This window comes from Mesorhizobium sp. CAU 1741 (assembly GCF_039839275.1).
In the GTDB taxonomy this organism is placed as follows: domain Bacteria; phylum Pseudomonadota; class Alphaproteobacteria; order Rhizobiales; family Rhizobiaceae; genus Aerobium.
In genome coordinates, this window is the sequence record NZ_JBDOQP010000002.1 from 1 (window position 1) to 108324 (window position 108324).

General features: G+C 64.0%; 122 protein-coding genes and 1 tRNA gene (1 of these 123 only partly in view). 40 read left to right on the forward strand and 83 right to left on the reverse strand.

Going from position 1 to position 108324, the window contains the following annotated elements; translation table 11 throughout:
- From AAFN84_RS06900 to AAFN84_RS07020, 25 genes are all read right to left on the reverse strand, one after another.
- Window positions 1-3948, reverse strand: a 3948-nt coding sequence (locus tag AAFN84_RS06900; RefSeq protein ID WP_347513821.1) for a phage tail length tape measure family protein, incomplete at its 3' end; no start/stop codon positions are given.
- Between the two features lie 6 nt (window positions 3949-3954).
- Window positions 3955-4659 carry a hypothetical protein gene (locus AAFN84_RS06905; RefSeq protein ID WP_347513822.1) on the reverse strand — a complete coding sequence of 235 codons (705 nt, stop codon included), beginning with the start codon at window positions 4657-4659 and terminating at the stop codon, window positions 3955-3957.
- A 1-nt stretch (window position 4660) separates the two neighbouring features.
- On the reverse strand, window positions 4661-4825 hold the full coding sequence (locus AAFN84_RS06910) for a hypothetical protein (protein WP_347513823.1): 165 nt from the start codon (window positions 4823-4825) through the stop codon (window positions 4661-4663).
- 188 nt (window positions 4826-5013) lie between these two features.
- A complete protein-coding gene (locus tag AAFN84_RS06915; RefSeq protein WP_347513824.1) occupies window positions 5014-5493 on the reverse strand; it encodes a hypothetical protein in 480 nt (159 codons plus the stop codon).
- A 121-nt stretch (window positions 5494-5614) separates the two neighbouring features.
- The gene (locus AAFN84_RS06920; RefSeq protein ID WP_347513825.1) at window positions 5615-6865 is read right to left on the reverse strand and encodes a phage tail tube protein; all 1251 of its coding nucleotides are present in this window, start codon (window positions 6863-6865) and stop codon (window positions 5615-5617) included.
- 55 nt (window positions 6866-6920) lie between these two features.
- Window positions 6921-7382 (reverse strand): hypothetical protein, encoded by a 462-nt coding sequence (locus AAFN84_RS06925; RefSeq protein ID WP_347513826.1) that lies wholly within the window; start codon window positions 7380-7382, stop codon window positions 6921-6923.
- Window positions 7379-7699 carry a hypothetical protein gene (locus AAFN84_RS06930; protein ID WP_347513827.1) on the reverse strand — a complete coding sequence of 107 codons (321 nt, stop codon included), beginning with the start codon at window positions 7697-7699 and terminating at the stop codon, window positions 7379-7381. Before AAFN84_RS06930 ends, AAFN84_RS06925 begins: the two co-directional genes overlap by 4 nt.
- 1 nt (window position 7700) lies before the next feature.
- The gene (locus tag AAFN84_RS06935; RefSeq protein WP_347513828.1) at window positions 7701-8054 is read right to left on the reverse strand and encodes a hypothetical protein; all 354 of its coding nucleotides are present in this window, start codon (window positions 8052-8054) and stop codon (window positions 7701-7703) included.
- Window positions 8051-8488, reverse strand: coding sequence for a hypothetical protein (locus tag AAFN84_RS06940; RefSeq protein WP_347513829.1), 438 nt, complete (start codon window positions 8486-8488; stop codon window positions 8051-8053). The genes AAFN84_RS06935 and AAFN84_RS06940 overlap by 4 nt, the downstream gene beginning before the upstream one ends.
- Before the next feature lies 1 nt (window position 8489).
- Window positions 8490-9140 (reverse strand): hypothetical protein, encoded by a 651-nt coding sequence (locus tag AAFN84_RS06945; protein WP_347513830.1) that lies wholly within the window; start codon window positions 9138-9140, stop codon window positions 8490-8492.
- Window positions 9125-9826, reverse strand: a complete 702-nt coding sequence (locus AAFN84_RS06950) for a hypothetical protein (protein ID WP_347513831.1) — start codon at window positions 9824-9826, stop codon at window positions 9125-9127. The genes AAFN84_RS06945 and AAFN84_RS06950 overlap by 16 nt, the downstream gene beginning before the upstream one ends.
- On the reverse strand, window positions 9820-10446 hold the full coding sequence (locus tag AAFN84_RS06955; RefSeq protein ID WP_347513832.1) for a class I SAM-dependent methyltransferase: 627 nt from the start codon (window positions 10444-10446) through the stop codon (window positions 9820-9822). The genes AAFN84_RS06950 and AAFN84_RS06955 overlap by 7 nt, the downstream gene beginning before the upstream one ends.
- Window positions 10443-10841: a hypothetical protein gene (locus tag AAFN84_RS06960; RefSeq protein ID WP_347513833.1), complete on the reverse strand. Its 399-nt coding sequence runs from the start codon at window positions 10839-10841 to the stop codon at window positions 10443-10445. Before AAFN84_RS06960 ends, AAFN84_RS06955 begins: the two co-directional genes overlap by 4 nt.
- A gap of 63 nt (window positions 10842-10904) precedes the next feature.
- Entirely contained in the window at window positions 10905-11402 is a 498-nt protein-coding gene (locus AAFN84_RS06965) for a hypothetical protein (RefSeq protein WP_347513834.1), read from the reverse strand.
- Between the two features lie 99 nt (window positions 11403-11501).
- A complete protein-coding gene (locus AAFN84_RS06970; protein ID WP_347513835.1) occupies window positions 11502-12920 on the reverse strand; it encodes a phage major capsid protein in 1419 nt (472 codons plus the stop codon).
- A 146-nt stretch (window positions 12921-13066) separates the two neighbouring features.
- Window positions 13067-13750 carry a head maturation protease, ClpP-related gene (locus tag AAFN84_RS06975; protein WP_347513836.1) on the reverse strand — a complete coding sequence of 228 codons (684 nt, stop codon included), beginning with the start codon at window positions 13748-13750 and terminating at the stop codon, window positions 13067-13069.
- Between the two features lie 11 nt (window positions 13751-13761).
- Entirely contained in the window at window positions 13762-14994 is a 1233-nt protein-coding gene (locus AAFN84_RS06980) for a hypothetical protein (RefSeq protein WP_347513837.1), read from the reverse strand.
- The gene (locus AAFN84_RS06985) at window positions 14975-16324 is read right to left on the reverse strand and encodes a phage portal protein (RefSeq protein WP_347513838.1); all 1350 of its coding nucleotides are present in this window, start codon (window positions 16322-16324) and stop codon (window positions 14975-14977) included. The genes AAFN84_RS06980 and AAFN84_RS06985 overlap by 20 nt, the downstream gene beginning before the upstream one ends.
- On the reverse strand, window positions 16324-16527 hold the full coding sequence (locus AAFN84_RS06990) for a hypothetical protein (protein ID WP_347513839.1): 204 nt from the start codon (window positions 16525-16527) through the stop codon (window positions 16324-16326). The genes AAFN84_RS06985 and AAFN84_RS06990 overlap by 1 nt, the downstream gene beginning before the upstream one ends.
- Window positions 16527-18446, reverse strand: coding sequence for a terminase large subunit (locus AAFN84_RS06995; protein ID WP_347513840.1), 1920 nt, complete (start codon window positions 18444-18446; stop codon window positions 16527-16529). Before AAFN84_RS06995 ends, AAFN84_RS06990 begins: the two co-directional genes overlap by 1 nt.
- A gap of 3 nt (window positions 18447-18449) precedes the next feature.
- Complete coding sequence (locus AAFN84_RS07000; RefSeq protein ID WP_347513841.1) at window positions 18450-18962, reverse strand: hypothetical protein; 513 nt, start codon at window positions 18960-18962, stop codon at window positions 18450-18452.
- A gap of 76 nt (window positions 18963-19038) precedes the next feature.
- Window positions 19039-19383: an HNH endonuclease signature motif containing protein gene (locus AAFN84_RS07005; RefSeq protein WP_347513842.1), complete on the reverse strand. Its 345-nt coding sequence runs from the start codon at window positions 19381-19383 to the stop codon at window positions 19039-19041.
- A gap of 204 nt (window positions 19384-19587) precedes the next feature.
- Complete coding sequence (locus AAFN84_RS07010) at window positions 19588-20241, reverse strand: transcription termination/antitermination NusG family protein (protein ID WP_347513843.1); 654 nt, start codon at window positions 20239-20241, stop codon at window positions 19588-19590.
- Window positions 20210-21394 (reverse strand): helix-turn-helix domain-containing protein, encoded by a 1185-nt coding sequence (locus tag AAFN84_RS07015; protein ID WP_347513844.1) that lies wholly within the window; start codon window positions 21392-21394, stop codon window positions 20210-20212. The genes AAFN84_RS07010 and AAFN84_RS07015 overlap by 32 nt, the downstream gene beginning before the upstream one ends.
- On the reverse strand, window positions 21391-21531 hold the full coding sequence (locus AAFN84_RS07020; protein WP_347513845.1) for a hypothetical protein: 141 nt from the start codon (window positions 21529-21531) through the stop codon (window positions 21391-21393). The genes AAFN84_RS07015 and AAFN84_RS07020 overlap by 4 nt, the downstream gene beginning before the upstream one ends.
- A gap of 77 nt (window positions 21532-21608) precedes the next feature.
- On the opposite strand from AAFN84_RS07020, the gene AAFN84_RS07025 reads away from it, so the two are divergent.
- Window positions 21609-21920, forward strand: a complete 312-nt coding sequence (locus AAFN84_RS07025) for a DUF982 domain-containing protein (protein ID WP_347513846.1) — start codon at window positions 21609-21611, stop codon at window positions 21918-21920.
- A gap of 2 nt (window positions 21921-21922) precedes the next feature.
- On the opposite strand, the gene AAFN84_RS07030 is transcribed toward AAFN84_RS07025, so the two are convergent.
- The 15 genes from AAFN84_RS07030 to AAFN84_RS07100 all read right to left on the reverse strand — a co-directional run bounded on the left by AAFN84_RS07030 (window position 21923) and on the right by AAFN84_RS07100 (window position 30164).
- Window positions 21923-22876: a phosphoadenosine phosphosulfate reductase family protein gene (locus tag AAFN84_RS07030; protein ID WP_347513847.1), complete on the reverse strand. Its 954-nt coding sequence runs from the start codon at window positions 22874-22876 to the stop codon at window positions 21923-21925.
- Complete coding sequence (locus AAFN84_RS07035) at window positions 22858-23376, reverse strand: hypothetical protein (RefSeq protein WP_347513848.1); 519 nt, start codon at window positions 23374-23376, stop codon at window positions 22858-22860. Before AAFN84_RS07035 ends, AAFN84_RS07030 begins: the two co-directional genes overlap by 19 nt.
- Window positions 23369-23938: a hypothetical protein gene (locus AAFN84_RS07040; protein WP_347513849.1), complete on the reverse strand. Its 570-nt coding sequence runs from the start codon at window positions 23936-23938 to the stop codon at window positions 23369-23371. The genes AAFN84_RS07035 and AAFN84_RS07040 overlap by 8 nt, the downstream gene beginning before the upstream one ends.
- Before the next feature lie 2 nt (window positions 23939-23940).
- On the reverse strand, window positions 23941-24471 hold the full coding sequence (locus tag AAFN84_RS07045; protein WP_347513850.1) for a hypothetical protein: 531 nt from the start codon (window positions 24469-24471) through the stop codon (window positions 23941-23943).
- Window positions 24468-24803 (reverse strand): hypothetical protein, encoded by a 336-nt coding sequence (locus tag AAFN84_RS07050; RefSeq protein WP_347513851.1) that lies wholly within the window; start codon window positions 24801-24803, stop codon window positions 24468-24470. Before AAFN84_RS07050 ends, AAFN84_RS07045 begins: the two co-directional genes overlap by 4 nt.
- Window positions 24796-25668, reverse strand: coding sequence for a DNA adenine methylase (locus AAFN84_RS07055; RefSeq protein ID WP_347513852.1), 873 nt, complete (start codon window positions 25666-25668; stop codon window positions 24796-24798). Before AAFN84_RS07055 ends, AAFN84_RS07050 begins: the two co-directional genes overlap by 8 nt.
- On the reverse strand, window positions 25661-25948 hold the full coding sequence (locus tag AAFN84_RS07060; RefSeq protein ID WP_347513853.1) for a hypothetical protein: 288 nt from the start codon (window positions 25946-25948) through the stop codon (window positions 25661-25663). The genes AAFN84_RS07055 and AAFN84_RS07060 overlap by 8 nt, the downstream gene beginning before the upstream one ends.
- Window positions 25945-26073, reverse strand: a complete 129-nt coding sequence (locus AAFN84_RS07065) for a hypothetical protein (RefSeq protein WP_347513854.1) — start codon at window positions 26071-26073, stop codon at window positions 25945-25947. The genes AAFN84_RS07060 and AAFN84_RS07065 overlap by 4 nt, the downstream gene beginning before the upstream one ends.
- Window positions 26070-27209: an MT-A70 family methyltransferase gene (locus AAFN84_RS07070; RefSeq protein WP_347513855.1), complete on the reverse strand. Its 1140-nt coding sequence runs from the start codon at window positions 27207-27209 to the stop codon at window positions 26070-26072. Before AAFN84_RS07070 ends, AAFN84_RS07065 begins: the two co-directional genes overlap by 4 nt.
- The gene (locus AAFN84_RS07075) at window positions 27206-27556 is read right to left on the reverse strand and encodes an HNH endonuclease signature motif containing protein (protein WP_347513856.1); all 351 of its coding nucleotides are present in this window, start codon (window positions 27554-27556) and stop codon (window positions 27206-27208) included. The genes AAFN84_RS07070 and AAFN84_RS07075 overlap by 4 nt, the downstream gene beginning before the upstream one ends.
- Window positions 27557-27558: 2 nt before the next feature.
- Entirely contained in the window at window positions 27559-27828 is a 270-nt protein-coding gene (locus AAFN84_RS07080) for a DUF2312 domain-containing protein (protein WP_347515073.1), read from the reverse strand.
- 62 nt (window positions 27829-27890) lie between these two features.
- Window positions 27891-28763 (reverse strand): ParB N-terminal domain-containing protein, encoded by an 873-nt coding sequence (locus AAFN84_RS07085; RefSeq protein WP_347513857.1) that lies wholly within the window; start codon window positions 28761-28763, stop codon window positions 27891-27893.
- Window positions 28763-29278 (reverse strand): hypothetical protein, encoded by a 516-nt coding sequence (locus tag AAFN84_RS07090; RefSeq protein ID WP_347513858.1) that lies wholly within the window; start codon window positions 29276-29278, stop codon window positions 28763-28765. The genes AAFN84_RS07085 and AAFN84_RS07090 overlap by 1 nt, the downstream gene beginning before the upstream one ends.
- A 119-nt stretch (window positions 29279-29397) precedes the next feature.
- Complete coding sequence (locus AAFN84_RS07095; protein WP_347513859.1) at window positions 29398-29847, reverse strand: hypothetical protein; 450 nt, start codon at window positions 29845-29847, stop codon at window positions 29398-29400.
- The gene (locus AAFN84_RS07100; protein WP_347513860.1) at window positions 29844-30164 is read right to left on the reverse strand and encodes a hypothetical protein; all 321 of its coding nucleotides are present in this window, start codon (window positions 30162-30164) and stop codon (window positions 29844-29846) included. Before AAFN84_RS07100 ends, AAFN84_RS07095 begins: the two co-directional genes overlap by 4 nt.
- Before the next feature lie 39 nt (window positions 30165-30203).
- Between AAFN84_RS07100 and AAFN84_RS07105 the strand changes: the two genes are divergently transcribed.
- From AAFN84_RS07105 to AAFN84_RS07115, 3 genes are read left to right on the forward strand one after another with little or no spacing between them, the layout of a single operon-like run.
- Window positions 30204-30911, forward strand: coding sequence for a hypothetical protein (locus AAFN84_RS07105; RefSeq protein ID WP_347513861.1), 708 nt, complete (start codon window positions 30204-30206; stop codon window positions 30909-30911).
- A 12-nt stretch (window positions 30912-30923) separates the two neighbouring features.
- Window positions 30924-31217: a TM2 domain-containing protein gene (locus AAFN84_RS07110; protein ID WP_347513862.1), complete on the forward strand. Its 294-nt coding sequence runs from the start codon at window positions 30924-30926 to the stop codon at window positions 31215-31217.
- A 28-nt stretch (window positions 31218-31245) separates the two neighbouring features.
- A complete protein-coding gene (locus AAFN84_RS07115) occupies window positions 31246-31605 on the forward strand; it encodes a hypothetical protein (protein ID WP_347513863.1) in 360 nt (119 codons plus the stop codon).
- On the opposite strand, the gene AAFN84_RS07120 is transcribed toward AAFN84_RS07115, so the two are convergent.
- Window positions 31584-32003, reverse strand: a complete 420-nt coding sequence (locus tag AAFN84_RS07120) for a hypothetical protein (protein ID WP_347513864.1) — start codon at window positions 32001-32003, stop codon at window positions 31584-31586. The genes AAFN84_RS07115 and AAFN84_RS07120 overlap by 22 nt on opposite strands.
- A 52-nt stretch (window positions 32004-32055) precedes the next feature.
- Entirely contained in the window at window positions 32056-32319 is a 264-nt protein-coding gene (locus AAFN84_RS07125) for a hypothetical protein (protein ID WP_347513865.1), read from the reverse strand.
- Window positions 32320-32477: 158 nt separating this feature from the next.
- Between AAFN84_RS07125 and AAFN84_RS07130 the strand changes: the two genes are divergently transcribed.
- From AAFN84_RS07130 to AAFN84_RS07205, 16 genes are all read left to right on the forward strand, one after another.
- Window positions 32478-32747 (forward strand): hypothetical protein, encoded by a 270-nt coding sequence (locus AAFN84_RS07130; RefSeq protein WP_347513866.1) that lies wholly within the window; start codon window positions 32478-32480, stop codon window positions 32745-32747.
- Entirely contained in the window at window positions 32747-32983 is a 237-nt protein-coding gene (locus AAFN84_RS07135) for a hypothetical protein (RefSeq protein WP_347513867.1), read from the forward strand. Before AAFN84_RS07130 ends, AAFN84_RS07135 begins: the two co-directional genes overlap by 1 nt.
- Window positions 32984-32987: 4 nt before the next feature.
- Window positions 32988-33416 (forward strand): hypothetical protein, encoded by a 429-nt coding sequence (locus tag AAFN84_RS07140; RefSeq protein WP_347513868.1) that lies wholly within the window; start codon window positions 32988-32990, stop codon window positions 33414-33416.
- A 2-nt stretch (window positions 33417-33418) separates the two neighbouring features.
- Window positions 33419-33736 carry a hypothetical protein gene (locus tag AAFN84_RS07145; RefSeq protein WP_347513869.1) on the forward strand — a complete coding sequence of 106 codons (318 nt, stop codon included), beginning with the start codon at window positions 33419-33421 and terminating at the stop codon, window positions 33734-33736.
- Window positions 33736-33936: a hypothetical protein gene (locus tag AAFN84_RS07150; RefSeq protein WP_347513870.1), complete on the forward strand. Its 201-nt coding sequence runs from the start codon at window positions 33736-33738 to the stop codon at window positions 33934-33936. Before AAFN84_RS07145 ends, AAFN84_RS07150 begins: the two co-directional genes overlap by 1 nt.
- Entirely contained in the window at window positions 33936-34973 is a 1038-nt protein-coding gene (locus AAFN84_RS07155) for a phage Gp37/Gp68 family protein (RefSeq protein ID WP_347513871.1), read from the forward strand. The genes AAFN84_RS07150 and AAFN84_RS07155 overlap by 1 nt, the downstream gene beginning before the upstream one ends.
- Window positions 34970-35248 carry a hypothetical protein gene (locus AAFN84_RS07160; protein WP_347513872.1) on the forward strand — a complete coding sequence of 93 codons (279 nt, stop codon included), beginning with the start codon at window positions 34970-34972 and terminating at the stop codon, window positions 35246-35248. The genes AAFN84_RS07155 and AAFN84_RS07160 overlap by 4 nt, the downstream gene beginning before the upstream one ends.
- On the forward strand, window positions 35248-35454 hold the full coding sequence (locus tag AAFN84_RS07165) for a hypothetical protein (RefSeq protein ID WP_347513873.1): 207 nt from the start codon (window positions 35248-35250) through the stop codon (window positions 35452-35454). Before AAFN84_RS07160 ends, AAFN84_RS07165 begins: the two co-directional genes overlap by 1 nt.
- Complete coding sequence (locus AAFN84_RS07170) at window positions 35454-35732, forward strand: hypothetical protein (RefSeq protein WP_347513874.1); 279 nt, start codon at window positions 35454-35456, stop codon at window positions 35730-35732. Before AAFN84_RS07165 ends, AAFN84_RS07170 begins: the two co-directional genes overlap by 1 nt.
- A complete protein-coding gene (locus tag AAFN84_RS07175; RefSeq protein WP_347513875.1) occupies window positions 35732-36172 on the forward strand; it encodes a hypothetical protein in 441 nt (146 codons plus the stop codon). Before AAFN84_RS07170 ends, AAFN84_RS07175 begins: the two co-directional genes overlap by 1 nt.
- Window positions 36165-37319: a hypothetical protein gene (locus tag AAFN84_RS07180; protein ID WP_347513876.1), complete on the forward strand. Its 1155-nt coding sequence runs from the start codon at window positions 36165-36167 to the stop codon at window positions 37317-37319. Before AAFN84_RS07175 ends, AAFN84_RS07180 begins: the two co-directional genes overlap by 8 nt.
- Window positions 37320-37497: 178 nt before the next feature.
- Complete coding sequence (locus AAFN84_RS07185; RefSeq protein ID WP_347513877.1) at window positions 37498-38607, forward strand: tyrosine-type recombinase/integrase; 1110 nt, start codon at window positions 37498-37500, stop codon at window positions 38605-38607.
- Between the two features lie 285 nt (window positions 38608-38892).
- Window positions 38893-39564, forward strand: a complete 672-nt coding sequence (locus AAFN84_RS07190) for a hypothetical protein (RefSeq protein WP_347513878.1) — start codon at window positions 38893-38895, stop codon at window positions 39562-39564.
- Window positions 39565-39725: 161 nt separating this feature from the next.
- A complete protein-coding gene (locus AAFN84_RS07195) occupies window positions 39726-41018 on the forward strand; it encodes a DUF4214 domain-containing protein (protein ID WP_347513879.1) in 1293 nt (430 codons plus the stop codon).
- A gap of 119 nt (window positions 41019-41137) precedes the next feature.
- Window positions 41138-41581, forward strand: coding sequence for a TadE/TadG family type IV pilus assembly protein (locus AAFN84_RS07200; protein ID WP_347513880.1), 444 nt, complete (start codon window positions 41138-41140; stop codon window positions 41579-41581).
- On the forward strand, window positions 41581-43341 hold the full coding sequence (locus AAFN84_RS07205) for a pilus assembly protein TadG-related protein (RefSeq protein WP_347513881.1): 1761 nt from the start codon (window positions 41581-41583) through the stop codon (window positions 43339-43341). The genes AAFN84_RS07200 and AAFN84_RS07205 overlap by 1 nt, the downstream gene beginning before the upstream one ends.
- Window positions 43342-43343: 2 nt before the next feature.
- On the opposite strand, the gene AAFN84_RS07210 is transcribed toward AAFN84_RS07205, so the two are convergent.
- Genes AAFN84_RS07210 through AAFN84_RS07240 form a run of 7 tightly spaced genes read right to left on the reverse strand, consistent with a single transcriptional unit; the run spans window position 43344 to window position 55815 of the window.
- Entirely contained in the window at window positions 43344-44909 is a 1566-nt protein-coding gene (locus tag AAFN84_RS07210) for an alpha-glucosidase (protein WP_347513882.1), read from the reverse strand.
- Window positions 44899-46737 (reverse strand): glycogen debranching protein GlgX, encoded by a 1839-nt coding sequence (gene glgX / locus AAFN84_RS07215; RefSeq protein ID WP_347513883.1) that lies wholly within the window; start codon window positions 46735-46737, stop codon window positions 44899-44901. Before glgX ends, AAFN84_RS07210 begins: the two co-directional genes overlap by 11 nt.
- Before the next feature lie 10 nt (window positions 46738-46747).
- Entirely contained in the window at window positions 46748-48379 is a 1632-nt protein-coding gene (locus tag AAFN84_RS07220) for an alpha-D-glucose phosphate-specific phosphoglucomutase (RefSeq protein WP_347513884.1), read from the reverse strand.
- Between the two features lie 15 nt (window positions 48380-48394).
- Window positions 48395-49831 carry a glycogen synthase GlgA gene (gene glgA, locus AAFN84_RS07225; RefSeq protein ID WP_347513885.1) on the reverse strand — a complete coding sequence of 479 codons (1437 nt, stop codon included), beginning with the start codon at window positions 49829-49831 and terminating at the stop codon, window positions 48395-48397.
- A 3-nt stretch (window positions 49832-49834) separates the two neighbouring features.
- Window positions 49835-51097 (reverse strand): glucose-1-phosphate adenylyltransferase, encoded by a 1263-nt coding sequence (gene glgC / locus AAFN84_RS07230; protein WP_347513886.1) that lies wholly within the window; start codon window positions 51095-51097, stop codon window positions 49835-49837.
- 22 nt (window positions 51098-51119) lie between these two features.
- The gene (glgB, locus tag AAFN84_RS07235) at window positions 51120-53315 is read right to left on the reverse strand and encodes a 1,4-alpha-glucan branching protein GlgB (protein ID WP_347513887.1); all 2196 of its coding nucleotides are present in this window, start codon (window positions 53313-53315) and stop codon (window positions 51120-51122) included.
- 25 nt (window positions 53316-53340) lie between these two features.
- Window positions 53341-55815: a glycogen/starch/alpha-glucan phosphorylase gene (locus AAFN84_RS07240; protein WP_347513888.1), complete on the reverse strand. Its 2475-nt coding sequence runs from the start codon at window positions 55813-55815 to the stop codon at window positions 53341-53343.
- Window positions 55816-56036: 221 nt separating this feature from the next.
- Here AAFN84_RS07240 and AAFN84_RS07245 point away from each other — a divergent pair, with 221 nt between their 5' ends.
- Window positions 56037-56960: a carbohydrate kinase gene (locus AAFN84_RS07245; RefSeq protein WP_347513889.1), complete on the forward strand. Its 924-nt coding sequence runs from the start codon at window positions 56037-56039 to the stop codon at window positions 56958-56960.
- A 2-nt stretch (window positions 56961-56962) separates the two neighbouring features.
- Here AAFN84_RS07245 and cysQ read toward each other — a convergent pair whose 3' ends face one another.
- Window positions 56963-57778, reverse strand: coding sequence for a 3'(2'),5'-bisphosphate nucleotidase CysQ (cysQ, locus tag AAFN84_RS07250; protein ID WP_347513890.1), 816 nt, complete (start codon window positions 57776-57778; stop codon window positions 56963-56965).
- A 132-nt stretch (window positions 57779-57910) separates the two neighbouring features.
- On the opposite strand from cysQ, the gene AAFN84_RS07255 reads away from it, so the two are divergent.
- Window positions 57911-57985, forward strand: a tRNA-Gln gene (locus tag AAFN84_RS07255).
- Between the two features lie 16 nt (window positions 57986-58001).
- On the opposite strand, the gene galE is transcribed toward AAFN84_RS07255, so the two are convergent.
- Window positions 58002-58994 (reverse strand): UDP-glucose 4-epimerase GalE, encoded by a 993-nt coding sequence (gene galE / locus AAFN84_RS07260; RefSeq protein WP_347513891.1) that lies wholly within the window; start codon window positions 58992-58994, stop codon window positions 58002-58004.
- A gap of 251 nt (window positions 58995-59245) precedes the next feature.
- Here galE and AAFN84_RS07265 point away from each other — a divergent pair, with 251 nt between their 5' ends.
- On the forward strand, window positions 59246-60364 hold the full coding sequence (locus AAFN84_RS07265) for a DegT/DnrJ/EryC1/StrS aminotransferase family protein (RefSeq protein ID WP_347513892.1): 1119 nt from the start codon (window positions 59246-59248) through the stop codon (window positions 60362-60364).
- 65 nt (window positions 60365-60429) lie between these two features.
- Here AAFN84_RS07265 and AAFN84_RS07270 read toward each other — a convergent pair whose 3' ends face one another.
- Window positions 60430-61020, reverse strand: a complete 591-nt coding sequence (locus tag AAFN84_RS07270) for a biotin transporter BioY (protein ID WP_347513893.1) — start codon at window positions 61018-61020, stop codon at window positions 60430-60432.
- Between the two features lie 122 nt (window positions 61021-61142).
- Between AAFN84_RS07270 and AAFN84_RS07275 the strand changes: the two genes are divergently transcribed.
- The gene (locus AAFN84_RS07275; protein ID WP_347513894.1) at window positions 61143-62048 is read left to right on the forward strand and encodes an MBL fold metallo-hydrolase; all 906 of its coding nucleotides are present in this window, start codon (window positions 61143-61145) and stop codon (window positions 62046-62048) included.
- Here AAFN84_RS07275 and AAFN84_RS07280 read toward each other — a convergent pair.
- Both AAFN84_RS07280 and AAFN84_RS07285 read right to left on the reverse strand, forming a co-directional pair.
- Window positions 62019-62855 carry a DUF1499 domain-containing protein gene (locus AAFN84_RS07280; protein WP_347513895.1) on the reverse strand — a complete coding sequence of 279 codons (837 nt, stop codon included), beginning with the start codon at window positions 62853-62855 and terminating at the stop codon, window positions 62019-62021. The genes AAFN84_RS07275 and AAFN84_RS07280 overlap by 30 nt on opposite strands.
- The gene (locus AAFN84_RS07285; RefSeq protein WP_347513896.1) at window positions 62852-64480 is read right to left on the reverse strand and encodes a fatty-acid--CoA ligase; all 1629 of its coding nucleotides are present in this window, start codon (window positions 64478-64480) and stop codon (window positions 62852-62854) included. The genes AAFN84_RS07280 and AAFN84_RS07285 overlap by 4 nt, the downstream gene beginning before the upstream one ends.
- Window positions 64481-64647: 167 nt before the next feature.
- Here AAFN84_RS07285 and AAFN84_RS07290 point away from each other — a divergent pair, with 167 nt between their 5' ends.
- The 3 genes from AAFN84_RS07290 (at window position 64648) to AAFN84_RS07300 (ending at window position 66915) form a co-directional block, all read left to right on the forward strand.
- A complete protein-coding gene (locus tag AAFN84_RS07290) occupies window positions 64648-64959 on the forward strand; it encodes a hypothetical protein (protein WP_347513897.1) in 312 nt (103 codons plus the stop codon).
- A gap of 112 nt (window positions 64960-65071) precedes the next feature.
- On the forward strand, window positions 65072-66466 hold the full coding sequence (locus AAFN84_RS07295; RefSeq protein ID WP_347513898.1) for an aminotransferase: 1395 nt from the start codon (window positions 65072-65074) through the stop codon (window positions 66464-66466).
- 74 nt (window positions 66467-66540) lie between these two features.
- Entirely contained in the window at window positions 66541-66915 is a 375-nt protein-coding gene (locus tag AAFN84_RS07300) for a DUF427 domain-containing protein (RefSeq protein ID WP_347513899.1), read from the forward strand.
- 8 nt (window positions 66916-66923) lie between these two features.
- On the opposite strand, the gene ppdK is transcribed toward AAFN84_RS07300, so the two are convergent.
- Window positions 66924-69587: a pyruvate, phosphate dikinase gene (gene ppdK / locus AAFN84_RS07305; protein ID WP_347513900.1), complete on the reverse strand. Its 2664-nt coding sequence runs from the start codon at window positions 69585-69587 to the stop codon at window positions 66924-66926.
- A 201-nt stretch (window positions 69588-69788) separates the two neighbouring features.
- On the opposite strand from ppdK, the gene AAFN84_RS07310 reads away from it, so the two are divergent.
- A complete protein-coding gene (locus AAFN84_RS07310) occupies window positions 69789-70130 on the forward strand; it encodes a VOC family protein (protein WP_347513901.1) in 342 nt (113 codons plus the stop codon).
- Between the two features lie 6 nt (window positions 70131-70136).
- On the opposite strand, the gene AAFN84_RS07315 is transcribed toward AAFN84_RS07310, so the two are convergent.
- From AAFN84_RS07315 to AAFN84_RS07330, 4 genes are all read right to left on the reverse strand, one after another.
- Window positions 70137-70574, reverse strand: a complete 438-nt coding sequence (locus AAFN84_RS07315; RefSeq protein ID WP_347513902.1) for a hypothetical protein — start codon at window positions 70572-70574, stop codon at window positions 70137-70139.
- Entirely contained in the window at window positions 70571-74029 is a 3459-nt protein-coding gene (gene smc / locus AAFN84_RS07320) for a chromosome segregation protein SMC (protein WP_347513903.1), read from the reverse strand. Before smc ends, AAFN84_RS07315 begins: the two co-directional genes overlap by 4 nt.
- 51 nt (window positions 74030-74080) lie before the next feature.
- Window positions 74081-74779, reverse strand: a complete 699-nt coding sequence (locus AAFN84_RS07325; protein ID WP_347513904.1) for a DsbA family protein — start codon at window positions 74777-74779, stop codon at window positions 74081-74083.
- Between the two features lie 145 nt (window positions 74780-74924).
- Window positions 74925-75419 (reverse strand): DUF721 domain-containing protein, encoded by a 495-nt coding sequence (locus tag AAFN84_RS07330; RefSeq protein WP_347513905.1) that lies wholly within the window; start codon window positions 75417-75419, stop codon window positions 74925-74927.
- 64 nt (window positions 75420-75483) lie between these two features.
- Between AAFN84_RS07330 and mutY the strand changes: the two genes are divergently transcribed.
- Together mutY and AAFN84_RS07340 are read left to right on the forward strand one after the other, a co-directional pair.
- Window positions 75484-76608: an A/G-specific adenine glycosylase gene (mutY, locus tag AAFN84_RS07335; RefSeq protein WP_347513906.1), complete on the forward strand. Its 1125-nt coding sequence runs from the start codon at window positions 75484-75486 to the stop codon at window positions 76606-76608.
- Window positions 76601-77209: an HAD family phosphatase gene (locus tag AAFN84_RS07340; RefSeq protein WP_347513907.1), complete on the forward strand. Its 609-nt coding sequence runs from the start codon at window positions 76601-76603 to the stop codon at window positions 77207-77209. Before mutY ends, AAFN84_RS07340 begins: the two co-directional genes overlap by 8 nt.
- A gap of 2 nt (window positions 77210-77211) precedes the next feature.
- Here the strand turns inward: AAFN84_RS07340 and AAFN84_RS07345 are convergent, their stop codons facing one another.
- The gene (locus AAFN84_RS07345) at window positions 77212-78345 is read right to left on the reverse strand and encodes a site-specific DNA-methyltransferase (RefSeq protein ID WP_347513908.1); all 1134 of its coding nucleotides are present in this window, start codon (window positions 78343-78345) and stop codon (window positions 77212-77214) included.
- Window positions 78346-78495: 150 nt separating this feature from the next.
- Between AAFN84_RS07345 and AAFN84_RS07350 the strand changes: the two genes are divergently transcribed.
- Window positions 78496-79185: an HAD family hydrolase gene (locus tag AAFN84_RS07350; protein ID WP_347513910.1), complete on the forward strand. Its 690-nt coding sequence runs from the start codon at window positions 78496-78498 to the stop codon at window positions 79183-79185.
- 5 nt (window positions 79186-79190) lie between these two features.
- Here AAFN84_RS07350 and AAFN84_RS07355 read toward each other — a convergent pair whose 3' ends face one another.
- Window positions 79191-79766 carry a hypothetical protein gene (locus tag AAFN84_RS07355; protein ID WP_347513911.1) on the reverse strand — a complete coding sequence of 192 codons (576 nt, stop codon included), beginning with the start codon at window positions 79764-79766 and terminating at the stop codon, window positions 79191-79193.
- Window positions 79767-79881: 115 nt separating this feature from the next.
- Between AAFN84_RS07355 and thrC the strand changes: the two genes are divergently transcribed.
- From thrC to AAFN84_RS07375, 4 genes are read left to right on the forward strand one after another with little or no spacing between them, the layout of a single operon-like run.
- Window positions 79882-81279: a threonine synthase gene (thrC, locus tag AAFN84_RS07360; protein WP_347513912.1), complete on the forward strand. Its 1398-nt coding sequence runs from the start codon at window positions 79882-79884 to the stop codon at window positions 81277-81279.
- A gap of 21 nt (window positions 81280-81300) precedes the next feature.
- On the forward strand, window positions 81301-82593 hold the full coding sequence (locus AAFN84_RS07365; RefSeq protein WP_347513913.1) for a pitrilysin family protein: 1293 nt from the start codon (window positions 81301-81303) through the stop codon (window positions 82591-82593).
- Window positions 82594-82603: 10 nt separating this feature from the next.
- A complete protein-coding gene (locus AAFN84_RS07370; protein ID WP_347513914.1) occupies window positions 82604-83260 on the forward strand; it encodes a GNAT family protein in 657 nt (218 codons plus the stop codon).
- 4 nt (window positions 83261-83264) lie between these two features.
- Entirely contained in the window at window positions 83265-86153 is a 2889-nt protein-coding gene (locus AAFN84_RS07375; protein ID WP_347513915.1) for an EAL domain-containing protein, read from the forward strand.
- Here AAFN84_RS07375 and AAFN84_RS07380 read toward each other — a convergent pair.
- Complete coding sequence (locus tag AAFN84_RS07380; protein ID WP_347513916.1) at window positions 86144-86749, reverse strand: YqgE/AlgH family protein; 606 nt, start codon at window positions 86747-86749, stop codon at window positions 86144-86146. The two genes, AAFN84_RS07375 and AAFN84_RS07380, sit on opposite strands and share 10 nt — an antisense overlap.
- Before the next feature lie 143 nt (window positions 86750-86892).
- Between AAFN84_RS07380 and AAFN84_RS07385 the strand changes: the two genes are divergently transcribed.
- Window positions 86893-87699 (forward strand): protein-disulfide reductase DsbD domain-containing protein, encoded by an 807-nt coding sequence (locus tag AAFN84_RS07385; RefSeq protein WP_347513917.1) that lies wholly within the window; start codon window positions 86893-86895, stop codon window positions 87697-87699.
- A gap of 139 nt (window positions 87700-87838) precedes the next feature.
- Window positions 87839-88324 (forward strand): peroxiredoxin, encoded by a 486-nt coding sequence (locus AAFN84_RS07390; RefSeq protein ID WP_347513918.1) that lies wholly within the window; start codon window positions 87839-87841, stop codon window positions 88322-88324.
- 13 nt (window positions 88325-88337) lie between these two features.
- Here AAFN84_RS07390 and rnhA read toward each other — a convergent pair whose 3' ends face one another.
- From rnhA to coxB, 11 genes are all read right to left on the reverse strand, one after another.
- Window positions 88338-88799 (reverse strand): ribonuclease HI, encoded by a 462-nt coding sequence (gene rnhA, locus AAFN84_RS07395; protein WP_347513919.1) that lies wholly within the window; start codon window positions 88797-88799, stop codon window positions 88338-88340.
- The gene (locus AAFN84_RS07400; RefSeq protein ID WP_347513920.1) at window positions 88796-89764 is read right to left on the reverse strand and encodes a homoserine kinase; all 969 of its coding nucleotides are present in this window, start codon (window positions 89762-89764) and stop codon (window positions 88796-88798) included. The genes rnhA and AAFN84_RS07400 overlap by 4 nt, the downstream gene beginning before the upstream one ends.
- Window positions 89764-90762 (reverse strand): 4-hydroxy-3-methylbut-2-enyl diphosphate reductase, encoded by a 999-nt coding sequence (gene ispH, locus AAFN84_RS07405; protein WP_347513921.1) that lies wholly within the window; start codon window positions 90760-90762, stop codon window positions 89764-89766. The genes AAFN84_RS07400 and ispH overlap by 1 nt, the downstream gene beginning before the upstream one ends.
- 52 nt (window positions 90763-90814) lie before the next feature.
- Complete coding sequence (locus tag AAFN84_RS07410) at window positions 90815-91558, reverse strand: SURF1 family protein (RefSeq protein ID WP_347513922.1); 744 nt, start codon at window positions 91556-91558, stop codon at window positions 90815-90817.
- Window positions 91559-91560: 2 nt separating this feature from the next.
- On the reverse strand, window positions 91561-91953 hold the full coding sequence (locus AAFN84_RS07415; protein ID WP_347513923.1) for a DUF983 domain-containing protein: 393 nt from the start codon (window positions 91951-91953) through the stop codon (window positions 91561-91563).
- A gap of 85 nt (window positions 91954-92038) precedes the next feature.
- Window positions 92039-92917 (reverse strand): cytochrome c oxidase subunit 3, encoded by an 879-nt coding sequence (locus AAFN84_RS07420; protein ID WP_347513924.1) that lies wholly within the window; start codon window positions 92915-92917, stop codon window positions 92039-92041.
- A gap of 1 nt (window position 92918) precedes the next feature.
- The gene (locus tag AAFN84_RS07425; RefSeq protein WP_347513925.1) at window positions 92919-93554 is read right to left on the reverse strand and encodes a cytochrome c oxidase assembly protein; all 636 of its coding nucleotides are present in this window, start codon (window positions 93552-93554) and stop codon (window positions 92919-92921) included.
- Window positions 93555-93562: 8 nt separating this feature from the next.
- Window positions 93563-93718, reverse strand: a complete 156-nt coding sequence (locus tag AAFN84_RS07430) for a hypothetical protein (protein WP_347513926.1) — start codon at window positions 93716-93718, stop codon at window positions 93563-93565.
- Between the two features lie 5 nt (window positions 93719-93723).
- Window positions 93724-94665: a heme o synthase gene (locus tag AAFN84_RS07435; RefSeq protein WP_347513927.1), complete on the reverse strand. Its 942-nt coding sequence runs from the start codon at window positions 94663-94665 to the stop codon at window positions 93724-93726.
- A 78-nt stretch (window positions 94666-94743) separates the two neighbouring features.
- Complete coding sequence (ctaD, locus tag AAFN84_RS07440) at window positions 94744-96396, reverse strand: cytochrome c oxidase subunit I (protein ID WP_347513928.1); 1653 nt, start codon at window positions 96394-96396, stop codon at window positions 94744-94746.
- Between the two features lie 34 nt (window positions 96397-96430).
- Window positions 96431-97306, reverse strand: coding sequence for a cytochrome c oxidase subunit II (gene coxB / locus AAFN84_RS07445; protein ID WP_347513930.1), 876 nt, complete (start codon window positions 97304-97306; stop codon window positions 96431-96433).
- A 449-nt stretch (window positions 97307-97755) separates the two neighbouring features.
- On the opposite strand from coxB, the gene AAFN84_RS07450 reads away from it, so the two are divergent.
- Together AAFN84_RS07450 and tldD are read left to right on the forward strand one after the other, a co-directional pair.
- Window positions 97756-98226 carry an invasion associated locus B family protein gene (locus AAFN84_RS07450; protein WP_347515074.1) on the forward strand — a complete coding sequence of 157 codons (471 nt, stop codon included), beginning with the start codon at window positions 97756-97758 and terminating at the stop codon, window positions 98224-98226.
- A 72-nt stretch (window positions 98227-98298) separates the two neighbouring features.
- Window positions 98299-99714, forward strand: a complete 1416-nt coding sequence (gene tldD / locus AAFN84_RS07455) for a metalloprotease TldD (protein WP_347513931.1) — start codon at window positions 98299-98301, stop codon at window positions 99712-99714.
- Between the two features lie 19 nt (window positions 99715-99733).
- Here the strand turns inward: tldD and AAFN84_RS07460 are convergent, their stop codons facing one another.
- From AAFN84_RS07460 to AAFN84_RS07470, 3 genes are all read right to left on the reverse strand, one after another.
- Window positions 99734-100546 carry a hypothetical protein gene (locus AAFN84_RS07460; protein ID WP_347513932.1) on the reverse strand — a complete coding sequence of 271 codons (813 nt, stop codon included), beginning with the start codon at window positions 100544-100546 and terminating at the stop codon, window positions 99734-99736.
- Between the two features lie 118 nt (window positions 100547-100664).
- Entirely contained in the window at window positions 100665-101174 is a 510-nt protein-coding gene (locus AAFN84_RS07465) for an RES domain-containing protein (protein WP_347513933.1), read from the reverse strand.
- Complete coding sequence (locus AAFN84_RS07470) at window positions 101167-101538, reverse strand: antitoxin Xre/MbcA/ParS toxin-binding domain-containing protein (RefSeq protein WP_347513934.1); 372 nt, start codon at window positions 101536-101538, stop codon at window positions 101167-101169. Before AAFN84_RS07470 ends, AAFN84_RS07465 begins: the two co-directional genes overlap by 8 nt.
- Before the next feature lie 74 nt (window positions 101539-101612).
- Between AAFN84_RS07470 and AAFN84_RS07475 the strand changes: the two genes are divergently transcribed.
- A complete protein-coding gene (locus AAFN84_RS07475; RefSeq protein ID WP_347513935.1) occupies window positions 101613-102314 on the forward strand; it encodes an NAD-dependent deacylase in 702 nt (233 codons plus the stop codon).
- Here the strand turns inward: AAFN84_RS07475 and AAFN84_RS07480 are convergent, their stop codons facing one another.
- From AAFN84_RS07480 to ribB, 7 genes are all read right to left on the reverse strand, one after another.
- Window positions 102315-103565 carry a class I SAM-dependent RNA methyltransferase gene (locus AAFN84_RS07480; RefSeq protein WP_347513936.1) on the reverse strand — a complete coding sequence of 417 codons (1251 nt, stop codon included), beginning with the start codon at window positions 103563-103565 and terminating at the stop codon, window positions 102315-102317.
- Entirely contained in the window at window positions 103562-104326 is a 765-nt protein-coding gene (locus AAFN84_RS07485) for a TlyA family RNA methyltransferase (RefSeq protein ID WP_347513937.1), read from the reverse strand. The genes AAFN84_RS07480 and AAFN84_RS07485 overlap by 4 nt, the downstream gene beginning before the upstream one ends.
- A 38-nt stretch (window positions 104327-104364) precedes the next feature.
- Entirely contained in the window at window positions 104365-104646 is a 282-nt protein-coding gene (locus AAFN84_RS07490; RefSeq protein ID WP_347513938.1) for a hypothetical protein, read from the reverse strand.
- A gap of 88 nt (window positions 104647-104734) precedes the next feature.
- Complete coding sequence (gene dxs / locus AAFN84_RS07495) at window positions 104735-106648, reverse strand: 1-deoxy-D-xylulose-5-phosphate synthase (RefSeq protein WP_347513939.1); 1914 nt, start codon at window positions 106646-106648, stop codon at window positions 104735-104737.
- Between the two features lie 116 nt (window positions 106649-106764).
- A complete protein-coding gene (locus AAFN84_RS07500; protein ID WP_347513940.1) occupies window positions 106765-107025 on the reverse strand; it encodes an exodeoxyribonuclease VII small subunit in 261 nt (86 codons plus the stop codon).
- Between the two features lie 4 nt (window positions 107026-107029).
- Complete coding sequence (locus AAFN84_RS07505; RefSeq protein ID WP_347513941.1) at window positions 107030-107956, reverse strand: histone deacetylase family protein; 927 nt, start codon at window positions 107954-107956, stop codon at window positions 107030-107032.
- A gap of 78 nt (window positions 107957-108034) precedes the next feature.
- Window positions 108035-108324 carry the 3' portion of a 3,4-dihydroxy-2-butanone-4-phosphate synthase gene (gene ribB / locus AAFN84_RS07510; protein WP_347513942.1) on the reverse strand. Its footprint extends 808 nt past the window's final position, so 290 of the gene's 1098 nt are visible here — the last part of the coding sequence; the start codon falls outside the window, past its right edge; the stop codon is at window positions 108035-108037.

Below are 108324 nucleotides of genomic sequence, written 5' to 3' on the forward strand. Positions count from 1 at the left end.
CGCAAGGGCAGCTGTCTCGCGGAACTGCTTGAGCGCTTCTTCCATCTGGTCGCGCTGCCCGAGCGGCGAGGAAGCGGAAAGCCGCATCTCGTCGCGGAATTCCTTGATCCGGTCGGTGAAGTTCTCCAGCCGGCTGATCGTCGCCTCGATCTCGCGGCGCTGTTCCTCATAGGCAGAGCGCAGGGCCGCTTCCGCATCCTGCACGAGCTGCATCGCATCCTTGCCCGCAACCGTCTCGATCAGGCCAGCCATTGCCGGCCAGGCAGCGGCCAGCATATCGATCTGCTCTTGCGTCAGGTCGGATGTCTCGACGATGTCGGCCAGGGCGAGGTTCAGTTCGCGCAGCGCAAGCCCGCCATCGAGGCCGAGCACCGCCGAATCCTTCAGCCGCTCGTCATAGCGGTCCATCGCACTGACGATTTCGTTGATGAATCCGAAGCCCGACAGATCATTGATCGAGGAATTGAGTTCGTCACGGTAGGCATCGCGCAGCTTGGCCATGGCGATGTTGAAGTGGTCGGAAATGGCCTGCGACGCCTCTTCCGTCGTCATGCCGAGGTCGGTGAGCAGCGTGAGCATATTTGCCCGGGTGCCGCGCAGTTTCTGTTCGGCTTCCTCCATCGCGGTGAATTCTTCGGCGCCAGACAGCATCGCCAATGCAGTGGCCTGTGCCGCCTTCTGTGCCTTCTCGATGTTATCCGCCAGATTGGCATTCGGGTCGACGGCGGCTTCCGTCACCACGCCCATCTCGTCGATCGCGAGGCCGGCCGCTTCCGCCGCCGTGCGCAGCGCATCGAGGCTGTCATAGAGCATGCCGCCGGTCTTGGTGTAGGCCTGCACCCCAAGGTCGGCGATCTGGTCGCCTAGCGCCTTGTAGCCTTCCAGAATATCGTTCTGGATCACCAGCGCGCCGGCATCGTTCGAGCCGGGATTGTACTCGGCAGCGAAGCGGTAAATCTCTTCCTCGTCGCCGGCGTTGAACCGATCCTTGCGGTTCTTGATCACCGAGGCGAGGTCACCCTCCGCATCCGCAAACAGCCGCGCATCGTTGATGAAGCCGACGAGGCTCTCGCGCATCTTCTCGACAGCATCCATGCCGGACATGAACTCGCTGTCTAGGCCAAGGCCGGCCTCCATCGACGCGATCATGCCTTCGAAACCGCGCTCCCAGCGATCGGTCATCCGGTCGAAGAACTCGTCCTGGGCGGCCGTCAGCTCGTCGACCAGCTCCTGGTTCTTCGCCTTGTTTGCCATGGCGATGGCCTTGGAGAACTCGTCGGCCGTCGACATGACGGTCTTCTCGAACGTCCCCATGAAGTTGCCGGTCGCAGTCGCGATCAGTTCCGTGATCGCTCCCATCTGCTGCTCGAGTTCCTGCTGCGCCTTCTTCAACTCCTCCTTCTTCTGCCGGGCCCTGCCGATGAGGCCGCCGATCAGGCCAAGCACAGCGCCGCCGATGATGCCGACAGCGCCAAAACCCGCACCGAGCATTCCGAGGCCGCCAGAGATGGCCCCGCCGATCGGGTCGCCCGACTGCATGCCGCCAGCAAACGCCCCGACGCCTGCCATGAGGCCCTTCATGTTGCCGCCAAGCAAGTCTTGCCAGCCACCGCCGCCGGCGTTGGATGCTGTCGCTACGTTGGCGGCCGGCTGCTGCTGACTGAAATCGACCAGGCCACCCTTCACCGCGCCGCGCATCTCCTGAGGCCCGAGAATACGATCCGCATTCGCGCGGTGGCCGTCCATCTGGTAGTTCCACTTGTCGTTCGCGCTACCCCACGTCCCGCCGTTGGCGGCATCCGATCGGTTGCCGGTGCCAGGCGAGCCGGTGTTGATGGTGGCGTAAAGTTCTGCGCCGGTCATGCCGGGCTTGAAGCCGCGGTCCTGAAGGTAGCGGACCACGGCATCCATCTGCGCGGTGAGGGTCTGGCCGATGGCGGCACCGTATTTGCGCTGCTCCTCCGGCCCGAACTGGATCAGACCAATATGGCGATTGCCAGCACCGCCGCGGATGTCTGGATCGAACGTGCCGCCTGTTTCAAACGAAATCACCGTGGCCAGATCGTGAGCTGACGTGCCGAGCAAATTGGCGGCACGGCCGATATTGCCAGCCAGGTCGTCACTGGCGACCGACATTGTTGTTGCCATACGATCAATAGATGCTTCAACGCGAGATGCCGAAGCCTGCTCCATTGCGAACCCACGCCCGCCCCCAGCCATGTCCGGCCAGGCCGAAGCGCTACCCCTGCCGGATGTGCCTTTACCCTGCCCGACGCCGGTCATGGCCTCCCAGAGGCGATCAAGACCCATCTGGGCAAACTGCTTGCCCATCTGCGCAGCAAGTGAAATCAGCTTGTCGAATGCGTCTCCGCTCGAAGAAAGCACGTCGAGCAGACCGTCGAAGAAGTTCTTCACCGGGTCCATCGCCTTGGTCAGGCTTTTGCCGGCCCTATTCGTCTCCTCCGTCAGTTCGCGAACGCCGAGTGCCGACGCCATGAACATCTCTTCGATGCGCGCCTCGACCGCAATGCGCTGGATATCCGTCAGCTCGTCGCCAAACCGGCTCATCAGGTCGAGCAGCTCGGCCGCCTCCGCCGCCGCCGCGTTGCCTGGGAACATTTCTTCCGCCAGGCGATCGGCAAGCGAGAGGAAGCCTTCCATCTCGCGTTTCAGTTCGGCAAGCGCCTCTTCATTCTCCTCGATCCGCTTCGTGGCGTTCGCGATCGCCTGTTGCTGGATCGCGCCGAAGATCCGCCCCATGAAGTCCGTCTCGCCAATCTCGGCAAGGGTCTCCTGCAGTTCGGTCCAGCGTGTGTTGAGGTCGCGCACGGCCTGTTCGCCGCCGAGATCCAGCTTGCCAAGAGTTGGCGCCTCGATCTCGCCGATCGTCATGTCGAAGCCGAGCTGCTCGCCGATGGCGTCGCCTCCCATGAATTCGATCATGTCGTTCATCGCTGCAATGACGATGTTGATGCCGGCGACGGCCTTCTCGACCATCCAGTTGATGGCGGTGATGAAGCCGTTTGCCGCGGCCTCGCCTGCAGCGGTGAAGGCCGGAGCCAGAGAATCAACCGCTGCGCGGATCACGTGGAACGTGCCCGTCAGGTCCCGGATGATGAAGTTGCCGAGATCGCGCGTTGCCTGAATTATGGCGTCCCATGCCGCCATGAACCATGGCGCGATCGCCTGGATTGCCGGCTGCAGAAGATCGTAGATCGCCGAACCGATCAGTTGCGGAATCGCCCAGGCGACATCACCGAACGACACCATGACGTCGGATGTGGCGTTGATTTCGGTCTGGATACCCTTCACCGCCAGTGCGGCGACGCCGGCGGCAACGGCAATTGGTCCGAAACGCGTCGCCACGCCGCCGAGAAGTTGCGCTGTGTCCTTCAGGGCCGCGTTGACGCCCCCCTGCCCCGCATAGAGTTGGGCGATCTGCGGGCCCTGCTGCATGGCAATCATCGCCGGATTCATGCCCAAGGCGGCGGTCTGACCGATATCGAACGCCTGATACATCAGGTTTCGGCGACGGAAACGGCTCTCATTGTCGTTTGCCGCTGCGAGGCGGTTTACGGCGATGGTCTGCTGGTCGATCGCAGCCGTTTCCCGGTTGATGGCCGCCGTCGCGAGCCCGTGTCGCTCAGCCGCCATGGAGAGCAGCTCGAGACGACGCTGCTGGCTGACGATGCCCTGCGCCTGCGCTGTCATCAGATCCCGTTCGATGCGCACCATCTGCTGCTGCGAGCGCCAAGCGGCATCGTAGCGCCGTTGGATTGAATTCAACCGCGATTCCGCACTCTGGGTCGCGCGCTCTTGGCGCTGCGCGGCCACCGCGACGCCGTCCATGCTGCCAGCGAGCGCGCGCGCATCCTGCGCGGCTTCCTTGACCCCGCGCGTTGTGGCCTCGATCGTCAGCCGGCGCTTCACGTCCTGCATGGTTGCCATTGCGCGTCAGCCCAGATTCACGGTGATGGTTGGAAAACGCACCTTGGAAACGTTGTGCGCACGGCTGCCGCCGGAAGGTAAAAAGCGCCCGGCGCGGTTCCGGCGCTTCAACACGGGCGCCGCCAGACCCGGGTTCACCTGCATGCCGTCAACGATGCCGCGAAAGGTGAACCCGATCTTCGCCACGTTGCCGAACCGCGCCCGAGCGTCCTTCGCAGTGCGCTGGTAGATCCGGTTCGGGACGGAGACCAGAAAGTCACGGCCGGACTGTGTCTTGCCGATCTCCAGCCGGCGGCTGTAAGGCACCATATTGGTGAAGGAGTATTCTTCCGCCACCGGCATCTCGCCGCCCAAGGCGATTTCACGCCCGTCAGCGAACAGCCGGTGCCCAGCGATATAATCGCCCGAACGCTTCGGGGAACGCTCGATCAGCGCAGCAAGAATCCACCGCAGCACATCGCCGACCAGCTCGAATTCAAAAACGATCAGGCCGCGATCCGGATTGACGCTGTCGAGCGGCGCGCCGGGCCGGCCATCGACAAACTGGTCGTAGGGCGTCTCTGTGCCAAGCGCCTTCCGGTTGCTTTCCCGCGCATCCGCCAGGGCAGCGCGCGCGAAGTCGGCGACGGCTTTTGATCGCGCCTCCGGCGACAGCATCTCGGATACCGTCACCGAGACCCACTGGTCCAGCGGCTCGATCTTGACCTTCATGTCACCGACCTCGCTTTGCGGGTTTTGGCGCGGGTTTCGCCTTCGCCTCTTCCGACGCGATGCGCGCCTGCAGGTTCGACAGCCGCACGATCAGCCGCGCTTCCCATGGCTCGATTGCCTCGCTGGTCATGTCACGCCAGGCCTGCAAGTCGCGCCAACCGATCATCGGCGGACCAAATCCGCCACCCGGCGCCCCGGAATGGATCTCGACGAACCACGCCCACACATGCGCCAGAAGCACGGGAAACGGCGGACCGGACGCTTCAGCCTCGACCCGCTTGCGCTTCTTGCCCGGCAGGCCGGCGCGGATGCGCTCGGCTGCCTCGTTGTGTTCGGCGACGCTCGCCCCGTCGCTCAGCTTGCGGGCGTTTCGGAACTCGTGCTCTGCGTAGGCGATGAGCTCTTCGACCCACGCGTCATGAAGTTTCCCGCGTTCGATGCCTCGGCGAACACCTGCACGAACAGCCAGCTCATGCCGGGTTCACTGTAGAGCTCGAGCGCGTTTGCCGGCGTGCATTCGACGTCGAGCACTTCACACGTTGTGGGATCGACGAGGTGCCAACCCTTCGTCAGCTTGGCCAGCTTCTGCTGGTTTTCCTCGCGCTGGTCGATGTCGTCCGGCATCCCGGTACGGCTCTTTCGGGCGGCCCTGAAGGCGCGCTTGCGGGCGTCAGTGTCGAAGGCGCGCGCGGCGTCGCTGTCCATTGACAGGACATCGATATAGGCTGGATTGCCATGCTTGTCGGAAAGGATGGCGTCGCTGATCGGGTCGATGATCTCGACGCGATACGTATCGGAAACTTTGGCGGCCAGGCCGCCGAATTTGCTGGTCATGTTGGTTTTCCTCTGTCGGAAGGGTGGCGGACGGCACCGACATGCCGCCCGCCTGTTCGCGAACATCCAGCCCGAGAGCCCCCCGGACCGGATCTCTGCCCGCCTGTCGGGACGGATGGGCTTAGGTGACCTGGGTGTCGAAGATCTGGATCGTGGTGTTCTCGATCCCGGGCGTCGACGCTTCCATCTTCAGCGCCTGGAACGGCAGCGTGATCGATTGCCCCGCCTCGCCCTGGGTCGGAAGGTCGGCGCCACCCAGCTTGATGCGCGGCAGGTAGATCGTCATCGCCTGCGCGGCCGCCGCATTCGACGCGGTCAGGAAGAACAGCACCTCGATTTCGTCTTCGTCGATGAAGGCGTCGATGAGATCCGGGTTCTCGAAAAACGCCGTCATCTGCCCGGTCACATTGGCACGTCCAAGGAAGATTTCCGGCACCAGGTCGGAACCCACGACCGCCTCGCCCGACGGCGACAATTCCATCTGGATGTTGGTGCCCGTCACCACGGCGACTGTGTTCCCCCCGATGCGCAACAGCCCGTTCACCGCGGCGAGGATGCCCGTCGTGGTCACGGCCGTCGGAGAGGTGAAGAACGGCGCGGCGCTGTCTTCCAGCACCTGCATGTTGCGACCCATCATCGTGAAGTCGACGGTCGACATGCCGGTGGCGGGAAGCTGCACGTTGAAGCCGCCGACGCGGCATTCGGTAAACAGCCGCGCCACGTCGACATCTTCGTTGTAGATCTCGATGGCGACCTTGCGGCTGACATGCCCGCTCGACGGCACGATGAGCTGCCGTCCGACGGTCGTGATCTCGAATTCACTGTCGGCGGTATGCGTCGTCGGCGCTGGGTAGACGGTGAGCTCGCGGTTGCTGGTGCCGCCGAAACCGAGGATGACGAAGTTGCGGCCGTTGTTCGCCGCTTCCGAAAGCCCCGTGAAACGGATCACCATGCCGACGCGAAAGCCCTCGCTGACGGGGTCACCGCCGGTGAAAGTGAATTTCGACGTCGCATTGTCGGCCGCGCAGGTCGTGTAATCGGTTTCGTCGCCGGCAACCACGGCCGATGACCACGTCCCGCGGCAGACCGCCTCGAAGAAATCCGCATAGGTCAGCGGCGACAGCTCGCCATTGATGCCGCCCTGCACGCGCTTTGTGCCATGCCGGAAGTCGGCGATCTGCCGGTCGGTCCGGATCTCGCCCGACTGGTAGGTATCCTTCGACAGAGACAGCGAGGAGGAGACACGGCGCAGCACCTGCGCATCGGACGCGCCAGGGTCGGTAGCCGCCACAGGCTCGACGCCAGGCGTGATGGTCGGATCGGTGTAGAACTTGTAGGTGATGCGTGCAGAGACGCCCTCGGCAAGAGGCATGGTCTTTCTCCATCAGGTTTGGAAAATGCGCTTGCCCAAGGCGCACAGGGGCGATTCAACCGGTCTGGTCGAAATGCAGGCTCACTTCACAGGCGGCCCAGAAATATTGACCGACTTCCGAGGTTAGACCCGGCGGCGTCAGCATCGCGCCGTCGCCGCCGGGTATCACCGTCGCCTCGAAACACGAGATGTGTTCGTCCCGATGAGAGCGCAGGAGCGCTGCAATCTGTTCGGCGATCGCCTCAGCATCGTCGAGCCCCCAGCTCTTCGGCACGAAGACGTAGCTTTCGACGATCGCGCTGTTGCGGTGCAGATTGGCACCGCGCCCGCCGCCATAGCCGGCGATCATGCCGCCCTCGACGAGAAACGCCGTATAGACGAAGGGTGCCGGCGTTTCCGGCAGCGGCCCGCCATCCTCGTTTTGCCAGCGCAGCGGCACGGGCGAACCCTGGAAGGCGACATTGCCGCCCTCGATCCGAGCCCGCACGGCCTGCCGCGCCTGCGTCGTCGTCGTCATGTGCGCTTCGGTGCCGCGCGCTTGGCCCGCCCGCGGGCGATCTTCACCGGCCCAGACTTCGGCAGTGGATCGAGTGCCGGCAGCGCGGCGCGCTCCGCCTCGCTCAGATCCAGCGGCGCGCCGATGACCGCTTCATCTTCATCGCGCGCGACAGGCTCGCCATCCTCCGTCACCAGCGAAAGCGGCTCGAGCTTCCCTTCCGCCTCGAAACGTGCCGCGTCCGCAGCAGGGAAGGGGTATGACCTGCCGGCCTTCAGCCGGTTCACATGGATGCCGTCGGCGGCATAGTCGAAAGCCTCGATCACCTTGCGTTTCATGTCAGCCTCTCACTTGCAGTTCATAGGCGATCAGCACGCCGGCCACCCGCCGCGTGTTGTCGTCCGGTGCCTCGATGTTGAGTTCCCTGCCCCGCACCACCACCTTGTCGCCCTTGCGCAGATCCAGCGGCACCTGCGCGGCGATCAGGTCCTCGGCCAGCACGATCAGCTTGCGGTCGCCCTGCACGATCGGCCCGACGAGCTCGTCCGGCTCATAATCGACCACGCGCGCCCGCACATCAGCATCGAAGCGCGGACGGTTCGGCCCATTGCCGGTATAGCGCCGGATCGTCACGATCTCGCCGACCGCGTCCATTGACCGCCGATAGTCGGCCTTGATCTGCTCGGGTGTCATCGCACTGCGGCCCGGATGCTGATCGTGGTGTTGCCGCCATAGGTGCCGACCGACGTCACCTTGCACCGCAGACGATCACCGAGAACACCGTCGAGCTTGCCTTCGGCGCCCAGCGCCGCAACTGCCGCCGGCGCTGCCGCCGCGCTCGCGGACACATTCGCCACTTTCTTGGCATTTGCCGTCGTGAAGTCGAATCGGCAGACATCGATCCACGATGCACCCTGGTCGAGGGACGTCTGCATCACGGCCGCAACAGACGTACCGCCCGAGCCATACACGAAGCTCGCCTGCAATGAGACGCCCTGCATGCCGTCGAGCCGGTCGATCATCGCCTGCGCCGCGCCCGCGGCGGAAGAGCCGGTCGTGATCACGAGATCCGTTGCGGCGACAGTGATCGCCGCGTCGCCGAGGTTGAAAACGCCATTGTTGCTCATGTCAGCCCACCACTCCATTGCGGAAGCGCTTCAGTTTCCCATCGATCGCGTCCGGTACGGCGCCTTCATTCGACTGCCCGGGGACCGAGCCCACCCAGTAATCGGTGCGCCGCCTGTGGAGCCCGGGAATCTCCGTCTCCGTTCCCTTCACCAGCGGGTCACGCTGACTGGCCAGCAGCGAGGCCCGGAAGAATTCGGTCGCGGCATGCCGCAGGTCGCTCGGCACGGCATCAAAACCAGCCACATAGACGATCGTCACCTTCTCGGCGCACCATGGCACCGGCCTGTCGCACTCCAGCCGCTCCACGATGCCGCTTTCACTATCGACGAGAAAATCGACACCCTCGGTCAGGGTGACGCCATCCTCGACCAGTGAAGAAACGTCGATGTCATGCCGCCGCCGCAGCGCGAACTGGTCGCGCCTCACGCCGCGCAGCACTTCGGTCACGGTTTCACGCCGGAGCGTCGGAACGGATCCGCCGCCGATGGCGATGTTGCACTCCACGGCAATGTCGGCGGCGATCTGCAATCCCATGGCCGTCAGCGTCGCATCCTGCGATGCATCGGCCACGCCCGCAGCTGCCCGCATCTCCTCGATCGTCAGCAACTGCGGGTCGTTGGCCGGCGTGGTGATCGTCAAGGTGCGGTGCATGCCAGTTCCTCGTCCAGGTCGGCAAAGGGAAACGCGTCGATCGCCGAGCCTGGCGTGCAGTTGAGGATTTCGACGCCGGAGTTGCAGGCCGCCTCGTGCCAGCCCCTGAAGGCATGGCGGAATTCGTTGTCATAGAGCCCGAGGTCGCGCTTGCCCTGGTAGATGGCCTCGTCGACGTGGAAATGCTCTTTCCCTCCGACGATCCGGCAGTCATATCCGACCAGCACCACCCGTGCCGCGCCCATGGCGATCGCAAGTCCTACGGCGGTGTTGCCACTGTTACGGCCCTGCTGGATCTCCGGCGAGCCAGGCGCCGGAAAGCGTGCAACGCCGCCATGGCGCGGCGGAAAGCTTGGGTCGCCGATCGCCTTCACGCGCCTCACGACGTCGGGCAGTTCGCGCTTGGCAGTCGGCGACATGCTCACGACGAGCCCCGGCCACGTTTTCACCGTCTCGCGATTGGCGAGGTACCAGCCGGAATCGGTGAAGTAGAGCACATCGGCGAACGGCGCGAGGCGCCATGAGGAGTTCACCGCGATCGAGCGGCATCGTCCAGCTGAAGCCGCGGTACGGATCCGCGCGCAGGTTTCCGCGTCAAGGCTCGGACCTGATGCAACACAAACGACCGTTTCGCCCGCAAACAGCGGCTCCGGCACCCAGTACTCATGGGCCCGATCCTTTACCAATCGATCGCCTCCATGCGGCCATCGAAACCTTGCTGCACCGGGCATGGAAAGTACGCGGCCAACCGCTCGATGTCGCCGCTATCGAACCGCAGTGGCGGCAAGTCGGCCGAGCGCTTCCGGACGATTACGCTGATATTGTAGGGCGGATAGCCCGGACCGCTCGAATACAGCGGCGACACACGCGCGTCGCGGCAATCGAAACCGGCGATGATCAGGTTGTAGAGCAGGATGCCGGCGTTCCAGACGGTGAGGTGTCCGCCGACGACATTGTCCTTCATCGGCGGCACCGTCACGGCGAGCACACCATCCGGGCGCAGGTCGCGAAAGCACTGGCGAAGGAAGAGGTTGACGTTCGGCTGGTGCTCCAGCACGTGACTTGCCCATATCGCGTCGAATCCGCCGCCGATCTCGCGGTTGCCGACATAGTCGCAAACATGATCGGCCGGCGGCTCGTACGACACGGTCACCACATGAAGACCGCGACGCCGCATGATTGCGGCGTGCTCGCCCGCGCCGGATCCGACATCGAGCACGCGGTGCACGTCCCGATACTCCAGCAGCCGCGCCAGGGCCCCGGAGCCGCGAACCGAAGCCATGGGCGGCGCGGCCATCATGTTCATGCGGTGGCGGCTTCCGTTTCCGCCGCCGCGGCTTTGGCCTGGATGCCGGCGACGATCTTGTCGACCAGCACGGGCTTGGTGTCGTTGCTCTCGACGGCAATCTTTTCCAGCTTGGCACGATCGTGAAGCTGCGCGTTCGTCAGCGCCTTGAGCTCGCCGCGCAGCGCCGCTTCAAGCGCGGCAGCATCATCGACGGGGGCGGCCTCAATATCATCGACAGCCGCGACGACGTGAGCGGAAGCGCTTTCTTCGAAGGCGAGCCCCTGCGCGACATATTTGCGCGCATAAGTGAGCCCGACAGGGTCGGTGAAGTCATAGGTCTTGCCGGCCTTGTAGGACGGGCGATCGGGCGATTGGCCGTCAGGCCTGTGGTCTACTTTGAAGGTGATCTGCATTTTCATCTCCACGGGAAAACGGTCCCGGCGCATCGACCGGGACCAGCTAGAGGATCAACGCGATCAGTCCGCGATCGCGGAGACGCCGCCCGGCTTCACGTAGCGCGGCTCGTGCAGCAGATAGAGCGCGCAGCCGAGCTGGGCGTTGGTGCCCGCGTCGGAGATCGAGACGCGAACGCAGTCGTAGCCGTTCGCGACGTCGAGATCCTCGCCCTTGATGTCGATGACGATCAGCGCCTGCTGGCCGCCGAGGTCGGCATTCGTGTACTCCTCGTTGGCATCCTGGGTGACCGTGGTCCAGGTGCCCACATCCGTCAGCGTGCCTTGCTTCAGGTCGACACGGGTGAAGTCGAGTGCCTTGGCGTTCGACGCCGCGACCGAGGTGCACTGGTTGACGGTGACGGTGATGTCGTCACCGTTCGTGCCGGCGTCCTTGAAGATGACGACGGCACAGCGACCGTGGTTCTTCATGGAGATCACATCGCCCGTGCGGGCCGTGGTAAGCGCGATCGGCACGACCGCCGGCACGATGTCGATCTTTTCGAGAATATGCTGGTTCATGTTCGTTCTCCGGGCGCTCTCAGCGCCGATGGGTGAGCCGGGCGCTCGCGCGCCGATGAATAGGGATGAAGGCGGGGCGGCCTGCGCCCCGCAATCACATCAGCGCGCGTCGAGCGTGACGCACCACGACAGGGTGTTGCTGCCGTTCTCGCGGTCCACTGCCGTCGACCACATCGGCTGGCCGTTGATCCGGAAGATGAACCGGAAGGCCGTCAGCGCCTGGTCGAAGTAGAGGTGCATCGACGTATCGGTGCGCAGACCGGCCGCCTTGCGAAGCACCCAGTACTGGTTGAAGTCCACCAGGCTGATATCGCCCTGGTCACCGACAGCGCTCGCCGCCTCGACCGGGACGACCGGGCGACCCTTGAGCGTTGCATACGGCGACGCGGAAAGGCCATTGGCTGGCATATAGGCTGGAACCGCCGACGTGCCGGGCAGGTCGGATGCCGCGCCGGTCGCCTGGAACGCCATGCCGCCCAGCGACGGTTCGATGTCCTGGTTGATCAGCCAGATCGCGTTGCGGCGCCAGGGCGCATACATGCGCGACCACATCTTTTCGATGTTCTTCATCCATACGGTGTCGGCCGGCTGTGATGTTTCTTTCGGCACCGAGATCAGCGACGGTGCCCTGAGGAATCCGAGCGGCTGCCCGACGCCCGTGCCGCGGACGATCGCCGTGTTGATGCGTGCCGACATGCGGCCCGGGACAATCGCCTGGAGATAGGACTCGTAACCGGTCGCATCCTCAAGCAGCTCTTCCGATGCCGGCACCAGCGCGAACAGCTTGTGCAAGCGCATGGTCGAAAGCTCGAGCGCGGCCTTGCTCGCGGTTGCCTGGGCGCCTTCAGCCTCCCAGTAGACGCGAACGCCGCCCGTTCCCCAGGGCGATGTCTCGTCCTTCGGGATCGACATGCTGTTGCCGCTCGGCGTCAGCACGGTGCAGCGATTCATCAGGTTTTCTTCGGCCTCGACCTTCTGCCACAGCTGGCGCGAGAACTCGGGCGGCACCATGAAACCACCATCGGCGCCTGTGCCTTCATTGCCGTAGGTCGTCGCCGCATTGAGCAGCTTCTTGACCGATTCATGCTCGCCATTTCCACCCGCCTGCAGGCGCACACCCTGGGCGAACTCACCGAGATTGCTGAAGTTATGGCGGTTGTTGTCGCGAACCGCTGCAGGAACACGACGCTGCGTGCCGCCTTCGCCGCCACCTGCCCCATTGCTCGGCTCCGGCTTGGACTTGCGGCCGGCACCTTGCGGAAGAAGCGCCTTCATTGTCTCGATGCGGGCGTCGATTTTCTCGACCTCGCCGCGCTTCTCGTCGATCTCATCATATTGTTCATCCGTGAGATCGTCGTCTTCGGGCGCCGATGCAAGCAACGCCTCGATCGAGTCCATCAGTTCGGTGCGCTGGCTTTCCAGCGCAGTGATGCGATCCGCGGGATTCGCCATCATGAAGACGGGGAAAGCCACGCCTCCGAGCAGGCCACTGACGGCCCGCACAGTGTGCTTGCTCATGCTTCTATCCTTTTTTGAGGGAAGGGCCCGCCATTGCGACGAGCCGGGTAAAGGGCGATCCATCTAAGGGACTGGCGAGCCTTCCGGCCGACCTCACGCGCTCGCCCGACAGCGCGTTTCTCTATGGCGCGGCCGAAGCCGCGCAATCATTTGCGGCGAAGCGCGTCCAGCATCGCATGAGCGGCGGAGCGCTTCGGCTTCAGCACCGCAGGCGTGTTTCTGAACTGGTGCCGCGTTACCGATGCGGCAACGCGCATGTTCTCGACCAGCATGTCGGCGAAACCGTTGGCGACGGCTTCCTTGCCGGTGAACCAGGTCTCGGCAGCCATCCAATCCTTGCACTGTTTCTTGGTCTTTTTCGTCCGCGCCACGTAGACATCGCAGATCGTGTCGCTGACGGTCTCCAGCAGGTCGGCCGTGCGGCGCATGTCGTCGGCATTGCCGATCGCGAAGCTCCATGCATTGTGGATCATCACGAAGCCGCCCTCGGCGATCCTGATCTCGTTGCCGGCCATTGCAATGTAGGAGGCGGCGGACGCGGCGAGGCCGTCGATATGCACGACGATGTTCGCCTTGTGGCCGGCCAGCAGCGTGTAGATCGCCTTGCCGTCGAAGACGTCACCGCCTTCGGAGTTGATCCGCACGTCGATGGTCTTGGCGTTCGCAAGCTTCTTGATCTCGTCGGCGAACCGCTTGGCCGTGATGCCGTCGCCATCCCAGTCGACAAAGCCGATCGGGCCATAGATCAGTATTTCGCCGCGGTCGGCCGCGCGCATGGAAACGCGCAGCCCCTTGGGCTCTCCGCCCTTGGGAAATTTCACCACAGTCATGTCAGGCACCTTCAGCTCAGGGTGAGAACGCGGATCGAGGAACCGTCACTCAGAACGAGATCCGCGATCTGAAGTCGCGGCAGGTCGACCGGCGAAAGGTCCGCCGGAGCAAGGTTGATCAGGCCGAGCGTCGCGCCGGCATCGCCCTTGATGGTCTCGCCTGGCTTGCCGCGCTTGCCCGGCTTGCCATCCTCGCCCTTCATCCGGCCAAGGTTGATGGTTTCGCCATCGGTTAGCTCGGCGACCAGGTCGTCGCCTTCGCGCCGCAGCGCAGCGATTCCGCGACCAGGATCACCCTTCTCCGGCACTGCGTCGGCGCCCTTCGCTAACCCGACGTCGATCGCCTCGTCGTCGGACATCGTCAGCAGCAGATGCCCGGCATCGTCGATCCGTGCGGAGGCGACCGATCGGCCGGGCGGCCCGGGCACCGCAACAGGCACCACCTTGCCCGCATCGATGCGACGAGCGTCCGAGAGGATCAGGTTCAGATGCCCCTTGCCGTCGACGATGGCCTCGATTACCGAAACGCCATCGTTGGGAGCCGGCAGTGCGTCGACCGCGCGGCTGACATGATCTTCGATGACAGCCTGCACCGCCTCGCCCGCCAGCGTTCGCAAAACATCCATCTGTATTGCCGGCGCTGCCGCACCGCGCGGCAACGCGATCTCGAAACTGTGTTCGATCTCGCCGACGGTAAAGCGCAGTAGCGCAGTCTCGTCGTCGACGCGGTCGACATCGATGCCGTCAATGCCCTTGGCAGCGGGCAGCGCGGCAACGGCCTTCGCCACTTCCGTGCGCACCATGGCAGCGGTTTCGTTCGGGTCCGCGTCCTTTCCGGGAGATGGTGCCGGCAGCGCGGCAACGGCCTCGGCCACCATGGCGTCGAGCATCGGCGCGATGTCTTCAGGCGTCAGCGGCCGTGCAGGCTCTGCTGGCGGCAGCGCCGCGACGGCGCGAGCAACTTCGTCCTGCACTTGCGCGGCGATATCTTCGCGGGTGACGCTCCTGCTGACCACCAGGCCGACATTGCGCGTCGACCCGTCCGACATCGTCAGAACAAGATTGCCCTCGCGGTCAATCAACGCATCCGATATCCCGACCGCCGGCGCGGGCGGTGGAGACGCTTCCAAAGCCGAGATCCGGCGCAAAAGGTCGGTCATCGCGGACCAGACCTGCGCCAGCGGGCTGGCGGGCTTGCGCTCCTGTTGAGGGGGGCGGACGGCCTTAGCGAGGATCTTCGACATGTTCCGATACCTTCCCGCCGGCTTCGATGAAGACGCGCATCGCCATCTGGGCTTCCTCGTCAGCGTCCTCATCGCTTGGTGCTGGCTTGTGCGCCGGAGCTGGCGAAGGGGCGATCGTCTTCTCGCGAATCGTCTTCAGCGTCGTCATCTGCTCCTGCATGACGTGGATGTCGCCATCCTCCCCGATGGTGTTTTCATCCTCGAGCTCCAGCACCCGGTTCGGCGAATAAGCGCCGATCTGCGTCATGCCCTTGTAGTATTCCATCCGGGTCTTGGTATCGCCGCGCATCAGCGCGTTCAGGTTGATCTTGGTGTAGAGCCCACGGCGGTTTTGCCCGAACAGCTTGAAATCGGCCTCGTCTTCGAAGCGCTTCGTCCACGGCGTGATGCTGTCGACGACAACCTCGATCGCCTGATGCTCGATGTTCGAAAAGGTCGCCCGCATCAGGTGCATCACCTTGTGCGGCGGGACACCGAACCAGCGGCATATTTCCTCGACGAGGTGCTGATGCACTTCGATCAGCTGCGTCTCGGCGACGTTCTGGCCGATCACCTCGATGTCGGCGTCATTGTCGAGAAATGCCGTCTTCTGCGAGCGCCACGGCCCCTTGTAGAGCGCCTCGAATTCGCTCTTCTGGCGGGCCAGTCCGGCTTCCGTGAGGCCCTTCTTGTTCTTGACCACCGTGGCCGGCGTCGCGCCATTGCCGAAATACGCTGCACCAAAGATCTGCGCGGCGCGCGCCCAGCCGAGAGACTGCGCGGCATAGTCGATGACGTTGACGCCCACCGGTCCTTCGCCGAAGCCTCGGATATGGAACATCCGCCGCGCCGACAGGATCGTCTTTCCATTCGCCTCGTCACTCACCTCGTAATAGAGCTCGCCGGCCGCGATCATGTCGCCATAGGCGTCTTCACGCGCGTCGACAGCACGGCAGCACTCGACCCGATCGGGATGGATAGGCCACATCGCATAGGCGCGCCCCATCATGTCGGGCTCGATCTCGGCATAGCCGTTGCCCCAGCGCAAAGCCCAATGCGTCAGCGTCTCGCGAAACTGGAATGAGGACCACTCGGAAGACGGCCGCATATGCAGCAGCGCGTCGACCGGATTGCTGCGCTGCACCTGTGCACCCTGCCGACCAGCCAGCAGCACGCGCCAGGGCGGTGTCGCAACCGTCTGCGAGAGATAGCGCAGACACGCCCAGACGGTCGATATCGTGACCGCCGAATCGGGCGTGATATGCACGCCGGCGATCGTGCGCTGGTTGCTGCCAACCCGCGACCGCTCCGGCCACCGCTCTTCGGTCGATAGGCGCGCCAGAATACCCATCAGTCACGCCCGACTTTCACGCCGAAGATGGCGACATAGATCAAAACGCAACCCGGACCGATGAAGGCGGCGGGCGGGTAGACTTCGAACAGCCCGTAGCCCGCGAGGACAAGTCCCGTGGCCAGCACCAGGTCGCGCGCATCGACGGCGGCAGCCACGCTTGTCGCCGCTCGGCGCAAGTAGGATCGAAGACGTCCGATCATCAGTAAAAATCCTCATCCGAGGTGACGAGTTCGCGCTCGAAACGCTCCCGCATCTCCTGCCACTGCGGATGCGACGGATCGGCAAGGATTCGCGCATCGATGGCGGGCATTTGCGGCTCTTCGGCAGGCGTCGCCGAGGCCAACCGGTCATAGACCGACAGCCCGCCCGCCTCCGGATTGGTCGACATGATGGTCGCCGCATCGAACAGCGCCATCACGGGGTCGATTTTGGCGTCGCCGGCCGTCTGCTTGGTGGCGCGGATCGCCGTGGCGGTGGGCTCGATCTTCAGGTTCGACACGCACCACGACATCATCGCGCCGCCATGGTGCAGCAGCATGTTCGTCGACACGCGGCGCTCGCAGGTCTTGATGGCATTCATCATGCCGTAGCCCTGCGCGACGCCCTTGAGCAGGCCGTTTTCCTGCGTGATGTCGACGTCCGGCACCGCCAGCGCGTCAACGATTTCACCCAGTCCCGCCGGATCGACCGCGACCGCGGCGAGCAGCCCGGCATCCTTGATCCGCCGGATGATCTCGACGATCGATGCGATGTCTTCCAGGGCCTGCTCGACGATCGTCAGGTCGCCGGCAGCGGCGAAATCCCGTAGCCGCGGCGCGATCTTCTTGCGTTTCGTCAGCACCACCTGGTGGCACCAGGCGTGATGCCAGGCCAGCCACCGTTTCATCCGCCGCTTCGACGGAACGCTGTTGACGATGACGTCGATCTCGATCTCCGCCGGCTCGCGCCCAAGCACGGAAAGCCCGAAAAGATCGTCGAGGCCGCCGCCGTCGATGCCGACCACGACCGCCTCGCTTCGATCCAGCAGCGCGTCGAGCGCATCGAACGGCGTCAGGCCTGCCATGTCCGGATGCACCGCGGCATCCCAATATTCGGCGCCGTTCCACCGATTCTTGCGCAGCCGCATGCCGATCTCGACATTGAGGTGCTTGGCAAGAAAGCTCTGGAAGGTGTCGCCTTCCTCGTCGTCCCCGCTGCGCACCCGCGTAAGCTTGCGCTCCAGCCACTCCCCGTTGACCGAACGGCCCATGTTTGGGTTCGTCACGTGCCAGTTTTGCGGGTCGAGATAAGCCTCGCTCTCCAGCAGGCTGTCGGGAAACTCGTACAGGATCGGCAACGAGTGCGAATCGTCGATCTTGCCGTCGCGCACGTCGCGGAAGTAGTCGAGCTTTTCCTTGAACACGCCGGCCGGCGGTTCGTCCGACTGCGTCGTGATGTAGATCACGAAGCCTTCCGGACGCGAGATCAGCCCCCCGGTCGCCTCCTGCAGCATCGACGCGGCATTCGACCGCTTGCCGAACAGCCACAATTCCTCGATCAGCACGAAGGCCGCCTTCTTGCCGGCGGCGGTGTTCGAATCGGCGCTAACCACCTTCAGCACCGCCTTCGTCAGCGTGTGCGTGATTTCCTTCGTGTTCTTGTTGACGTGCAGAAGCACTTCGAGTTCGGGATCGGCCGCGACCATCGCCGCGGCCGGATTGAACGAGTTGCCGGCGATCTCCTGTGTCGGCGCCAGGATCATCAGTTCCTGATGGTGACGCCAGTTGCGGATCAACGCTGTCAGCATGATGCCGGCGGCCAGCGTCGACTTGATGTTTTTCTTGCTGATCAGCAGGAAGACTTCCTCGATCAGCCGCTGGTTGCTGTCCGCGTCATAGGCGCCAAAGATCGCGGCGACCAGGTCGAAGACATAGGGCTCGCAGCTCTCGCCAAAGGTCGGATGCCGGTAGCGCTCGAGCTTGCGGTCATAGACCTGTGGCAGGTCGGTGATCTGCAGCGACTTGAATACCGCGAGCGCGGCTTCCGCCTCGTCGGGAAACAAGGGATCGAACGGGATCAGGCTGCGCCCCTCGACGATGCGTTCTTCCCAGTCGAGACACGCCGTCGAGAATTTTGGCATGCGTCAGTGCTCGTCGTCGACGGGCAGCGCGCGGCCGTTGTTGGCGACCAGGCGTGGCGCTGACGGCACGGCGAACTTGCCGCCGATCGCCTTCGCGCCCTCAATCCGCTGTTCCTTCTTCGACACGTAGCCGCCCTTTGCTGGCTCCGACTGGTTCGCCGCGCGGTTCTTCAGGTCCGCGTTGACGGCTTCCGCGCTCACCGTGTCGAGCATGCGCAGCGCACCGGCCAATGCCGCGGCACTTCCCGCCAGGCCCTGCTGGATCTGCGCCGTGCGAAGCCGCGTCCGCAGCCGGTTCAGAAGCACCTGCCGCTTCTTCGTCAGGTGCAAATAATGCTTGCGCAAAGTCGGCACCGAGATCCCGACCGTCGCCGCGACTTCCTTGTTCGTCATACCGGACGCCAGCAACACCATGATATTTATGGTGCTTTCTTCAGTCGGCTTATGCTCCGGACGGCCACGCTCACGCGCCGCCGTCTCATACGGATTGCCGAAGAGGTCAAAATCGTCAGCCATGGAAAATAAATCTGTCCGTTTGCCCCATGCGGTTGGGGACCCCGGGGCGGCCAGGGATCGACCCTCCCCCCCTGTCTCAGCGCTGCGCGAAGGTCGCGCCCATGCGTCGGGCTCGTTGGGCAGCCGTCTTGCGCGTGTGATGCGAGCCACAGAGGCACTGCCCGTTGGCCGGATCGAGCGGATCACCGCCGTCCCTGCGCTCGACGATGTGGTCGGCGAACATCCTGGCCGGTGCCCGCACCGTGCATCGCTGTCCAGCATCGACCGCCTCGCACCGCCATCCGGCGCGCGTGCACACCTCACGACGCCAGCGCTTGTGCTCCTCGGTGAGGAGCTCCTGGTCGGCACGCTTGGGTGGAAGCTTCACCCTGCGCGTGTCCGCCACAGCGACACGATTGCCGACAACCTTGATCTTGGTCATACCCATACGCGAAAGGCGACCGCTGCCGGCCGCCCTCACTGTCCTGATGATTGGTCTGGAATCGCTTCCGCACTGGCCCTGACTCGGTCGCGCCCTTGGCGCTCGGTCAGGACTGGGCCGGGAGGAGCTCTGTCGCTGTCGCGATGGCTACGCTGTTCGGAGGCAGATGCCTCGCAGTCCCCGGTCGTCCATGGGGTGAATTCGCTACTCCAGTTTTTCCAGATGCGCAAGCATCACGTCGACGAGCAGCTCCTGCCCGAACAGCATCGTGCGCACGCGCGCCGGCCGTCCAGGCGCATATCCTTCCAGCACGCCATGGAAGTCGGCAAACGGCCCGACCGGGATTCGCACCCGCGATCCCACCTTCAAACCAGCAGGCGTATTGCGCTCGTCGAACGCGCCCTTCTGCGCCAAGTCCATGAAACTGTTCATCTCGCGGTTGCCGATTGGATGTGGCCCCTCGCCCGTGCCGATGAACGCCTGCGCCGTGCGCACGCGCAGCAGACCCTGGAACGCCTCGCTGCTCGGAACGATGTTCACGAACACCAGACCTGCCAGCACGGGCTTGTGGACAACCCTGCTCGCACGTGATCCCAGACGCCTACCACCCTGCACCTCGCGCACCGGCACCACTGCATCGACGTCCGAATCATCCAGCGTCCGGCACAGATCCAGTTCGCTGCGATGCACCGCACGCAGGGCGAACCACACCCTGTCTCCCGTTACGCTCTTCGATGCCGCCGCCAGCAGCCGTTCATCCATGTGCAGCTTGGCCAGCACCCTGTCGCTCTTCGCCTCGCAGCGCGTCACGTCGATCGGGTCCGCTTCACTCAGCTGCTTGCTTGTCACCGCCATCATCGCCCTGCGCCTCGTTTGTTATCGCCGCCTCGAATGCGTCCAGTCCGCCCGGTCCACCCTTGGGGAAGTAGACCACCGGCTGCCCTCCAGGGTCGGGTATCCATGGCCACCCGCGCCGCTGGTATTCCGCCCGCCACGCCTCGAATGTCGGCGTGCCGACCGGCACGGATTCCATCAGCGTGGAGAGCCACATGTCGCCGCGGCGGATAGCGCTCGCCTTGCGGTTGGCGGCCGCCTCGTGCCAGGCGTTGACCATCGGCCAACCATAGTGGGCCTGCCGCCGCATCCGCTCCGCCCTGCCCGCCTCGTCGTCGCGTGAAAGCAGATCGCGCATGAACGCCGAAGCCGGCGCTGGCGCGTCCTGCGGCGGCACCGTCACCAGCGCCCGATGGCACAGCGCCGCCCAGTGCGGTCCCCATGGCGGCGCCGGCAGAACGTCCGCCTGGTCTTCCGCCGGCGCGTCCGGCACGTCATCGAACAGCCGTTCCCGCAGATAGGTCGAAGGCGCCGGCACATGGCTCTTGCCCTGCGCCTTCAGCAGCGCCAGCCAGTCGGCAAAGCGCGCCTTGGCATTGGCCCGGCTGTCGGCGTCGAGCTTCAGCCACTCGCGAAAGGCGGGCTCCTTCGGCATGCCGGCAAAGCCCGGCCAGTCCTTCAGCAGCGCCCAGCCATCCGCCTCTATCTTTCTCCGATCCTCGATTTCCCCCTCTCTCTCGCGCTCCTGCGCGCCGAGAGGTTCTCTTACTGGTTCCCTTACAGGGTTAGTGTCCGGATTCTGGACACGGCTTTCGCCATTTTCCGGACACGGCTCGGCGCCATTTCCGGACACGGCTTCGCCGGAGCCGTGTCCGGTTTCCGGACATGGGTTTGCGGCGAAATCCGCTTCGAATGCGAGGCGGTAGCGCGTGTTCTCCTGTCGCCGCGTGCGCCGGTCGCGCCGCTGCTCGCGGCGGATCAGCCCGGCCGATTCCAGCGTCGCCAGATGCTCGTTCAACGACGAGCGCGACATCTCGCACCGGTCAGCCAGATAGTCCTGCGAGGGAAAGCAGCCATAGGACGGGTTGTGGCAGTCGGCCAGGTGCCACAGCACGATCTTGGCGGCAGGCTTCAGCCCGCGCTGCGTGATCGCCCAGTTGGTCGCGGCGTGGCTCATGCGCGCCCCCGGAAGATCGAATCCAGCACCATCGCCAGCGTCACCAGCAGCAGTGTCGGCCCATGCATGTCATAGCCGAGCGCCAGATAGACGCCGACGAGGCTGAAGAAGCACACGAAGTTGAGAAGCCGCCTCATATCCCCCGCCTCCCGGCAACCGAATCGCCGCCACCGCATTGAGTCGCGTTCGAGTCCGAGTTTTGCGAGTAACCACCATGGAAAATGACTGGTTCGATCAGCCGGTGCGCGTGTTCCTCGATCCGCGCGGCAACGTCGCGATCAACGTCACGTCGGCCACGCAGGCCGCCGAGCTGCTGCTCACCGAATGGCCCACGAAGCCGGGCGCAAAGCACCTGGCGGCGCGTAAGGCGTGCCTCGAGGTGCTGGAGGGCATTGCCGAGGCCCGCCGCGCGCGCCTGGCCTTCGCGGACGCGGCCGAGGAGGCAGGCGTGCTGGCTGCACCGCGCCCGAAGTCGATGGCCTCGCCGGAATTCAGATCGCCGTCGTGGCGCAAGAGGAAGCGCTGACATCATTCCGCCGCCTCCAGAGCGCAATGCAGTCCGCATTCGACGTCGTATTCTTCCTCGTCGAACTCATCGAAAAAGCTGGGGTTGGCAACAACCTGGTTGATGAGCTCGGCGACGCGGTCCCGTTTGTCGAACCAGCCGTTCTTCTCGACTTCTCGCGCGTTCCACCACGTAGCCACACCAGGCCGATCTCGGATGATGCGCTTGCGGATGCCCTTGCCCTTTAGGAAGCAGAGGTCGCAGTTCCCCTCGTGATCAGCCAGCCCGAGATCGAACCCTTGAGGCAAATCGTCGGATGGAAATCGCGCGGGTATACCCAGCCAAAAGCCCATCACGTCGGCCTTCGCAATGTTCGCCTTCGCCAGCGGAAAGGCGACTTTGCGGGGCGGTACCCGTGGAACCTGGATACCCTTCTTTGTCACAAAGTTGGCGTTTTCAAACGCCTTGAGTATCCGGCTGCCTTCGTCGGCGCGCAGGCCGATTACCTCGGCATACTGGCCATCCTGAAAGCCAATGGATCGAGCGAACGCGAACAGGGTCCGAACCTTAAGGAACTCGGTACACCAGCGCTCAAACGAGTTGGGAAGGCGTTGCTTCCAGTCGATGAGAGCCTTGAACGGCTCACCATTCCGCGATGCACTGTTAAAGCCGACTTCATCAAAGCCGATGTCGCTGCGTCGCCATTCCAGCCAATGCACCTTCACGTCCCAGCGAGACGCACACTCATGCACGAAGCGAAGCGTTTCTTCTCTTTCCTTCCCGGTATTTGCGAAGGCAACAATGACATCGGCCGGCAACTGCCCGTCGTGCGCACGGATAATTTCATGGAGCATAAACGCCGAAGTCCGCCCGCCTGAAAACGAGATCAGCGCCGGTCCGTTGATACGATAAGCGCTCGCCCCAGCGTGCTCACCAGTCGCGGCCCCAGATCGGTGCATCATCCGCCCCTCTTCCATGCATGAAACTCGCCGCGCAGGGCGAGCCACCGCTCGCGCGCCACGTCGCTCTGGTTGATCTCTTTGCGGCTGGTCACACCCAGCAGGCTGCGCTGGCGCTGCGCCGTGCGCTCGTCGGTTGCCGGGCTTTCCAGCCCGTGCCGCTCCATCAGGAAGCGCTTGAACGCCGGGTCCGAGCACAGCATTGCCGCTTCGGTCGTGTGATCCTTGCTCGCCTGGGCAGTCTCACGAGGCGGCTGCGCAGGCCGAAGCGCCCGCATTGCCCGATCCAGCAGCCCGAGCAGGAAGCGCGCGTCGTCGAGCGCATTGCTCACCGTGTCGACTTCTTCCGGCGAGGCCTTGCCGGTGAAGCGCAGGAAGGTCACCAGCGAGCCGTCGCCGCCGCGTGCATCCATCTGCATGCCGTTGCCATCCGCGCTCAGCAGCCACTGCATGCCCGCGAGCCCGTCCACGCGCCGCCGGATGCTGTTGAGGCGCTTCGCCTCTGCCGCCCTATCCATCGTCGAACTCCCCGGCGAGCTGGGCATAGACGGCAAAGCCAAGTTCGGTCAGTCGGCACGGGCGCGGCGCCCGGCCGGCCTGCCGGGCACGCTCGACCAGTCCACGGCGCGCCAACGCGGCAAGCACGTCGACCACGTTGCCGCCGTCGACAGTGTCCGGCATCAGCCGCGCCAGGGCGGCAGCCGACCAGCCGCACCAGCCCTTGGCGCCGCCATGCGACCCGACGAGATAGATCACCGCGCATTGCTTCAGCGTCAGGTCGCAGGCCTCGCCAAAGGGGCGCCTGCCCTGCCCGCCGGCGAGCTGCTCGGCCCGCGCCTCGCCAAGCCCCTCTTCCGCCGTGCCGTTGCGCAGCGCCCGCTCGACGATGGCGGCGGCAAGCGCCTGTGGCGATTCCTGTCGGGCGTCCGCGACGCGGCGCAGCGCATCGGCCGTTGGCCCGCGAAAGGCCACGTGCAGCGGCTTCGGTGCTGGCTGCCGCGGCCGCGCGTCGACAAGCACGGCATCGGCCTGCTGGCGCGCCTTCATGCGCAGTTCGAAGTCGGGGTTGAAGATCGACATCGTCAGCGCTCGTGCGGAAACAGCGCGTAGAAGAGATCGAGGAACGCGCGCTTTGCCATCCAGGGCGGCATGAAGTCGAGGCCGACGCCGAGCGGCTCTTCATGATAGTCCCATGGCGCAACGCAGGCGGCGAGATTGCAGCGCTCGTCGGCGATGATGCGATTGTCCGCCTCGTGCACGGCGCGCGGCATCTGCGGCGAAAGCCCGTAGCGCAGGCACACCGCCTCCATCACCCGCGTCTCTGCCGCCTTGTAGCCCTCCAGATACGGCTTCACCGGGCGCGGCACGTCGACGAGATAGGCCTCGCTGGCATCGTGCAGCAGCGCCCAGCGCTTTTCGTCCGGGTCCCTCATGTAGTTGGCCAGGTGCACGCTGTGCTCCGCCACGCTGTAGAACTGCAGCACATGGCCGGCATAACGACACTGCATCGACAGAGCGCTGGCGATGTCGACGATGTTCACCTCGTCGGCGCGAGGATCGAGCGGCCAGAACTGTCCGCCCGAGAATGTCTGCATCCACTCACCGGTTCTCATGCTCTCGGCTCCAAGGTTTCACGTTTGGCGCACACTGAAACACTCTGTTTTTGCATGCGTTTTCGGATTGCGCGCAGCGTCGTGCGCTTCGGCGAACCGGCTGGCTGCGTGCCCGCGTGCACGCTCCAGAATCGCCATGGCGAGACGCGCAGGATGCGGCAAAGCAGCAGGAAGTTTTCCGCCGAGAGCGGCTGCCGGCCCCGCGCCGCACGGCTCCACAGGGCCACGTTCGTTTCCGGCCATCGCGCCACCGCTGCGCGGATCGAAAGCCCGTCGCGGCGCAGTCTCGCCGAGACAATCGAGGCAAAGCCCTGCCAATCGATCTCAGCCATGGGCGGCCTCCGCAAACAGCGGCATACCGCGACGTTCGAGCGCTGCGGATGCCTGCGGGTTCAGCCACAGCACTTCCTCGCGCTCCCGCGCACCGTCAGCCAACGCCTTGATCGAGACGCGGCGCCATGCCGGCAGCGCGTCGTCATAGATCGGCGAGGGATAGCCCGAGAGCACCACCATGCCCGCGACGGCATCGAGCTGCTCGAGCAGCGCAACATGGTCGGCGCCATCCAGTTCGTGACGGTAGAGATGCTTGGCGCAATGCGGGTTTTCGCGGCTGCGCGTCTCGTGCAGGTAGGGCGGATCGACATAGAACAGCGTCTGCGCTGAATCGGTGCTGTCGATCACCCGGGCGGCCGGGCGGTTTTCGATCGTGACACCACGAAACCGCTCCGCCGTGGCTGCGATCACGGGCGGAAGACGCATCCAGTCATGAGCGGGCGTCGATCCGGAACGGTTCGAATTCGCCCGAAAGCCGGTGCCACGCGCCGAGTCGAGCGTGGCACTGTTCGATCCGAAACCCATGTGGCTGCGCACGAGAAAGCGCCGCGCCTTGTCGACGGGATCATCGGCGTCGGCATACGCAGCCTCGAACTCGTCGCGCGCATAAGGCGTCAGCGCGATCGCGCGCGCCAGGCATTCCGCCTCTTTGGGATCGCGCAGGATCCGGAAGAGGTTGATCAGGTTCGAATCCAGATCGTTGTAGACCTCGCCATAGGCGCGCGCCTTTCGCAGAAGCACGCTTGCGCCGCCGCCGAACGGTTCGACATAGATGCGGTGCGCCGGAAAATGGCTGATGATCCAAGGCGCAAGGCGCCATTTGCCTCCATGCCAGCGAAGGACGGGCCGGGTCAGTTCAGCCATGCGCGGCGCTCCCGTCGTCGGTCAGAACCAAACCGTGGTCGCTGGGATGATGGCCGAGCACAGCCCAAAGTCGCGCGCGCGGTTCTGCCTTCTGCAGGCGTCCCATCCAGGCCATGTCGAGCTGCACGCCGGTGATGCCGGCCTGCTTACGCAAGTCGCGGTTGAACCGCCTCAGCGCCGCATCGCGCTTGGCCGTCCCCCGCACATCGAACAGCGCGTTCACCGCGCGGCCGCGCAGGAACAGCATCATCATGGCGGGGGAGAAATCGGGGCGCGTCATGCCTGCACCCGCACCGGTTCGCCCTCGGGTAGCCACGCATCGGCCTTTTCCGAACACGTCATCAGCGTCGCAGCGAGGATGGTCAGCACGCCGAAGGTGAAGAACACGCGCTCCAGCATCGTCATGACGCCACCTCGCCCGCCTCAAATCCCCACACGTCCCATCCGGGGCGCGGCGCACGGCAGAAAAGTTCGATCTTGGCGATGCCCGGATAGAGCCGCTCGATCTGCTCGGCGAACCAGTCCGGCTTGGCCGAGTGCGCGCCCTTGCGCTCGGCATGTACGGTTTCCGGTTGCGTGCCCGGCAGCGGCGCTACGGCATCGCCGCGTCGGCCGATCAGCAGCAGCTCGTGGCGGTCGCGGCCCCAATAGCCGGTGCCGGCATCCTGCTTGTCCCAGATCCAGTGGTGCACATAGGTAAAGCCCCACGCCTGCAGCGTGCGCAGCCCGTCGAGCAGCATCGGGTTGGTTGCCCAGAGGAAGCACACGGCATCGCGCGCGGCGACGCCGCCGAGCTCCGCCAGAAGCCCGGCGATCTGCTCGGGCGGCATCGTCGGATAGTGGTTCTCGGCGCTCTTTTCGCGGCCGGTCACCTCCGAACGCACGGCGAAGCGCCAGGGCGGGTCGGCATAGATGATTGAATAGAGCCGCTCGACCTTTCCAGGCGCGCTCGCGGTGCCCTTCTCCGCCACCATGTCCATATGCGCCAGGCGCACCTGGTGGCGGGTTTCTTGGATGTCGCGGCGGATGCCCTTCGCCACATGCATCAGCTCGCGACGGTTCTCCGCCTCGGGCATGAACGCGGTCTTGATCGTCCTGCGCGCTGGGCGGACCTTGCCGTCCCGGCCCTCGGTCTCGTCGAACTGGGGAATTTCCCCAATTGACTCGAGCTTTCCGCGCAGAGACGCGACCGTCTTGTGGTCGACGCCCAGCATCGCCGCGATCGCGCGCGATGAAATCGACGGCGTGTCGCGCAGCTGGTCGGCGATCACCGCCTGTTTCTGCGCCGTGGTCAGGTGCCGGCGCGATACGTTCAGCTCGCGCGCCAGCTTGCGCTTTTCCAGCTCCGACAGCCCTTTGCGCACGAAGCGCGGCCAGTCGACGAGCCCGAGGCTTTCGCAGATCGCCACCCGGTGGTGCCCGTCGAGGATCTCGCCATCCTCGTCATATTCCACCGGCACCAGCACGCCATGCTCGATGATCGACGCCTCGAGCGCCTTGAACTCATCGTCGGAAAGCGGCGGCAGAAGTTGATACTTCACGGCGCCACCTCGCCCGCCATGGCGTCGAGCTGCGCGCGTGTTGATTGCCACCGCCGTTTCTGGTTGCGGCTTGGCGTCACCATCTCAAGATGATCAGGGTTGACGCACATGCGGTTGCGGCAGCAATGATCGATATGCTTGTTGCCCGGCACGTAGCCATTCTCGTTGACGAACGAGACGATGTGCACCGCGACAGTGCGGTTGTTCAGCTTCATGCGCGGATAGCCGCCGCCCCGCCCCTTGCCGCTGTCGGCGAGCGTCCATATCCAGCACGGCGTCGAATAGCCGAGGTCGCGGATATCGACATTGGCGCGAATGCGAGCGGCGATTTCGGCGCGGCGGCTCATGGTCACGCCATCCCCAGCGCGGCCATGTAGAGGTCGAGCATCGCCTCGGCCTCCTGCCGTTCTGCCGGGTCCATTTTCCGCAGCCGGATGATCGCTCGCATCGCCTTGGTGTCGAAGCCGGTGCCCTTGGCCTCGGCAAACACTTCCTTGATGTCGTCGGCGATCGTGGATTTCTCTTCCTCGAGGCGCTCGATCCGCTCGATGAACGCGCGCAGCTGCCCCGCCGCAACGGTCTGCGGGCCGGAAGCTTCCGCGTCCGCGCCAGGGCGCATCGTCTTGCCGACGCGCTCGCTCGCCGAGCGCGGGGCATATGGATCATATGAATCACTGGACATCACGCTGCCTCCACTGGCTTGGGCAGGGCGATGCGCTGCGGAAAGGCCTTGTCGAGGCCCTCGCCGATCTCGGCGCGCGCCACGTCGAAGCGCGAGATGCCGCCAAAGCCTTGCCGCCGCTTTGCCTTGACGAAGTCTTCGGCCCGGTCGAGCACGGCATAGACGTCGAAGTCGTCGATGAACGGTGACAGGTCGACATTCTGCCGGATGAGCCATGGCCGCTCGCCAACGGCGGCGAACAGCGGCTTCAGGATCTCGTTGGAATAGGCCTCGGCGGTTTCGCCGAAGGCTGATTTGCGAATGCCCTTCAGCGTCAGCGTCACGACCTTTCCGGCGCCGGCGCGCACATAGCCTCGCACCAGCCCGATCGCGTAGATCTGCCCGGCCCGCTTGGTGTCGGTCGTGCCGTTGTGCGCCATCAGCTGGCAGCCGGCGTCGCGGCAGGCGTCGTGGCACAGGACCGCCCAATCTTCCCTTGCCGCCAGCGCCGCCTTGTAGATGTTCCACACGGTGACCTTAGTCACGGCGCCGTTCACATCAGCGAACGACGCCGCCTGCTCTTCCCGGTCCATCTGCACGACCTGGCAGGGAACTTCAGCGAAGCCGCAGATCGCCGCCGCATGCGCGCGGTGTTGCCCGTCGATGATGGCGAAGCGCCCGCCCTCGACCGGAGCGACGAAGACGGGCGAAAACCGCGACCACTTGAACCCATCGGCGATGCGCTGGATTGCCTTCCAGTTTCCCGCCTTCAGGTCGCGCTGATAGCTATCGTCGATCACCAGGTGTTCGATGCGCAGCCACTGCAGCATCGGTGCCGGACCGGGGTTGACCGCGGCGGGACGCTTCAGCTTGGCTGGATCAACGGAGCGCATCAGCCCTGCCCTCCGCTCACCAGGCTAATGCCGCCGCCGTCGCGCGCTTCCGCCCGCGCCAGCCGGTCGTCGATCGAAGCTTGGATGCGCGAGATTTCCCGCGACATCTTGCGAAGCTGCTGCGCCTCCGAAGGCGTGATCACGCCGTCGGCCTTGGCGCGCACGGTCTCCACCATCATGTTGCCGGCCGCCTCGACGAGATCGGCGTTCAGCGCCGAAAGGCAGTGGTCCTGTTGGCCGGCGCCTGCCCCGCCAGTGATCTCGCGGTCGAGGAACTCGACCATGATCGCCGAGACGAGCGGCCTGCCGACATAGCCTTCCAGCGCCATGACGATCGGTGTCGGCATGGAATCCCGGTCGACGCCGCCGTACCAGCGGCCCACCTGGCTCTTTGAGATCGAGAGCTTCTCGACCACCCGCCGGCAGCCGCCATAGTCGTCGATCAGGTCGGTCTGGGCAGCGTAGAGCCGCATGCGCCAGCGCTCGTTGAACTCGCGTGGATCGGTACTGTCCATGTCTGGCCTCCTCAGGCGCAAAAGCTTTCCCGCGCCGGGAAAACCCGGCGTCGTTTCCCGTGGCGGGAAAGGTTCGGTTGATTCAAAGTGCGGGCATGAAAACCCGCGAACACATCAGCTCATGGCGGATCGGCACCCTGCGCGGGGACGGCCGGATTGCCGCCCCCGCCCTGCACGTCGCTCTCGGGGTTATGGGTGGATTCCGCGGCCTCCTGCCGTGCGTGCGCACGAGCGGCAGCTTCGGTCGGCGGCAGAGCCCTGAGGTCGCCGCGGGAAATTACAAAGGAAGCAAAGCGGACGCTCACCAAGCGCGCGAACGGCGGCACGTCGACCAGGTCGCCATCGGCGTTGAAATATGCCGCGCCGCTGAAATACCCCGCGCCGAAGGCACGCCGTGTCACCGGGGCAGCCTCCGGCGCGGGGCAGCCGGCGGCACGTGGCCCCACACCGCTGACATCGCAAAGGGAAAGGCCGGCGCCAGAGGCGCGCGCGGAGGACACGCCCTCCGGCGCCGGCAACACCGTCGCAGCGGGTGCGGCGCGCGACGGAAGGATGCGAGGCGCGCTCATTCGGCTGCGCTCCTCTCGCTCACGGGCCGCAGGCCCTGCGCGGGCGCGGCCGACGCCGGCCGGGCCTCGGTCGAGGTCGCGCCTTCGGCGAACACAACGGCCCGCTCGTCGAGCCAGTCCAGAACGCGCTGGTATGTGCGAATCGTGAAATTCGATCCCCTCTCCACGTTCGCCAGGAACTTGCTGTCGTTCACGGCAGCCTCGGAGATATGGGAAAAGCTGGCTCCGGTCCGCTCGGCATACGTCTTTGCCTTGGCGAGCAGGTGCTGGCGGACATCGTCTGAAGAGAGGGTAGCGTGAGCGTTCATGCCGCACATAATCGGGAAGTTTCCCGTTCTGTCAAGGGACACATCCCGATGGACGTGATTTTTCCCGGTCTGCATCTTCGCGCGATGACACCAAGAGAGCAGATTACGGTCCTGCAGGAGCGCATTCAGCGCCGTCTGACGGAGCTGAAGGAGAAGCCGGCGCCGCTCGCCAAGCGGTTCAATCTGGGCGAGAGCTTCATCCGGGATATCCTGCGAAAGGGCGTGATGCCGCATGCGAGCAACATGGAAAAACTCGCCGCCGCCCTGCAAACAACGTCACAGTACCTGCTGGGCTTGACCGACGAACATTCGACAGTCACTAATGCCGTGAAGATGACAAAGATTGTCGGGCGGGCAGGTGCGGCCACAGATGGCGCGGTGCTTTACTCGCAAGCCGACGAGGGTTTGGGGTATGTCATGCTTCCACCAGGTGCGCCGGAAGAGTCCGTGGCCGTCGAAATCGAAGGCTACTCCATGGGTTTTCTTGCCGATGGAGCGCTGATCTTCTACAGCGAGCAACTGCCGGCTCCGACCGATGACATGCTCGGCATGATCGTCGTCGTAGGACTGAAGAACGGCGCCGTTCTGCTGAAGCGGCTGCTGCGAGGGTCGCGCCCGGGCCTGTATGACCTTGAGAGCATCAACGGCCCCACCCTGCGCGATCAGCGCATAGACTGGGCCGCACACATAGACTCGCTCGTTCCCCCGTGGCGCGCGCGCCGACTGAGGGTGGAATCGGAAGACGTTCGTTTCTGAGGGGAAATGACTTTGGCAAGACTGACTACCGATCGCCAGCTGCTGATAGAGGCGCGCGTCGCCAACGAACAGAAGAGCGCCGCAGTCGCCTATGCTCTCTGGTTCTTCCTGGGGCTGTTTTCCGCGCATCGGTTCTATCTCGGCCGGCCCGGCACCGCGATCCTGCAGATCCTGAGCTATTTCATCCTCGTCGGCTTCGTCTGGTTCATCATCGATGCGTTCCTGATCCCGTCGATGGTGGATCAGCACCGGGCGAAACTTCGCTCCGATATGATGGCGTCGGCACTCGCACTTCCTGACGACTGACATCAGGGTGGCTAAGGGGAGGATGGAAATGTCCCGCTATGAAATCACTGGTACAAGCTTCTTCACGCCGAACGGCGTGTGGGGCGCATGGCTTTTCGTATGCGGCCCCTGCGTGTCGGGGGTTGGCTATGCGATCTTGTTGCGGGAGGTCGGCTCGCGGTTCACCCAGCCGTCGCTGATGCTGCCGGGGTTTCTGATGATCGCCGGCGGCCTGGCGTTCCTGCTTGGCGCGGTGATGATGCTTGTCGGGCGCGGGCAGACGCTCGTCGCGCGCGAGATCGTTCCGCGCCACGCACAGGCCGCGCATGTCTCCGAGGCAGCGCGCTGGCCGAAGTCAGACTGGCAAACCATCAAGAGCCAGGACAATCAGCCGAGTAACGCACCGTAGATATCTTTGGTGGCTGTAACCGCGCGGCCAAGCGCGGTTGCGGCATGGTGGCCTGGCAGCTGGCCAAAACCGGGACGTTTCCCGTTTCCCGATTGACAACGGGAAATTTCCCGATATCGTGACTCTCCAATCGCAATCCCGCGATGGAGAGTGTCATGCAGGTTTCCCTCGGCATAGATATCGGCGCAGGCGACGACACGTTCGGCGTCGCGCTTGTCGTCGAGGCCAGCGATGGCCGGCGCATCTGGTCGTTTTCCGGGCAAGCAAAGCCCGGCAAGGGCGGCGATCTGGCCGCTGTGATCGCCGCGCTGGAAACGGCACACAACAAGGCCTGCGACGAGTTCATCGACAGCTATGTGCTGGATGAGGCCGACAGGGAACTCGTCGACTTCTACCACGAAACATACCCGTGGGCGACACCGCTCGGCCCCGACGCGCAGGTCTGGCTCGCTACCGGCGTTTGGCGGCCTCTAGCCGCGCAGCAAGAATCGCCTTCGACTCGGTCGCCAATCTCTGAAGCTCTCCTGCCAGTTTCGCTGCCGACAGCGGATCAAGCCGCAACGCCAGCTGGTGATGCGGGCCGAACAGGATATCGCCGCCCTCCGTCACGTAGTCCAGCCGAAGAGACGGCCAGCCGTCCGGCGTCAAGCTCGCCTCAAACGAAGCGAGATGGGGACGCGTGATGGTCTTCTTCCGTTTCGAATCGCCGCTCATGGCTTTTGTCCTTTTCGATGAGCTGGTGACAGGCGCCGGAGCGGGTTGCCGCCCGCCCCGGTGCCGCAAGTCTATGCGCGCCGCCGCGCCCGTGCCGAAGCGCGCCGCCTTCCACCTCCGCAATTCACAGCTTTGACATCCAACCCATGGAGAATCCCATGCAGCCTTTCATTGGTCTCGACCCCGACCTGCCGACCTACGGCAAGATCCTGCGCCAGCAGGATGCAGCCCGGCGCCAAGAGCGCCTCGCACCCCTGCCGCCCCTCAAGGATCGTGTGGCGGAAGCCATGCGCGAGATCGCCGCGATCCGTGGCTCGTGCGATCGTGAAGACCTCGAGCTCCGCTTCCCCGACGAGGATCTGACAGACGCTGTCCTGACGAGCGCGAAGAAGCTCGCCGGCCGCACGTCCCAGCGGAGGGTCGCGTGATGGACACGCGCTTCCCCGCCCCCACGCGGCCCGGCGGCCACATCGTCGCCGGCCATTTCGACGGCGAAGGCCTCCAGGCCGAGATCAACCGCGCCGCCGTTGCCAACGCCTTCAGCAGCGTCGGCATGCAGATCCTCATCATCCTCGCCGCCTGCCTCGGCATGGCCGTCACGCTGATGCTCGGCGTCGACCAGATGAAGGCCTACGACGCGGCGCTGGCCTGCGCGGGAGTCTGAGGCGATGGCAAGGATCTATCTCGCTTCGTCCTGGCGCAATCCGCACCAGCCATGGATGGTCGACCTGCTTCGGCAAGATGGCCACCAGGTCTATGACTTCCGCAATCCGCCCCATTCGACCGGCTTCTCGTGGAGCGACATCGGGCTGGATGCGAAGGCGTGCACGGCCGAGGAGTATCGCCACGCGCTGCTCACCCATCCTCGCGCCGCCCAAGGCTTCAACGCCGATTTCGCCGCGATGCGATGGGCCGATACCTGCCTGCTCGTCTTGCCGTGCGGCCGGTCTGCCCACCTTGAGCTCGGCTGGATGGCCGGCGCTGGAAAGCGAACGGTAATCCTGACGCAGGACGGCGAAGAGCCCGAGCTCATGGCGCTGCTGGCCGACAAGATATGCATCAGCCCTGACGAAGTCCGCCAAGAGATGAGGCGCTGATTATGATCGCCCGCCCCGCCTTCAACCCCGCCGAGCCCTTCGACGCGGTCGCCAATCTCGCCAAGCGCGAGGTGGCCCATGCCGGCGTGCTGATCACCCAGCGCCCGGAATACAAGGCCGCCGAAGCGGATGACGTCGATGTCGGCGAGGCTGTCATGGCCGGCGCGCTGACGGCGGTCTGCGGCATCGTCATGTCCCATTTCAAGGAAAGCGACGAGGCCCACGCGGCGATCCTCGCCGCCATGGCCGACTACCTGCCGCAAGCGATCGACCAGGCGCGCTCGATCCTCGGCCTGCCGCCATTGCCGGAGGCGAAGTGATGAAAGTGAAGATGGCTGAATCGATCAACGTATTTCTGTGCGACCACTGCGCAGCCGTTCACATCGGCATGTGGCGCAACGGCAAGATGTTCGCCGAGGCAATCCCGAACGATGCGGAAGCGGTTGCCCGCGACCTTCTCCGCACCATCGCCGAGAGCAAGACGCTTCAGGCCGCCTCCCCGGTGGGGAGGAAACACTGATGGCCGAGACATCCACCATTGAATGGACCGACGCCACGTGGAACCCGATTACCGGCTGTTCGATCGTCTCGCCCGGCTGCACCAACTGCTATGCGATGAAGCTTGCAGGCACCCGCCTCAAGCATCATCCGAGCCGCGAGGGCCTGACGATCGTGCCCAAGGCAAGAGGCGCGGAGGGCGGCACGCCCGACAGGGACAGGAAGAAATCTCCTGTATGGAACGGCAAGGTGCGGCTGAATACTGATTGGCTCGACCAGCCGCTGCGCTGGAAGCGCCCGCGCATGATCTTCGTGTGCGCGCATGGCGACCTGTTCCACGAGAGCGTGCCCGACGAGTGGATCCTCGATGTCTTCACCGTCATGGCCGCAGCGCCGCAGCACACCTTCCAGGTGCTCACCAAACGCGGCGAGCGCATGCACGACTTCGTCAGCCGGCCCGATCTGCTCGAAGACATCTATGCCAATTGGTACACGTTCAGCGGCAGCGCGCCCGAGGTGTGGAGCTGGCCGCTGCACAATGTCTGGCTCGGATGCTCGGCCGAGGATCAGAAGCGCTATGACGAGCGCCGGTATTGGCTGGATCATACGCCGGCGGCGGTGAAGTTCTGGAGCATCGAGCCGATGCTCGGGCCGATCGACATGAAGATCGAGTTCGTGAAGCCGGACTGGGTCATCGTCGGCGGCGAGAGCGGCGACGGCGCCCGCCCGATGCATACGGACTGGGCACGATCGCTCCGCGACCAGTGTGCCTCATCAGGGGTCCCGTTCTTCTTCAAGCAGTGGGGCGAATATCTTCCAGTCGGACAGGTCCTGCCTGGGTTCGGCCGGGTGCATGGCGGAACTGCCGTGGTGCCCGGGCGGATGAAGCTGCACTATGGCGGCACGCCGACCCAGCCGCCGCAGCACCTCTATGCCGATCGCGGCGTCGACGTCGCCGCCACACCCGATGGCGCGCTCACATTCGGCGTCGGCAAGAAGGCCGCAGGCCGCCTGCTCGACGGCGTCGAGCACAACGGCATGCCGGAGGCGGCACGATGAGCATCATCCGCCACGGCACCCGCCTGGAGGTCGCCTGCGACACCTGCCCGGCCAGCTACCCGAACACCTATGCCGCCGAAGACTTCGGGGTGATGGTCGCCGACGCCAAGTCCGCCGGCTGGATCTTCCTGAAGGCTGGCCCCAAGCGCGACGAGAAGGACACGTCGGATCTCTTCGGTTCCGCTCCCCGCGTCGCCGTCGGCAAGGCCGAGGAGCCCTTCGGTCACACCTGCCCTGCCTGCGCGAACCCGCTGCCAAGGAAAGGATTGTTCTGATGCGGCCATCCTTCTCGTCAATCCTCGGCTCGCTGCTCGCGATCGCGGCGGCAGCCGAAGCTGTTGACGCGCCACCGCGCCCGTCAAGACCGCCGCGCCCAGCCCGCCGGCAGGCGCCGATCGACGGCAGCCCCGTTATCGATACCACACCAGAAGGCAAGCGCGCCCGTCGCCGCCGCCTTGCCCGCACCGGAGGGCAGGAGTAATGGCCTACGGCGACTATGACGGCCCGGACAAGCCAGACAAGGGCGTGGAAGGCGGCAGTTGCAACCGCGCCCGCTGCCAAGCCTCCCCCGCCAATTGGTTCAACCACGGCTCGTTCGCTTGGTATTGCGACGACTGCCGCATCCAGATCCAGTTCGATCATGTCAATCTTCGCGGATGGGACAGAAACCATCGACCCGATTGCGGTCATGGCCAATTCGAAACGCGCGAAATGATGACCGAACGCGCCAACCGCTCAAGCACCGGAGGGCAGGAGTAATGCGCGCGTGGTCCCATTTCTCTCCCGAAGAGATCGAGCGCCGACGACAGGCTTCGGTCGCGGCGATGACAGAGTTCAAGCGAGCGGAGTTCGAGCACTGGCACCAAGCGTGGCGCGACCGGCTCTATTGGTCGATCGGACAATGCTGCGCAGGATGCGATCATTGGATCAGTGACGGCGGCGGGAAATCAGGACAGTGCTCGGCTGCTGGGATCGTTTCTGGCGGCCAAGTTCTGAAATCCATGGGCATCACGTCTGCGTCCTTTTTGCCGAGCCCAGGGTTCCCCTATTCCGAGGCTTCATTTCATTGCGGCAAGTTCAAAGACGATTTTGACTGGTCAACCCTCGACTGGGAATACCTGTCGTCAATAGGGGCCGTCCGACACGGCGCGCTCCGCAATAAACCAACGACCACCCGCACCGGAGGCTCCCATGGATAAGCTCACCCAGGCGCGAGAGGCGCTGAACTGGTACGCGGAACAGGCTGACGCCATGCACCGCTATATGACCGCCAAGCCGCCTAACGATACCGGCATGGTCGCGGTTGCGCATGCTCTCTCGTTGGATTTCGGGAAGCGCGCCACCGACGCCATCTCCGCCCTCTCAGATGGTGAAGCGGTGGAGCCAGTGGCGCAATTCCTGCCCATGGAAGATGGCGAGTTCAACGGCAACATCGTTCCGGAAGGATGCACCGGATCGGCGCTGGTATTCAGCGAAGGCGTTTTGCACGTCGGCAAGGACGGCAGCGGATACATCGCCATTGACGAGGAACATTTCAATCTTGAGGATGATCGCTGCGAAGGACCAGACGGTCCGGAAGGCAGCGTTCATTGGATCACCCGCTTTCCGCCCGGTGAACTGCAAGCACTGCGAGATTTCTTGAATGGCGTTCCGCGCGCCTCCCATGGCGCGGTGAGGGTCAGTAAGGTCGCTGTTGCTGGATGGAACGCCTGCCGCAAAAGCATCTATGCTGTCTGCGAAGATGTTCAATCCGAAGCGGATCGACTGCAACTATCTTCCAAGCCCGGCACGGCGAGCGAAGAGCAGCACGCGAAGGGGTACTACGCTGGGTCGCGCTACGCCGCCAAGTCGATCGCGAGAGGCTTCTGCGCCATGGATGCCCGTGATGATGACAACCTTGTCGCCGCTCTCGCCAGCCTAGAGCCAGCCGCACCGAAGACCGATATTCGCAAGCTGATAGCCGATGTCGAGGCGGGCCGCGTCGATGGCTTCCTTGACCACGAAACGGAGCCGAACGATACGGCCCTCGCCTGCCCGTATTGCGACGGCTCTGGCCACAAGGACGATGTTTCCCCACCCACCGGCAAGGATGCCGTACAGGCGGTGACGGAGGAATGGCCGGTCGCGCCGCATGGTTGGACGGTATCTCCGCCAAGTTACCATTCATTCCCGCTGTACGTGAGCCGGATAGGCGGCGAATGGTATCTTCGCCGGCACCACGACGTTGCCGGCGTTTCAAGCACCATCAGCGTTCATGACACAGCGAAGGCCGCCCTCGCCGCCGTTCTCCAGCAGAAGGAGACGGGCCGCCACGGCGCAGATGTTCTGGAAGGCACCGAGAAATGACGCAGCCCATCGGCGACGACGAACCCGTCACTCTGGCCGAGGCGTGCCGGCTGTTCTTCGGCGGCCGGCTTACGCCGTCGGCGCTGCGCACCGAGGCCGCGAAAGGAAACCTTGACATAATCCAGATCGCCCGAAAGGATTTCGTCACCCGCCGCGCGATCGAGGAGATGAAGAGCAGATGCCTCGTAAGCCGAGCCCGCCCCGCCTCTGGCTCCGGCCAGACACCGCCATGTGGGTCATCAAGGACCGCACCCGGCGCATCGGCACAGGATGCGGTGAGGCTGATGCTGAAGCAGCGCAAAGAGCGCTCGCGGAATACATCGCCGGCAAATACGAAATCCCCCGCGGCGGTCGTGCCTCTGAAATCACGATAGGCGACGTCGTCGGCGTCTACCTGCAGGAGAAGGCAGACGCCACGTCGCGGCCGAAAGAGACCGAGCAAGCGATCGCCCGTCTCAACGATTATTTCGGCACGATGACCGTGTCGGAGATCAAGGGCAGGACCTGCCGCGACTTCGCCGCTCATCGCAAGACGCCGGCCGGCGCAAGGCGCGACCTGGAAACCCTGCGCGCCGCCATCCGCTACTATCACAAGGAATACGGGCTCGACGTCGTGCCGGCGCTGACGCTGCCCGACAAGAGCACCCCGCGCGAGATCTACCTGACGCGCACGGAAGCCGCCGCCCTGCTTTGGGCATGCCTCGGCTGGCAAAAGGTCGACGTCGGGACCGGCGCAAATGCCTACCAGAAGTGGGAAAGACGGCGATACCACCGGGCCAACCATCTCGCCCGACTGGTGCTCATCGGGCTCTACACCGGCACGCGTCCGGGCGCGATCAAGTCCCTACAGTGGATCCGCAACACCGAGGGCGGCTGGGTCGATATCGATCGCGGAATCATCTTCCGCCGCGCCGAGGGCGAGCGCGTGGCCCACAACAAGCGCAAGCCGCCGGTCAAGATCGCCCGTAAGCTTCTTGCCCACATGAAGCGCTGGAAGAGGCTCGACGGCTGGAAGGACGGCGCGGTCGGCATCCGCCCCGTCGTGCATTATTTCGGCAAGCCGCTGGTCAAGGAGAACAAGGCGTTCCGCGCCGCGATCGCCGCAGCCGGCCTGCCCGGCGCGGTCACGCCGCATGTGCTTCGCCACACGCGCGGCACGTGGCTGGCCCAGAAGAACGTGCCGTCGCACCAGGCCGCCGCATCGCTGGGCCTCACCGTCGAGGAATACGAGCGCACCTACCTGCACAACGACCCCGACTTCCAGAAATCGGCCGCCGACGCCTATTGAGAACGGAAACGGCACGGCGGACCGAAACCGGACCGATACAGCCCGATAGACCGGAACAGAACGCGATCAACCGGCATCGGCCGCCCCGGATTTCATGGGTTTCTGTTGGGTTCCCCGTTTTCGGGACGAGGGGGTCGCAGGTTCAAATCCTGCCACTCCGACCAGCATTTCCTTTCTCGCCAGACAATACCTCGCCCGTTGCCGTCTCACGCATCAGGTGCGTTGTCATTCGATGTGCAGCCTGTAGTCTGCACCTAAGGGCGATGCGTCCCGCGGAGGCACGATTTGCGAGGTTTCGATTTCTCCACCTGGCAAGGGCTCGTGCTGACGCTGTTGGGCATAGCCCTCATCACGCTGATCAGCATGGGCATCCGGCTGATCATGATGTTCACCGTCCAGCAGCGGCGCGAGCGCATGAACCGTCAGATCAATGAGCGGCTCAAGACCCTGATAACGGCGTACAAGACCCTCGGCGGATCATTCACCGGCAATCTCACGGTGAACCCCGCGCATATGCGCGACATCAAGCGGCGCGATCCCGCCACGACCGAGGACTCCCCCTCGTCGGGCTCCGACCGCGCCCGCCGAATTCGCGATGCGGTCGAGGCGGCACTCTCCGACATCATTCTCCTGGGGACGGAAGAACAGGTGCGTCTGGCCGAGCGCGCCGCGCGCGACCTCGTCGCAGGCCGGCGCGTCAAGCTGGACGAATTGGTCGTGTCGTTGCGAAACTTCATCCGGACCGCGCTCGACCTCGCGCCCATACCCGCCGACCTGCAGATTCCCCTTCAAGGCCCGACGCGTCCTTCCAGTCCGTCCGGGCGCGGCCGGGGCGAGGGAAGCGGAGGCCGGGGCGGCGGCGGAGGTGGCGGCATGGGAGCGGGCGGTGGCGGCATGGGAGCGGGCGCAACCGGGATGGGCTCGGCGGAGCCGACACCGGCAGACACCCCGCCGTGATCCACGGTCACGTAGCGCATCAGGATCATTGCATCTGCGATATCGGAACGGTTAAGTTAGGTTGATTTGACAAGAATCATCCGCGCTTGCAAACCATGCCGAAGATGATGCGGCGCCAGCGTGATACCGGCTGACCGCACACGGCAGAGGAGATTGCGCCGATGAGCTATTACGCCAATGAGGACCAGTTTCCGTTCACGACCGTAGCCTTCATCGAGGCGCGATTCGGCTCGGAATGGTCGGTCGGCTCTGGCGTGCTGGTCGGTCGCAACGACGTGCTCACCGCCTCGCACGTCATTTACGATCCGCTTTATGGCCTCGCGGACGAGGTTCACGTTTACCTCGCCTACAATCCGGCGTTTCCTGGCACGAGCTACGCTGTCGAGTATTTCGAGTACTTCACCGAGTTCGACCCGGACGGCGACGGCTTGCTCTACGCGGGCGACGGATATTCCGGCACCAGCCTTGGTGGCGCGGAGCTCGATATCGCGCTGCTGTCGCTGGGCGAGGCCGTCGGCGACACCCACGGCTATATGGGCCTGAGCTACTCGTTCACATCGGGCTATGCGAACGTCACGGGACACCCCGGCTACTACGACAACTACATGACCAATGATGACGGGTATGTCTCGCTCGACTATACCGACCACTTCATCGATATCTCGGGCCTCGAGATCAATCCGGGCAACTCCGGCGGTCCGATCTGGTTCGACAACGGCTCGGGCCCATACGTCGTCGGTGTTGTTTCCACGTCCGGGGCGGCGGCGAGCATCACAGGGCATTCCGACTGGCTCGCGACGTCGATCGCCGAGAACGACTACCTGATCGGTGGCACGGGGGGTGGCAGCGGCGGCACGCAGGGTACTGCGGGAGACGACTTCATCCTTCAAAGCGACGGTCCCGGCAGCTACGACGGTCTGGGCGGCACCGACACGATCATCCTTTCGGGCAACCGCTCCTCCTACACCGTGACGCTGTACAGTTCCGAAGACGTCAGCATCGGCACCGGTGCCGGCAGTGCGTTCGATCTGGTCGATTTCGAACGCGCCGAGTTTATCGACGGTACGCTCGTCTTCGACATCACCAGCGGCAATGCCCCCGCCGCCTATCGGCTCTATGGTGGCGCTTTCGACCGTGTGCCGGATGAAGGCGGACTGCAGTTCTGGATCGATTATCTCGACCAAGGTGGAACGCTGCGAAACGCCGCAAGCCAGTTCATCGGAAGCGCCGAATTCGTCGACCTGTTTGGGGCGGCATTGTCCAACGGCGAATTCGTCGAGCAGCTCTATGTAAACGTATTGGGAAGGCCGGGAGAGGATGCGGGCGTTGCATACTGGACCGGCTATCTCGGGTCCGGCGGCGACCGCGCCGACGCGCTCGTCAACTTCACGCAGCTTCCCGAATATGTCGGGCTGAGCCAGCAAAACATCGACAACGGCTACTGGGTGACCTGACGCCCAGCCGCGTGCCGTAGCTTCGAGACGGCCCTGGCCCGAGCACATGCGCCAATATACAACCTATAAGTGTTTTTGCCTTTCACGCCACATCCAAATGGTTGTGTTTTCCTGTCGACATGAACAGGACCATTTCGCCTCTCCGTCCCCACCTGCCTTTCCGCGATAGTTCGGGGTCGACGGCGGTCGAATTTGCACTCCTGTGTCCGCTCTATCTTCTCTTGATCATGGGCATGACCGCCTACGGCGTCTATTTCGGCACCGCGCATTCGGTCCAGCAGATTGCGGCCGATGCGGCCCGCGTCGCGGTCGCCGGCCTGGATTCGCTCGAACGCCAGCAACTGGCGACCGGCTTCGTTCAACGCCATGCCGGCGGCTATCTATTCATCGACGTCGACAATGTCAGCGTGTCTGTCGGCGACGACCCTGCGGACCGCACCCAGTTCAACGTCATCGTCTCTTATGATGCCAGCGAATTGCCGATCTGGGCGCTCCATGAACGACTGGCCATGCCGGCGAAGACGATCGAGCGGCGTTCGACCATCAGGATCGGAGGAATCTGATGCACGCACGTCCGTCCCTCCTGTCCCGCGCGCGCCGCTTCCTGTCGGATAGCTCGGGTCACTTCGCCCTGCTCACCGCCTTCGTGACGCCGGTGGCCATCGTGCTTGCCGCCATCGCGGTGGATACCGGGTCGCTCTATGTCGAGAAGCGTCGTGCTCAAGGACTTGCGGATCTGGCAGCGATCACCGCGGCCGGGAACCTCCAGGATCCGGAGAGGGCCGCGATCGTTGCCATGGCCGACAACGGTGTCGGCGACATCGTGGTTGGCGGCGCGCGTCCAGACGGCGCCCCGGAATTCCCGGTGGGCGTCGAGGAAGACCAGATCGTCGTGGTTCCAGGCCGCTACGACGGCCAGGCCGCTCTCGATGTCGCGGAGCGATTCACACCGAATGCCGGTGCCGCATCGAACGCCGTCAAGGTGACCTACCGTACAACCGGCACCCGCTATTTCGGCGGCGCCTTGATCGATCCGCCGCAAATCACCGTGTCGGCACTGGCAGAGACGACCACGGCAGCCGCCTTTTCGGTCGGCTCGCGACTTGCAGCCCTGGAAGGCGGAATCGTCAATGCGCTCCTGAGCGGCCTGCTGGGGTCCGACATCTCGCTATCCGTCATGGATTACAACGCATTGCTCGACGCAGACGTTCGCCTGCTGTCGTTTCTCGACGCTCTGGCACTGGAGATCGACCTGACGGCGGGGACCTATGTCGACGTGCTCGATGCGGAGATCACGCTGGGCCAGTTGGCCGAGGCACTGTCGCAGACGGAAGGTTTGGGCTACGCCGCTCGATCGGCGGCTGCGACGCTCGCCAATCAAGCCAGCAGCCACCACGCTGCCAATCTGCAATTGTCCAAGCTGATCGACCTAGGCGACACTGGCGGTCAGGTGTTCCAGACCGGCATAGACCAGATCGGTCTTGACGTCGGGGTGCTGGACCTTGTCGCGGGAAGCGCCATTGCCGCCGGCAGGGGCAAGCAGGTCGCCCTCGATCTCGGCGCGGCCATTCCCGGTCTGCTCACCACGACCGTTTCTCTCGCCATCGGCGAGCCGCCCCAGCACGCGCCATGGTATCGTGTCGGCTCTGGTGGAGAATTGGTTCGCACGGCACAGACGCGTCTTTCCGTGATCGTCGAAGTCGGCATGCCGGGCAGCCTCGTGAGCCTGTTGGGCGCACGGATTAGAATCCCGCTCTATCTCGAAGTCGCCTTTGCGGAAGCGAAACTCAAGAGCATTGCCTGCGATACGGGACCGGACGGCGTGACGGTGGAAGTCGACGCACGGCCTGGTGTCGCCGATCTCTATCTCGGTGAGGTTGATCCCTCGAAGCTTGGAGGCTTCGCCAATCCGCTCGTCAACGAAAGCGCCGATCTTGTCAAGCTTCCGCTGATCCGCATTACCGGCAAGGCTCACGCCGAGATCGCCGAGACGGACTACCGTACCCTCACCTTCTCCGCGTCCGACATCGAGGAGAGCCGCATCAGGCAGGTTTCCACGACGGCGCTCACCCGTTCACTCGTCACCTCACTGTTTCAGGGGCTCGAGCTCGACGCGCATGTCAGCGTCGGAGGCATCCTGAACCTGCCGTTGCTCAGCCTGCCGTCGGGAACGCTCAACGTGCTTGGCTCAGCCCTCGGCGCGGTAACCCCCGCCATAGACACGCTGCTGGCGAGGCTTCTCTCCACGCTCGGTCTGGCGCTTGGGCAAGCCGATGTGCAGGTCCACGGCGCCACCTGCGGTCGCGCGGTGCTGGTCCAGTAACGTCACGCGGGATGGATCAGCCAGCCGAGCGGCGGTAGCGTGGTATTCGCCTGGTCCGCCAGTTGCACAGCGTCGGTCCCGAAGTTGAAAGCGCAGAAGACGCGCTCGCCCTCGGCTTCCCGCACGAAGGCAAGCACATTGCCCCCATGATGATCCTCGAGCGTGATGCTGCCGGACGTCAAGGCGGGGCTTGCCTTTCGGAACCTCAGCATCGCCCGATAATGATGCAAGATCGACGCGTTGTCCTGCTCCTGCAGTTCCACCGCATGGGTCAGATGTTCACCGGGCACCGGCAGCCATGGAAGGCCGTCGCTGAATCCGCCATGAGGTCGGCCTGCTTCCCACACCATTGGCGTGCGGCAGCCATCCCGGCCCTTGAAACCCGGCCAGAACCGAATGCCGTAAGGATCACGCAGATCCTCGAAGGCGAGATCAGCTTCCTGGAGGCCCAGTTCCTCACCCTGATAGATGCAGATCGAACCGCGCAGGCTGCAAAGCAACGCGGCCGAGAATCGCGCCAGCGTGTCCGGATCCCCTCCCTGCCGCAGCCATCTGGAGACGTGGCGCGCCACATCGTGGTTTGAGAATGCCCAGCACACCCAGCCGTCGGGCGCCGCCTGTTCGAATGCCGCGATGCAATTGCGCACGTGTTCCGCCGAAAACTCGGGGCTCAGCATGTCGAAGGTGTAGCACATGTGCAGGCGGTCGTTGCCGGCGGTGTATTCGGCCACGGTTCGCAGCGAGCGCTCGCCGTCTCCCACCTCGCCTACTGCCGCACGCGCGCCGTACTCGTCCAGAAGCGAACGGAAACGCTTCAGGAAGGCGACGTTCTCCGGTCTCGTCTTGTCATATACATGGTCCTGGTATCCGTATGGGTTGGTATCGGGAATGTCGTTGACCTTGCCCCGCGGCATCGGCGGGTTGTCGCGCAGCAGATCGTCGTGGACATAGAAATTCACCGTGTCGAGCCGGAAGCCGTCGACGCCGCGCTCCAGCCAGAAGCGGACCGTTTCGAGCAGCGCTTCCTGCACCTCGGCGTTGTGGAAATTGAGGTCTGGCTGCGAGGCGAGGAAATTGTGCAGATAGTACTGCTTGCGCACGGAGTCCCATTCCCACGCCGGCCCGCCGAAGATCGACAGCCAGTTGTTGGGGGCCGACCCGTCCGGCTTGGGGTCGGCCCAGACATACCAGTCTGCCTTGGCGCTGGTGCGGCCCGAGCGGCTCTCGGCGAACCACGGATGCTTGTCCGACGAGTGCGACAACACCTGGTCGATGACCACCTTGAGGCCCAGCCTGTGCGCTTCCGCCACCACCGCGTCGAAATCGGCGATCGTGCCGAAGATCGGATCGACATCGCAATAGTCTGAGACATCGTAGCCCATGTCGGCCATCGGTGACGTGAAGAAGGGCGACAGCCAGACCGCATCCGCCCCCAACGCCGCGGCATGCGACAGCCGCTGCGCCACGCCACGCAGGTCCCCGCTACCGTCGCCGGTAGTGTCCTGGAACGAGCGCGGATAGATCTGATAGATCACGCAACCCCGCCACCAGTCTGCATCATTGTGCATGCTTCGTCTCCGTGGTCCGCATTCTTGCCCCGTCTCGATCGATCGTCAGCCGGATGCTGCCGAGCGCCATCGTCAATGTCCGCCGCTGGTCGTCTTCCCAGTCCGCGACGGTCATCGGCTGGCCGTCTTCACGAAGCCATTGAACGTCCTGATCCGTCAGCAATGTGGCATCGCGCAATTGCGGGCTGCCGGCCCGCAGCGCGCCAAGGGCGAACGCATGCGCCTCGAGTTCCTGATCACGCCCCGTCCAGTCGAGCCATGTGATGGCATTGTCCTGGGCATAGGCATTGTTGTTGCCACCTTGCGTGCGGCCAAACTCGTCGCCGGCGGTGAGCATGATCGCGCCGCGCGATGCAAACAGCAGCGTCAGCAACGTCTTGATATCCTGCAGGCGGCTGGCAACGACGTCCGGGGCGTCGGACGGCCCTTCGACTCCATGGTTCCAGGAGATGTTGTCGTTGTGGCCATCGCGATTGTCTTCGCCATTGGCTTCATTGTGCTTGTGTTCGTACGCCGTCAGATCGGCCAGCGTCATCCCGTCATGGGCCGCGATGAAATTGACGCTGCGCGTGGCCGCGCCAGTGAACACATCCGCCGAACCTGCCAGCCGCGTCGCCAGCCGAGCGACCCCACCACCCTCACCCTTGACGAAGCGGCGCACGTCGTCGCGGTACTGGTCGTTCCACTCGAGGAATGCCGCGGCGAAGTTTCCAAGCTGATAGCCACCCGGGCCGATGTCCCAGGGCTCGGCGATCAGTATCCGCGAGCCGATCTCCGGATCGTCGAGCATCTCCTGCAAGAGCGGCGCACCCGGATCGAAACCCGCGTCATTCCGGCCGAGGATCGGCGCCAGGTCGAATCGGAATCCGTCGATTCCGGCATGGCGAACGAAGGCGCGCAGCGAATCGAGCACCAGCCTGCGGGTTGCGGGGTGGTCGCAGGCAACCGTGTTTCCGGTCCCGGTATCGTTGACGAGTTCACCGTCACTGCAGTGGCGGAAGTAAGCACGCGCACCCAGCCCGCGCAGCGACAGCGTCGGCCCGAGACGATCGCTTTCGGCCGTATGGTTGAAGACGAGGTCGAGAATGACGCCGATGCCGGCCTCGTGCAGCGCCGCCACAGTCTCCCTCATCTCTCGCCAGCCGCCGGGCGCGAGCCGGGGATCGAGCGCCATGAAGGTGACAGGATTGTAGCCCCACGCATTGCTCAGTCCCAGCGGCGGCAGGTGACGCTCGTCCATCCAGGCAGTGATCGGCATCAGTTCCACGGCGTCGACATGCAGTTTCCGCAGGTGCTCGATGATCGCGGGATGGGCGAGCGCGGCAATCGTGCCGCGCAGTTCGTCCGGCACTTCTGGATGCAGCATCGTGAAGCCGCGGACGTTCAGTTCATAGATCAGGCCGCCCGGGCTGAAACGAGGTTTCTCCAGTGGCACAACGGGCAGGTCGCGGACGATCGCCTTGGGCATCAGGCGCGCTGTGTCCGGACCCGTCCCACGTGGCGCGGCAAGCGCGGGATCGTAGCGATAGGCTCTGTTGAGCTCCAGCGCGTAGGGGTCGACCAGCAGCTTGTCAGGATCGAACCAAAGACCGTTGTCCGGATCGTAGGGACCGTCGGCCCGAAAGCCGTAGCGCGCGCCTGGGGAAAGTCCCGGCACGAAGAGTGTGTGCCACCCGTCCTGCGCGGAACCCATTTCGAGACGTTTCGTCTCATCGGCGTTCTCGTCGAACAGGCACAGCCAGACGCGATCCGCAGCGCCCGACCACACCGAAAAGCTTGCGCCGCCCTCCGTGAGGTAGGCACCCGCCCGGTGCTCACCCTCGCTCATCAGTGAGCCTTCACGTGATGACGCTCGGCGTCGAGCGGCCGGTGAATTTCCGGATCCGCGCGATCGACTCCGCGGCCGCGATCAGATCTGCCAGTGCCTTCTGCGTATCCATGTGATGGCGCGCCGGATCGGGCTCGTAGCGCTCGATATAGGCGCGCAAGGTTGCCCCGGACGTCCCTGTTCCCGAAAGACGGAACACGATACGAGATCCGCCCTCGAACATGATGCGGACGCCCTGCCCTTCGCTGACGGAACCGTCGACCGGATCGTGGTAGGCAAAGTCGTCGGCCATCTCGACCGTCAATTCGCCGACCGCGGTTCCGGGAAGATCCCCGAGCTTGGCATGGAGCGCGCCCATCAGGGCGCTGGCATCCTCGGTGGAGACGCCTTCATAATCGTGGCGCGAATAATAGTTTCGACCGAAAGCCGCCCAATGCTCGCTGGCGATCTCGATGACGCTCTGCTTACGCACAGCAAGTATGTTCAGCCACAACAGCACCGCCCAGAGCCCGTCCTTCTCGCGGACATGATCGGACCCCGTGCCAGCACTTTCCTCGCCGCAGATGGTCGCGAGGCCGGCGTCCAGCAGGTTGCCGAAGAACTTCCATCCTGTCGGTGTCTCGTAGAGGCCGATGCCGAGTTTGTCTGCGACGCGGTCCGCTGCGCCGCTGGTGGGCATGGAGCGTGCGATGCCCTTGAGGCCACCGGCGTAGCCGGGCGCCAGGTGCGCATTCGCCGCCAGCATCGCAAGCGAGTCCGAAGGCGTGACGAAAATCCCCTTGCCGATGATCAGGTTGCGGTCCCCGTCGCCGTCCGAAGCCGCACCGAAATCAGGGGCGTTCTGGGACATCATCATTTCGTAGAGGTCGCGCGCATGGACGAGATTCGGATCAGGGTGATGCCCGCCGAAATCGGGCAGCGGAACTGCGTTTCGCGCGGTGCCGGTTTCAGCGCCGAGACGCCTCTCGAGAATCTCGACCGCATAAGGTCCGGTGACCGCGTGCATCGCGTCGAACACCATGCGGAATCCGCCTGCAAACAACGCACGGATCGCATCGAAATCGAACAGCGTTTCCATGAGCTCGGCATAGTCGGAGACCGGGTCGACCACCTCGACCGCCATGCCGTCCAGTTCCTGCGTGCCGATGGTGGCGAGATCGATGTCGGCGCCGGATTCGGTGATCGCATATCGATCGATCTCCTTGCTGCGGGCATAGATGGCGTCGGTGATCTTTTCCGGTGCCGGGCCGCCATTGCCGACATTGTACTTGATGCCGAAATCCTCGTTCGGCCCGCCGGGATTGTGGCTTGCAGACAGGATGATGCCGCCGAACGCCTTGTTCTTGCGGATCAGGTGCGATGCCGCGGGCGTCGAGAGAATGCCGCCCTGTCCAACGATCACCCGGCCAAAACCGTTGGCCGCCGCCATCCTGATCGCCTTCTGGATCGTCTCGAGATTGAAATATCGACCATCGCCGCCGATCACGAGGGTCTCGCCGCGATAGCCTGCCACCGAATCGAAGATCGATTGGATGAAGTTCTCGACGTAATGTTCCTGCTGGAAGACAGGCACCTTCTTGCGCAGGCCGGACGTCCCCGGCTTCTGGTCCGCGTAAGGTGTCGTTGCGACAATGGAGTTCATCAGTAGCGGCCTCTTCTATCCGGTCAGGGAGCGGAACAGCCCGACATAGGCCTTCGCGCTCGCCTCCCATGAAACGTCCGATTTCATGCCTTGTTTCTGGATCGCAGCCCATAACCGCCGATCGGCATGCACGTCTACGACCCGGTGTACCGCGCCGACCAGGGCATCGCCCGAACCTGGCTGGAAGTGAAATCCCGTCGCCACGCCCGCCTCCAGCGCCGCATGGTTGGCGTCGATGATGGTATCGGCCAGCCCTCCCGTACGGGCGACAACGGGCACGCAGCCGTAGCGCAGCCCGTAAAGCTGGGTCAGGCCGCACGGTTCGAATCGCGACGGAATGAGAATGGCGTCCGCGCCGGCCTGCAGCATATGGGAAAGGCCCTCGTCATAGCCGACGACACATCCCACCCGCCCCCTATGACGGGCAGCGCCCGCCAGCAACGCCCCTTCGAGCGCGTGGTCGCCCGAGCCCAGCACTGCCAGCCTCGCGCCCGAGCCAACGATGCGATCCAGTTCGGCGGCGAGGATGTCCATTCCCTTCTGCCACGTCAGGCGGCTGATCACGGTCAGCAACGGCCCTGAATCGGGATCAAGTACGAAACGCTGCTCCACGGCCCTGCGATTCGCGTCGCGCTGCCTGAGGCCTTTCGCCGAAAAACGCGATGCCAGATGCTCGTCGGTCTGCGGATTCCACTGTTCGATGTCGATGCCGTTCAAAATGCCGTGGAGCCGATCGGCACGCGCGTTGAGCAGCCCATCAAGGCCCATCCCGAACTCCGGCAGGCGGATCTCCCGCGCGTAAGTCGGGCTCACCGTGGTGATGGCGTCAGCAGCCTGCAGGCCGGCCTTGAGAAATCCGACGCCACCGAAATACTCCACTCCATCAAGCGACATCGCACTCGCCGGCAGTCCGAGTTCGTCGAAGATGGCGGCCGGAAACTGACCCTGGAAGGCCAGATTGTGTACTGTCATCACCGTGGCGGGAGGCGTGGTGCCGCCATAGCGCAGGTAGGCAAGTGTCAACGCCGCCTGCCAGTCATGCGCATGGACGATATCGGGACGCCAGCCAGCGATCGCGCCGCTCGCCACGTCGGCTGCCGCCTTCGAAAAGGCGGCGAACCGGCGCCAGTTGTCGGGCCAGTCCCTGCCCGCCGTGTCGCCATAGGCGCCGCCGGGCCGGTCGAAGAGATGCGGTGCATCGAGCACCAGCAGATCGAGCCCCTCGACCCGTGCTTCCACGATGCGTGCAGAGCCGCCAAACAGCCCCGCATATTGATGCACCGCCTTCGGCTTCTTCGGCAGCCGGGCCATCACCGCCGGATAGCCCGGCAGCATGGCACGCATGGTTACGCCGAGCTTGGCCAGCGCCGCCGGCAGCGCACCGGCGACGTCGGCAAGACCGCCTGTCTTGACCAGGGGAAAGAGTTCTGAGGCGACGGAAAGAACCTGCATCTGTCAGTTCTGGAGCCTGTCGATCATGGATTGGGTGATGAGGCAGACGCCGCCTTCGCTGACCCGGAATCGCTGCTCGTCCAGCTTGCGGTCGAAACCGACCGACAGACCCTCGGGAATCTTCACTCCCCGGTCGAGCACCACCTTTCGCAGCGTCGCGTTGCGCCCGATGTGGCAATCCGGCAGCACGACCGCCTCCTCGAGTGACGAGAACGAGTTCACCCTGACGCCGGAAAAAAGAAGGCTGCGCTTCAATGCGGCACCGGAAACGATGCAATCGCCGGCCACCAGGGACGACACTGCCGTGCCGCGCCGCCCATCTTCGTCATGCACGAACTTCGCCGGCGGCCGGATCTCGGCATAGGTCCAGATCGGCCACTCCCGATCGTAGATGTCGAGTTCGGGCGTCACGTCCGTCAGGTCGATATTGGCTTCCCAGTAGGCGTCCACCGTGCCGACGTCCCGCCAATAGGCTTCGCCTTCATAGCTTGAGCGCACGCACGATTTGGTGAAACGATGCGCCACGGCTTTGCCGTTGGCGACGATGTAGGGGATGATGTCCTTGCCGAAATCCCGGCTCGACTCCCTAACCGCAGCATCGCGCCTGAGCTCATCCATCAGGAAGCCGGTGCGGAATACGTAGATGCCCATCGACGCCAGCGCATGGTCGGGCTTGTCGGGGATACCAGGCGGATCAGCAGGCTTTTCGACGAATTCGATGATCTGGTCCTGCTCGTCGACATGCATCACACCAAAGCCTGTGGCCTCTACACGAGGCACTTCGAGACAGCCGATGGTTACGTCAGCGTCCGCCTCGACATGTTGGCGCAGCATCAGTTCGTAGTCCATCTTGTAGATGTGGTCGCCGGCCAGAATCACCATGAATTCAGGTCCGTAGGATTCAATGATGTCGATGTTCTGGAAGACGGCGTCGGCGGTCCCCTCATACCATTGCGTTTCGGAAACACGCTGGCTGGCGGGCAGGATGTCGAAGCTCTCGTTGCGCTCCGGCCGAAAGAAGTTCCAGCCGCGTTGCAGGTGGCGGATCAGCGAATGGGCCTTGTACTGAGTGGCGACACCGATCCGGCGGATGCCCGAATTGAGCGCGTTGGACAGGGCGAAATCGATGATGCGCGTCTTACCGCCAAAATAGACCGCCGGCTTGGCCCGGCTGTCGGTCAGTTCAGCCAGCCGGCTTCCCCTGCCACCGGCCAGCACATAGGCCATCGCGTCGCGCGCCAGCGGCTGGGTTCTCTTGTATTCCATCCTTCCCCTCCTCCTCGGGCCCTCAGGACTCGTATTCGAGCATGATCGTCGCCAGCGGCGGCAGCGTCACCAGCGCCCGTCCGCCGGTCACTTGGACCCGCCCACCGTTTCCGCGGCCGGTGCCACCATACACTGTCGCATCCGTGTTGATGATCTCGCGCCATGTCCCATCCCGCGGCATTGGCAGGCTATATCCTTCCATGACAGCAGGCGTGAAATTGGAGACCACGGCGACTGGCGGGCAGTCTGAAGCCATTCTCAGCCAGGCAAAGACAGAATGTTCGGCGTCTTCCGTGACCAGCCATCGAAACCCCTCCGGTTCGCAGTCCCGCGCATGCAGCGCAGGCTTGTCGCGGTAGGTCATGTTGAGATCGCGAACCAGGCTGCAAACCGATGCGTGCGCCGTATGGCCCAGCAGGTCCCAATCGAGCGCCCTCGCCTCGCTCCATTCCCTGCGTTGCGCGAATTCTTGGCCCATGAACAGCAACTTCTTTCCCGGATAGCCCCACATGAACGCAAAATAGGCGCGCAGGGATGCAAACTTCTGCCACTCGTCGCCCGACATTTTCGTCAGCAGCGCGCCTTTGCCATGCACCACCTCGTCATGGCTAAGGGGCAGTACGAAATTCTCCGAGAAGGCGTAGAGCAGGCCGAAAGTGATGTCCTCATGGTGGTGCTTTCGATGCGCCGGCTCCCGCGCCATGTAGCGCAGCGTGTCGTGCATGAACCCCATGTTCCACTTGAAGCCAAAGCCAAGTCCGCCTTCATGCACCGGCTGCGAAACCTTCGGCCATGAGGTGGACTCCTCGGCGATCGTCATGACGCCCGGATGGGTCCCGTAGACGGCGGCATTCATGGCCCGCAGGAAGTTCACCGCGTCAAGATTCTCGCGACCGCCATACTCGTTTGGCAGCCACTCGCCGGGTTTGCGTGAATAATCGAGGTAGAGCATGGACGCGACGGCATCCACCCGCAGGCCGTCCAGATGATATTTCTCCGCCCAGAACAAGGCGTTGTTGACCAGATAGGCCATCACCTCGCGACGGCCGAAATTGTAGATCGCGGTGTGCCAGTCGGGGTGGAAGCCCTTGCGCGGATCGGCGTGCTCGTACAGCGCCGTGCCGTCGAAGCGGGACAGTCCATGCGCGTCGGTCGGAAAATGCGCCGGCACCCAGTCGAGGATGACGCCCAGCCCTGCGCGGTGAGCGCCATCGACGAAACGCGCGAACCCTTCCGGTTCGCCAAAACGCGCGCTCGGCGCATAGAGCCCTGTCGTCTGGTAGCCCCAAGAGGGATCGTAGGGATGTTCGGTGATCGGCAGAAACTCGATATGGGTGAATCCCATGTCGATGGCATAGGGAATCAGCCGCTCAGCCATCTCGTCCCAGGAAAGAAACGAGCCGTCTTCCCGCCGCTGCCAGGACCCCGCATGCACCTCGTAGATGGAGATCGGCTGGCGCCGATGATCGGCCGAGCGCCAAAAGGCGCGGTGCGCGGCATCACCCCAATCATGTGAGGGCGCAAAATCGGTGACCGACCCGGTTGCCGGACGCAGTTCGGCGCGGAAGGCGAACGGATCGGCCTTCAGCGGCAGCGTCACCCCATCCGGGCCGACGATCTCGTATTTGTAGATGCGGCCAGCGTCGATGTCGGGGACGAACACTTCCCAAACGCCGGTATCCACGCGCTTGCGCATCACATGGCGGCGACCGTCCCATTCGTTGAAGTCACCGACGACGGACACGCGGCGCGCATTCGGAGCCCATACCGAGAAATGCACGCCGGAAGCGCCTTCATGGTCGATGAGGTGCGCGCCGAGCTTGTCGAACAGGCGCAGGTGCGTCCCTTCGGCGATGAAATAATCGTCCAGCGGCCCGAGGACCGGACCAAACGAATAGGCGTCCGTGACCCACCACTCGGCTTGAGGGTTGCGGACACGATATTTCAGCGGCTGCCGATCGCCGATCGTCAGTTTGCCGTCGAAGAAACCCGCTTCGTGCCGCATGCACAACCGGCCGATCTCTTCGCCCGACAGGTTGAAGGCGGTGACTTCTTGCGCGTGAGGGATGAAGCAGCGGGCTACGAAGGCGTTGTCGGCCTGATGAACACCAAGCACCGAAAAAGGGTCGCCATGACGCCCGGCAACGACAGCCTCGACGTCGCTGGTCCCCGTCAGCGACGGCGGCGTACGCTCTGCATTCCTCCCGCGCGCCGTCACAGGTCAATGACCGTCATTCATGCACTCATGCTGCAGGCACTTTCCAGATTTCCGTCGCGTATTGGCGAATGGTGCGATCAGAAGAGAACCATCCAACCCGGGCTGTGTTCCGTACGGCCATTTCCAGCCAGCGCGGGCTGTCGCGCCAGAGCGTGTCGACGTGGCGCTGTGCGGCCGCGTAAGCATCGAAGTCGGCGGCTACCATGAACCAGTCATGATCGTAGAGCCCGCCGATCAGTTCGCGATAACGATCCGGATCGTCCGGCGAAAAGACGCCGGACGATATGGCGTCGAGCGCCTGCTTGAGCTCGGGCGATGCCTCGATAATCTCTCGCGGATCATAGCCGTTGTCGCGGCGCTCCGCGACTTCCTGCGCGGTGAGGCCGAAGATGACGATGTTTTCTTCTCCCACGCACTCGCGGATTTCCACGTTGGCGCCATCGAGCGTGCCGATGGTCAGTGCGCCATTGAGCGCGAACTTCATGTTGCCCGTGCCCGAGGCTTCCAGGCCCGCGGTGGAAATCTGTTCCGACAGGTCGGCCGCCGGAATCATGATCTCGGCCATCGACACGTTGTAGTTGGGCACGAACACCACCTTCAGCAGTCCCCGCACGGCGGGATCGCTGTTGATGACGCGGGCGACGTCATTGGCAAGCTTGATGATCAGCTTGGCGTTGTGATAGCTCGGCGCCGCCTTGCCGCCGAAGAATTTCACGCGCGGAAGCCAATCCTTCTCGGGATGCGAGCGAATCTGGTCGTATAGCGCGACTGCCTCGATGATGTTGAGGAGCTGGCGCTTGTATTCGTGTATACGCTTGATCTGCGTGTCGAACAGAGCCGACGGATCGAGCTTGAGTCCCATGCGGTCGGCTACGACGCCGACAAGCTTTTCCTTGTTGGCGCGCTTGACCGCGGCAAACCGCTCCTGGAAGGCAGTGTCTGCCGCATGGGCATCGAGGTCCTTCAGCGCATCGATATCGTCGAGGAATTTGTCGCCGATCGCCTCCCGTATCAGGCTTGTCAGGCCGGGATTGCACTGCATCAGCCAGCGCCGCGGCGTGATGCCGTTGGTCTTGTTGTTGATCCGTGTCGGGTATAGCCGGTGAAGCTCGGAGAATACCGTTTCCTTCATAAGGTCCGTGTGCAGCGCGGACACGCCGTTGACCGAGAACGCGGCGACGAAGGCGAGATTTCCCATCCGCACGCGGCGCTCGCCATCCTCCTGAATAAGCGAGATGGCGCGCAGTTGCTCTTCGTCGAAATCGCCTGATGAGCGCACCTTGAGCAGCACCTCGGCATTGATGGCGTAGATGATCTGCATGTGGCGGGGCAGCAACCGCTCGAAGAGCGGCACCGGCCAGCTCTCCAGTGCCTCGGGCAGCAGCGTGTGGTTGGTGTATGCGAAGGTCCTGCAGGTAATGTCCCAGGCGACGTCGAAATCGTGCCCGTGCACGTCCATCAACAGCCGCATCAATTCGGCGACGGCGATCGCGGGGTGGGTGTCGTTGAGATGGATCGCAGCCTTTTCCGGCAGCGACAGCAAATCCGGGAACTGGCTGAGGTGACGGCGCACGATGTCCTGGATTGATGCCGCCGAGAAGAAGAACTCCTGCTTGAGCCGCAGTTCCTGCCCTGCCTGGTGGCTGTCGGCGGGGTAGAGCACCCTGGTCAGCGCCTCGGCCTTGTTGCTTTCGCGCAGCGCGCCGATGTGGTCGCCGGCGTTGAACGCATCGAGCAGGATCGGATCCACCGGCATGGCCGACCAGAGCCTCAACGTATTGACGCGCTTGCCGCGCCATCCGACCACGGGCGTGTCGAAAGCAACTGCGAGAAAGCGCTCCTGGGGCTTCCAGACATGGCGCTCGAGCCGGCCATCCTTGCTTGTCAGCGAGGTGACGGAGCCGCCGAAACCAACTTCGTATGCGCCTTCGCGGCGCTCGAACTCCCACGGATTGCCGTGCTCCAGCCAGGTCTCGGGCAACTCGACCTGCCAGCCATCATGAAACTCCTGCCTGAACAGCCCATGCACGTAGCGTATGCCATAGCCGTGCGCAGGTATGTCGACGCTCGCCATGGACTCCATGAAACAGGCAGCGAGCCTCCCCAAGCCGCCATTGCCGAGCGCCGCATCAGGTTCCAGTGCCGCGATCAGGTCGATGTCGACACCGTGGATGCCCAGAGCCTCGCGCATGGCATCCATCAGGCCGAGATTGGAGAACGCGTCGCGCATCAGTCGCCCGATCAGAAACTCCATCGACAGGTAGTAGACCCGCTTGTCCGCCTGCTCGTAGGCGCGTCTCGTCGATTCGATCCATCTGTCGACGACGCGGTCGCGCACAACCTTGATGGAGGCGGCGAGCCAATCGTGGCGCGTCGCCACCGATGGTTCCTTGCCAACCCTGTATTTCAGGCTTTCGATGATTTCCGCGGCAAGCTTGAGCACGTCGACCTGCTTGGCCGACGCGTGTGTGTTGTGATGGGAAGTCTCGGTCAAATTCATGCCCCCTCGATGGCCGCGCGTGCTTCCACACGCCGGCCGGTCCAGACTCCCTCCCGCAGTCGAGGTTATCCCAAAGCTTTGTAGCGTTCAACGGCGGCCGACCGCGCGATCTGTGCGGTCGCCATTCCGGGCTGGACCTCGCAAACGCAATGAGGCAGATGCAGTCGTGGAAGAGATGGCGCCGGCACCGCTTGAACCGGCCACGTTTGCGGAGGGACTAGATGATCCTGTGTTGCGGCGAAGCACTGATCGACATGCTGCCGCGCGTCACGGCTGCCGGGGAACCCGCTTTTTCACCCTATGTCGGCGGCGCGGTTTTCAACACCGCGATCGCGCTTGGCAGGCTCAGGGCGCCGACAGCCTTCTTTTCCGGCATCTCCACCGATCTCTTCGGTCGCAAGCTGAGCGATGCGCTCGAGGCGAGCCATGTCGACCTTGCCCATGTCCGCTTCTCCGACCGTCCGACCACATTGGCCTTCGTGCATCTCGACGAGGGCCAGGCGCGCTACGCCTTCTATGACGAGAACACTGCCGGGCGGATGCTCGAAGAAACCGACCTGCCGGAGCTGGGCCCGCATGTGGATGCACTCCACTTTTCCTGCATCAGCCTAGTGCCCGAACCGTGCGGCTCGACCTACGAAGCGCTGATGCGGCGTGAGCATCAAGCCCGCGTCATCATGCTCGACCCCAACATCCGCGCCGGGTTCATTCCGGACAAGGAAAAGCATCTCGCGCGCATGCGGCGCATGATCGCCATGGCCGACATCGTCAAGTTGTCCGACGAGGATCTGGGCTGGTTCGGTGAACACGGAGACCACGACGCCATCGCCGCGCGCTGGCTGGATGCGGGCCCAAAGGTGGTCGTCCTGACACGGGGCAGCGAGGGCGCGACCGGCTACACAAAGGATCACCGCGTCGAAATGCCCGCGCGCCAGGTGGACGTGGTGGATACGGTGGGTGCTGGCGATACCTTCAATGCCGGCCTGCTGGCATACTTTCACGAGGCGGGCCTGCTTTCCAAGGGTGCACTGGCCACCCTGCCGGAGCCCCACCTGCGCGGCTCGCTGGACTTTGCAATGGCGGCGGCGGCCGTAACAGTGTCGCGCGCCGGCGCAAACCCGCCCTGGCGTGACGAACTGCGCTGACCTCACAATTCCGCGGGCAGCCCCTCGGAAACGAAGTACGGGCTTGCGAACGGGTCATCGTCCTTCACCACGCCGGGGCCGTAGCGGTACGGCCTGCCGTCCAGCATGCGTGTCGTTCCGCCTGCAGCGCGCAACACCGCGTCGCCTGCCGCCACGTCCCACTGCATCGTCCGGCTCATGCGCGGATAAATGTCGGCTTCACCGGCGGCGACCAGGCAGAACTTCAGCGACGAGCCTACGGTGACGCATTTCGCGTCGGCGAAGCGGGCGATATATGCGTCCGTTTCCGGCGTGCGATGCGACCTGCTGGCAACGATGATCGGCGGCCGCTTACGCCTGCGCACGGCAATCGCCCGCCGTTCCACGAGCTGGTGCCCGGAATCCGTGCCCGCGGCCTCGGCACGTCCGGGGCGGCCGCTGTAGAATGTGTTGAGGGCGGGCGCATAGACCACGCCCACCACTGGTTCGCCGCCGCGCACCAATGCAATATTGACGGTGAAATCGCCCTTGCCGGCGACAAACTCCTTGGTGCCGTCGAGCGGGTCCACGAGAAAGAACACGTCGCCGTCGACGCGCGGCCGCAACCCGGCTGCGCTCTCCTCTTCGGCCACGACCGGGATGTCCGGGAAATGCGTGCGCAACCCGCTCAGTATGATGGCTTCCGCCTCGCGGTCGGCGCGCGTCACCGGTGAATGGTCGGCCTTTTCCTCCGTGCGAAAGCCCTGCCGGCAAATGTCCATGATCCGCCGCCCGGCCTCGAGCGCGAGCGGTTCGAAAACGGAAAGGATGGTCTGGTCGTCGTAAGGCAACGTCGGCATTCCTTGGCGATAGCCTGCCGCGCCGACCGCGACAAGCGCTTGCCGCGCGGGACGAGGGATTCGCAAGGGAATATCGCCAACTTCCGGCTTTACGCGGCCCTGCGCACACGATATTGAACGGCCCGTCCGTGTTGGGGCGTAGCCAAGTGGTAAGGCAGCGGTTTTTGGTACCGCCATTCCCTGGTTCGAATCCAGGCGCCCCAGCCAGTCGTCCCTGCGGCCCCTACGGCCGCGCGTTTTTCCGCGACAGCTTGTCTTCCCAGTTCAGCGCATGGCCGACGATGGCGTCGAGATCGTCGTGCTGCGGCTGCCAGCCGAGTTCTGCGCGGGCGCGGTTGGAGTTGGCGATCACGGCGGCGGCGTCTCCCGGGCGGCGCGCCACCATCTCAACCGGAAAGTCGGCACCCGAGACGCGCTTGACCGCATCGATGACTTCGAGAACGGAATAGCCGTGATTGTAGCCGCAATTGGCGACCAGGCTGTCGCCCCCCGCGCGCAGGCGCCGGAGCGCGAGCAGATGGGCGGCGGCAAGGTCGGTGACGTGGATATAGTCGCGCACGGCCGTGCCGTCGGGCGTGGGATAGTCGCTGCCGAACACCTTCATCTGTGTCCGCTTGCCCAGCGCGGTTTCGCTGGCGACCTTGATCAGGTGCGTCGCGCCCGGTGTCGACTGGCCCGTGCGGCCGTGCGGGTCGGCGCCCGCGACGTTGAAATAGCGCAGGGCGGTGTAGGTGAATTCATGCGCAGCAGCGGCATCGCGCAGCATGACCTCGCTCATCAGCTTGGAACTGCCATAGGGCGATTCGGGCGCCAGAGGCGCGTCCTCGCGCACTGGCTCGAGGCCGGCGGCGCCATAAACGGCGGCCGTGGACGAGAAGATGAAATTGGCCACCTTGCCCCGGACCGCGGCCTCGATCAGGCCGCGCGTCTTGCAGGTATTGTTCTCATAATAGCCAAGAGGGTCGGAGACCGATTCGGGCACGACGATCGAACCCGCGAAATGGATGATCGCGTCGATACCATGCTCGCGGATCAGCGAAGCGACGAGCGCGACGTCCCCAACGTCGCCGACCACCAGCTTCGCCTCGGGCGCAACGGCCCAGTCGAACCCGGTCGACAGCCGGTCGAGCACGACGACGTCCTCGCCCGCATCCAGCAGCGCCCAGACCATGTGGCTGCCGATATAGCCCGCCCCGCCGGTAACCAGAACAGCCATCGCACCCTTCTTTCTTTCCCGAGCGTAACAACGCAGCGGCTCATCATCCCTTCGCCAGGCTAGCGCAAAGGCCTCACCAGATGATTACCCGTTCACGGGTTGCAACGCAGTGAACACAAATTGATCGAAGCCGCGCTGATGCCGTGCTGCTTGGGCCGCAACCGACGGCCCGCGCGACTTTCGGCGGCCGGGCAACTCTGTTAACAGCGACAGCGTGAGGCGCCAGGCCCCATGCTTCAGACAGGAAGACAATGCAATTCATCGATCTTAGTGCCCAGCGGGCGCGCATTCGCGACAGGCTCAGGCTTGCCATGGACAATGTCGTTGAAGGCGGCCGCTACATTCTGGGTCCGCAGGTCGGCGAATTCGAACAGGCGCTTGCCGACTATGTCGGCGTCAAGCACGTCGTCGCCTGCGCCAACGGCACCGATGCACTGCTGCTGCCGCTGATGGCCTACGGGGTCGGCCCCGGTGACGCGGTTTTCTGCCCGAGCTTCACCTTCGCGGCGACCGCCGAGGTTGTTGCGCTCCGCCAGGCGGAGCCAGTCTTCGTCGAGATCGATCCCGAAACCTACAACATCGATCCCGCAAGCCTGGAGGCCGCGATCGAGATGGTGTTGAAGGAAGGTCGACTGACGCCGCGCGCGATCATCCCGGTCGATCTTTTTGGCCTGCCGGCGAACTATGCGCAGATCGCATCGATCGCCGCGCGCTACGACCTTCCGATCATCGAGGACGCTGCGCAGTCGATCGGCGGCAAGCTCGGCAACGGCATGTGCGGCAGTTTCGGCGATGTCGGCTCGACGAGTTTCTATCCGGCCAAGCCGCTTGGCTGCTACGGTGACGGCGGCGCCATGTTCACCGACAGCGACGAGATGGCGGAGACGCTGCGCTCGCTTGCATTCCACGGCAAGGGCGACACGCAGTACGACAATATCCGCGTCGGCATCAACTCGCGCCTCGACACATTGCAGGCGGCAATACTGATCGAAAAGCTCGCCATCCTCGAAGACGAGATGGAGCAGCGGCAGACGGTCGCCAGGCGCTACAATGACGGACTGGGCGGCGCCGTCAAAGTTCCGGAGATTGCCGCCGGCAGCCGCTCGGCCTGGGCCCAGTATGCAATCGAGACGCCGAAGCGCGACGCGCTCAAGGCGCATCTGCAGGCGGCCGGCATACCCTCGGTGATCTATTACGTGAAGCCACTGCATCAGCAGATCGCCTACGCGCAATACCCAGTCGCGCCGGGCGGTCTAGCAGTCTCGGAAGAGCTCCCATCCCGCATCCTGTGCCTGCCGATGCACCCGTATCTTTCGGAGGAGGATCAGGACCGCATCATTTCGACGATCAAGGAATTCGTGGGCCGCTGAACGACTCGGCGCAAGAAAAAAGGCCGGTCTCGCGACCGGCCTTTTTCGTTGTGACCTGCCAACGCTCAGGCGCGCTTGAACAGCGACCAGACCGCCGGCACGATGGCTGCTGCCAACGCGATCTTGACCAGATCGGTGACGATGAACGGCGCGACGCCGAACTGCCAGGCATTGCTTGCGCCGATCAGCGTTGCAAGCCAGGCGAAACCCATCGCCATCACCACCACTTCGCCGGCCAGCATCGCACCAAAAAGCTTCAGCGCGCTGCGATCCCAGCCCCGGTCGGCAGCCCAGCCGACAATCGCGGCCATCAGGACGAAGCCCGCCAGGAAGCCGCCGGTCGTGCCGAGCATGTAGACGATGCCGATGCCCTTCTCCGGCGTCGACTGGAATACGGGGAAGCCCATGGCGCCCTGCGCGAGGTAGAGCAGAACGGTGGCAACGCCCAGGCGCAGGCCGAAGGCAGCGGCGAGCAGCGGGACCACCATCGTCTGCAGGTTCATGTCGACCGGGCCGAGAACGACCTTGGTCTTCGCCGAAAGCGTCAGCAACAGCGTGCCGACGACGGCGATAAAGGTCAGCATCGCATAGCGCGCGATGCCCTTTTCAGGCACGGCGTAGGATACGAGCGGTCGCGAAAGAACTGCGGCGGACATGAAGATCTCCATCGGTATCGATGAGGCGCGGGGCCTCGATGCGGGTGGTTTCCCCTATATGATCTTCCATGATAAGCGGCAACACGATTTGCCGATCTATCCTCGTCTGCAAGGAAACCGTCATGGCTCTCGCATTCAACACCGCCTTCGAGCCCGCCTACGGCGAGGCTGTCGAAATGGCGCCGGGGATCGCGCGAATCACCGTCAACAACCCGTCCGCCTTCACCTTCCACGGCACCAACAGCTATATCGTCGGCACAAGGACGCTGGCAGTGATCGACCCGGGACCGATCGACGAGGCGCATCTGAATGCGCTCCTGAAGGCAATCGATGGTCGCCCGGTCAGCCATATCCTGGTCTCGCACACGCATGTCGACCATTCGCCGCTGGCGGCGCGTCTGCAGCGCGAAACCGGCGCGACGATCCTCGCCGAGGGTCCGCATCGCCCGGCGCGCCCGTTGCGCATCGGCGAGGTGAACCCTTTGGATGCCAGCGGCGACACTGGCTTCAACCCCGACATCGCGATTGCCGACGGCGAATTGATCGAGGGCGATGGCTGGACGATGCGTGCCGTGTTCACACCGGGCCACACGGCCAATCACATGGCCTTCGCTCTCGAAGGCACCGGCGTGCTTTTTTCGGCCGATCACGTGATGGCGTGGGCGACCTCGATCGTGGCGCCACCCGATGGCGCGATGTCGGACTACATGGCCTCGCTCGACAAGCTGCTGGCGCGCGACGACAGGATCTTTTTTCCCGGCCATGGCGGGCCGGTCGTGTCCCCCGCCGCGTTCATGCGGGGGCTCAAAACGCATCGCAAGATGCGCGAGCGCGCCATCATCGAACGATTGCGGACAGGCGACCGGACGATTGCCGAAATGGTCGCCGCCATCTATCGCGATACCGATCCGCGGCTCTACGGCGCTGCGGGCCTTTCCGTGCTCGCACATCTGGAGGATCTCGTCGCACGCGGGATCGTCAAGGCGGAGGACGAGCCGTCACTCGACGGGGTCTTCTTCCTCCGTTGAGGCGGGAATGTCGATGATGCTCAGCGACTGGCGCGTGAATTCGGCGTCGACCTCGTCGAGGAAACCGCGGATGCGCCGCGCATTGTCACCAAGGTCGTGTGCGCCGTATCGCGAGCTCATGCGCATATCGACAAACACCGACTCACCCTCGTCGGTCAGCCGGATGACGGCGTCGGCGGGTAGACGCACAAGGAGCGTTGGAGCCTGCACCTCGATGGACAGTTCGGCAGCCATCGGCAGCGTGTCTGGCAGCGGGGCTCGGGGCATCCAGCCACGCGTGGCGACCACGACCTCGATCGCGTCCAGCACCCGCTCCATCGAGGCATCGAACCTGCGGCCGCGCACTTCCGGGTATCCGGCCCGCTGTAACTCGGCCTCTGCGGCGGTGATCGGCGTGATCGGATTCATCTGCCCGGTGCGGTCTCGCGGAGCAAACACGAAGATCGGCGGCTCCGAAAGGTCGGTCGAGATGTCGTTGAGCGGCGGATAGCGGAACGCGAAATAGCCCGCCGCCGTGAAGGGCGCCAGGACCAGGACGGAAAGCACCACGGCAAGCGCCGAGGCCCTTCCGGCCACGTCGCCCTCCACCCACAGCCGCCTGAAGCCGACGATTGCCAGCAGCAGGCCGATCATCGCCAAGGCCGCGGCGAGCAATTCCACCCAGATGAACGCCAGCGTGTCCACCATGCCATAGCGATGCCCGACCGCCGCCGTTAAGGCCAGCACGGCGGAGAAGGCGGAGACGCTCCGTGCCCATTGAGCGGCGGCGGAGACCCGCCGCTCCTGAAACAGGCGCATGGTCGTCATGCTGTCGGCAGGCGATAGTCCCGGAACTGCTCGCGCAGCGCGGTCTTCTGGATCTTGCCGGTCGCCGTATGCGGAATCTCGCCGACGAACGCGACGTCGTCAGGCATCCACCATTTTGCGACCTTGCCCTCCATGAAGGCCAGCAATTCGTCCTTCGACGGCGTCTTGCCCTCCTTGCTGACGACGACGAGCAGCGGACGTTCATCCCATTTGGGATGGGCGATGCCGATGACAGCGGCTTCGGCGACGTCGGGATGCCCGACCGCCAGGTTCTCCAGATCGATCGTCGAGATCCATTCGCCACCCGACTTGATGACGTCCTTGGCGCGATCGGTGATCTGCATGTAGCCATGCTTGTCGATATGCGCGACATCACCCGTGTCGAACCAGCCATCCTCGTCGAACTGTTCTCCGCCGGCGCCCCCGTAGTAGGAACTGGCGACCGCAGGGCCCTTCACCTTCAGCCTGCCGAACGTCTTGCCGTCCCAGGGGTGCTCCTTGTTGTCGTCGTCGGTGATCTTCATTTCGACGCCGAAGGGCGCATAGCCCTGCTTCTGCTGCACATCCAGCCGCGCTTCGCCGGTGAGTTGCTGGTATTCCGGCTTCATCGTTGCGAGCGAGCCGAGCGGCGACATCTCCGTCATACCCCAGGCATGGATCACTTCCACGTCGTAGTTCTGCTGGAACTTCTGTGTCATCGCACGCGGGCATGCCGATCCGCCGATCACCACGCGCTGCAGATGTGGCAGCTTCTTGCCGGTCTGTTCGAGATATTGAAGCAGCATCAGCCACACGGTCGGCACGGCGGCGGTGAAGGTCACCTTCTCGCCATCCAGCAATTCGTAAATCGCCTCGCCGTCCATGCGGCCGCCCGGCATGACCAGTTTCGCCCCGACCATCGGCGCGCTTTGCGCAAGGCCCCAGGCGTTGGCATGGAACATCGGCACCACTGGCAGCACGATGTCACGCGCCGATATCCCCATCGCATTGGGGCTGATGGCAATCATTGCATGAAGAACGTTGGAGCGATGGGAATAGACCACGCCCTTCGGATCGCCCGTCGTGCCCGACGTGTAGCACATGCCGCAGGCGGCACGCTCGTCGAGGTCGAGCCAATCGAAATCGCCATCCGCCTGCGCCAGCCATTCCTCGTAGGCCACCACGTTTGGCAGGCTTGTCTGCGGCATATGGGCGGCATCGGTGAAGACAATGATCTTTTTCAGAGACTTGACCAGCGGCGCCAGCTTTTCCACCAACGGCACGAATGTCAGGTCCACGAACAGCGCCGTGTCTTCGGCGTGGTTCATGATCCAGGCGATCTGTTCGGGAAAGAGGCGCGGATTGAGCGTGTGATAGACGCCGCCCATTCCCATGATGCCGTACCAGGCCTCAAGGTGACGCGCCGTGTTCCAGGCAAGCGTGGCGATACGGTCGCCCGGCTTGAACCCGTCGCGCGAAAGTTGCTGGGCAGCCTTCAGCGCGCGGATGCGCGCCTGGCCGTATGTGGTGCGCACGATGGGCCCCTCCACCGATCGCGACACGATTTCCCGGTCCGGGTGCTGAAGCCCCGCGTGATCGAGTATCTTGTGGCACAGTAGCGGCCAGTCCTGCATCAATCCGAGCATTGCGTTCCTCCATGGCAATCGGTGCGCGCAGAATTGGTCGGAACTGCCGCAATGTCCAGCGTCAGGTTGACCTGAAAATGTCTGTCGACGGCGTCACAAAGCCGCCACCTTCGCGCGGAACTCTATAGACAACGGGGCAGATGGGGGCAGACTAAGAGGCCACCGCTATGGATATGCCCGAGACACTTCCAGTCCAGTCGACCGACGATGAGTTCGAGACCGCGATCCGCGAAACCGTCAATGCGGTGGGCGGAACGCTACTATTCAAGATGAAGCTCGAGGACGGCGACAGTTGCCGCTGGACTGCGGCAGTCGCGATCGAGGACGGCGGCAAGCTTGAAGTCGTGATCATCGACCTGCCATGCGGCGCCGACAGCGGCAATGTCAGTGTCAGCCCAGCAGCCCAGAGCGACCTGCCGATCGCGCATATCGCCACCGCCTATGCCAGCCTTGCCGAATGCTGGAGCAAAGCCGCCTGAGCAGCGTGGCCGTATGGTCCAACGACAAGGGCCATGTGAACCAGCTTCGCGCTATCCCTTACGCCTGCAGCGGTAACCGGTTAGGGTCGGGCCTGCAATCTGGAGGCCCCGAATGAACCAGTCACCCCCGCTCACGAACCTGCAGGCCCGCGATATCGCCTCGGTGCTGCATCCGTATACGCCCATACATAAGCTGGGTGAGATCGGGCCGACGGTGATCGAGCGTGGCAAGGGCGTCTTCGTCTACGACACTCAGGGCAAAGAATACATCGAAGGCATGTCCGGCCTGTGGTGCGCGGGTCTCGGCTTTGGCGACGAGGAGATGGTGGAGGCGGCGACCGAACAGTTGCGCACGCTGCCCTACTACCACCTGTTCGGGGCGAAGGGCACCGAGTCGGCGATCGAGCTTGCGGAAAAGCTCAAGGAGATCGCGCCGATGCCGATCTCGAAGGTGTTCTTCACCTCGTCCGGATCGGAAGCCAACGACACCCAGGTCAAGCTTGCCTGGTACATGAACAACGCGCTCGGCCGCCCCAACAAGAAGAAGATCATTTCACGCATGAAGGCCTATCACGGTGTCACCGTGATGTCGGCCTCGCTCACGGGGTTGCCCTACAACCACATGGGCTGGGACCTTCCGGTCGACCGCGTGCTGCATACCGACTGCCCGCACTACTACCGCTTCGGCCAGGAAGGAGAGAGCGAGCAGGAATTCGTCAGCCGCGTCGTCGGTTCGCTGCGTGACCTGATCGAGCGCGAAGGGCCGGACACCATCGCTGCCATGATCGCCGAACCGGTCATGGGCGCCGGTGGCGTGATCGTTCCGCCGGAGGGCTACTATCCTGCAATCCAGCAGGTGCTCGACGAACACGACATCATCCTCATTGATGACGAGGTCATCAATGGCTTTGGCCGCACCGGCAACTGGTGGGGCTGCCAGACGCTGGGCATGACGCCGACAACGATTTCCGCAGCCAAGCAGATGACGTCCGCGTATGCGCCGCTGGGCGCGGTCCTGGTTCCCGAAGACATCTATCAGTCCTATGTCGACCATTCGCGCAAGATCGGCACCTTCGGGCACGGCTTTACCTATGGCGGCCATCCCCTCGGCTGCGCATTGGGCGTCAAGGCGATCGAAATCTACCAGAAGCGCGACATTATCGGCCATGTGCGCGGGCTGTCGCCGCTCTTCGAGAAGCGGATGAAGAAGCTGGTGGATCATCCGCTGGTTGGCGAAGCCCGCTATTGCGGCCTCATGGGTGGCGTCGAACTGGTCGCCGACAAGGCAACAAAGCGGTCGTTTGCAGCATCGGCCGGCATCGGGCCACTCTGCGCCAAGCATTGCGAGGCGCGCGGCGCGATCCTGCGTGCCATCGGCGACACCATCGCCTTCTGTCCGCCGATGATCATCAGCGAGGCGGAATTGAACGAGTTGTTCGATCGCTTCGAAAAGGCACTGGACGACACCGAAGCAGTCGTGTCGAAGGGCAATCTCCGCGCGGGCTGAGCGTCGGAAGGGTGGTTGGCGCTTGAACCGCCAGCCAACCCTTCCTAGTTGATGTGCAGCGACAGGAGACGCAGATGTCCAACCCATCACCCGGCATGGTCAGCCACCCCGACCGCATCATAACGGTCGAACCGTTCCCCGGTACGGTCAGCGTCCGCTTCGGTGACGTCGTGATCGCGTCATCGACGAAAGCGCTCGAACTTCGGGAAGGCAGCTATCCGCCGGTCTTCTATATCCCGTTCGAGGATATCTATTTCGAGCATCTGGAGCGGTCTGACAGCCAGACCTACTGCCAGTTCAAGGGCGACGCCAGCTACTGGGGCGTCAGCGCACAGGGCGAAGCAGCGCCCGACGCCATGTGGGCCTATCAGACCCCCTATGACGAGATGCAGCCGATCAAGGACCACGGTGCATTCGACCGTTCGAAAGTGACGATCGACGCCGGCTGACTGCTCCGCTAGACTTTTCTGGCGGCGGCTTGGGCCGCGGCCAGCCGCGCGATCGGCACGCGGAATGGCGAACACGACACATAGTCGAGCCCGACCTCCTCGCAGAAGCCGATGGATGCCGGGTCGCCGCCATGCTCGCCGCAAATGCCGAGCTTGATATCGGGACGCGTTGCGCGGCCCTTGTCTGCGGCCATGCGCACCAGTTCGCCAACCCCTTCCACATCCAGCGTAATGAACGGGTCCTGCTCGATGATGCCTTTCTGTCGATAGGTCTCGAGGAAGGACGAGGCGTCGTCGCGCGAGATGCCGAACGTCGTCTGGGTCAGGTCGTTGGTGCCGAAGGAAAAGAACTCCGCCGCCTCCGCGATGACATGGGCGCGGATCGCGGCGCGCGGCAGTTCGATCATCGTGCCGACGAGGTAGTCGATCTTCGTGCCGCGCTCTTCCATCACCGCCTTCGCGACTTCGTCGATGCGCGCCTTGACGAAGTCGAGCTCCTTCATGATGCCCACGAGCGGCACCATGATCTCGGGCACAACCGGGCTTCCGGTCCTCTCGCCGGCTTCCACCGCCGCCTCGAAGATGGCGCGCGCCTGCATCTCGGCAATTTCAGGGTAGGACACCGCCAGCCGGCAGCCGCGATGGCCCAGCATGGGGTTGAACTCGTGCAGGGCGTCGGTGCGCTGCCGCAGCTTTTCCGGCGAAATGTTCATCACCTTCGCCACGTCGGCAATTTCGTCCTCGCTCTTGGGAAGAAATTCGTGAAGCGGCGGGTCAAGCAGGCGGATCGTCACCGGCAGGCCCGCCATGATCTCGAACAGGGTGGCGAAGTCCGACCGCTGCATGGGCAGAAGCTTGGCAAGCGCGGCCCTGCGATCCTTCTCGACATCCGAGAGGATCATCTCGCGCATCGCCACGATGCGCTCATCGTCGAAGAACATGTGCTCGGTGCGGCACAGGCCGATGCCCTCGGCGCCGAATGACCGCGCCATGCGCGCGTCTGCCGGCGTCTCTGCATTCGCGCGCACCTTCATCCGGCGCGTCGAATCCGCCCATTCCATGATCGAGGCAAAATCGCCGGAAAGCTCCGGCTGCAGCATCGGCACGGTGCCCTTGAGTACCTGGCCGGTGGCTCCGTCGATGGTGATGACATCGCCCTTCTTGAGGGTCTGGCCCATGGCGATGAGCGTGCCGGTGCGGTAGTCGACGCGTAGCGATCCCGCCCCTGAAACGCAGGGCTTGCCCATGCCGCGCGCAACCACCGCCGCGTGGCTGGTCATTCCGCCCCGCGTCGTCAGGATTCCTTCCGCCGCATGCATGCCGTGAATGTCTTCGGGGCTGGTCTCGATGCGCACCAGGATCGCCTTGCGGTTCTGGGCGCGCATCTCCTCGGCGTCATCGGACGAGAACACGATCTCGCCGGTGGCGGCGCCCGGCGACGCGGGCAAGCCCATGCCGATGACGTTGCGCTCGGCCTTGGGATCGATGGTGGGATGCAGCAACTGATCGAGCGAAGAGGGATCGACGCGCAGCACCGCCTCCTCCTTGGTGATCAAACCCTCCGCCGCCATGTCCACGGCGATCCGCAGCGCCGCCTTGGCGGTGCGCTTGCCCGACCGCGTCTGCAGCATCCACAGCTTGCCGCGTTCGATCGTGAATTCGAGATCCTGCATGTCGCGGTAGTGGCGCTCGAGGCGCTGCGAAATGTCGACGAAGGCCGCGTAGGCCTCCGGCATGACCTTTTCCATCGACGGCTTGTCGGAGCCGGCCTCGATGCGCGCAGCCTCCGTGAGATTCTGCGGCGTGCGAATGCCGGCCACGACGTCCTCGCCCTGCGCGTTGACGAGGAACTCGCCATAAAGCTGCCTGTCGCCGGTCGACGGGTTGCGCGTGAAGGCGACGCCGGTAGCGGACGTGTCGCCCATGTTGCCGAATACCATCGCCTGCACGTTGACGGCGGTGCCCCAGCTTTCGGGAATGTCGTGCAGGCGGCGATAGGTGATCGCGCGGTGGTTCATCCAGCTCGAGAACACCGCGCCGATCGCACCCCAGAGCTGCTCTTGAGGGTCCTGCGGAAACGGCGAGCCCAGCTCTTCCTCGACCTTCGCCTTGTAAAGCGCGATGACTTCGCGCCATTCCTGCGCGCTCAGGTCGGTGTCGAGTTCGTAGCCGCGATTGGCCTTCTCGTCTTCGAGGATTTCCTCGAAATGCTCATGGTCGACGCCCAGCACGACGTCGGAATACATCTGGATGAAGCGGCGGTAGCTGTCATAGGCGAATCGCTCGTCGCCGGAATCCCGTGCCAGCGCCTCCACCGTCTCGTCGTTGAGGCCGAGATTCAGCACCGTGTCCATCATGCCCGGCATCGAGGCACGCGCGCCGGAGCGCACGGAGACGAGCTGCAAATTTTGGGGATCGCCGAAGCGACGGCCGGTGATCGCGGCGATCCCGTCAAGCGCCTCAGCCGCCTGCTGCTTCAGTTCTTCCGGGTAGGTCCGGCCATTGGCGTAGTACCAGGTGCAGAGCTCGGTCGTGATCGTGAAACCGGGTGGTACGGGAAGGCCCAGGCTGCTCATTTCAGCGAGGTTCGCGCCCTTGCCGCCGAGAAGGTTCCTGTCGGACGCGCCACCTTCGGCCTTGCCGTCTCCGAAGTTGTACACCCACTTCGTCATGTCCGCCTCTTTCCTATGGGGCGCATCAGGTATCGCCAATCCGGCGCCCGCGCGCAGACGGATACGGCGGCAGATCGATAAACGCAACAGGCCAGCCCGGCGCTTGCGGAAATCAATCGATTAGGAGGTCAGGCAGATTCTGCGTTGCTCCAACCGCCGATGATCACTAGAACATATCGGGAACAATCAGGAGGTATGGTGATGCGCGACAACGGCAAGCTGGATTATCTCGAAATGCAGGCGGCGAACGGCACGATCGACAGTGTGAAAGCTTTCTACAGCGCCGCCTTTGGCTGGACGTTCACGGATTACGGCCCTTCCTATGCGGCGTTTGGAGAGGGGCTCGACGGCGGTTTCGACGGCTCTGCGGCACGCGAGACCAAGCCGCTGCCGGTCATCTACGCCGACGACCTCGAGGCCGCGGCAACGGCTGTCGTCGAGGCTGGCGGCACGGTGATCAGGCCCATCTATCCGTTTCCGGGTGGACGCCGCTTTCATTTCACCGACCCGGCCGGCAATGAACTCGCCGTCTGGAGCGAATAGGCTGCCTTAGCGCACCGTGCTCGGTCTCTCGGCCAGAACCCTGCGCAGCAGGCCGGTTGCGAGGCCCACCTCCGGCTCCTTCTGCAGGGCCATGACATGGCGAAGACGGAAACCCGCCGCGTCGGCGCCTGTCCCCTCGCCGATCAGGTTGGTCGATCTGTCCGTCAGGTGCCTGATGCGCTCGGCATCGTCAGCCTCGCCATCGGACTGGAGCTGGTCGATCTCGGCGATCAGTTGCGACAACGTGCCCATCCATGCAAAGCGCGGATCAGCGATCAGGGCGAAAAGCATCGAATAAGGACTGTTTCGCAACACAGGATCATCGCCCGCCTCCGCGAGGATCAGAGCGCGATGAAACCCCTTTAGGGCGCCGGAAAGCTCACGCGCGAATTCGGCGGTGGCGCCAGCACCGGAAGTCGAGTCGCCTTCGCCCTTCCCGCTCACACTGCCTCACGCAATTGTTCGGCCGCCTCGAGGTCGACCGAAACCAGTTGGCTCACGCCCTGCTCGCCCATCGTGACGCCAAACAGCCTGTTCATGCGGGCCATGGTGATCGGGTTGTGGGTGATGACGACAAAGCGGGTTTCGGTGCTCGCCGCCATCTCGTCCATCAGGTTGCAGAAGCGTTCGACATTGTGATCGTCGAGTGGGGCATCGACCTCGTCGAGCACGCAGATCGGCGCCGGATTGGTCAGGAACACCGCAAAGATCAACGCCATTGCCGTCAGCGCCTGCTCGCCGCCGGAGAGCAAGGTCATCGTCTGCGGTTTCTTGCCGGGCGGGCGGGCAAGGATTTCGAGGCCGGCTTCCAGCGGATCCTCCGATTCGATCAGCTGCAGCTCGGCCGTCCCGCCGCCAAACAGGTGCGTGAAGAGACGCTGGAACTGCACGTTCACGACGTCGAAGGCCGCCAGAAGGCGCTCACGCCCTTCCTTGTTGAGGCTCTGGATCGCCTGGCGCAGCCGGCGGATGGCCTCGACAACGTCCTCTCGATCGCTGACCAGGGTCTCCAGTCGTTCCGAAAGTTCGCTCTGCTCTTCTTCGGCGCGCAGGTTCACGGCGCCGAGCCGCTCCCGTTCGATCTTGAGCCGGTCGAGATTGCGCTCGATCAGCGCCATTTCCGGCAGCGTGTCGTCCGCCGCCAAGCCGGTGTGCTGGATCACCAGATGCGGAGGCACGTTGAGCACTTCGAGAATGCGCGCCTCGGCCTCCTGCCGGCGTTCGTCGGCGGCCGTCAGCCGTTCCTCGGCCCGCGCCCGCGATTCACGCGCCTGCGACAGCCCCTGGATCGCCTCGGTAGCTGCCTTGTCGAGCGCAGATTGCCGGTTCTCCGCTTCCTGCAACCTGTCAGCGGCCTCCTTGCGCAACGTTTCGGCCTGCGAGAGCTGGCTGAGAAGGGTTCGGCGCTGGGCGTCGATCTCGTCGGGCGCTTCGGCTAGCGCCTCATGCTCGATCGCCGCCTCCTCGCGACGCTCGCGCAACGCGGTGATCTGACGATCAGCGTTGGAGGCACGCTCCACCCAGGAACCGCGCTCGACAGCAATGGCAGCAAGCCTGCGGGCTCGCGCCTCCGCCTCCCGGCTGAGCCCGTCATGGGCAGCGCGCGCGTCTGCGAGCCTTGCACGATCTTCCGCGACATCGCGTGCCAGCCCATCGAGACGCGACTGGAGTTCCGAAAGCTCGGGCGCCGCCGCAAGCATCTCCTGCGCTTCCTCCAGCGCGATGCCAGTCTCTTCCAGTGTTTCCACAAGCCTGCCGCGCGTGTCGTCGAGGACCGCCCTGCGGCTTGCGAGCTCACCTGCCGCCCTTTCGGCGCTGGCGAGGGACTGGCGAGCATCGTCCAGCACACGTTGCGCCTCACGCCAGCCATCACGCGCCTGACGTTCGGAATCCACAGCCTGTTTTACGCGCGCCTCCGCGTGGGCAAGCTGGTCCTCGGCGGCACGGACCATGCGTGTCGCGCCGGTGGCTTCGGCTTCCAGCTCCGCCAGACGGTTCTTCTGCGCCAGCCTCAGGGCGGCGGAAGTGGGTGCATCCGCGCTTGCCGTCAGTCCGTCCCAGCGCCACACCGCACCGTCGCGGCTGACGAGAACCTGGCCAACGGCCAACTTTCCCTGCAGAGCCGGGCCCTGCGCCGCATCGACGATGCCGACCTGCGCGAGACGGCGGGCAAGCTGGGCCGGTGCGCGCACCACACCATTCAACGGCTCGGCGCCTGCTGGAAGCGAGGGGTCATCGGCCCGCGCTTCCAGATCGCTCCAATGGACCGGGGCCGCCCGATCCAGCGGCACGTCGAGGTCCTCGCCCAAGGCGGCGCCGAGCGCGGTTTCGAAGCCACGTTCGACGCTGATCTGCTCCAGCACGGCCGGAAACAGGTCGCCGGCCGCCGCGTTTATGATCTTGGCAAGCGTCCGGGCTTCGGTCTCGATGCGCTGAAGTTCCGCCCGGGCATCCGCCAGCGGCGGGCGGGCCTGCGTTTCGCCTGCGCGCGCTTCGGAGACGGCTGACTCGGCGGCGTAGGCCGATGCCTCGGCCTCCTCCGCCCTCATTTCCGCCTCGTCCACCATCACACGCTTTTCTGCAGGGTCGGCCAGAGATGCGATCCGGCTCGCGATGTCGCCGGCTTCGCGGTCGACATCGTCGATCTGGCGCTGCACCCGATCCCGCCGCTCCGCAAACTCGCGCAGCGAGCGTTCGATCTGGGTTCGAGCGGCGGACGCCTCGGCCCGTTCGGACGTCAGCTTTGCAAGGGCGGCCTCGCTGGCGGCGAGTTGCGTCTGCGCCGCCTCGAAGGTCACGCGCGTCTCGACCTCGCGCTCGGTCGCGCCGGACTCGTCTTCCCGCAATTGCTGTTCTTCTGCGGCTAGCCGCGCCAACACGTCGGCGTTGTCGCGCACCATGCGCTCCTCACGCTCGATGTCGGCATTGAACTGGTCGAGGCGCTTCTCGAGCTCGGCCCGGCGCCTGGCGATGCGCGCGGCTTCTTCGTCGAGCTGTGTGCGGGCAATGGTCAGCCGCTGCACGGCGGCGGCGGCGGCGGCTTCCGCATCCCGCAGTTCTGGAAGCCGGTGCGCGGCGATACCCTGGTCCTTTGCCGCCTGCATCTGCTGCGCGGCGCGATCGCCGACGAGCGTCGTCGCCTGCGCGAGTGCCGAGCGCGCCTCTCCCTCCTGCGCCTTGGCCTGGGTCCAGCGAAGATGCAGCAGCGTCGCCTCGGCCTTGCGGATGTCGGCCGACAGGTTCTTGAAGCGCGACGCCTGCCTTGCCTGGCGCTTCAGGCTTTCGATCTGGCTTTCGAGTTCACTGACGACGTCGTCCAGGCGTTCGAGATTCTGCTCCGCGGCGCGCAGGCGCAATTCCGCTTCGTGGCGGCGCGTGTGCAGGCCGGAGATGCCGGCGGCTTCCTCGAGCAGTGCGCGGCGCGCCTGCGGCTTGGCCTGGATGAGCTCGCCGATGCGGCCCTGACCAACCATCGAGGGCGAACGCGCGCCAGTTGACTGGTCGGCGAACAGAAGCTGCACGTCCTTGGCGCGCGCCTCCTTGCCGTTGATGCGGTAGAGTGAGCCGGACTCGCGCTCGATGCGGCGTGAAACCTGCAGTTCGTCCGCATCGTTGAAGGCCGCGGGGGCTGAACGGTCGCTGTTGTCGAGGAACAGCGTCACTTCAGCGGTGTTGCGGGCAGGCCTCGTTCCGGAACCGGAGAATATGACGTCGTCCATGCCGGACGCGCGCATGTTCTTGTAGGAGCTTTCGCCCATTACCCAGCGAAGTGCTTCGACCAGGTTGGACTTTCCGCAGCCATTCGGCCCGACGATGCCCGTCAGGCCTCGTTCGATGACGAAATCACTGGGCTCGACGAAGGACTTGAAGCCGAGGACTCTGAGGCGTGAGAATTTCATGCGCGCGCACCTTGGCGCACGCGCAAAGCCGTCCGGCCCAGAAAGGCGCGGCTACAGCATGCCGTCGATGATGGCCGACATCTCGGCAACCGTCAGAGCCCCCGAATATTTGTTTCCGTTGATGAAGAAGGTTGGCGTAGCGTCCACGCCGAAATCATCCGCGCCTCTTTGCCGCACGGCTCTCACATCATCCAGAAGCTGCTGGTTCGTCAAGCACGCCTCGAAGGACTCCTGTGAAAAACCAGCCAGTCGCGCAATCTGAAGCAGCGCTTCGCGTGCATTCTCAGCCTGCACCCAGCTTGCCTGCTGCTGGAAGAGCACGTCGACCATGGAGAAATACTTGTCCTCCGAGCAACGCGCCAGCATGAAACCGGCTTCGGCGCGAGGATCGAACGGGAATTCGCGCATGATCAGGCGCGCCTTGCCGGTGTCGATGTAGTTTTCCTTGATCGCAGGCAGCGTGTTGCGATGGAAATTCGCGCAGTGGCCGCATGTCATCGACGCGTATTCGACGATCGTCACGGGTGCGTCCGCCTCGCCAAGCGTCTGCTCGGGCAAGGCTCCCTCGGCCAGCAGATCCGCCATGTCCACCGTGCCCGTCGGCTGCGGTGCGCTTGCGCCGCCGCTGGTCGACGACGTCTGCGCCTGGGCGTCGGTGCCGGAGTCGCTGCAGGCCGAAAGCAGCACGGCGGCTGCCGGCACCGCGGCGAGCGATGCGAGAACGGATCTGCGCTGAAGAAGGCGGGTCATGCGAATCACCTGTTTGTCCAATGAATGTTGCAGCCTGGAGACGCCCAATGGCCAGTGTCGGGGCCAAATACGTCAAATCTGTCCCCAATCCAATCTTATGCCGAAAACGGATCGTTCACGAAAGCGCGATAGCCGGGCAACGGCGTCAGCCCTTGCTGACCATCACCGAGCGCCCGAGACGCGCCAGCGCCTCGCGCAAGCCGTCATCCTCGATCGCCTCGACCATGGTGCCCAGCTTTGCTTCCTCCCCGCCCGTGAGCGCGCGCAGCTTCGGTCTGGCTTTGGGTGCGTTATCGACCTGCTTTTGGACGATCTTCACACGCCCGACGGCGGCGAAGCCGAGAAAGGCGTTGACGCGGGAGATGATCTCGCCGGTCTCGTGCTGCACGTGCAGCGCGGCTCGCCCCTCGCATGCGATCACCAGCGTCGCCGGCTCAAACGGGTCGTCCTCATGCAGGCGGCGCGGCCATGCAATCTTTTCGGGCCGCGTCGTTGTCGAAAGACGCTCGCCGACGATCTCCTCCCATGACTGAACCAGCCCGATCGTCATTCCTGCACGCTTGCGCAAAAGTGGGTCGATCACCGCCACGGCAAGGTCGCTGACGGGCGTGGCATTGCCGTATGGTCGTTTCCCTGCCATGTGCATTCTCCATTCGCCGCCCAGCCGGAACCGCCATCACGGACAGCCAGTCGGACCAATCACCGTGCAACCTACCAGCAATCTCGGCATAAATCAGGAGCAAGACGTCGCCGCTGCATTGCTCGCCTGGTACGATGCGCACCATCGCGAGTTGCCATGGCGGACGTCGCCGCGCGCGCTTGCCGCGGGCCATCGGCCTGATCCCTACCATGTCTGGCTCTCCGAAGTGATGCTTCAGCAGACGACCGTCGAGGCGGTGAAGCCCTACTTTGTTCGTTTCCTGCAGCGCTGGCCCGAGGTGAAGGACCTTGCGCAGGCAGAGCCCGATGACGTGATGAAGGCATGGGCCGGGCTCGGTTATTATTCGCGTGCCAGAAACCTGAAAAAATGCGCCGACGCGGTGCTCGCACTGCATGGCGGACGCTTCCCGGACTCCGAAGACGGATTGCTCGCCCTGCCCGGTATCGGCGCCTATACAGCGGCGGCGATTGCGGCCATTGCATTCGACCGCCCCAGTGCCGTGGTCGATGGCAATGTCGAGCGGGTCGTTTCGCGGCTGCACGCCATCGAAACGCCCTTGCCGGCCGCAAAGGCGCAGATCAAGGTGCACGTCGCCGCCATGGTGCCGGCGGCAAGACCGGGTGACTTCGCACAGGCGATGATGGATTTGGGCGCGACGATCTGCTCGCCGCGGCGTCCGAGTTGCATGTTGTGCCCGTTGAACACGCATTGCCAAGCGCTGCGCACCGGCGATCCTGAACGTTTCCCCATCAAGGCGGGCAAGAAGGAAAAACCATTGCGCCGGGGCGCCGCCTTCGTAGCCGTTCGAGACGATGGGGCTGTGCTTTTGCGCAAGCGCCCCGACAGCGGGCTGCTCGCCAGCATGGCCGAGCCGCCGACCTCGGCATGGACCGCACGCCTCGACGGTGGGACCGACGCCGATGCGGCTCCGTTCGCGGCGGCGTGGCGCCCGGCGGGCACTATCCGCCACGTCTTCACGCATTTCGAACTTCTGCTCGATGTGTTTCGCGCCGACGGGGTCACGCGGTCGGCGCCGCCGGGCTGCTGGTGGTCGCCACCGCGCGAGATTGCCGGGGAAGCGTTGCCGACTGTCATGAAGAAGGCAATCGAGGCGGCTATACCCGGCATCACACGAGCTGAGAGACCCACGAAAGCAGACCATGACTGAAATCCGCCATATCGTCTTCGACATCGGCAAGGTGCTGATCCACTACGACCCCGAACTGCCCTATCGTCGGCTGATCCCCGATGATCAGCGACGTGCGTGGTTCCTGTCTGAAGTCTGCACCAGCGACTGGAACGTCGAGCAGGATCGTGGACGATCATGGCAAGATGCCGAGGCGCTGCTGGTGCAAAGCTACCCGCAGGAAGAAGAGATGATCCGGTCGTTTCGGCGGCACTGGCGCGAAATGGTGCCGCATGCATACGACGAAAGCGTCGCGTTGATGAAGGGCTTCGTCGATGACGGCAAGGACGTGACAATGCTGACCAACTTTGCCGTCGACACGTTTGCCGAGGCGCAACAGCACTTCCCATTCCTGGCGCTGCCGCGCGGTGTCACCGTCTCGGGCGAAGTCGGCCTGATCAAGCCCGACGAACGCATTTACCGGCTGCACGCGGAGACGTTCGGCCTCGCCCCGTCCGCGACGCTGTTCATCGACGACAGCGCCAAGAATGTCGAGGGCGCGAAGGCCGCCGGATGGAACGCGGTGCAGTTCGTCGACCCGGCAACACTGCGGGCCGACCTGCGTACCTTCGGCCTGATCTGAGATCAGGCCCCGGCGCGCTCGATGCCCAGCCTTGCGATGCGGCGCAGTTCGTCAATGGGCATCAGGCCGCCATTGCGCTCGTAGTGCCAGAAGGTCCAGCCGTTGCAGGCATCGAAGCCTTGCACCAGCGCTCCGACGCGATGGATCGAGCCGGACGCGTCGCCGCAGGCGAGCGTTCCGTCGGCCCGGACATGCGCCTTCCAGCGCCGCTTGACGTCCCAGAGCGTCGTGCCAGGCTTCATCAGACCGGAATCCAGCAGGCTGACAAATGCGATGCGCGGTTCCGAGCGCTTGCTCGTCATGATCGACAGATCGGCTGCGGCAAGCGGCTTGACGTCATCGATGCGTTCGATCGCGGCATCGATATAGGCCTGTTCGCGCTCGATGCCGACGAAGTGGCGGCCGAGGCGTTTTGCCACGGCTCCGGTCGTGCCGGTGCCAAAGAACGGATCGAGCACCACGTCGCCGGGCTTCGATGACGACAGCAATATACGGGCGAGCAGCGCTTCGGGCTTCTGCGTCGGGTGCACCTTGTTGCCGTTGTCGTCTTTCAGCCGCTCATGCCCCGTGCAGATCGGGAACAGCCAGTCGGAGCGCATCTGGACGTCGTCATTGGCTGCCTTCATGGCCTCGTAGTTGAAGGTGTAGCCCTTGGCCTTGGCGTCACGCGACGCCCAGATCATGGTCTCGTGCGCGTTCTGGAACCTGCGGCCACGGAAGTTCGGCATCGGGTTGGTCTTGCGCCACACCACGTCGTTGAGGATCCAGAACCCCAGATCCTGCATGATCGCGCCGACGCGGAAGATGTTGTGGTAGGAGCCGATGACCCAGATCGTGCCGTTGGGTTTCAGCACGCGGCGGGCGGCGAGCAACCAGGCACGCGTGAAGGCGTCATACGCCGCGAAACTGTCGAACTGGTCCCAGTCGTCGTCGACGGCATCGACCTTGGACTGGTCGGGGCGGTGCAGATCGCCCTCGAGCTGCAGATTGTAGGGTGGATCGGCGAAGATCACGTCCACCGACTTTTCCGGCAGTCGGTCGAGGGCTGCAACGCAATCCCCCTTGAGGATCGTGTCGCGCCAGTCGGCGGAGGCAGAGATACTGGACAGGTCGTCGAAAAGACGCAGAGCTGGCATGAACGCACCACAAAACGCAGGACTGTTTACGAGGTGTTATGGTTACCCTTCTGCGTAAACATTTAATGAAGCGATGCTTCGTATTTGCGATGCCTGGACGCATGGTGTAGGCCCACGCCGTCAAATCCCCGCTGCGGAGAAGCATCTTTCATGTCCGGTATCGATCTCGTCATCTTCGATTGCGACGGCGTCCTGGTCGATTCCGAGATCATTGCCGCGCGGGTCGAAGCCGAACTGCTGACGGCAGCCGGCTACCCGATCGAACCCGAAGACCTGGCGCGGCTCTATTCGGGCCTGACATTCCGCGACATCATGCTGCGCATCGAGCAGGAATCACAGCAACTGTTCCAGGCAACGCTCATCGACGAGGCGGAGAAACTCGTCGACAGGCGACTGCGCAACGAGGTTCGCGCCATCGAGGGCGCCCACGAAGCCGTGGCGGCCGTCACCGGACCACGCTGCATCTGCTCGAACTCCAGCACCTCGCGACTGGAGGCGATGCTGACGCGCACGCGGCTGCTGCCTTTCTTCGAGGGCCGCATTTTCTCCTCGCTCGACACCGCGTCGAAGAAGCCCAAGCCCGCACCGGACGTATTCGTGCACGCCGCCGAGACGATGGGGGCCGACCCGAAGGCGACGTTCGTGGTGGAGGATTCGGTTCACGGCGTTACCGGCGCACGCGCGGCGGGAATGCGTGTCATCGGCTTCACCGGCGCATCGCATACGCATCCGGGCCACGCGGACCTGCTGATGGAGGCGGGCGCGGAAACGGTCATCCGGCGCTGGGCGGACTTCGGCGCGGTCCTGACCGCGCTCTCGCAATGGTCGGAAGACGGCTGACCTGCCTAGCGCGACGGCGTATCGAAACTCGCGAAGATGCGGATGTTGTGAGCCGTTGGCAGGGGTATCGTGATGTTTTCGTCGGTGACTACGAACTGTGTCGCGCCGATCGTGTCGGCAACATTGACGACATGGTCGTATTTCTGCTCGAAGATCACTTCGGTGTCGCGGTAGATCGTGATGCGGACGGGAAGCTGTACCGGACCCGTCGAACCGGCCGGTCCGGGCACCACGCGCCCGGCAAGCGCTATGGTCATGCCCAGTTGGGTGCTGAACCGGCAGGCGCGTGTCGCATCGGTCAGGGAAGCACGGAAAAGCAGCTTGGAGGCATCGCCATCGCCGCCACGGGCAAAGGAATCATAGACGGATTCGGTGTCGGCGAGGGTCACCGTCGGGCAGTAGCCCGTCAGTTCCTCGACGGTGATGCTTTCGTCGGCTGCTGGCGCCTGGGCCGGGCCGCCCGTGCCGGGAATTCTCAGGGCGCCGATGGAATCGCCCGATTGGCAGCCGGCGAGCGCCACCATGCAGGCCGCGAGCGCGAGACCGGTCAGCCTGCCGTCATCAAAGAACCTGAATGCCATGAACTGCACTTCCCTCAAGCAAAGCTGGCGTTCTATACCAACGCCGCAATGAAAATGCGACCGGCGATTGCCGAATTTCGAAGACTGCCCCCGGTCGAAAGGATGGAAAAGCGACATGCGTTATGTGAGCACACGGGGTAAGGCCCCAGAACTGGGGTTTCGCGACGTGCTGCTGACGGGGCTCGCCCGGGACGGCGGCCTCTACGTGCCGGCCCAATGGCCGCAGTTCAGTGCGGCGGACATCCGCGCCATGCGCGGCCTGTCGTATCAGGACCTCGTGGTTCGGCTGCTGACGCCTTTCCTGGGCGACGAGATTGACGAGGCGAGCTTCAAGGCGATCGTCGACGACGCCTACGCGACGTTCCGCCACGACGCCGTTTGCCCGATCATCCAGACCGGACCAAACGAATTCATCCTCGAACTCTTCCATGGCCCGACGCTCGCCTTCAAGGACGTGGCCATGCAGTTGCTGGCGCGACTGATGGACCACGTGCTCGCCGAGCGCGGCGAACGCGCCACGATCGCCGGGGCGACCTCGGGCGACACCGGCGGTGCCGCGATCGATGCCTTCTCGGGCCGCGACCGCACCGACATCTTCATCCTGTTCCCGCACGGCAAGGTGTCGCCGGTCCAGCAACGGCAGATGACGACGTCGACGCAGGCCAACGTCCACGCGATCGCCGTCGAAGGCAATTTCGACGATTGCCAGGACCTCGTGAAGGGCATGTTCAACAATCATGCGTTTCGCGACCGCGTACAGCTTTCCGGCGTCAACTCGATCAACTGGGCGCGCATCATGGCGCAGATCGTCTACTATTTCTCGTCCGCCATTTCGCTCGGCGCGCCGGATCGGCCGATTTCCTTCACGGTGCCGACCGGCAATTTCGGCGACATCTTCGCCGGTTATGCTGCCAAGCGTATGGGTCTGCCGATCGAGCGCCTGGTCGTGGCCACCAATGACAACGACATTCTGGCGCGCACGCTTGCCACCGGGGTCTACGAAACGCGGGGGGTGGTCGAGACGACGTCGCCATCCATGGACATCCAGGTATCCTCGAACTTCGAGCGTCTGCTGTTCGAGGCTTCGGGACGCGACGCCGACGCGGTATCGCGATCCATGCAGAGCCTCAGGCAATCGGGCGGCTTCACTATCGCCGAAGAGACGCTCGCTGTCATTCGCAAGGAGTTCGATGCCGGTCGCTCCTCCATGGACGAGACTGCCGCGACGATCCGCTCCGTCCTCGCCGACGATGGCTATCTCCTCGATCCGCACACCGCCACCGCATTGAAGGTCGCCCGCGAAAACGCGGCCGCGGCGGTGCCGATGGTGGTGCTGTCCACAGCGCATCCGGCAAAGTTTCCAGCGGCAGTGGAGGCAGCCAGCGGCGTCTCTCCCGCCCTCCCCGTCTGGCTGGGTGACCTAATGGAACGCGCCGAAAAATATACGGTGCTTCCATCCGACCCGAAAATGTTGGAAGATCATGTCAGCCGCCACACGAGAGCGGCCCGCTGAGTTTCAGGGAGTAAAGCCTTTATGGGTGTTGAGGTAAGCCGTCTGTCGAACGGCCTGACAGTCGCCACCGAAACCCTGCCGAATTTCGAATCCGTCGCAATGGGGATATGGGTGAAGTCAGGCGCGCGCAACGAGCGCGACGCCGAGCACGGCTTGGCGCACCTTCTCGAACACATGGCATTCAAGGGCACGGGCAGCAGGAGCGCGTGGAAGATCGCATCCGACATCGAGGATGTCGGCGGCGAGATAAACGCGGCGACGAGCGTCGAGACGACGTCATTCTATGCCCGCGTGCTCAAGGACGACGTGCCGCTCGCCATCGACATTCTGGCGGACATCCTGACCGACTCGAAGTTCGACCCGCATGAGCTCGAGCGCGAACAGCATGTGATCCTTCAGGAGATCGGCGCCGCGCATGACACGCCGGACGACATCGTTTTCGACCGTTTCACGGAAACCGCCTTTCTCAATCAGACGCTCGGCCGCTCGATTCTCGGGACACCGGAAACCGTCCAGTCCTTCAGTTCGGACCAGCTTCACAAGTTCATGGAACGCCAGTACGGCGCCGACCGGATGGTGGTGGTTGCAACCGGCGGTGTCACGCACGATGCCTTTGTGCGCGAAGTCGAAAAGAAACTGGGAGCGTTCCGGGCGCAGGCCGCCATCGAGGAGCCGCACAACGCAACCTATATCGGCGGCGACTATCGCGAGCACCGCGACCTTATGGACGCGCAGATCGTGCTCGGCTTCGAGGGACGTGCGTATCATGTGCGCGACTTCTATGCCTCGCAGGTCCTGTCGATGATCCTGGGTGGCGGCATGTCGTCGCGCCTGTTCCAGGAAGTGCGGGAGAAACGCGGGCTTTGCTACTCCGTCTACGCCTTCCACTGGGGTTTCTCGGACACCGGCGTCTTCGGCGTCCATGCGGCGACCGGCAAGGGCGACATCGCCGAGCTGGTGCCGGTGATCATGGACGAGCTCAAGCGTGCTGGCGACAGCATCGGGCAGGACGAGCTCAAGCGCGCCCGCGCCCAATATCGCGCCGGCCTGATGATGTCGCATGAGAGCGCCGCCAGCAGGGCGTCGCAGATTGCCCGGCAGATGCTGCTCTTCGGGCGTCCGATCGCGACGGACGAGCTGGTGGACCGGCTTTCGAACCTGACGGTCGACCGGCTCACAGACCTGTCGTCGCGGCTGTTCTCGACTCGTCCAACGGTGGCCGCGGTTGGTCCGATCGAGATGCTGCCCGACTTCGAGACAATCAATCAAAGACTGACGGGCTTCGAACCGGCCGCCCGTAAGCTCGCAGTCTGACAACACGGCCATGCTCGCGCTGCCCTTTCTCCGCCGCGAGCCGCAGGTGCTTCATGGGGCGCGCGTCACATTGCGGGTGCCGGCACTATCCGACTTTCGAGAATGGTCCGCACTGCGACGCGAAAGTCGCGCTTTTCTGGAGCCTTGGGAGCCGCTGTGGCCAAGCGACGAGTTGGAACGCCCCTCCTGGCGTCACCGCATCCGTCGCTATCGAGAGGATCACGCAGCCGGAACGGCAATTGCCTATTTCATCTTCAGCGCTCAGGGTAACCGGCTGCTGGGCGGCATAACCATTGGAAACATCCGCCATGGCGTATCCCAATCGGCCCATATCGGCTACTGGATGGGAGAGAAACATGCCGGCAAGGGCTACATGCAGGACGCGACCCGGACACTGCTTGACCATGCATTTTCCACGTTGAGGCTGCACCGCATCGAAGCGGCCTGCATCCCGGGCAACGAACGCTCGATTCGCGTGCTTGAAAAAGTCGGATTTACGCGTGAAGGACTGTTGCGCTCCTATCTGCGCATCAACGGGGTCTGGCAGGATCATTATCTCTATTCGCTGATCGCTGACGAGTACCGGGCGAACAAGCCGGGTCAGGCAGGCGTGAGGTGGACGGCGGCGAAGCCGGACCCGGTCCAGAGAAAAGAAGCGAGAGGCTGAGTCCTTGACGGCAATTCTGCGACTGCGACACCTGTTCGCGAGCCTGTTTTTCGCGCTTGTGTTCGCGCTGTTCGCGTTGCCCGCATCAGCCATCGAGCCGATCAAGATTTCCCGCGAGGATGTCGCGCTCGATCTGTCGCGCGCGGTGGAAATCTACCGCGACCAGGGCGAGAACTTTCAGGTCTCCACTGCGCCCGGTGTCGACGGGATCGTGCGGCGCATCGAGGTCACCGCCCTTGATGAGCGGTCGAGCGGCGACTGGGCCGTGTTCGCACTCGCAAATTCGACGGACCAGCAGCTCGACAGGCTTATCGTCGCGCCGCATTTCAGGCTGGTGGACTCCGGCTTGATCTGGCCTGATCTCGGCTCCAACCGTATTGCCGCCATCACGCCGTCGGAAGGCTTCGCGCTCGACAAGCAGGCCAGTCGCGACGCCGACATCTTCCTGGTGACGCTCAATCCGGGATCGGTCGTCACCTTCATTGCCGAACTGTCCTCGCCGCGCCTGCCGCAGGTCTATCTGTGGGAGCCTGAGGCTTACAAGGACACGACGAATTCCTATACGCTCTTCCGTGGCATCGTCATCGGTATCGCCGGCCTGCTGGCACTGTTCCTGACCATCCTGTTCGTCGTCAAGGGAACGTCGATGTTCCCAGCGACCGCCGCGCTTTCCTGGGCCGTGCTGGCCTATATCTGTATCGATTTCGGCTTCCTGAACCAGGTGCTCGACATCACCGCCGGGAGCGAACAATTGTGGCGAGCGGGCACCGAGATCGCGCTAGCGGCCACCCTCGTCGTCTTCCTCTTCACCTATCTCAACCTCAACCGATGGCACCTGCACTTCAGCTATGGCGCCTTCGCCTGGGTGCTCGGTCTCGTGGTGCTCGCCGGCGTGGCGCTGTTCGACGCCTCCGTCGCGTCGGGGCTGGCGCGCATCTCGTTTGCGTTGACGGCTGTGGCAGGCGTCGGGCTCATCACCTATCTGTCCTTCAAGGGCTATGACCGCGCGATCATGCTGGTGCCGAGCTGGCTGATGATACTCGTGTGGCTTACCGGGTCCTGGATGGCCGTCACCGGCATGCTCGACAACGATATCGTGCAGCCGGCGCTCGGCGGGGCGCTGATCCTGATCATCCTTCTGATCGGCTTTACCGTGATGCAGCATGCATTCGCCGGGGGCGCGCTGCATCAGGGCCTGTTCAGCGACATGGAGCGCCAGGCACTTGCGATCACCGGCTCGGGCGACATCGTCTGGGACTGGGACGTGCTGCGCGACCGCGTGATCACCAAGCCGGACGTCAGCCGCCAGCTCGGCCTGTCTGCAGGCAGCCTTCACGGACCGGCGCGCAACTGGCTGCCGACCCTGCACACCGACGATCGGGACATGTTCCGCACGACGCTGGACGTGATCCTGGAACACCGCCGCGGCCGCATGGCGCAATCTTTCCGCCTGCGCGGCGCCGACGGCCACTATCACTGGTTCACGCTGCGCGCGCGTCCTGTCATTGGCTCCGACGGCGAGATCATTCGGTGCGTCGGTACGCTGGTTGATGTCACCGAGCAGAAGAAGGCCGAGGAGCGGCTGCTTCACGACGCCGTCCACGACAACCTCACCGGGCTCCCCTCGCGCGAACTGTTCCTCAATCGCCTGGAAGCCGTCATCTCCATCGCCAGAAGCGAAGAGAGCGTGCGGCCCACCGTCATCGTCATCGACATCGACCGCTTCAAGCAGGTCAATGACGGGCTCGGGATTTCGGCAGGCGACACGATCCTGCTGACGATCGCGCGCCGCCTGCATCGGCTTCTCAAGCCGCGCGATTCTCTGTCGCGATTTGGCGGCGACCAGTTTGCGCTGCTGCTTCTGTCCGAACAGGACCCGGCCCGCATCGCCGGCGTCGCGGATGCGGTCAAGCAGGCCATCAATGCGCCGATCACTTTCGCCAAGCGCGAAATCGTCCTGTCGGCGTCGATCGGGCTCGCATCTTGGAATTCCTCGCAGGCGAGCGCCGAGGATATGGTCAAGGACGCCGAACTGGCGATGCATCAGGCCAAGCGCTTCGGTGGCGACAGGATCGAGCCGTTCCGTCCAGCCTTCCGCTCCGTTGGAACAGACAGGCTGCAGCTCGAGTCTGACCTGCGCCGGGCAGTCGAGCGGTCCGAGCTGCGGCTCGCCTACCAGCCCATCGTGCGACTGGAGGATCGCTCCATCGCCGGGTTCGAGGCACTATTGCGCTGGGAGCATCCTCGCCGCGGCCCCATCCCGCCGTCAGATTTCATTCCTGTGGCCGAGAGCTGCGGCCTGATCGTGCAGCTAGGGCTCTTCGCCATGCAGCGCGCCGCCGAGGACTTTGCGTCCTGGCAGAAGCAGATCGGCGATGTTCCGCTTTCCGTCTCGGTCAACCTGTCGAGCCGCCAGCTCATCCGGCGCGACCTGGTCAGCGACGTACGCTCCGTCGTCGCACGCGCCAACATCAAGCCTCGCTGCTTCCGCCTGGAGCTGACGGAGTCGCTGGTGATGGACAATCCAGAACAATCCGCGCACATCCTCGCCAAGCTCAAGAAGCTGGGCATCGGCCTGTCGCTCGACGATTTCGGCACCGGATATTCGTCGCTGTCCTACCTGACCCGCTTCCCCTTCGACACGATCAAGATCGACAAGAGCTTCATCGACGATTCCAGCCCGAAGCGTTCGGTGCTGCTGCGCTCGATGGTCAACATGGCGCACGAGCTGGGCCTGTCTGTGGTGGCGGAAGGGGTCGGCGACGAGAACGATGCGCTGGAACTGCGCCAGATGGGCTGCGAATACGTCCAGAGCTTCATGTTCGGCCCGCCGCTGGCGGCAGACGCTGCCATCAAGCTGCTCAAGGAGCAGTATCCGCTCGTTCAGGCGTGACCGGCCTGGATGCTCAGATGGGCCGGGTCGATGCCGAGCGACGCAAGAATACGGTCGTAGACGCGGTCGATCTCGTGGTTGAACAGCATGTCGATGCTGGCCGGGCATGTCAGCCAGCCATTCTCGGTGATTTCATGCTCGAGCTGGCCGGCGCCCCAGCCGGAATAGCCGAGCGCCATCAATGCATGGCGCGGGCCGCTGCCGTCGGAGATTGCCCGCAGGATATCGACCGTCGCCGTCAGGCAGATTTCGCCGGAGACCGGCATCGACGATTCCACCATGTAGTCGTCGCTGTGGAGCACGAAGCCACGGCTGCGGTCGACGGGGCCACCATGGCGGATGACGAGGTCCCGCGCGCGGGCCGGCAGACGGATCGCCTGGCTCTCCTCCAGGACTCCGAGTTGTACGAGCAGGTCTGGAAACAGCATCTGCTGGACCTGGTTGATGATCAGGCCCATCGCGCCCTCCTCGCTGTGGGCACAGACATAGATCACCGAACGCGCAAAGCGCTCGTCCTTCATGCCGGGCATGGCAATCAGGAACTGGTCGTCGAGGAAACCGCGCTGGGCGGTATTCTTTCTTCCCAGAATGTCCATGGTCAGAGGCTACCGTGTTTCCGGTGGGCTTGAAAGTCATCCGTTGCAGAGTCTTTGGGCGTGTGTGCGCTCTCACGCGATTATGATGGTCTGCGAGCCGTGCACGCTTGCGAAACCCCGCTATCGGTAAGAAGTTCCACGCCATGATTTATCGCCGAACGCTTCCCGCTGCCCTGCTGCTTGCCGCGCTCGGCTGCGCACCTGCCCAAGCCGCCTCCAGCGACTGGTATCATGTCGAGGGTGGTGCCGTGCGCCTTGTCACCAGCGGCAGGGCGGATGCGGACGGAAGGCTTCGCGGTGCGCTCGAAATCCATCTCAAGCCGGGCTGGAAGACGTACTGGGTTGATCCGGGCTCGTCGGGTGTGCCCCCTACGCTGGATGTTTCTGCGGCGGGGCAGCCAGTTCCGGTAGAGATCGCGTTTCCAGCCCCGCAACGCTTCGACGACGGCTACGGCGAATGGGCGGGCTACGATCATTCCGTCGCCCTTGCCCTGACTTTCCGGCTCCCCGACGGGCAGGATGCGGCGGCCGCCCTGGAGGCTGACGCGTTTCTCGGGGTCTGCGAGACGATCTGCATTCCCGTGCAGGCAAAGCTCTCCATCGAGGCTCAGGCTACGAAAGACGAAAGCGCGCACGAGGCGATCGTCGCCGCCGCATTCGGTGCCCTGCCAGGCCCCGCGCGGCATGGCTTCGAGGCACGCTCGATCGATGCCGAGGGCGAAACATTGACGATCGAGGCCACCGTGCCAGACGGCGCTGAGGCACTCGACATTCATGTCGCCGGCACCTCGAAATACACATTCGGCAGCCCCGCCCGCAGCGTTGAAGACGGCAAGACGTTCTTCGCCCTTCCATACCAGGGCAAGGCTGCCCTGCCCGCCGGGGCGCGCTTCCACTACACGCTGGTGACGAGCACGGGTTCCGTTTCCGGGCTGCTCGAGCTGCCGTGACGGTTTCGGAACGTCCGCCCGTTGCCATCCGCGCGGCGATCTGTCTTTGTGCCCGCGAAGCGAGAGCCAGACGGGTCCCCCCCGCCTTACCGGCACTACTTCAAGGAAATCACAACAGCCCTTCCACCAGGAGCGAACCATGACGATTGCCGTAGGCGAGACACTACCAGACGCCACTTTCATGACACCCGGCGAGGACGGTCCAAAGGAAATCACGACCGCTGCGCTGTGTGCCGGCAAGAAGGTGGTGATCTTTGGCGTGCCGGGCGCGTTCACGCCGACCTGCAACAACAACCATCTACCCGGCTATCTCGAGAACCACGATGCCATTCTCGCAAAGGGCGTCGACACGATCGCGGTCGTGGCGGTCAATGACGTGTTCGTCCTGACGGCATGGTCCCGCTTCACCGGCGCGGAAGGCAAGATCGTCTTTCTTGCAGACGGCAGCGGCAATTTTGCCAAGGCAACGGGCCTCGACCTGGACATGTCCGCGCGCGGTCTCGGCCTGCGCTCGAAGCGCTTCTCGATGATCGTCGACGATGGTGTCGTCACCACCCTCAACATCGAGGATTCGCCGGGCACCGCGGTCAATTCCGGTGCCGCGAAGCTGATGGAACAGCTCTGAGGCTGCAGTCGGTTCAAGTGGCGGGCAATCCGCCGCGGCCCTTCTTGAAGGGCGCCATTCCGAGCCGGGCGAGTTCATCCGCCCGCTCGTTTTCCGGGTGACCGGCGTGGCCCTTGACCCAATGCCAGTTCACCTGATGACGCTTGCGGGCCTCGTCGAGCGCCTGCCAGAGCTCGGCATTCTTGACCGGCTTCTTGGCCGCCGTCTTCCAGCCATTGCGCTTCCAGCCGTCGATCCACCCCGAGATGCCGTCCTTGACATAGTTTGAGTCGGTGTAGAGATCGACGATACAGGGCTCCTTCAATGCCTTGAGGACCGAAATCGCCGCCATCAATTCCATGCGATTGTTGGTGGTATCCGCCTCGCCGCCGGACAATTCCTTCATCGTCCCGTTGAAGCGCAGGATGGCGCCCCATCCTCCCGGACCGGGATTGCCCGAGCAGGCACCGTCGGTGAATGCCTCGACCCGCTTCATGGCTGCTTCAGCCCGTATTCGACGGCAGAGCCGACCTGACGGTGGAAGCGCATCTTGCGCACATATTCGAGCGGATCGCGCTTCTGCACAAGCGCCCCGTCCGGTCCGTTGAGCCAGTCGTAGAGGCGAGTCAGCATGAAGCGGAGCGCCGAGCCGCGGCACAGCATCGGCAGGGCTTCCACCTCGCGCGGGGCCAGCGCGCGGACACTCTGATAGCCCGCCAACAGTGCAGTCCCCTTGGTGAGGTTGAAGGCGTGGTCCCGCTCGAAGCACCACGCGTTCAGGCATGTCGCCACGTCATAGGCGAAGAAGTCGTTGCAGGCGAAATAGAAGTCGATCAGGCCGGAGAGCCTGTCACCGAGAAAGAACACGTTGTCGGGAAACAGATCGGCGTGGATGACGCCGGATGGAAGATCATTGGGCCATTCTGCCTCAAGCGTGGAGAAATCGGCAGCGACCTCGTCGCCAAGCCCCTGTTCCACTTCGTCGGCCCGCTCGCGGCAGCCGTCCCACAGCGTTCGCCAGCCAGCCAGCGAAAGCGCGTTGGGACGGCTCAATGGAAAATCGGCACCCGCCAGATGCAGTTTCGCCAGCGCGGCCCCCAGTTCACGGCAATGCACCGCCGTCGGACGGCGTGGCCACATGCCTTCCAGAAAGGTGATGATGGCTGCGGGACGCCCGGCAAGCTCACCGATCATTTCGCCGCCGCGCTGGCGTACCGGCAACGGGCAGGATACGCCGCGTTCGGCCAGATGCTCCATCAGGCCAAGGAAGAACGGCAGGTCAGCTTTCTCGACGCGCTTTTCGTACAGCGTCAGGATGTAGGAACCCGCGCTGGTATGGATGATGAAGTTGGAGTTCTCGGTGCCCTCGGCGATTCCTTTGTAGGAGAGCAACTCCCCAACGTCGTAGCCGCGCAGGAATGCCCCGAGTTCCAGCTCGGTGATGTCGGTAAAGACGGCCATCAAGCGTTGCCGTTGACGAAGGCCATGTCGGCTGCCGTCAGTTCGACGTCGCGCAACACGCGGTTGACGGGGAAATTCTCGGTCTCCTCGGCCGTGACCGCCAGTTCCACCTTGACGTCGAAGCGTTGCCGGAAGGATTCGATGATCTCGTCGACGATGATCTCGGGCGCGGAGGCTCCCGCCGACAGACCCAGCACCGAGATGTCGCCGAGCTCGTCCCACGGGATTTCCGATGCGCGCTGCACGAGCAGGCCGCGCCGGGCGCCCGCGCGTTCGGCGACTTCCACCAGCCGCCTGGAGTTGGACGAATTGGGTGCACCCACGACGAGGAACAGGTCGGAACCGGGCGCCGCCTCCTTCACCGCATCCTGTCGGTTGGTGGTCGCGTAGCAGATCGATTCGGCGGCCGGCGCCTGCATCTGCGGGAAGCGCTGCTCCAGCGCCTTGACGATGCCCGCCGTGTCGTCGACCGACAAGGTCGTCTGCGTGACGAAGCCGAGCGCGTCCGGTGTCTGCGGTGCGATGCGGGCGGCATCCTCCTCGGTCTCGACCAGGGTCACCGTGCCTTCGGGCAACTGGCCCATCGTGCCGATCACCTCCGGGTGGCCCGCATGACCGATCAACAGCACGTGACGGCCCTGGCGCTGGTGACGCATCGCCTGTTTGTGAACCTTCGACACGAGCGGACAGGTCGCGTCGAGATAGAAAAGGTTGCGCGCCTCGGCGTCGGCAGGCACGGATTTGGGCACACCATGGGCCGAGAAAACCACCGGCTGGCTGTGGTGCTCCGGCGGGATCTCGTCCAGTTCCTCGACAAAGACTGCACCGCGTGCCTGCAGCCCTTCCACGACGTAGCGATTGTGGACGATCTCGTGACGGACATAGACCGGCGCGCCGTATTTCTTCAGCGCGAGCACCACGATCTGGATCGCCCGGTCCACCCCGGCGCAAAATCCGCGAGGACCGCATAGCCTGATCGTCAATGGTCGCTGCATCATTCTTCCCGTGCGCGTTTGCAAGCGCGCAGATGGCGTCGATGGGACCCGCCTGTCAAGGCTTGCGCTGCCGCCAGAGCCACGTGCCCATCACGCCCACGAGCGCCAAGGCAAGCCCATACCAGGTGACCGCGTATTGAAGGTGACTGTTTGGCAGGCTGATCAGCGTCACGCCACCGACCGGCAGGCCGCCGGGGTTCGGCGCGTCGTTGACGTCGATGAAGAAGCTCACATAGTCTTCGGGCTCTCCGACGCCTGACGTCGCGGCCATCACCTGCAGGTCTTTCCAGTAGAAGATGTTTCCGTCGACGTCGTTTTCGGGAACCACCCATGACGGCTTCTCGTCGAGCGGGTTGCGCGCCAGCCCTTCTATCGTCTGCCATCCGTCCACCTGGCTCTCCGGGCGAAGCGACGGTTCCTTCAGTTCGAATGGTACGAAGCCGCGATTGACGAGGACGTAACGGCCCTCGTCGAATTCGAACGGCGTGTAGATGAAGTATCCGGTACGTCCTTGGTGAGTCGCGAAGAAGTGGCGCTCGCCCTCATGGCGGAATTCCCCGCCGACGCTGACCGGCCAATAGTCGACATCACCGGTAGTCACACGCCTCGTGGTGATGGAGGAGATCGAATTCGGTGCCGACGCAACGCGCTGCTCGATCGTCGCAAGCAGGTTCTCCTTCCAGGCCAGCCGCTGCACCTGCCAGGTGCCCAGCGCGAGAAGGATCGCCAGTGCGACCAGCCCGAGAACCAGCAACAGGATCGGCGCGCCGCGTCGACGCTCTTGGACGTGATCACTCATCGCTATTTGTCCAACCGCCCCTCTGCGGCCTTGTTGCGGTATTGCAGCACGATCAGCAGCCCCTTGATGAGACGCAGCGAGATGAGGCTGACGATCAAGGTGAGCGGTATCCAGAGCATGAAATGCAGCCAGAGGGGCGGGCTGAGGGTGACCTCCATCCACAGGGCCAGCCCGACGACGAGGAAACCGGCGATGAAGATGACGAAGACGGCAGGGCCGTCGCCTGCGTCTGCGAACGAATAGTCGAGGCCGCAATTGCTGCACCGCTCGCCGACGCTGAGAAAGCCGTCGAAGAGCCTGCCCTCGCCGCAGCGCGGACAACGTCCCGCGAGACCAGCCTTGACCGCATCAACCGGCGGCCAATGGGCGGTGTCGCGTTCGTGATCATCACTCATGCTCCGCTCCCCGCGTTTCAGGGCCTCGAAAGACAGAAGGCGGCCATGTCGCCACGGCCGCCTCCCGGTGAACTGTCGTGGCGCATCAGTGATGGGCGATCGGGGCACCCGCTGAAGCCCAGATGTAGATGCAGGCGAACAGGAACAGCCATACCACGTCGACGAAATGCCAGTACCATGCCGCGGCCTCGAAGCCGAAATGCTGCTTCGGGGTGAAGTCGCCGGCCATGGCGCGCAGCAGGCAAACGAACAGGAAGATCGTGCCGATGATGACATGGAAGCCGTGGAAGCCGGTGGCCATGAAGAAAGTTGCGCCATAGAGCGAATTGGAGAAGCTGAACGGCGCCTCCATGTACTCGTAGGCCTGGACGCCGCTGAACAGCACGCCGAGCGCTACGGTGATCGCCAGGCCCCAGACCAGCCCCTTGCGGTCGTCATGGAGCAGCGCGTGGTGCGCCCAGGTGACCGCGGTGCCCGAGAGCAGAAGGATGATCGTGTTGTAGAGCGGCAGATGGAAAGGATCGAGGACCTCGATGCCGACCGGCGGCCACTGGCCGCCCGTGTATTCCGTCCGCAAGACCTGCGCCGCCTCGTTGGGGAACAGGCTTGCATCGAAGAAGGCCCAGAACCAGGCCGCAAAGAACATCACCTCCGAGGCGATGAACATGATCATGCCATAGCGCAGGTGGAGCGACACCACACGGGTATGGTGACCTTCATGAGCCTCGCGGATCGTGTCCGACCACCAGCCGAACATCACGTAGAGGATGATCGCCAAGCCGATGAAGAACAGCCAAGGCGAAGCCAGCGGGATGCCCAGCAGCGAGAACTCGTTGCCCTTGATCGACTGCATCCAACCGATACCGCCGATGGCCATGACAAGAGCGCCGATGCCCGCCAGGAACGGCCACGGGCTGGGGTCTATGATATGATAATCGTGGTTCTTTGCGTGTGCGTCTGCCATGTCATCCCCCGAATTCGGTATCGGCGTCGGTATTGCTGCTCTGCCCGGCCGGAGCGGTTGCGGCGGAAGTCTGCGGCGCATCCTGGTCGAGCGGGAAGAAGGTATAGGAAAGCGTGATCGTCTGGATATTCTTCAGTTCGGGAACATCGACGATCGCCGGATCGACGTAGAAGACCACCGGCATGTCCATGCTCTCGCCGGGCTGCAACGTCGTGTCGGTGAAGCAGAAGCATTCGACCTTCATGAAGTATGCGCCCGCCAGTGGCGGCGTGACGTTGAAGCTGGCGCGACCGGCGGTAGGCTTCGAGAACGTGTTCTTCGCCTCATAGCTGATCTGCGTCGTCTCGCCGATCTTGATGGTAACGTCGCGTGAAACCGGCTTGAAGTCCCACGGAAGCCCACCGGAGGTGTTGGCGTCGAAGCGAACCTTGATGTCGCGATCGAGGACCGTCTGGGAATATTGCTCGACGCGCTGCGTGGTGCCGCCATAGCCCGTGACCTGGCAGAACATGTTGTAGAGCGGCACGGCTGCGTAGGCCATGCCGACCATGCCAGCGATGAAACCTCCGCACACGAATGCGATGCGGCGGTTGGTCCGCTGCTTGCCTTCGCTGAGTGGTGTCTTCGTGGCGGTCATCCGGTTGCTCAAAGCGGCCTGTTGAGGATCTCGGGTCCCATCTTAACGATGGTCACCACATACATGATGATGACGAAGGCCGCGAGCGCCAGCGCGATCGCCAAGGAACGGCTGCGCCGCGCCTTCTTCTGGCCTTCCGTGAGTTTCACGCCTTCTTCGTCCATGACGCTCACCAGACCGCAAGTCCGCTGCGAGCCGCGACCGCGTCGAGCAGCAGGGCGGCGAAAATCGCGAAAAGATAGAGCAGCGAGTATCCGAACAGCGCCTTCGCGGGCTTCATCACGCGATCCTGTTCCGGCATGCGCAGAACAGCCCAGGAATACCACACGAAGCCGATGCCCAGCGCTCCCGCCAGCAGCGCGTAGCTCATGCTGGCATTGCCGAGGACCGTGGGAAGCACGCCGACCACGGCGACGAGCACGGCATATGCAAACATCTGACGCTTGGTCGATGCCTCGCCAGCAACGTTCGGCATCATCGGAATGCCCGCGCGCTCGTAATCGCCGGACTTGAAGAGCGCCAGCGCCCAGAAGTGCGGCGGAGTCCACAAGAAAATGATGAGAAACTGAATGACGCTTTCGAGGCTCACATGCCCTGTCGCCGCCGCCCAGCCGATCATCGGCGGGAAGGCGCCGGCGGCGCCGCCGATGACGATGTTCTGCGGCGTCCAGCGCTTGAGCCACATCGTGTAGACGACGGCATAGAAGAAGATAGTGAACGCCAGAAGCCCAGCGGCGAGCCAGTTGGCGACCAGGCCAAGCATCATCACGGAGAATGCCGACAGGAAAAGGCCGAAGATCAGCGCCTCGCCCGGCAGCACCCGCCCCGAGGGCACGGGACGCTTTGCCGTGCGCGACATCACGGCATCGATATCGGCATCGTACCACATGTTGAGCGCGCCGGAGGCGCCCGCACCCACGGCGATCGCCAGAATGGCGAAGATCGCGATGAACGGATTGATCGCCGTCTGCGCCGTCATGAGACCGACGAACGCCGTGAACACGACGAGCGACATCACCCGCGGCTTCAGCAGCGCGAGATAGTCGCCGGCGCGCGCTTCCGAGACATGGAAGCCGGCATCGTCAAAGGCGTTTTTCTCTACAAGGGCCATGCGTAGGCAGTCCGCTCTTTCCGTTTGGCCGAAACCGCCGGGTCAACCGGCGGTTCCTCATTCATGATCGTCAGGTGCCTACTTGATCTTCGGCAGCTGCTCCCACTGGTGGTAGGGCGGCGGCGAAGGAAGCTGCCACTCGAGGGTGGTTGCGCCTTCGCCCCATGGATTGGCTCCGGCCTCACGCTTCTTCGAGAAGGCTTCGAAGACGCCATAGAGGAAGATCAGCACGCCCACGGCGGAGATGTAGGAACCCCACGACGACACCATGTTCCAGCCTGCGTAGGCATCCGGATAGTCGATATAACGACGCGGCATGCCGGCGAGACCAAGGAAGTGCTGCGGGAAGAACACCAAGTTGACGCCGATGAAGGTAACCCAGAAATGGGTCCGCGCGATGAGCGGCGAGTACATGTAGCCGAACATCTTTGGGAACCAGTAGTACCAGGCCGCGAAAATCGCGAACACGGCGCCGAGCGACAGCACGTAATGGAAGTGCGCCACCACGTAGTAGGTGTCGTGGAGCGAGCGGTCGAGGCCGGCATTGGCAAGCTGCACGCCCGTCACGCCACCCACCGTAAACAGGAAGATGAACCCGATCGCCCACAGCATCGGCGTGCGCATGGAGATCGAGCCTCCCCACATCGTGGCGATCCACGAGAAGATCTTCACGCCGGTCGGCACCGCGATCACCATCGTCGCGAAGACGAAGTAACGCTGCGTGTCGAGCGACAGGCCGGTGGTGTACATGTGGTGTGCCCACACGACGAAGCCGACCGCACCGATCGCGACCATGGCGTATACCATGCCGAGGTAGCCGAAGATGGGCTTGCGCGAGAAGGTCGACACGATGTGGCTGACGATGCCGAAGCCCGGCAGGATCAGGATGTAAACTTCGGGGTGACCGAAGAACCAGAACAGATGCTGGAACAGGATCGGGTCGCCGCCGCCTTCAGGCGCGAAGAACGTCGTACCGAAATTGCGATCGGTCAGCAGCATGGTGATCGCGCCCGCCAGGACCGGAAGCGCCAGCAGCAGCAGGAAGGCGGTGATCAGCACCGACCAGGCAAACAGCGGCATCTTGTGCAGCGTCATGCCCGGTGCGCGCATGTTGAAGATGGTGGTGATGAAGTTGATCGCGCCGAGGATCGACGATGCGCCGGCAATATGCAGCGAAAGGATCGCGAAATCGACCGAGGGGCCCGGCGTTCCGGACGTGGAGATCGGCGGATACATCGTCCAGCCGGTGCCTACGCCGTAACCACCGGCAGGGCCTGGCACGAACATGGAGATCAGCAGAAGGATGAAGGCCGGCGGCAGCAGCCAGAACGAAATGTTGTTCATGCGCGGGAACGCCATGTCGGGGGCGCCGATCATGATCGGCACCATCCAGTTGGCGAAGCCGCCGATCATCGCAGGCATCACCATGAAGAAGATCATGATGAGCGCGTGGCCGGTGGTGAAGACGTTGAACATCTGCTTGCCGCCGTCGATCGCGGCATCGCCTTCATAGCCGTAGACCATCGCAGCCAGGCCATGGAAGATCTGGATACCCGGCTCCGCCAGTTCCCAGCGCATCATCACCGACATGAAGCCGCCGAGGACGCCCGCCATGATCGCGAAGATCAGGTAGAGCGTGCCGATGTCCTTGTGGTTGGTCGAATAAACCCAACGTGTCCAGCCTGTCGGCGTGTGACTGTCGTGGCTGTCATGAGCTGCAGCGCCTGCCATATTCCCGCTCCGTCTCTCGTTCCGTCACGCAGGCTCAGTTGCCGGCGTCCGCTACGTTCGTCTCTTCGTCCCTGATCGAAGCCATCAGCGCCCTGTTGGCTTCACCAAGGTCGGCCTGCGCCTGCGTGCGCCAGGAATCGAACTGCTCCTGGCTGACGACGCGGATGGCGATCGGCATGAATGCGTGGTCCTTGCCGCACAACTCCGAGCACTGGCCGTAAAAAATGCCCTCGCGATTGGCGTTGAACCAGGTTTCGTTGATACGGCCGGGCACCGCGTCGACCTTCACACCGAAGGAGGGCATCGCGAATGCGTGGATCACGTCGCCGGCGGTGACCAGCACGCGCACAGTCGTGTTGACCGGAACCACGACCTCGTTGTCGACCGCGAGAAGTCGCGGAAATTCTGCAAGGTCTTCCTTGCCGGCATCGGCGCGATCCTGCTCGCGAAGCATGAAGGAGGAGAAGATCAGCGGCTCCTCGTCCTGATACTCATATTCCCAGTTCCACTGCATGCCGGTCGCCTTGATCGTCATGTCCGGTTCCTGTTCCGGATTGTACTGGGCCGTCAGCAACTGGAATGACGGCACGGCCAGGAACAGGAGAATAATGACGGGACCCGCAGTCCAGATCACCTCGATGAGAGTGTTGTGGCTGGTGCGCGAAGGTACCGGGTGGGCGCTGGCGCGATATTTAACGATGCACCAAGCCAGCAGACCGAGCACGAGCAGCGTGATCGGCACGATGAACCACAGCGTGTAGCGTTCGAACCAGATGATCTGCTCCATCAGGGCCGATGCCGGATCCTGGAAGCTCAATTGCCACGGCGTCGGCTGGCCGGCCGCGGCGAACGCGCTGGAGGCTGCAACTACCGGCGAAACGGCTCCAAGGCCCGCAAGGAACTTCTTCATAACCCTCTTCATCTCCCCGGTCGAAAGGTCTCGACGAAAAACAGAAGCAAGCCGGCGCACATGGGGCCAACCGCTATCGCGCGTTCAAACCATACTCTCATATCAACCGCAAGAAAGGCATGTCCCTATATGTGCGGCATTTTTGCGCGCGACGGGCATTCGCAGAGCTTCCACGCCTTGATTTCGCTCAACTTGTCGCAAATGCAGCTTCTATCGTGCCGCCGGTGCCTTCCGTGCGGCCCGTATTTGCTGCAATGCTTGCGCATCCTCCCGCGCAAGCTAGATTGCTTGTGATTCGCCACAATGGCGCGGCAGTGCCGACTTTAGCCGCCCGACAGCCGCGGCTGGGGCAGTGTTTCGGCACCTGGCCGCGCGTAGAAAGCAGGTAAGCGAGGATGCCGCTCATGTCGTTACGTTGGATCTTGCCGTTCGCGGCCGCCGCAGGCGCCATGATCCTGTCGCTGCCCGCGGCGGCACAGCAACAACAGCAGGCCGGCACCGTGCGCTCGACGCATGGCGCGTGGTCGATCATCTGCGACACGCCAGGAGGCGCGACGTCCGAGCAATGCGCCCTCATGCAGAACGTGATCGCCGAGGATAGGCCGGAGGTCGGGCTTTCGGTGGTCGTGCTGCGTACGGCTGACGACAGGGCGGAAATCCTGCGCGTACTGGCGCCGCTCGGCGTCCTCCTGCCCAACGGGCTGGGCCTCAACGTCGACGGCAACGACATCGGCCGCGCATACTTCGTGCGCTGTTTCCAGGACGGGTGCTACGCGGAAGTGATCCTCGAGCAGCCGCTGCTCGACACGTTGCGCAACGGCGACTCGGCGACCTTCATCGTGTTCCAGACGCCGGAGGAAGGGATCGGCATTCCCGTCGATCTTGACGGCTTCGGCGCCGGTTTCGACGCATTGCCCTGAACGTCCGGTCGCAAGCCGCCGACGTCGCGCCTATATAGGCCAGCAAAGCCTTACCAGCATCGGAGCGACATCATGGCAGCCCGTCTTCTCGAACAGTTCGACATTTCCGAAGAAGCCATCCGCAGGATCGTGTCCGACACGATCCAGGGCGCGGATGACGGGGAACTGTTCCTGGAATATCGCGAGGGCGAGGCGCTGGTCTTCGACAATGGTCGACTGAAGACGGCGAACTTCAACACCGACCGCGGTTTTGGCCTGCGCGCCGTCGCCGGGGAAGCAGCCGGCTATGCTCATGCCAGCGAACTCTCGGAAGCGGCACTGCTGCGCGCGTCGGACGCGGTTTCTGCGGTGAAGACCGGCTATTCAGGAACATCCGCTGCCGCGCCGACAGGTACAAACCGCAAGCTCTACGGCGACGACAACCCGATCGCGGAGCCTGGTTTCGAACACAAGGCAAAGCTTCTGCAGGACATCGATGCCTGGCTGCGCAACCGCGATCCGCGCGTGCGGCAGGTAACCGCTTCGCTGGCGGCATCATGGCAGCAGGTGGAAATACTGCGCGTCGACGGACAGGTGGCGCATGACGTGCGGCCGCTGGTCCGGTTCAACGTTTCCGTCGTGGTCGGCGATGGCGACCGACAGGAAAGCGGCTCCTACGGCATGGGTGGCCGCAAGGCGTTCGGTGATTTCCTTGCCGAGGGCTCCTGGCAGCATGCGGCCGAGGAAGCGCTGCGGCAGGCGCTCGTCAATCTAGACGCCGTGCCCGCGCCGGCCGGCACTTTCGACATCGTCCTGTCCTCGGGCTGGCCCGGCGTCATGCTTCACGAGGCGGTGGGACACGGGCTCGAAGGCGACTTCAACCGCAAGAAAACCTCCGCCTTCGCCGGTCTCCTCGGGCAGCAGGTTGCGGCCAAGGGCGTGACGGTGGTCGATGATGGCACGATTTCGGAGCGGCGCGGCTCGCTGACAATCGATGACGAGGGGACCGCCACCAACCGGACCGTGCTGATCGATGACGGCAAGCTGGTCGGCTACATGCAGGATCGCCAGAACGCCCGGTTGATGGGCATGACGCCAACCGGCAATGGGCGGCGCGAGTCCTATGCGCACGTGCCGATGCCGCGCATGACGAACACCTACATGACCGAGGGGCCGCACACGCCGGAGGAGATCATCGCTTCGGTGAAAAAGGGCATCTATGCCGTCTCGTTCGGCGGCGGACAGGTCGATATCACCAGCGGCAAGTTCGTCTTCGGCTGCACCGAGGCCTACATGATCGAGGACGGCAAGGTGAGCCGTCCCATCAAGGGCGCGATGCTCATCGGCAACGGCCCTGACGCCATGCACCGGGTCAGCATGGTGGGCAACGACATGACGCTCGACAACGGCATCGGCATGTGTGGCAAGGCTGGCCAGGGCGTTCCCGTAGGCGTCGGCCAGCCGCATCTGCGCATGGACCGGATGACCGTCGGCGGCACGCAGACCTGACGCCGCCGACTGCTGCGCCTCAGTTTATGAGATCGGCGATCACGAGCCAGCCCTTGGGCTCGCGCACGACTTCGTCGAGCGTGACGCCTGAACCCTTACCGAGGGCGAACTCGCTCCATATGATTTCCAGTATGCGCAGCGCCGGGCCCTTGCCCTTGCCCCGGCCAACCACCGTTTCGAGAAACGCGAACCAGTGCAAGCCTTGCGCCAGCGTCTGCACATCCTGACCGAAGACCTCGTCAAGCTTGTCCTGCCAGGCCGAAGCGGCGGAATTGACGAAAAAGCCCACGACGCCTCCACTGCCGAAGGCGACAGCCGCCTTCGTTGCGCCGCCGGCCGTACCGTACATTTTCTGACGCAATATCCGGGTCATCTGAATTTCAAGGCTACCCGAAGTCACGGCCTTCTTGGCAACCTCCCAGGAATACCAACTGGCGTAGACCACCTTCTTTGCACGCCGCGATGGCGGCACAAGCTTGGTGAAAAGCGCGTTGACCCTGTACCAGACATGCGCTGACGAGGCCGCCTGCGCGCCGCCCTGCAGACCGCTCTGGTCTAGAATGGCGACCGCCATCGTTCCCAACGCGCCGAATGTTTTCTTGGCACGGAAATAACGGGCGGTAGCGGGGGAATCGCCGTCGTGACCATTTTCCGCGAATTTCGGGTTGTCCAGGCCAGTTCCGTCATCTTCTTCCATCATGATGTCGAGCAGACCGCCGAGGAGGTTGGCTGCATCCTCGTTGACGAGCTTGACGCCTTCGACGGCAGCGTTGGCCTTGAACGCCGTCGGCACATAACGCACGGCGCCCTGCGCAGCAGAATAGAGTGTCATGAATTCCCCAAATTACGCGTTCTCAGGAAAAAAATTTGGACCGACCAGGAGTCCGAGAAGGGCAGTTGCCCATTTTCGGAACTACCATCGTCGAAGCCGCAAGGGAACCTGAAGGATCTTACACCCACGAAGCCGGGGTCTTGGGCAGGCGATTGTCGGGGTCGATGACCTTGAGTTGGGGACCGGCGCGTTCGTTCCAGCGGCAGAGAGCCACGCAACTCCCGCCGGGCGACATGAAGGATGGGTAGATCAATCCGTCGAACCCAAGACCGACAAGGCGATGGCGCAGGGCGTGGGTCGCAGGCACGCGCCCCTCATCAAGATCGGCGCGCCATTCGCAACGGTGGATCGATCGGTCGATGTCGAGCGTTTCCAACAACACTGCGTCGGTGAGGTCGGCGAGCCTTGCGCCTGACAGTTCGAGTTGCGCGATCAGCGCCGGGTGTTGCACGAAGCCCTGATTGTATTCCGCCCAGGCGGTGGAGAGCTCGCGCGCGGCATAGATCGTCGGCTCGCCTACGGCATTCCAACGGCCCCCGAAGCGCGCCGCCCCCTCGCCCGACAATGGCAGATAGGCCCAGCGCGGCACGAAGGCGCGCCACAGAGTTAGCTGTGCGCCTTCAGGCATATACGCCGGAGCGCACTGCCTCCAGATAGGCGAGCACCTTGTCGGCCTTGCCCTCACGCACGAGGTCGTAGGCCGTCTTGCCGGCCCAGCCTGGGATCGGCTGATGCTTGAACCAGATCGCGGCGCGCTCCTCCGATCCCGCCATTTCGCCGACCATTGCAAGCACCCGCACCACGGGACTCAGGGCCGCATCAACCTTGCGTGCACCCGCCTTTGCCGCCAACGTATTGCGCGCGACGCCGATCAATCCGGCCAGTTCCGTCATCGTCACGCCGAGGAGCTCGGCGACCCGGCGCGGCGACAGGAACGGCGATCCCTGCTCGCCGAAGCGCTGTGCCGAAAGTTCCAGTGCTGCGCTTACCATGACAATGTCCTTGCACATATTCGCATTTACATGCTCAATATGCGCTCAATCCATGGTCATTTCAAGCTCACTCAATGCATACTGCCCGTTCCATCGTGATCCTTACTGGCGCCGGCATCTCGGTGGAGTCCGGCATCTCGACCTTCCGGGACCGCAACGGAATATGGGCAAAGCACGACTGGCGTGACTATGCCACGCCGGAGGGATATGAGCGCCATCCCGCGCGGGTGCTCGAATTCTACAACCAGCGCCGCCGCGCCCTCAAAAGCGTCCAGCCCAATCAGGCGCACCATGCGCTGGCCCGGCTGGAAGGAGCCCACAAGGGCGAATTCCTGCTGGTGACCCAGAATGTCGATGACCTGCACGAATCCGCGGGGTCGCGAAAGCTCGTCCACATGCATGGCGAACTGAACTCTGCGCTGTGCCGGGCGTGCGGAATGCGTGCCCCCTGGCGCGACGACATCACCGTCAACTCGCAATGCAAATCGTGCGGTGCGACGGGGTTTCTGCGTCCCGATGTCGTCTGGTTCGGGGAAATGCCCTACCAGATGGAGACGATCTACCGGGCGCTTGGAAAGGCAGAGCTCTTCATAGCGATCGGCACGTCGGGCCATGTCTATCCGGCAGCGCAGTTCGTCGAGGAAGCCCGTCTCTCCGGTGCCCGGACGATCGAACTCAACCTCGACGAGACCGAGAACGCCGACGCGTTCGACGAGAGGATCACAGGCAGGGCGACGGAGACCGTGCCGGCGCTCGTCGACAGACTGCTTGGTTAGCTACCGGCGCTTCTTCGGCTTTTCCAGCAGTGCGACTGCCTCCAGGTGCGGAGACCACACGAACTGGTCAATCGGCACCACGCGCTTGAGGTTAAAACCGCCGTCGATAAGGATACGCAGGTCGCGCGCCAGCGTGAGCGGGTTGCATGACACGGCGGCAACCAGGCGAACCTGGCTGCGTGCGATCTGTTTCGCCTGGTCTTCAGCGCCGGCGCGTGGCGGGTCGAAGACAAGTCCATCGAATGTGGCGTCGAGTTCCTTGTATGTGACCGGGCGGATGAACAGGTCCCGTTTCTCGGTCGTGACCTTCTTGAGCCCGGTGGCAAACCGGAACCCGCGATCGAGGCTCGCCAGCGCGGCCGCGTCGCCTTCGACCGCATGGACCTCGCTCGAACGCGCAAGCCGCAGTGCAAAGGTGCCCACGCCAGCAAACAGATCGGCCACGCGCTTCGCCTTGGCCAGATGCGTGGTGACGAGCGATGCCATCGCCAGTTCGGCCTCTTCCACCGCCTGGATGAATGCCCCCGGCGGCGCGGGTACCGCGATGTCATCGATCATGAACACCGGCTTTCGCGGCTCGACGATGATCTCGCCGTCCACCGAGAGGCGCGCGATGCCGTTGGCGATGGCGAAATCGACCGCGGCCTGCCGCCTCTTGCCTTCAAGTTTGCCGCTTTCGTCCGCAGCGACGTCGAGCCCCGACGCGGTGTGGGTAACCGCGAGCCGAAACGGCTTCGACGTCAGTGCGATCAATCCCGCCAGTTCGCGCAGCAAGTCGAGCTTCTCGACGATCGCCGGCAACAGCACGTGGCACTCTTCCATGTCGACGATGCGATGCGAGAGCGCCGCGTTGAAGCCGAGCAGAACGCCCTTCTCGGTCGTGCGCGCGGTCAATGCAGCGCGGCGCCTCGAATATGGCGCACAGGACACGATGTCCTCGACGGGAACATCTATGTCCTTGGCCCGCAACGCATCCAGAAGACGCGCGCGCTTCCAATCGCGATAGGCAGCATCCTCCAGATGCTGCATGGCGCAGCCGCCGCACTCGCCGAAGTGGCGGCAAGGCGGCTCCACGCGTTCCGGCGAGGGATCGAGAACCGCGACGAGGTCGGCCTTCTTCTCCACCGCCTGCATGGAGACGTTGACGCGCTCGCCCGGCAGAGCGAACGGCACGAAGAGCGGGCCCTTCGGCGTATCCGCTATGCCGTCGCCCTGTGCGCCGAGACGCGCGATGGTGACGATGCTGCTCATCTGTCCTTGATGCCCCCGAGAAGAAACTCGCGGTTGCCGTCGCCGCCTTCGATCGGTGATGAAATCGTGCCCAGCGCGCGCCAGCCGGGCATGGCGTCGAGCCATGCCGCAAGATCGGCGGCGACGCGTTCGCCCTGTGAGGGATCGCGCAGGATACCGCCCTTGCCGATCGCCTCGCGCCCGGCCTCGAACTGCGGCTTCACCAGAAGCACGCAGCGCGCGCCCTGTCCGGCCAGTGCCAGTGCGGGGGGCAGCGCGAGCTTCAAAGAAATAAAGCTGACATCGGAGACGACCACGTCCGGTACGCGGCCCTCAAGGTGCCTTGCCTCGAGTTCGCGCGCATTGAGCTTTTCCAGCGACGTCACGCGGTCGTCCGCCGCCAGTTTCGGATGAAGCTGGCCATGTCCTACGTCGACCGCGATCACCTGCGCGGCGCCGCGTTCGAGCAGCACCTGGGTGAAGCCCCCCGTCGACGCGCCTATGTCGAGCGCCAGTCTCCCGCCGACGTCGATGCCGAATGCGTCCAGGCCGGCGACCAGCTTGAGGGCAGCGCGCGAGACGTAGTCTTGCCCCGGATCGTCGACGGCAATCGCGGCGTCGGCGCGCGTCCCCTGCCCCGGCTTGGCGATCACCACACCATCCACCGCGACGGCACCACGCACGATCGCGTCGCGTGCGCGCGAGCGGCTCGAAAACAGTCCGCGCTCGACGAGAAGTTCGTCGAGACGCGGTCTCTCGCGTGTTGGCGATGGCATGTTCATCCGCACTCCTTGCGGCAAGCACGCCGGCAAGGCAAGGGTCAGAGTTCCGGAGACACCGTCGACTTGCGTTCCACCGCAATCGCCAAGCCGTCGCGCCACACGCCCGGCCGCATGCGATTGCCGCCATCGGCCCGTGAGGAGATCGTCTCGACGAGTTCGATCCGCGACCTGAAATCCAGCCCGCCGCGCAGATCGCCCATCCGCGACGCCACGATCCGTGCCGCGGCGTGCGCCAGCTTCTCGTCATATCCAGCGTCGTTGGGTTGCGCCGCGCCGACACCGGCGACTGCAACCACGCATGCGAGCAGAAGCGTCCGCATCGTCCCTGTTCCGGTTTGTGTTCTTCAGACCGGAACTACCGCGCTGACGGGGGTGCCGCCAACACAAAGGTTAGGAAATGGTAAACGCTCAGGCCCTGGCTGCGGACACCGAACGCCCCAAAGCGCCAAACACCGCGCGCACGATGCCAGCCGCGTCAAGGCCGGCGTCGGCATACATCTTCTCGGGCTTTGCGTGGTCGGCAAACACGTCCGGCAACACCAGCGGGCGCACTCTCAGGCCGCCCTCAAGCAGGCCCTCATGAGCAAGAAAGTGCAGCACATGGGTGGCAAAGCCCCCGATCGCGCCCTCCTCGACCGTGATAAGCACCTCGTGCTCACGCGCCAGGCGCCGAACGAGATCGGCATCGAGGGGTTTGGCGAACCGCGCATCGGCAACCGTCGTTGAAAGCCCCGCGGCATCGAGTTCCTCGGCGGCCAGCATGCAGTCTGCGAGCCTGGTGCCGAACGATAGCAGCGCTACTTTCGTACCCTGCTTGACGACACGGCCCCTGCCGATCTCGAGCCGCTGGCCGCGGTCAGGCAGTTCGACGCCGACGCCGTTGCCGCGCGGATAGCGAAAGGCGATTGGGCCCTCGTCATGATCGACGGCGGTGCGCACCATGTGACGCAGTTCCGCCTCGTCGGCGGCGGCCATGACGACGAAGTTTGGCAGCGATGCCAGATAGGTGACGTCGAACGCCCCGCAATGGGTCGCACCATCGGCGCCGACATAACCGGCGCGATCGATCGGGAAGCGCACCGGCAGCTTCTGGATCGCGACGTCGTGCACGACCTGGTCATAGGCACGCTGGAGAAAGGTGGAATAGATCGCGGCGAACGGTTTCAGGCCCTCGGTCGCGAGCCCCGCCGCGAAGGTCACCGCGTGCTGTTCGGCGATCCCGACATCGAATGTGCGGGTTGGAAACGCCTCGCCGAACAGATCGAGCCCGGTGCCGGACGGCATGGCTGCCGTGACCGCCACGATGCGGTCGTCCTCCTGCGCCTCGCGGATCAGGCTCTGCGCGAACACCTTGGTGTAGCCCGGCGCATTGGCCGGCGGCTTGTCCTGCGCGCCGCTGATCACGTCGAACCGATTGACGCCGTGATACTTGTCGGCCGCCGCTTCGGCCGGCGCATATCCCTTGCCCTTCTGCGTCACCACGTGGATCAGCACAGGGCCGTCTCCGTGGTCGCGGACATTGCGCAGTACCGGTATCAGATGCTCCAGATTGTGGCCGTCGATTGGCCCGATGTGGAAAAAGCCGAGTTCCTCGAACAGAGTGCCGCCGGTCACATAGCCGCGCGCATGCTCGACGGCGCGTGTCACCGCACGGTCCACCCGCTTGCCGAGATAGGCCGTCAGCTTCTTGCCGATGTCGCGGATGCCGGCATAGGTGGCGCCGGAAGCGAGCCTTGCGAGATAATGGCTCATCGCGCCCGAAGGCGGCGCGATCGACATGTCATTGTCGTTGAGGATGACGATGAGGCGTGCGTCGAGCGCGCCGGCATTGTTCATCGCCTCGTAGGCCATGCCCGCCGACATCGATCCATCGCCGATCACCGCGATCACATTGTTGCTGCCGCCCTTGAGATCGCGTGCGACCGCCATCCCGAGCCCGGCGGAAATCGAGGTCGAGGAGTGCGCCGCGCCGAACGGGTCATATTCGCTTTCCGTCCGCTTGGTGAAACCGGACAGGCCACCCTCTTTCCGCAGGGTGCGGATCCGGTCGCGCCGCCCGGTCAGGATCTTGTGAGGATAAGCCTGGTGGCCAACGTCCCAGATGACACGATCGTCAGGCGTATCGAAGACATAGTGGAGCGCCACGGTGAGTTCGACCACGCCGAGACCCGCACCCAGATGCCCGCCGGTCTGCGAGACCGCATCGATCAGTTCGGCGCGCAGTTCGGCAGCAAGCTGCGGCAGTTCGCGCTCGGAAAGGCCACGCAGATCCGCTGGAATGCGCACAGTGTCTAGAAGGGGAGTGTCGGGGGCACGGCTCACGGGTCTCGCCTTGCGTTGTTCGATCAACGTTCGGGAATAGGCACAAGAAGCGGGAATGTAAATGCGACGCGGCGCAGTGCGGGCTCGTCATCCGGCACGATGTCGAAGCGGCATGTTCACGATTCCCCGTCCAGCGGCTCCGTTCCTGCCGGCTTGCCGTCGCGCGACAGCCTGATCTTTTCCACCTTGTCCTCGGCGGCCTTCAGCAGCTTGTCGCAATGGGCCTTCAGAGCCTCGCCGCGCTCGTAGATCTTGATGGACTGGTCGAGCGGCACGTCGCCGCGCTCGAGGTCGTCGACGATGCGTTCGAGCGCTTCGAGCGCCTGCTCGAAGCTCATCGCCTTGATGTCGTCGTTGATTGCCGTGGCTTCGGTCATGGCTTCATCCCTTCATGAGGCGGCGGACATGGGCACCGACCGAGAAGGCCAGGCCCTGCAGGTCGTAGCCGCCTTCCAGCAGGCTCACCAGCCGGCCGTTTGACCAGCGGTCGGCCTTGCCAAGCAGTTCGGCTGTAGCCCAGTCGAAATCGTCTTCCACCAGATTGATCTCGGCGAGCGGATCGCGGTGATGGGCGTCGAACCCGGCCGATATGATAATGAGATCGGGCTGGAAATCGTCGATCGCGGGCAAAATGCGCGTCAGGAACGCGTCGCGGAACACATCTCCATCGGTGCCTGCGGCAAGCGGCGCATTGACGATGTTGCCCGCCCCGGTCTCGTCCTTGGCCCCGGTGCCGGGATAAAGCGGCATCTGGTGGGTCGAGCAATAGAGGACCGACGGGTCGTCCCAGAAGATGTCCTGCGTGCCGTTGCCGTGGTGGACGTCCCAGTCGACGATCGCGACGCGCTCGACGCCATGCTTTCGCTGCGCGTGACGGGCAGCGATAGCGGCGTTGTTGAATAGACAGAAGCCCATCGCCGTGGACTTCTCGGCGTGATGGCCCGGCGGGCGCGAGGCGACAAACACGTTGTCCGCCGTACCGGCAAAGACGTCGTCGACCGCCGCATTGGCCGCGCCGATAGCGGTCACCGCGGCCTGCCAGCTCTTCGGGCTTGCAGACGTGTCGGAATCGATTCGCGCGATGCCCTCCGCCGGAATGCGCGACCTGACCATTTCGACGTAGTCGGCAGGGTGCGCGTACAGGATTGTCGCCTCGTCGCCCTCTGGCGACTGCTGGCGGTCGAGAGCGTCGAACGCCTCGTCGGCCAGCACGCGTTCCACCGCGCGCAGGCGATCGGGCCTTTCCGGATGGCCGGCAGGCGTGAGGTGTTCGAGATAGATCGGATGGGTATAGAGCCGCGTGGTCATCGTTCAGATATAGGCCTGCCAAGGCGTGTTGACCACGATGCGGCGGCCTCCCCGCTGCATGTTCCCCAAGCTTCTCGCTCAGATGATCTCCGTCGAGGCAATCTCGATGCCGAAGCCTTCGAGCCCGACATAATGCTTCTCGCGCGATGTAATGAGTTTGATCGAGGAGATGCCGAGGTCACGCAGGATCTGCGCGCCAAGGCCGATCTCGCGCCATTCGCTTTCGCGCCTAAGCGCTTCCTCATGCGCCTCGTCGCCATGCGAAGGCCGTGTGCGGGTACCCTGACCGACGCCGACCGAGCCCTCCCGCAGATAGACGATGATGCCACGCTTGTTCTCGCCCATGCGGCGCATGATCTCGTCGAGCC

Excerpts from the sequence above, each read along its gene's own strand:
- AAFN84_RS07295 (WP_347513898.1), top strand. The coding sequence starts at position 65,072 with ATGAACCAGTCACCCCCGCTCACGAACCTGCAGGCCCGCGATATCGCC.
- AAFN84_RS06995 (WP_347513840.1), bottom strand. The coding sequence starts at position 18,446 with ATGCCAAAATTCTCGACGGCGTGTCTCGACTGGGAAGAACGCATCGTC.
- AAFN84_RS07185 (WP_347513877.1), top strand. The coding sequence starts at position 37,498 with ATGCCTCGTAAGCCGAGCCCGCCCCGCCTCTGGCTCCGGCCAGACACC.
- AAFN84_RS07080 (WP_347515073.1), bottom strand. The coding sequence starts at position 27,828 with ATGCGCCCTGGCGCGGACGCGGAAGCTTCCGGCCCGCAGACCGTTGCG.
- AAFN84_RS07000 (WP_347513841.1), bottom strand. The coding sequence starts at position 18,962 with ATGGCTGACGATTTTGACCTCTTCGGCAATCCGTATGAGACGGCGGCG.
- thrC (WP_347513912.1), top strand. The coding sequence starts at position 79,882 with ATGCGTTATGTGAGCACACGGGGTAAGGCCCCAGAACTGGGGTTTCGC.
- AAFN84_RS07300 (WP_347513899.1), top strand. The coding sequence starts at position 66,541 with ATGTCCAACCCATCACCCGGCATGGTCAGCCACCCCGACCGCATCATA.
- AAFN84_RS07390 (WP_347513918.1), top strand. The coding sequence starts at position 87,839 with ATGACGATTGCCGTAGGCGAGACACTACCAGACGCCACTTTCATGACA.
- AAFN84_RS06980 (WP_347513837.1), bottom strand. The coding sequence starts at position 14,994 with ATGTCGAAGATCCTCGCTAAGGCCGTCCGCCCCCCTCAACAGGAGCGC.
- AAFN84_RS07165 (WP_347513873.1), top strand. The coding sequence starts at position 35,248 with ATGCGGCCATCCTTCTCGTCAATCCTCGGCTCGCTGCTCGCGATCGCG.
- AAFN84_RS07195 (WP_347513879.1), top strand. The coding sequence starts at position 39,726 with ATGAGCTATTACGCCAATGAGGACCAGTTTCCGTTCACGACCGTAGCC.
- AAFN84_RS06970 (WP_347513835.1), bottom strand. The coding sequence starts at position 12,920 with ATGAGCAAGCACACTGTGCGGGCCGTCAGTGGCCTGCTCGGAGGCGTG.
- AAFN84_RS07150 (WP_347513870.1), top strand. The coding sequence starts at position 33,736 with ATGAAAGTGAAGATGGCTGAATCGATCAACGTATTTCTGTGCGACCAC.
- AAFN84_RS06985 (WP_347513838.1), bottom strand. The coding sequence starts at position 16,324 with ATGGGTATTCTGGCGCGCCTATCGACCGAAGAGCGGTGGCCGGAGCGG.
- AAFN84_RS07325 (WP_347513904.1), bottom strand. The coding sequence starts at position 74,779 with ATGACCCGCCTTCTTCAGCGCAGATCCGTTCTCGCATCGCTCGCCGCG.
- AAFN84_RS06945 (WP_347513830.1), bottom strand. The coding sequence starts at position 9,140 with ATGCACCGCACCTTGACGATCACCACGCCGGCCAACGACCCGCAGTTG.
- AAFN84_RS07100 (WP_347513860.1), bottom strand. The coding sequence starts at position 30,164 with ATGTGCGGCATGAACGCTCACGCTACCCTCTCTTCAGACGATGTCCGC.
- AAFN84_RS07385 (WP_347513917.1), top strand. The coding sequence starts at position 86,893 with ATGATTTATCGCCGAACGCTTCCCGCTGCCCTGCTGCTTGCCGCGCTC.
- AAFN84_RS07330 (WP_347513905.1), bottom strand. The coding sequence starts at position 75,419 with ATGGCAGGGAAACGACCATACGGCAATGCCACGCCCGTCAGCGACCTT.
- AAFN84_RS07135 (WP_347513867.1), top strand. The coding sequence starts at position 32,747 with ATGGACACGCGCTTCCCCGCCCCCACGCGGCCCGGCGGCCACATCGTC.
- AAFN84_RS07240 (WP_347513888.1), bottom strand. The coding sequence starts at position 55,815 with ATGAATTTGACCGAGACTTCCCATCACAACACACACGCGTCGGCCAAG.
- AAFN84_RS07025 (WP_347513846.1), top strand. The coding sequence starts at position 21,609 with ATGGAAAATGACTGGTTCGATCAGCCGGTGCGCGTGTTCCTCGATCCG.
- ppdK (WP_347513900.1), bottom strand. The coding sequence starts at position 69,587 with ATGACGAAGTGGGTGTACAACTTCGGAGACGGCAAGGCCGAAGGTGGC.
- AAFN84_RS07140 (WP_347513868.1), top strand. The coding sequence starts at position 32,988 with ATGGCAAGGATCTATCTCGCTTCGTCCTGGCGCAATCCGCACCAGCCA.
- AAFN84_RS06915 (WP_347513824.1), bottom strand. The coding sequence starts at position 5,493 with ATGACCAGCAAATTCGGCGGCCTGGCCGCCAAAGTTTCCGATACGTAT.
- AAFN84_RS07340 (WP_347513907.1), top strand. The coding sequence starts at position 76,601 with ATGACTGAAATCCGCCATATCGTCTTCGACATCGGCAAGGTGCTGATC.
- AAFN84_RS07285 (WP_347513896.1), bottom strand. The coding sequence starts at position 64,480 with ATGCTCGGATTGATGCAGGACTGGCCGCTACTGTGCCACAAGATACTC.
- AAFN84_RS07075 (WP_347513856.1), bottom strand. The coding sequence starts at position 27,556 with ATGAGCCGCCGCGCCGAAATCGCCGCTCGCATTCGCGCCAATGTCGAT.
- AAFN84_RS07130 (WP_347513866.1), top strand. The coding sequence starts at position 32,478 with ATGCAGCCTTTCATTGGTCTCGACCCCGACCTGCCGACCTACGGCAAG.
- AAFN84_RS07180 (WP_347513876.1), top strand. The coding sequence starts at position 36,165 with ATGGATAAGCTCACCCAGGCGCGAGAGGCGCTGAACTGGTACGCGGAA.
- AAFN84_RS07460 (WP_347513932.1), bottom strand. The coding sequence starts at position 100,546 with ATGACACTCTATTCTGCTGCGCAGGGCGCCGTGCGTTATGTGCCGACG.
- AAFN84_RS07475 (WP_347513935.1), top strand. The coding sequence starts at position 101,613 with ATGCATACTGCCCGTTCCATCGTGATCCTTACTGGCGCCGGCATCTCG.
- AAFN84_RS06930 (WP_347513827.1), bottom strand. The coding sequence starts at position 7,699 with ATGAAACGCAAGGTGATCGAGGCTTTCGACTATGCCGCCGACGGCATC.
- glgX (WP_347513883.1), bottom strand. The coding sequence starts at position 46,737 with ATGAGCGAGGGTGAGCACCGGGCGGGTGCCTACCTCACGGAGGGCGGC.
- AAFN84_RS06935 (WP_347513828.1), bottom strand. The coding sequence starts at position 8,054 with ATGACACCCGAGCAGATCAAGGCCGACTATCGGCGGTCAATGGACGCG.
- AAFN84_RS07050 (WP_347513851.1), bottom strand. The coding sequence starts at position 24,803 with ATGGCTGAGATCGATTGGCAGGGCTTTGCCTCGATTGTCTCGGCGAGA.
- AAFN84_RS07265 (WP_347513892.1), top strand. The coding sequence starts at position 59,246 with ATGCAATTCATCGATCTTAGTGCCCAGCGGGCGCGCATTCGCGACAGG.
- AAFN84_RS07035 (WP_347513848.1), bottom strand. The coding sequence starts at position 23,376 with ATGGATAGGGCGGCAGAGGCGAAGCGCCTCAACAGCATCCGGCGGCGC.
- AAFN84_RS07425 (WP_347513925.1), bottom strand. The coding sequence starts at position 93,554 with ATGACCGCCACGAAGACACCACTCAGCGAAGGCAAGCAGCGGACCAAC.
- AAFN84_RS07490 (WP_347513938.1), bottom strand. The coding sequence starts at position 104,646 with ATGCGGACGCTTCTGCTCGCATGCGTGGTTGCAGTCGCCGGTGTCGGC.
- AAFN84_RS07205 (WP_347513881.1), top strand. The coding sequence starts at position 41,581 with ATGCACGCACGTCCGTCCCTCCTGTCCCGCGCGCGCCGCTTCCTGTCG.
- AAFN84_RS07175 (WP_347513875.1), top strand. The coding sequence starts at position 35,732 with ATGCGCGCGTGGTCCCATTTCTCTCCCGAAGAGATCGAGCGCCGACGA.
- tldD (WP_347513931.1), top strand. The coding sequence starts at position 98,299 with ATGGCAGCCCGTCTTCTCGAACAGTTCGACATTTCCGAAGAAGCCATC.
- AAFN84_RS07055 (WP_347513852.1), bottom strand. The coding sequence starts at position 25,668 with ATGGCTGAACTGACCCGGCCCGTCCTTCGCTGGCATGGAGGCAAATGG.
- AAFN84_RS07350 (WP_347513910.1), top strand. The coding sequence starts at position 78,496 with ATGTCCGGTATCGATCTCGTCATCTTCGATTGCGACGGCGTCCTGGTC.
- AAFN84_RS07145 (WP_347513869.1), top strand. The coding sequence starts at position 33,419 with ATGATCGCCCGCCCCGCCTTCAACCCCGCCGAGCCCTTCGACGCGGTC.
- AAFN84_RS07040 (WP_347513849.1), bottom strand. The coding sequence starts at position 23,938 with ATGTCGATCTTCAACCCCGACTTCGAACTGCGCATGAAGGCGCGCCAG.
- AAFN84_RS07485 (WP_347513937.1), bottom strand. The coding sequence starts at position 104,326 with ATGAACATGCCATCGCCAACACGCGAGAGACCGCGTCTCGACGAACTT.
- AAFN84_RS07420 (WP_347513924.1), bottom strand. The coding sequence starts at position 92,917 with ATGGCAGACGCACACGCAAAGAACCACGATTATCATATCATAGACCCC.
- AAFN84_RS07045 (WP_347513850.1), bottom strand. The coding sequence starts at position 24,471 with ATGAGAACCGGTGAGTGGATGCAGACATTCTCGGGCGGACAGTTCTGG.
- AAFN84_RS07220 (WP_347513884.1), bottom strand. The coding sequence starts at position 48,379 with ATGAACTCCATTGTCGCAACGACACCTTACGCGGACCAGAAGCCGGGG.
- AAFN84_RS07155 (WP_347513871.1), top strand. The coding sequence starts at position 33,936 with ATGGCCGAGACATCCACCATTGAATGGACCGACGCCACGTGGAACCCG.
- ispH (WP_347513921.1), bottom strand. The coding sequence starts at position 90,762 with ATGATGCAGCGACCATTGACGATCAGGCTATGCGGTCCTCGCGGATTT.
- AAFN84_RS07030 (WP_347513847.1), bottom strand. The coding sequence starts at position 22,876 with ATGGAAGAGGGGCGGATGATGCACCGATCTGGGGCCGCGACTGGTGAG.
- AAFN84_RS07015 (WP_347513844.1), bottom strand. The coding sequence starts at position 21,394 with ATGAGCCACGCCGCGACCAACTGGGCGATCACGCAGCGCGGGCTGAAG.
- AAFN84_RS07275 (WP_347513894.1), top strand. The coding sequence starts at position 61,143 with ATGGCTCTCGCATTCAACACCGCCTTCGAGCCCGCCTACGGCGAGGCT.
- AAFN84_RS07020 (WP_347513845.1), bottom strand. The coding sequence starts at position 21,531 with ATGAGGCGGCTTCTCAACTTCGTGTGCTTCTTCAGCCTCGTCGGCGTC.
- AAFN84_RS07480 (WP_347513936.1), bottom strand. The coding sequence starts at position 103,565 with ATGAGCAGCATCGTCACCATCGCGCGTCTCGGCGCACAGGGCGACGGC.
- AAFN84_RS06910 (WP_347513823.1), bottom strand. The coding sequence starts at position 4,825 with ATGATCGGTTGGCGCGACTTGCAGGCCTGGCGTGACATGACCAGCGAG.
- AAFN84_RS06965 (WP_347513834.1), bottom strand. The coding sequence starts at position 11,402 with ATGAACCAGCATATTCTCGAAAAGATCGACATCGTGCCGGCGGTCGTG.
- AAFN84_RS07310 (WP_347513901.1), top strand. The coding sequence starts at position 69,789 with ATGCGCGACAACGGCAAGCTGGATTATCTCGAAATGCAGGCGGCGAAC.
- coxB (WP_347513930.1), bottom strand. The coding sequence starts at position 97,306 with ATGAAGAAGTTCCTTGCGGGCCTTGGAGCCGTTTCGCCGGTAGTTGCA.
- AAFN84_RS07200 (WP_347513880.1), top strand. The coding sequence starts at position 41,138 with ATGAACAGGACCATTTCGCCTCTCCGTCCCCACCTGCCTTTCCGCGAT.
- AAFN84_RS06905 (WP_347513822.1), bottom strand. The coding sequence starts at position 4,659 with ATGAAGGTCAAGATCGAGCCGCTGGACCAGTGGGTCTCGGTGACGGTA.
- AAFN84_RS07355 (WP_347513911.1), bottom strand. The coding sequence starts at position 79,766 with ATGGCATTCAGGTTCTTTGATGACGGCAGGCTGACCGGTCTCGCGCTC.
- rnhA (WP_347513919.1), bottom strand. The coding sequence starts at position 88,799 with ATGAAGCGGGTCGAGGCATTCACCGACGGTGCCTGCTCGGGCAATCCC.
- galE (WP_347513891.1), bottom strand. The coding sequence starts at position 58,994 with ATGGCTGTTCTGGTTACCGGCGGGGCGGGCTATATCGGCAGCCACATG.
- AAFN84_RS07465 (WP_347513933.1), bottom strand. The coding sequence starts at position 101,174 with ATGCCTGAAGGCGCACAGCTAACTCTGTGGCGCGCCTTCGTGCCGCGC.
- AAFN84_RS07410 (WP_347513922.1), bottom strand. The coding sequence starts at position 91,558 with ATGAGTGATCACGTCCAAGAGCGTCGACGCGGCGCGCCGATCCTGTTG.
- AAFN84_RS07435 (WP_347513927.1), bottom strand. The coding sequence starts at position 94,665 with ATGGCCCTTGTAGAGAAAAACGCCTTTGACGATGCCGGCTTCCATGTC.
- AAFN84_RS07095 (WP_347513859.1), bottom strand. The coding sequence starts at position 29,847 with ATGAGCGCGCCTCGCATCCTTCCGTCGCGCGCCGCACCCGCTGCGACG.
- cysQ (WP_347513890.1), bottom strand. The coding sequence starts at position 57,778 with ATGCCGACGTTGCCTTACGACGACCAGACCATCCTTTCCGTTTTCGAA.
- AAFN84_RS07105 (WP_347513861.1), top strand. The coding sequence starts at position 30,204 with ATGGACGTGATTTTTCCCGGTCTGCATCTTCGCGCGATGACACCAAGA.
- AAFN84_RS07125 (WP_347513865.1), bottom strand. The coding sequence starts at position 32,319 with ATGAGCGGCGATTCGAAACGGAAGAAGACCATCACGCGTCCCCATCTC.
- AAFN84_RS07115 (WP_347513863.1), top strand. The coding sequence starts at position 31,246 with ATGTCCCGCTATGAAATCACTGGTACAAGCTTCTTCACGCCGAACGGC.
- AAFN84_RS07380 (WP_347513916.1), bottom strand. The coding sequence starts at position 86,749 with ATGGACATTCTGGGAAGAAAGAATACCGCCCAGCGCGGTTTCCTCGAC.
- AAFN84_RS07085 (WP_347513857.1), bottom strand. The coding sequence starts at position 28,763 with ATGCGCTCCGTTGATCCAGCCAAGCTGAAGCGTCCCGCCGCGGTCAAC.
- AAFN84_RS07365 (WP_347513913.1), top strand. The coding sequence starts at position 81,301 with ATGGGTGTTGAGGTAAGCCGTCTGTCGAACGGCCTGACAGTCGCCACC.
- AAFN84_RS07065 (WP_347513854.1), bottom strand. The coding sequence starts at position 26,073 with ATGACGATGCTGGAGCGCGTGTTCTTCACCTTCGGCGTGCTGACCATC.
- AAFN84_RS07290 (WP_347513897.1), top strand. The coding sequence starts at position 64,648 with ATGGATATGCCCGAGACACTTCCAGTCCAGTCGACCGACGATGAGTTC.
- AAFN84_RS06955 (WP_347513832.1), bottom strand. The coding sequence starts at position 10,446 with ATGAACATGATGGCCGCGCCGCCCATGGCTTCGGTTCGCGGCTCCGGG.
- AAFN84_RS06920 (WP_347513825.1), bottom strand. The coding sequence starts at position 6,865 with ATGCCTCTTGCCGAGGGCGTCTCTGCACGCATCACCTACAAGTTCTAC.
- AAFN84_RS06960 (WP_347513833.1), bottom strand. The coding sequence starts at position 10,841 with ATGCAGATCACCTTCAAAGTAGACCACAGGCCTGACGGCCAATCGCCC.
- AAFN84_RS07270 (WP_347513893.1), bottom strand. The coding sequence starts at position 61,020 with ATGTCCGCCGCAGTTCTTTCGCGACCGCTCGTATCCTACGCCGTGCCT.
- AAFN84_RS07505 (WP_347513941.1), bottom strand. The coding sequence starts at position 107,956 with ATGACCACGCGGCTCTATACCCATCCGATCTATCTCGAACACCTCACG.
- AAFN84_RS07415 (WP_347513923.1), bottom strand. The coding sequence starts at position 91,953 with ATGAGTGATGATCACGAACGCGACACCGCCCATTGGCCGCCGGTTGAT.
- AAFN84_RS07170 (WP_347513874.1), top strand. The coding sequence starts at position 35,454 with ATGGCCTACGGCGACTATGACGGCCCGGACAAGCCAGACAAGGGCGTG.
- AAFN84_RS07210 (WP_347513882.1), bottom strand. The coding sequence starts at position 44,909 with ATGCACAATGATGCAGACTGGTGGCGGGGTTGCGTGATCTATCAGATC.
- AAFN84_RS07060 (WP_347513853.1), bottom strand. The coding sequence starts at position 25,948 with ATGACGCGCCCCGATTTCTCCCCCGCCATGATGATGCTGTTCCTGCGC.
- ctaD (WP_347513928.1), bottom strand. The coding sequence starts at position 96,396 with ATGGCAGGCGCTGCAGCTCATGACAGCCACGACAGTCACACGCCGACA.
- AAFN84_RS07160 (WP_347513872.1), top strand. The coding sequence starts at position 34,970 with ATGAGCATCATCCGCCACGGCACCCGCCTGGAGGTCGCCTGCGACACC.
- AAFN84_RS07370 (WP_347513914.1), top strand. The coding sequence starts at position 82,604 with ATGCTCGCGCTGCCCTTTCTCCGCCGCGAGCCGCAGGTGCTTCATGGG.
- AAFN84_RS06975 (WP_347513836.1), bottom strand. The coding sequence starts at position 13,750 with ATGACTGTGGTGAAATTTCCCAAGGGCGGAGAGCCCAAGGGGCTGCGC.
- AAFN84_RS07005 (WP_347513842.1), bottom strand. The coding sequence starts at position 19,383 with ATGACCAAGATCAAGGTTGTCGGCAATCGTGTCGCTGTGGCGGACACG.
- AAFN84_RS07245 (WP_347513889.1), top strand. The coding sequence starts at position 56,037 with ATGATCCTGTGTTGCGGCGAAGCACTGATCGACATGCTGCCGCGCGTC.
- AAFN84_RS07280 (WP_347513895.1), bottom strand. The coding sequence starts at position 62,855 with ATGACGACCATGCGCCTGTTTCAGGAGCGGCGGGTCTCCGCCGCCGCT.
- AAFN84_RS07345 (WP_347513908.1), bottom strand. The coding sequence starts at position 78,345 with ATGCCAGCTCTGCGTCTTTTCGACGACCTGTCCAGTATCTCTGCCTCC.
- AAFN84_RS06940 (WP_347513829.1), bottom strand. The coding sequence starts at position 8,488 with ATGAGCAACAATGGCGTTTTCAACCTCGGCGACGCGGCGATCACTGTC.
- AAFN84_RS06925 (WP_347513826.1), bottom strand. The coding sequence starts at position 7,382 with ATGACGACGACGACGCAGGCGCGGCAGGCCGTGCGGGCTCGGATCGAG.
- AAFN84_RS07470 (WP_347513934.1), bottom strand. The coding sequence starts at position 101,538 with ATGGTAAGCGCAGCACTGGAACTTTCGGCACAGCGCTTCGGCGAGCAG.
- AAFN84_RS06990 (WP_347513839.1), bottom strand. The coding sequence starts at position 16,527 with ATGATCGGACGTCTTCGATCCTACTTGCGCCGAGCGGCGACAAGCGTG.
- smc (WP_347513903.1), bottom strand. The coding sequence starts at position 74,029 with ATGAAATTCTCACGCCTCAGAGTCCTCGGCTTCAAGTCCTTCGTCGAG.
- AAFN84_RS07450 (WP_347515074.1), top strand. The coding sequence starts at position 97,756 with ATGATCCTGTCGCTGCCCGCGGCGGCACAGCAACAACAGCAGGCCGGC.
- AAFN84_RS07090 (WP_347513858.1), bottom strand. The coding sequence starts at position 29,278 with ATGGACAGTACCGATCCACGCGAGTTCAACGAGCGCTGGCGCATGCGG.
- AAFN84_RS07500 (WP_347513940.1), bottom strand. The coding sequence starts at position 107,025 with ATGACCGAAGCCACGGCAATCAACGACGACATCAAGGCGATGAGCTTC.
- AAFN84_RS07400 (WP_347513920.1), bottom strand. The coding sequence starts at position 89,764 with ATGGCCGTCTTTACCGACATCACCGAGCTGGAACTCGGGGCATTCCTG.
- AAFN84_RS07010 (WP_347513843.1), bottom strand. The coding sequence starts at position 20,241 with ATGATGGCGGTGACAAGCAAGCAGCTGAGTGAAGCGGACCCGATCGAC.
- glgC (WP_347513886.1), bottom strand. The coding sequence starts at position 51,097 with ATGGAATACAAGAGAACCCAGCCGCTGGCGCGCGACGCGATGGCCTAT.
- glgA (WP_347513885.1), bottom strand. The coding sequence starts at position 49,831 with ATGCAGGTTCTTTCCGTCGCCTCAGAACTCTTTCCCCTGGTCAAGACA.
- AAFN84_RS07430 (WP_347513926.1), bottom strand. The coding sequence starts at position 93,718 with ATGGACGAAGAAGGCGTGAAACTCACGGAAGGCCAGAAGAAGGCGCGG.